This is a genomic window from Micromonospora reichwaldensis, assembly GCF_031845925.1.
In the GTDB taxonomy this organism is placed as follows: Bacteria; Actinomycetota; Actinomycetes; order Mycobacteriales; family Micromonosporaceae; genus Micromonospora; species Micromonospora reichwaldensis.
Map to the genome: position 1 here is coordinate 57672 of NZ_JAVRFL010000009.1, position 113831 is coordinate 171502.

Genomic DNA, 113831 nt, shown 5'->3' on the forward strand with positions numbered 1-113831 from the left:
GCACCGACGATCGGCGTACGATTTCCGACCGCCGGAGAGTGGGCGACGCCACGTCGGCGGGCGGGTCGACCGCCGCAGGGGGCGCTCTCCCGCGCGAAGGTCGGGGCCCGTTCGGCCGCGCCGCCGGCGGTCAGCCCACCTTGGGTACGGCGCGGGAGATGATCGCGGCGAAGTCGACGCCGCGGGGCAGCGTGCCGTACGCCTGGCCGTGGTCGCCGCCGAGCCGGGAGGCGCAGAAGGCGTCGGCGACGGCGGGGTGGCCGTGCCGCACCAGCAGCGAGCCCTGCAGGACCAGGGCGAGCCGCTCGACGACCCGGCGGGCCCGCAGCTCGACGTCGTCGTGGTCGGACAGCTCGGCCTGCACCCGGCGTACGGCGGCGTCGAGCCGGGCGTCGGCGCCGGCCGCGGCGGTGACCTCGGCCCGGAACGCCGCCATGACCTCGGGTTCCCTGGTGAGGGCGCGCAGCACGTCCAGCGCGGCGACGTTGCCCGAGCCCTCCCAGATCGAGTTCAGCGGGGACTCGCGGAACAGCCTCGGCATGCCCGACTCCTCGACGTAGCCGTTGCCGCCCAGGCATTCGAGGGCCTCGGCGGCGTGCGCCGGCCAGCGCTTGCAGACCCAGTACTTGCCGACGGCGAGGGCGAGCCGCTTGAAGGCGGTCTCGCCGGCGTCGCCGCGCGCGGACCGGTCGGTGGCCCCGGCGAGGCGCATCATCAGGACGGTGGCGGCCTCGGACTCGACCGCGAGGTCGGCGAGCACGTTGCGCATCAGGGGGGCCTCGACGAGGTACCGGCCGAAGGCCTGCCGGTGGGTGGCGTGGTGGGCGGCGGTGGTCACGCCCTGGCGCATGCCGGCCGCCGCGCCGATGACGCAGTCGAGGCGGGTCAGGTTGACCATGTCGATGATGGTGCGCACGCCACGGCCCTCGTCGCCGACCCGCCAGGCGACCGCGTGCTCGTACTCGATCTCGGCGGAGGCGTTGGAGCGGTTGCCGAGCTTGTCCTTGAGGCGCATCAGCCGCATCGGGTTGCGCGTGCCGTCCGGCAGGACGCGCGGGACGAGGAAGCAGGTGAGCCCGCCCGGCGCCTGGGCGAGGGTGAGGAAGACGTCGCACATCGGCGCCGACGTGAACCACTTGTGCCCGAGCAGGCGGTAGGTGCCGTCCGGCTCGGGGCGGGCGGTGGTGGTGTTGGCGCGTACGTCCGAGCCGCCCTGCTTCTCCGTCATCGACATGCCGGCCAGCAGTCCCCGCTTGGCCAGCGGCGGACGCAGCCCGAAGTCGTACGACGTGGCGGTGAGCAGCGGCTCGTAGCGCGCGGCCAGCTCCGGGGCGTGCCGCAGCGCCGGCACGGCGGCGTAGGTCATCGAGATCGGGCAGCCGTGCCCGGCGTCGGGACGCCAGGTGTAGAACTTGGCCGCGCGGGCCACGTGCGCGCCCGGCCGGTCGTCCGCCCACGGCGCGGCGTGCAGGCCGTGCGTGACCGCCGTACGCATCAGCTCGTGCCAGGCGGGGTGGAACTCCACCTCGTCGACGCGGTGGCCGTGCCGGTCGTGGGTGCGCAGGACCGGCGGGTGCTCGTTCGCCAGCCGCCCGTGCTCGATCGCCTGCTCGCCGCCGCCGAGGCGGCCCAGTTCGTGCAGCTCGGTGGCGGCCCAGCCGGCGCCCTCGCGTTCGAGCCCGTCGAGCAGCGCCGCGTCGTCGGCCGTGTCGTGACCGACCAGCGGCGGAACCTGGTTGAGGACCTCGTGCGTCGTCACGGCGACACTCCCAGCGCGCGGTGGAGGAAGGTGATCAGGTGTTCGATGGTGCGCGGCCCGGCGACCCCGGCCGCGAGGGGGCCGACCATCGCCTCGGCCAGGGCGCCGACCAGCGCGGTGGCGGTCAGCTCGGGATCCTGCGGGGGAAGTTCGCCGCTCGCCACCCCCTGGGCGACGTGACCGGCGATCAGCTCGGCGTACGCGCGGCGGAAGACGAGCCGCTCGGCGTCGACCGCCGGGTCGGCCGGCTCGGCGAGCAGCGCGTACGCCAAGCGGGGGGACCGCAGCGCCCGGCCGGAGAACGTCTCGATGACGGCGGTGACCCGCTCGGCGACGGTGCCCTCCAGCGCCGCCGCGCGCGCCACCGCGTCCACCTCCCGCCGCGAGGCGGTGCGGAACACCTCGGCGACCAGGTCGGCCTTGGTGGGGAAGTGCCGGTAGACGCTGCCGGTCGCCATCCCGGCCCGCTCGGCGACGGCGGCGACCGAGCAGCCGGCGTACCCGTGCTCGGCCATGATCTCCAGCGCGGCGGCGATGATCCGCTCCCGGGACGCGCTGAGCCGGGCCTTCACGCGTTCGGTGCTCCGGTAGACCACGCAAGGATTGAACCACCATTCAATCCTTGCCGGCAAGGTCGCCGCCGCGAACGGCAGAGGGGCGCCACCCCTCTCCGGGAGGCGCCCCTCTGCGATGGCCGGTACCTGACCCGCTGGCCGACCGGGGCGGGTGCGGTCAGCAGCCCTGCCGGCGGCTGTAGATCTGGTGGCGCGCGCCCGCCCAGCCGATGTAGCCGACCGCCTCGACGCAGTAGGACGCCGTGCCGGTGACGCCGACCGGGCCGGCGTGGTAGCTGAAGTCACCGGAGTCGGTGTCCGCGCTACCCGAGCGGGTGCAGTGCGCGCCCTCACCGGAACGCTCGGCGCAGCGGTAGATCTGCACGAAGGTGGGTGCCGACTTCCCGTAGGCCGCGCCGCGGTGGTAGAAGCACGCGCTGTTGGTGCCCCCGTTGCTGCTGTTGTAGTAGATCACCAGTTCGCCGTAGCCCGAGGACTGCACCTGGCTGTAGATGATCGTGCCCGAGCAGGAGCCGGCCGCCTGGGCGGCGGGTGCGCCGATCGTCATGACCGACGCGACGGTCACCAGTGCCATCAGGGTCGAGAACACTCTCTTCATGGTCACCAAGGCCCAATCCACAGTCGACTGTTTCCGTTGTGGATCATGATCGCACGACGCGCGCCCCGGCATTGCCCCGTGGGCGACACACCGCCGGGCGTCAGAGCTGCCGCAGGATGGCCACCTTGTCGTACGCGACGGCGACCACGTCCGGCTTCCCGGCGGCGCGGAACGCGCACGCGCCGTCTGCCGCAGGGCGCGCCGACACCCGCTCCCGCCGCAGCCGGCGTCACGGGGCGTGGCGCCACCAGGGGCTATCGAGTACGAGTTCCTCGAGGTCACGGACGTTCTCGGCAACCGTCTGCGCGGGGATGTCCGGGCGTTGGAGCGAGACGCGGAGGTCCGCGGCGAGGTAGCTCGCCTCGCGCACCTCGCACTCCCGGCGCAGCGTGGCCGGGGACGTCCCCGTCGCGTCGGCGACGACGTCGAGGACGGCCTCCATGTGCGGGCCAGTGAACCGGACCAGGAAGAACCAGTCATCCATCGGTTCGCCGAAGCGCGCCCACTCGAAGTCCAGCAGCGCCGTCACACTGCGGTCGCGAGCGAGCCAGTTCCCCCAGTGGCAGTCCGCGTGGACCGGGACGGCCACGCTCGCCTGCGCCGGCGCGCCCTCCGCTATCGCCGCCAGACCGTCGAGCACCCGGCGAGGGATGATCCCGTCCCGGTTCAGGGCGGCGAGGCTCTCCACCTCGGCGAAGAGCGCGGCCCGGCTGACGAATCCGCCGTGGTCAAGCGTCTCCGCCAGCGTCTGCCGGGCGGGGGCCGCAGGCGTCCAGCGGTGCAGTGCGTGCAGCCGCTGCACCGCCTCCGCCGCCAGCAGGCGCGCGGTCACCTCGTCCACGCCGGGCATGTCCATGCCGGGCGTCGCCCCGGGCGCGCGGGCGTAGCAGGCGTAGCGGACCTCGCGGCTCTCCAGCTCGTAGCGCCCGCTGTCGAGCAGCGGCGCCGTGATGCCGGCGGGCAGGTGGGGCGCGAGGGCGATCTCCCGGTCCAGTCGCGAGTGGCGGTCGGCCTCGATGACCTTCACGACGACGTCCGCTCCCAGATAGACGTGGTGCGAGAGGCTGTCGGCGACGGTCATCGGGCCGGGGTCGCGGCCCAGGGCCGCCGTGGCGATCGCGTGGGCCACGTCGTGGGCCTGTCGCGGGTCGATCATCGGCGGTCGCGCCGCGGCGTGGCCGTCGTCCTGGAGGGCGTCATCCGGGTGTCCGATCGTGAGGGCCGGTCGCGAGCACCCTATCCCCGTACGGCGATCGTCGTTGTCCACCCTCGACGTGCCCGCGTCCCTCACCCGGCCGTGGGAGTTCCCGCGGCGCCGAACCATCTGGCGAGCGCGACGTCGAGTGTCTGCTGGTCCTCGCCGACCCACGCGACGTGCCCGTCCGGCCGGAGCAGTACCGCCGGCACGCCCCACTCGTCGCTGCCGTCGGCGACGTGGTCGACCCGGTCGGCCCAGCCGTCCACCGACAGCCGCCCCGTCTGGTCGAGCAACAGCCCGTTGCCGGTGCGCAACAGCTCGAACAGGCGCCCGTGCTTCAGCCCGGCGTCGCGCAGCCGCCGCCCGAGCAGGTCGTGGCCCGCGCCGAAGTCGTACCGGATGTCGATCGCCGTGATCTTCCCGATCAGGAACCGGTTGACGTCGTTGAAGTCCATGAGCTGCGCCAACAACCGCCGTACCGCCTGCGGTCCGGGTTCGTTGGTCGTCAGCTGCATCTGTGCGCGGGTGTTGTCCAGCACATCGGCGGCCACCGGATGCCGCTCGGACTCGTAGCTGTCCAGCAGGTCGTCCGGCGCCCAGCCGTTGACGGCCGCCGCCAGCTTCCAGCCCAGGTTGAACGAGTCCTGGATGCCGAGGTTGAGCCCCTGCCCGCCCATGGGCGGGTGGACGTGCGCGGCGTCCCCGGCCAGGAACACCCGGCCGACCCGGTAGCGCTCGGCCTGGCGGGTCGCGTCGCCGAAGCGCGACAGCCAGCGCGGGGAGTGCGCGCCGAAGTCGGTGCCGGCGTACCTGCGTAGCTGTCGCGTGAACTCCTCGAACGTCGGCGGCACCGAGCGGTCCTCGGCCACGCCCTCCGCCGGTACGACCGCCCGGAACACCCCCGGCTTGCCCGACGGCCCGATCCCGAACCGCTTCTCGGTCCTGCGCACCTCGGTCATCACCTCGGTGAGGTGTTCCGGGGACGCCGTCACCTCCATCTCGCCCAGCAGGGTGTCGACCTTCGACGGCTCGCCGGGGAACCCGACCCCGAGCACCTTCCGCACCGTGCTGCGCCCACCGTCGCAGCCGACGACGAAGCGCGCCCGCAACGGGGTCGCGGTTCCACTTCCAAGATGTACGGTCACGCCGTCGTCGTCCTGCGTCAGCCCGACCACCGCACCACCGCGGCGGATCTCGGCCCCGACTTCGGCCGCGTGCTCGGCGAGCAGCCGGTCGGTGAGCGTCTGCGGAATGCCGAGCACGAATCCGTGGGCGGTGTCCAGCCCGGTCGGGGCGGGCTTCTCGATGCCCGCGAAGAATCCGTTGAGCGGATACTGCCTGCCGTTTTCGAGGAACCGCTCCAACAGCCCCCGCTGATCCATCACCTCGATACTGCGCACGTGCAGCCCGAGCGACCGCACGAACGGCGGCGGCTCGGCGTCCTTCTCGAGCACGAGCACGTGGACGCCCCGAAGACGCAATTCACTCGCCAGCATCATGCCGGTCGGGCCGCCGCCGACAATGATCACATCGAACATGAATCCCCCATGGTGTGCCGATTCCTGCGCTCGGCCGACGATTCTGCGCCACGACCGGGGTCTTGCCGCAAGCCCTGGGGTGCGATATATGTTAATGGTGGCAAGGAGTTCTCCTCCTTGCCTTTGTTGTTCTCCGGCCCCGCACGCGCGGGCTTTGTCGTTCCCACGCCGACGGGATCTGCCCGTCAGTACGCTGCGCTCGTCACCGGTTCCTCACGAACTGCCCTGCTGCCGACGCACCATCTCGGTGATCCAGACGGGCGCGAACGGAGACGTGCAGCCCGGGGAGGTCGGGTAGTCCTTGAGCACCCCCAGGCGCTCACCGATCTCGATCGCACGGGCGCGGTGCCCGGAGTGCTCGATTCCGATACGAGCCAGGCACTCGTTCATCGCCCACTGCAGGCGATCCGGCGCGTCTCCCATCTCCGCCTCGATGACGTCGAGCAGTCCTCCGAGGTCGAGTCCTTCGGGCCTCTTCGTCACGCGATCGGCGGTCAGGGCCCAGCCGGCACTCGCCACCACTGGATCAGGATCGGCGGACCACGCCAGGCGCAGCTCTTCGGAGTGCGGGTTCTTCTTCACCACGTAGTTCACGAGCCAGTAGTGCGTGCACCTTGGGTGTGCGCGCCTCGCGACCTTCCTCGTCGTCGACGAACTCGAACGGATCGTGTTCACGAACGCGATCGACAGCGCCTGGCGGCCCACGGACCCCTCCCCCGTCCCCATGACCGCCGAGATCACCCTGCGCGATCATCCGGACGGCACGGACTACCGGATCGTCGTCCGCCACGGCGATCCCGCCGCACGCGCCCGCCACCAGGAACTCGGCTTCGCGCAGGGCTGGGGCTCGGTCACCGGGCAACTCGCCGGGGTCGCCGAAGACCACCGTTGATGTACGTCCAGCCCTCCGTCACGCTCGGGCTTCGGATCGAACAGGACCATCCACGGCACCGGCATGAGTGATGACTACGTCACGGCGCTGTTCAACGCCCAGGAGAATGCGCGCGCCCTCGCCAGCGCCGACGGGTGCGACCCGTGCACGCAGTGCAGCCCTGACGGAGGCTTCACGGCGCAGCCGTTGCCGGGCCTCTACCCGGTACGGGCGCAGTTCATCTGCACCTGCGGCAGGTCGTCGGGCTGGCAGCCGGAGCGGCTAGGCGGAAACCTGCTTCTCGCCGTCGGGCCCCTGTGCCCGCGCCGGGTCAGGCGCCGGTTCGGCGGATCCGCCCGTCGCGCTGGTCGGCTGGGGGTTCTCCGTGCCGGCCGACCGCGCCCGCAGCCGGCGTACCTCCGGCACCGCGAGCGTCGCTGCCGTGCCGACCGCGACGGCGCCGGCCCCGGCGACCAGCGTCGCGCCGGCCCCGATCAGGGCGCTCGCCGGACCGGCCAGGGCGTAACCGATCGGTTCGAAGGTGTAGGCGCCCAACCAGTCGTACGAGCTGATCCGCGACAGGGTCTCCGGCGGGACGTTCTCGTGCATGGCCGTCTGCCAGTACGTCCAGAAGACGGACTGGGCGATCCCACCGAGGAACGCGACCGCGGCGATGGCGACCGGGGAAGCCGCGACGGAGAGCAGCAGGAGCATGGGTACGAAGAGGAAGGCGCCGGCCACCGCCGGGATCAACGGCCGCCGGGGGTGGGCCGACATGGCGACGAATCCACCGACGAACGCCCCGAGGCTGATCGCGCCCAGGATGAGGCCCCAGCTGGCCGGCCCGCCGAGTTCGTCCTTCGCGATCAGCGGGCCGAGCACCATGAACGGCGCCAGGCCGAGCATTCGCACGAGCGCGCTCTGGAGCGTCACCGGCCAGAGCCACCTGCGCGACCGGAAGTCCTGCCAGCCGTCCCGAACGTCACGCAGCACGCTCTTGCCCGAGTTGGCGACCGGCGCGGAGCCGACCCGGATCGCGCTGATGAGCACGGCGCTGAGCAGGAAGGAGAGCGAGTCCAACGCCAGCGCGTAACCGGCGCCGACCGCCACCACCAGCAGCCCGCCCAGCGCCGGCCCCACCACCCCCGCAGCCGCGATCATCAGCCCCCGCAGCGCGTTGGCCTCGCGGTGGTGCTCCGCCGGCACCGTCTCCGGTTGCAGGGCGCTGACCGCCGGGATGAAGAACGCCGAGGCGATTCCGGACACCACCTGCAACAGCAGGAGGTGCCAGATCCTGGCATGGCCGGAGATCAGCAGCGCCGCCATCACGCCCTGCGACGCGAACCGCACCAGGTCGGCGGTGATCATGAGCCGGCGCCGGGACATCCGGTCCGCGACCGCGCCGCCGATCACGAGGAACAGCGCCAGGGAGAACGCCTCCACGGCGAGCACGAGCCCCAGGTCGGAGGCGGAACCGGTCAGGTCGAGCACCCCGAAGGCCAGGGCCACGACGGTGATCTGGTTGCCGAGCTGCGAGGTGATGCGCCCGCCGAGCAGCAGCCGGAAGTCGCGCTCCCGCAACACGCGCATCGATGGAAGCGTGAACAAGAGGGGGCCTCCTCAGACCGGACGGACTGCGCCGTGCTGCGCCACGGCGGCGCGCACAAGCCCTCCATCTTGGCCCAACAGTCGGGCAGGGACGCCGCGAATTTCCGCGATCCCGTCGGGACTTACCGCCGAGGCAGATCGGCCCGTGGCGGGGAGAGGTCGTCGAGGTGGTGGCGGTCGTTTCGGTGCGGCGGTGGCCGCGACGTGCGAGTCGCCGCCCGCCACGCGCCGGCGGCGGAGCGCTTGCTCCTCACGCGACGTCATGCCACATAGTCGGGGGTGTGGCGGAGCACCTGACGGTGGGGCGTGTGGCGGAGTTGGCCGGGGTCAGCGTCCGCACCCTGCATCACTACGACGAGATCGGCCTCCTGGAGCCGTCCACACGGACCGCGGCCGGGCACCGGGCCTACTCGGCGGGCGACGTGGAGCGGCTGCGGGAGGTGCTCGCCTACCGGCGGCTCGGCTTCGGGCTGCGGGAGATCGCGGCTCTGGTCGACGACCCGGCCACCGACGCGGTCGCGCACCTGTGCCGGCTGCGCGGCCTGCTGACGGACCAGCGCGACCGCGCTGCCGCCATGGTGACGGCCATAGACAGGGAGCTGGAGGCACGGGCGATGGGGATCAGGACGACGCCGGAGGAGCAACTGAAGATGTTCGGCGCACAGTTGTACGACGCCATCGGATCTGCCTACCCGGCGACGCGGCGCACCGAGCCGCGGATCGCCGCACGCATCTGGGATGCGCTGGGGGACGCACGGACGGTGTTGAACGTCGGGGCTGGCACCGGCTCCTACGAACCACCCGACCGGGACGTCACGGCGGTGGAACCGTCGGCGGTCATGCGGGCGCAGCGTCCCGTGGGTGCGGCGCCGTGCGTGGCCGCCCATGCGGAGAACCTGCCGTTCGAGGACCAGTCCTTCGACGCGGCGATGGCTGTCAGCACCGTTCACCACTGGCCGGACCCGGTCGCCGGGCTGCGTGAGATGCGGCGGGTGGCCCGCCGCGTGGTGATCTTCACGTACGACGCCGATGACACCGGCTGGCGTGAACGGTTCTGGCTCACCCGCGACTACCTGCCCGAGTTCGCGAACCTTCTCGTCGGCTGGCCCTCACTGGCCGACCTGACCAGCGCGATCGGAGGACGCGCGGAGCCGTTGCTCGTCCCGTGGGACTGCGCCGACGGCTTCTTCGAGGCACACTGGCGCCGGCCCGAGGCGTACCTGGACGAACATGTCCGCCGCGCGGTCTCGGTGTGGACCAGGGTCGGACCACAGGCTGAGCAACGGGCGGTCCGCAATCTCCGCGAAGACCTCGCCTCAGGCCGGTGGGCCGAACGCAACCGCGACCTCGTCGCCCTCGACACGGCAGAGCTCGGCCTCCGCCTGCTCGTGGCCTGAACCGCCCTGCGGCATGCGGGTGCGCCGGGTGACCGGCAATGCTACGGCCCGTTCCCGACGGAGGAACGGGCCGTAGCTGTGTCGCAAGGGTGGCCGGGACGGCGGTGAGCCGGTGATCAGATGGTGAAGCCGCCGTCCACGTTGATCGTCGCCCCCGTGACGTAGCGCCCGTCGGCGCCGGCGAGGAACGCCACCGCAGCGGCCACGTCGGCCGGGTCCGCGTAGTGGCCGAGGGCGGTGAACCCGTTGATCGTGTCGGCGTTGGGGCCGTCGGCCGGGTTCAGTTCGGTGTCCGTGGCCCCGGGATTCACCAGATTCACGGTGATCGCTCTGCCGCCGAGCTCGCGTCCGAGCGCCTTCGTCAGGCCGATCAGGGCGGTCTTGCTCATCGCGTAGAGCGCGAAGCCCGGGAAGACAGCCCGCTCTGCCACGTTGCTGCCGATGTTGATGATCCGCCCACCGGCCGACATGTGTCGCACCGCAGCCTGGGAGGCGACGAACGGTGCCCGGACGTTGACCGCGACGGTCTGTTCGAACTCTTCCAACTTCAGTTGCTCCAACGGTCCGAGCAGGAACGCGCCGGCGTTGTTGACCAGGATGTCCAACCGGCCCAGCTCGCCGGCGACCCGGTCGACCGCGCCGACCACGGCCGCCGGGTCGGCGCTGTCCGCCTGCACGGCATGGCCCGCCGTCCCGCAGCCTTGATCTGGCCCACCACGTCATCGGCGCGCTGCTGATTCTGCTGGAACGTCAGCGCCACATCGGCGCCGTCCGCCGCCAGGCGCAACGCCACAGCGGCGCCGATGCCGCGACCACCACCAGTAACCAGAGCTACCTTGCCGTCAAGTGCGTTGTTCATGGCAGAAGCCTGGCCGACAGGAGACCAGCCGTCTGGCGGCGATCGGACGGCGCGTTCTCCTCAGCCGCACCACCTCGCGCGTCAGGTAGCCGCTGAAAAGAGTTCCACTTCGCCGTGGCGTTTCGACACCCCGTCGATGTCGAGCCCGTCAGTCATGTCGCTCCCCTCATCCCCGTGACGACTGGACCTCACCGGTCGCAGGCGGATCGCTCTTCGAGCCGGAAAACCGTTTGAGCCCTCCTTCCGCGTTCCCGTAGGTTGCCGATGCCCCGTCGCAGCGAGGACAGAGGACAAACCGCGTGACCCCGCCCGCTCTTTAGACCTGACGCCTTCTTCCGCGCATCTACAGGCCGACCCACCCGTCGGTTCTGCCGGGCTGCCCGCGTGCGCCCGTTCATGCAGCGTTTGAGGCCGCGCGCAATCGGCCTCGTGTCAGGTCTTCAGAGAGATCATCGTGTCTTCACAACCTCATACTGTGCTGCCCTGGATCGTTCGCCGGACCAGGCTGCCTCTGCTGTCGTTGCGGTGCGTGGACTGCCGGTCGGAGTCGGCCACCACCGGCGAGGGCAGGTTCCGCGTCAACGCCAACGGCAAGCTGCTGGACGTGTGGCTGCTGGTCCGTTGCGTGTCCTGCAATCGGACGAGCAAACTCACCGTGCACGAGCGAGCGTCGGTCAGATCCTTCGATCCGGTATTACTCGACGGCTACCACGCCAACGATCCGGAGCTCGTGGCGGCCACGCTGCTGGATCCGCTGCTCGCCCGACGCAACCGGTACGCCCTGGACTGGCAGGGGGCCTGGCATCTGGACACCCCGCCGGCACAGCTCGACGAGGCGTGGCCACTGCAGGTGAAGGTTGACTTCGAGGATCCGGTGCCGGTCCGCCCGGAGCGGCTCATCGCGCAAGGGCTCCGCCTCAGCAGAAACGAGGTACTGCGCCGGATCAAGTGTGACATTTCCCTGCGCCGTCCGACGAGCGCCGGATTCACTTTCGTCGTGATGATGGGGGACTCGATGAACTGATCCGCACTCCCAGCGGCGGGAGTCACAGACCCTACAACGCCACACACGCATACAGCGGGAATCAGAAGTGGGGACATAGGCCGGCTCGCCATGTCCCCACTTCTGACCACATCCGTTCGTTGCCGTCCACCGCCTTCTGGCTTGATCAAATGCACTCAACTCGGCAGATCCGTGAGCGCTGGCCATGTCCCGGAGGCCATGTACGCGGCGAGGACGTAGTTGGGGTGGCGGTCGAGGTTCTTGCGTGCTCGGGCGTAGCGCATCGTGGTTCTCGGTTGGCGCGGCGGGCGGGGTCGTTCATACGGCCTGACCCGGTCGTAGCAGATGGCTGACAGCCGTCGAGACGGTTCTATGAGGAGAAGGGACGATGAGAGGCATCGCCCGACCCGTACTTCACCTGAAAGGCGGTTCTCGTGGACGGCACACCGGTTACCCTCAGCCCGTACGACCCGCAATGGGCTGTGCTGTTCGATCAGGAGCGGGCCATCCTCGAAACCGCTCTGGTGCAATGGCTGGTCGGGCCAGTCGAGCACATCGGCTCCACGTCGGTGCCCGGCCTGGCAGCAAAGCCGATCATCGACATGATGGCGCCGGTGCGCAGCCTGTCAGAGGCAGTAGCCGCCATCGAGGTGGTGACCGCTCTCGGTTACCGCAACGGCGTGCACCGCCCGGAGGAAGCGCACTACTTCTTCAAGCCGCAGACCGACAACTGGTGGGAGCGCACCTACCAGCTTCATCTCACCGAGCCGACCTCCCTGCTGTGGCGGCGACGAGTCGCGTTCCGCGATGCGCTGCGGTGCCGAGCGGACTATCGGTCCCGGTACGAGCGCCTCAAGCGCGATCTCGCGCACGCTCACGGCGCTGACCTCATGGCCTACGCGCGCAACAAGGACGACTTCGTCAACGAGGTCCTCGGCGCGCGCGACAAGACGCAAGCTCCGACCGTCAGCTACACCCGGGGACCTGACGGTCTCTGACACCCGACGGATGAGGTCGAGTGGATCCTCGGTCCAGTGGGAGGCGAGGACCAGTTCCCGGGCCGGGTCCACCCACAGCAGGTGCCGTCCACCGTTGCCTCGGGCGCAGCGACCGGTGTTCGGGGCATCCGGTCACGGGATCTGCTCGTCGTTGAGCCACCAGAGGTAGCCGTATTCGTGCTTGACCGGGCACGGGGCCACGACTGGTCAACCCACGTCTTGCTCAGCAGCCACTCCCCGCCCAGCTCCCTCGGTCAAGGAAGAGTTGCCGTCATTCGCATCGAGCGGGCCACCCGCCCGATCCGCGAGGGTAAGCGCATTCGCGGCAGCGCCCTGGGTCATCAGCCTGCCAACGACCGGCGGGCCCCGGAGCTGACCGAGGAAACCGGGCTGGTCGTCACCCTCACCGACCCGCGGGTCGAGATGATCATCGTCAGAAAGTTCCGGAGTCACGGCAACGTTTGCTGGAGTCGAGAGCGTAAGTAGTGGCCGTGAGATTGAAACTGAGGGTGCGGGTGGCTGATGCACGATCGCGAGGATAAGGAGGTGACAGCCTTTGTACGGGCGCGTTACGGATCGCTGCTCCGGACCGCCTTCCTGCTGTGCGGAGACCGAGGGAAAGCCGAGGATCTGGTCCAGACGACGTTGGCCAAGACGGTTGTGGCGTGGCCTCGACTGCAACGCTCGGAAGGCGTCGATCACTACGTTCGGCGCATTCTAGTCAACACGTTCGTGACCTGGAGGCGGCGCCGATCCTGGTGGGAGCAGCCCTTGGGTCGGCTGGTGGAGAGTCAGGCGCGCGACGAGTACGTGGGGGTGGAACAGCGGGACTTGCTTCGCCGGGCGTTGGACGGGCTGCCGGCACGACAGCGTGCCGCCGTCGTACTGCGCTTCTACGAGGACCTGTCCGAGCAGGACACGGCGCACGTACTGGGTTGTTCGGTTGGCACGGTCAAGAGTCTTTCATCAAGGGGTCTGCAGGCTCTGCGTAAGCAGTGGGTTGAGGCCGACGCTGTTGCTGATGAAGAGGTGCGCTATGCATGACACGACCGAGTTGCGTGACGGCCTGGCGGATCTGGCCGAGTCGGTAGTACCGACCGAGGGCTATGAAGGCAAGATCATGCGGCGGGCAGACCGGCGTCGCGGGCGGCGGCGTATCGCCGCCGCAGCCGCGGCTGCTGTCTGCGTGGCGGTGCTGGTCACGGTGTTTCGGGTTGTCGGATTCGGGTCCACACCGCAACTCGCTGCACCGCCGCCGGATGGCCCGTTTCTGGGGTGGTCCCCGGTGGGAGACGTGGACGCTGGCCTGGTGCGTGAGGCCACCAGCGTCTGGGACCGTGCCAACTCGGCAGGCCCGCACACTGATGTGCGGGCCCTTGTCGCGACGCGCCATCCACGCCTGCGCTCGACGGTGGTCGTGCTGCAGGGGTACGACAAGCAGGGCGGCGCGCGGTTGGCGTTCTTCACTGGTGATCTTGGTGCGGCGGACGCCTTGCGGATGCGGGTTGATCGGCCGGTGCCCGACCCGGTGAAGACTCAGGTGATAAGTCTGGTCAGTCCACGGTTGTCCGGAGCCACCGGCGAGGTCAGTAATGACCCCTGGGGTACCTATGCCATTGCCCTCGCCATGCCGGGCGTGACAGCGGTGCGGGTGTCGAGTACCGCAGTCGATAATGAAATGATCCAAGAACCGGACGGACCCACCAGTCGCCTTGTGGTGAAAGAACTCCCGATCTCTGCGACCGCGCAGACGACGACGATCGCGGGGTTCACCAAGCCGAAGCGACCGTTCGCCAGCCTCACGAAGGTGTTCGAGGTACCTGGTGAGGACGGTGTGGACGGCGACGCGCGGGCCGTACCCGCTGAGGTACTCCGCAGGAACGGCCAACAGATAGTCGTGGCGTTTCCGAAGGATCAAGCAGTCCGGCAGGGGCAACTGGCCGTCGTCGCCGAAGGCTTGGTGGGACGCGTAACGGCAGTCGATGCCGTCCGCGGCGAAGCCACTGTCGACCTCGTTACCAGCACCGGATTCGCCGGCCAGGTGTACACGAATATCAGTAATGTTCCGGGTTCCGTGCGCGGTACCGGCGGAAAGCTGGTCATGGAGGGCGTTCCCGCAGACGGTGAGGTTTACCAGACCAACCGTGTCTTGATGCCGGATCCGTCCCAGCGGAGCAATCAGGTTGGCGCTGTCACGATCGGGCGAGCGTCTGCGGACAAGGCGGCAGGCGCGACCACGGTGGAGCTGACGCCAACAGCCGACCTTGCCAACCTGACTAGATTGTCGATCATGACGCCGTTCGTACCCTGACGGCAGCCCACCGACGCAAGGATGCGCGGAGGCGACTCGCCTCCGCGCATCCTCAACATATCTGCAGGTCAGTAGTGGACCGAGCCGCTGCCGGAAGCCTTTGGGATGTCACCGCCGCTCCCAGCTGCTGGCTCGCCGCCAGCAGGCTCGTTGGCGCGGCGCCCCGATGACGCCCCGGTCAGCACTGATCAACGCGTGAGCGGCCCTCACTCTCCTTCGGGAGGGCCGGGAACCCGCTTCATGATGTAGTTGATGTACGTCAATTTATCTGACAGGCTCGGCATTCGGATCGAACAGAGTGGAGCTCGCATGTCTGCACTTCGTCGGGTCGTCGCAGCCACAGCGCTGGTCGGAGCGGTGTCCGCGTCCGTCCTGCTCTCCGGGCCTGCGGTCGCCGCCGAAACCAAGACCTTCTACGGCAACGGAATGAGTAACAACTACTTCACGGCGCTGACCAACGCCAACAACGCTGCGCGCTCCCTTGCCAGCGCCGACGGCTTCGCCCCGGACACGCAGTGCAGCCACGGTGGAAGCTTCACGACGCAGCCGTGGCCGGGCCTCTACTCGGTGCTGGCACAGATCAACTGCACCCGCTGAGCATCCAACTCAGGGGCTTCGGGGATAGCCTCGCCCGGCTCCGGGGAACGCTTCGTGTGGTAGCTGGATCGGGGTAAGGACCAACGCCGACCGCGGCCTGCCGGCTAGATCAACCGCCACCTCCAGCGGAGTGCTCAGCCTTTGCGGTTCGGGTCGGTGAGGGCGTCCCAGTCGTCAGCGCTCATCGGGAACGGCCCCCAGTGCGGGAGGTAGAAGGGTCGCCGCGGTGGGGCGGCCACTGTGAACGGCTTGAACTCCGGATCTGCGATCACCCGGTAGACGAACTCGGCCGTCGACATGTCGAGCTGATGCCACGGTTCGATGCCGTCCCACCGCGCGACCACAGGCCACCGGTCGGGCTCCACGGAGCGGTCCGCCAGCCAGTAGTACTCCCCCTCGGTCTGATCGCTGCCCCATTGGATCAGCCCCGGCCCCTTGTCAGGCTCGTAGATCTCGTAGGGGGCCCACAACCGCGCGGAGTCATTACCGTTTGGCCACTGCCGGGAAAGATCCCACGTCCCAAGCAACGGCTGCGCGTGATCGTCGGTCGGCCGTAGAAGGTCTAGGTACGCGTAGAACGCCCCCGACACGAACCGCCGGCACAGCTCCTTGAAGTCCGCCGGCAGGGCGACGCCGAGTTCCGCCTCCACCTGCTCCCAGTCAGCACCGCCCTCAGGCTCATGGCACCACCCGGTCACGTCGATGATCCGGTCGATCCACGTCAGCTGATCATTCACGACCGGCAAAGTAACAGCACGGGCGGATATCACCTCGCCTGGTCGTCACCCGCCCGCTGACCGTTGCTGTACTTCACTGCTGTACGACAGCAGAAAGGCCACCTCCCAAGACTGGGAAGTGGCCTTTTACCTGCGTGGGCGATACTGGGATCGAACCAGTGACCTCTTCGGTGTGAACGCGGATGGGGCTCACCGTCGGGTGCTAACGGACGCCGCTCTGTGGTGCCGAGCATGGCCACTTTGCTGTCCTGTGTCGCTTGCCGCTTGCCGCTGGCCGTTGCTGTTGCTTTCGCTGCCTCCTGGCTGCCTCACCTCGCCCACCTCACCTGGGATCAACATCGAGGCCGCCTCTCGCCGACGATGTCACACCCACCTGCCAACGTTGATGCGCCTGACGATCGGGAGGGACAACATGGCTTCAGCGAAGCGGCAACGCCAACGCGAGCGCCGAGCCCTGGGGCAACCTGCGCAAGCTACCGCGCCGATTGAGGTCGCGGTGCCACCGAAGCAGACGAAGCGAGCATGCGAACGGTGTGGGGAAGGTTGCCGAACGGACAAGCCCATCTACGGATGGGTATGCGCCAACTGCGCCTATGAGCTTGACCGGTACGTCACGATTCGAATGGGTCTCACCGGAGGCACAGCAGTCGACGTTCACGAGGCCGCCAAGCGACGTGGGGACCTTCCTCCGCCCGGTCCACGTGGACTGGGCATCAACGTCCGCAAGCCGTAGGTGCCGCAAGACGCCGGTGGCGACACACGGTTTAGAAAATGTGGACACGGGCGGAAACCCGCTCGGCAGCATCAGACCGGATCCCGCCATGGCCGTCTCTTACACCACAAGCGCGGACGTGACCCCACGTGAGCTGCTGTTGCCTGGCCCATGAGCTGGGAACGCGGTCCGCCATCGTCCGTGCTTGTCCGCTAGCGTCCACACCGATCGTCACCCAGTTGGTCACCCAGGCTGAGGTACAAGAACTGAGCGACGGCCGACCTAAGCTAGGCCGCGTGATTGTCGATGGCCTGCCGCTGCCCGTCGCCCTGGTCCAACTCATTGCGCAGGGCAGGTGGGTTGCGCCTGCCGATGAGGGCCGCTATCTAGACGTCTTCGGCGAGCCGCCGGTGATGCCGGCGTTCCTGCCAACTGAACGGATGCACCGGAACTCGCGGTGGATTAACAAGATCGATCACGACTACCGGCAGTTCTACGTTGGGAGCCCGACTCCCGGTACTCCGCCCGGCGACGTTGACCCGGAATTGTCTCTACTCATCTGTGACCTAGGCCCTGATCAGCCAGTCTCCCTGGACTTTCGGCCATCGCTGGCGTCCCCATCGGTGATCTACCTCGGTGAGCCAGGCTGGACCGAGGTTGCATCGACTATCGAGGTCTTCGCGATGAAGATGGGTCTGTAGGGGCTGCCGGCAGCCCCTACACCCGAGTAGAAGACGGCTCGTAGCCACGGGGGCGCTGGGCCGGTGGCCACTGCGGGACCTTCCCGCGATACCACCACCTGTGTTGCCATCCCGATGCTCCTATGGAGGTCAAGGGGTGAGGGCGGCGAAGTCTGCGCGTAGGGCGGTGTAGACGTCGCGGACGATGTAGCGCTTGAGGCAGCGGAGGATTTCTTGCTTGCTGAGGCCTTCGGTGATGCGTCGTTGCTGGTAGGCGCGGGTGCGTACCGATCAACGACGTAGCGAAGGTGATGGGCCACGAGCAGACATCGACGACTTTGAACCGCTACATCCACTCCACGGCTGAGCGCGACCGCCGGGTGCTGAAGTCCTTCGCTGCCTTCTCGCTGCCTTCGGGCAACGAATAACCCTCAGATACGAGTCAAGGCCCCTCAATCGAGGGGCCTTGACCTTGCCTTATTCATGATGGGCGATACTGGGATCGAACCAGTGACCTCTTCGGTGTGAACTGTCGGCAAGGCGGCCGGGTTGGGCTGGACGCGAGGTCAGGCGGCCTGCTGACGCATTACTCGACCCGGTTCGGTTGGCATGGTTGCTGTACTTCAGTGCTGTACTGCGGGCATCACGCGAGGCGCTGGATGCCCACCTTCGGCTGCTCGTTCCTCAGGTGGCCCTGCCTATGCCCGTGGGACTCGCTCGCCCCGGACCTCCCGGCCGTAGTCCGGGTCCGCGGGATCACCGGTGGAAGTGACCTCTTCGGTGTGAATGTTGATCTAGCCCTCCAGTGCAAAGCAAGCAACACCGACCGATGTCGGAGCGTGCGCCCCGGCGACCATCAAAGGCCGCGTAACGACAGCCAGCATCGGCCCTCTTGCTGATTTCTCGCTGACGTCGCGCCCAGTCCCGGCTAGGCGCTGGCTGGCCGGCACAACCAGCTCAAGCCCATAGTGGCACCTGAGGTCAGTGCCACCACCGCAGAGACCTGCCGACCAAGTCATGGTCTCCCAGCGCCACCAGCCCACCATCGGGCAATCGCACGTCGTCCGTCGGCAGGATGCAACAACCTCGACCGAGCCTGTACGTTCGCCAGGTGATGCGGCGGCAGTCAGAAGACCCCGGAGTCGGATTCGGCTTGGCAGGGAGGTTCGAAGCATGGTGGACGCAAGGCAACGACACCTCGGAGTTCCTGCGCGACGGCCTCATTGCTCTTGATGCAAACACGCTTTTGCATCTGTACCGCGTAACCCCAGCCACAAGGGAGCAGGTTCTTTCAGTATTCACGGATCTCGCGGATCGAATCTGGGTTCCACACCATGCGGCGCTTGAGTTCCACCGCCACCGGGTCGGCGTTGTTACGACTAGGACCAGCCAGTTTAGCCAGCTGAGGGGAGTCCTTCAGCGAGCTGCCGAGAATGCGGCGACGGAACTGCAGAAGGCAGTTGATAGACTCGTCGCATTTCGTCAGGCAAACATGACCCGAAGGACCTGGGACGCCAAATCAAATGGCCTCACCAGAGATGACTTCCTGGCAAGACTCGAAGGAGCGATGGATCCTGCGATAGCAGAACTCGCCGCCTTAGAGTTCGAGTACGACCTCGGTCCTGAAGATATGCAGGGACGAGATCCAGTCCTAGAGCGGTTAGATCAATTGACCATCGGCAAGATCGGGCCAAGCTTTAGCCATGGCCGCATCGCCGAACTCGTCAGGGAGGCAAGCGAATTTCGGTATCCGAACAAGGTTCCTCCGGGTTACGAGGACGCTAAGAACAAATCTACGGCATACCTTGCGGCCGGCGATTATATTCTCTGGCGCCAGCTGATAGAACAGGCGGCAAGCTCTACCTGGGAGCGGGTCACCCTAGTCACAATAGACGTCAAAGAAGATTGGTGGGATATTGACAAAAGGGGCCACCCGAAGCGCGCCCGCCCGGAGCTCCAGCAGGAGTTTTACGAAAGCACGGGGTCGAAGCTAAACATCATGACGCTATCGGAATTCCTGACAGCCGTAGCCCCCTACACCCCAGCAGGAGTATCCGAGGAGACCGTCAAGGAAGTCCGGTCATTTGAGCTGGAAGTAGAGCTCGCAAATGCCATGGCTGAACTATTTGGGAGCGATGACGACTCGGAGGTTCCAGGAAACCCCGATCTATTCGATCTAACACTCAGCGAGTTTGAAAGACTCATCGCCCTACTCCTTAGTGCGATGAAATTCGATGACGTTACCCGCCTACACGAACCCGATTCGGGGTTCGACATTGTCGCCTTCGATACGTTCAATGGAGCACGCGAGACGACGCTCATCGAAGCAAAGCGCTACAGGCATGCCGTGAGCCTGGAACCGGTGATGGCACTTTACGGGGCAATTAAGAGCACCGGAGCCGACAAGGGAGTACTCTTTACAACTAGCCACTTTGGAGAGAAGTCACACGCGTTCGTATCAGACAAACCGATCAGACTTGTCGACGGACCCGAGCTACTGGAACTGCTGCAAATCCACCTAGGAATCGACGCTACTATTTCTGTGCACCGGCACCCTCGTGACGGGAAGCAGTCCTAGAAGGCGGCCCTTCCTCTCTTGAGCCAAGCAAGCCGAGGCTTCCGCGTTCCCCTGCCTTGCAAAGATCGGACCTGCTGCCTGCCCGCGTCGGTGACTGCCGCTGACCTGCTCGCTGTGTCGCCCGCCGTCGACCCGGGACCGTGTCCATCGGCGGGCTTGGCTGTACGGATGGTTGTACAGCCACCTTCTGATCCGTAGCTCCAGGCGATGCGATCTCCTACGGCCGTCACCGACGTCGGACAGCTCCTGGTCGTCGCCTGGTAGCTCTTGCGGCTCCGTCGGTTGCTGTACATCGCTGCTGTACTGCTGGGTCCGCTAACGGGGCAGGCAGGACCAGCCAGAGGCCGCCGACCTCTTCGTCCCGAACGCCAGCACGGCGCATTATCGGCTGTCAGCCGTTGTCGTTCGGTACAGGTGGCATGACCGCCGTATCGGCCAGCGCCGGGTGTTGCTGGTGACTGGCGACCGTTTCACTGCCTTCGTGCTGCCTCTGTCTTGCGAAGATCAACTGCTACGGGCCAGTGTCGGTCAGAGCCGCGTGCGCTTGCTCACGCACGGGAACCAGAACTCGCGCCTCAGCGGCACAATGAGCTGGTGGCTGTCAGCACTCCCTTGTGGGTACCCCTAGTCGTAGCTGCTGTCGGTGTAGCCGGCACTGTTGCTTCCGCCCTACTGACACAACGCGCAGGAAGGAAGCGTGAAGACGAGCGTTGGCGGAGAGGCCGTGAGGCGGATGAAGTTCGATGGCATCGGCAAAAGCAGGATCATCTGCGCGAAATGCGTATAAAGCTCTATGTTGATGTCGCGGAGTACGCCGAACGAGGAGAAGCTTTTCTTGAGAAGGCCACTGACGATATTGGCTTCCTTGCTAGGAGGGATCCTAGCGACCCCATGCATACGGAGAGGCTGGGAGCCCAGCTCCGCCTTCTTGCTCCAGAAGCCGTGCACGAACCCTGGGCGGCCTTCCTAAAGGCAGAGGATATGATCATATGGGAACTGCACGAGGGGAGCCCTAATCTCGGCCTTCAGGGGCGCCCATACTTAGACGCCGAAGATCCGCTCATTACCAATGCCGTTGCCGCGCTAAATGAGCTACGCAAGCAGCTTAAGATTGCACTGCAAGACCCGGACAAAACGTGAGACGCGGTTCGCGCAGAGCGTGCCGCAGGCTATGCGGATTAGGGCCTCCTCACGCTCGGAGTGACCTTCCAGCCGTTTAGCTGCCCGCTTTACTCCACAGCGAAGACGGCACCTGATCAGAGAAACCCATGTGGTACGGAATTTCATCCATGACATCCATCAGCAAACCCGTAAGGTCATCTAGCCATTCCACGTACAGGCAGCCGCCCTCGTAGCGGTTGAAAAAGCCAAGTGAGGGTGGCATCTTCTCGAAAATTCGACCAAGCGATTCATCCGCGCGAGCATTTAGGTAGCCACCGTAGGTTATTTGTATGCGATTAAGCTCTCTCAGCCATTCTCGTACGTGATCCAACGCCTCACCCCTAAGCTGCATATCGCTGCATGGCAGCCGGTGCTCACCAGTGTGGCTGGCGCTGGAGTGTCCCCCGTAGAGGGCGTCCGCCTGCGAGTGAATTCTTTCGAGGCTGGCTGTAATTTCTGTGACAGCCCATTGTTTCATAGCGAGCCGGGCGGCAATCGATTGCTGCTCAACCATGGCCGCTACCTGCATTTGAGCTGCGCTCAAGGCCGCCTTGACCCGAGACCGCACGCCGATCGTCGTGAAAATCCCACCGATGACCGCGCCAATCAAACCACTCGCCACACCAGACCAGAAATCGGACACAAGAGCATGGTGGCAGAAGCCCGCTACCTGCTTTCGCCATCCCGATGCTCCTATGGAGGTCAAGGGGTGAGGGCGGCGAAGTCTGCGCGTAGGGCGGTGTAGACGTCGCGGACGATGTAGCGCTTGAGGCAGCGGAGGATTTCTTGCTTGCTGAGGCCTTCGGTGATGCGTCGTTGCTGGTAGGCGCGGGTGCGTTGGTCGTAGCGCAGGCGGCAGAGAGCGATGGTGTGTAGGGCGTGGTTGGCGCCGCGATCGCCTCCTCGGTGCAGGCGGTGGCGGCGCACCCGTCCGGAGCTGGCGGGGATGGGTGCCGCTCCGCAGAGGTGGGCCAGGGCTGCTTCGGAACGCAGCCGGTCGGGGTTGTCGCCGGCGGTGGTGAGCAGTTGCGCGGCGACGTCGGTGCCGACGCCGAACAGGGCGCTGGTGCGTGGTGCGGCCTGGCGGACCAGCGGTGCCAGCTGCCGGTCGAGAGTGGTGATCTCCTCGGTGAGTGCGACGACCCGTCGGGCGAGTCCGGCCAACGCGGCTGCGGTGGCGTGTTCCGGGTCGTTGAGGCGGGTCGAGTCGATGGTTAGGGCGGTGCAGCGTGTGACCAGGACTGCTCCGCTGAGCTTGGTCAGCTTCGCCCGCAGAGCTTCCGGTGCGGCGGCGACCAGGCCGCGCATCTGGTTGATCGCCGCTGTGCGGGCCTTGACCGCCCCCTGGCGGGCTACTCGCAGGGCGCGGATAGCTTCCACGGGGCCGGTGCGGGTCTTTGGGATACCCATGGCAGTGCCCGCGAGGGTGCTCCGGGCGGCGGCGATGGCGTCGATCGGGTCGGACTTGCCCTTGCTCCGGCGGGTCCTGCGATCCGGGCGGTCGACCTCGACAACGGTGATCTTTTGGCTGGTCAGGTGGCGGGCCAGGCCGGCGCCATAGCTGCCGGTGCCCTCGACGCCGATGGCGATCAGCCGGCCGAACGAGCGCATCCAGGCCAGTAGGTCGGCATAGCCGGCGGCGGTCGCCGGGAACTGGGCGTCGCCCAGGAGCCCGCCCGTGCTGTCGATGACCGCCGCGTGGTGGGTGTCGCGGTGCGTGTCGACACCACCGATGACCGATCGCTTCTTCGCTGCCATGCTGGTGAGGTCCGCCTTTCTCGGTCGCGTCGAGAACATGTGGACACGTCACCGGTCAGGCGATGCGGACAACACAGTGGTGGGCGCCTCTCGCACAGGCTCCTATCAAGTCACGCTCCCTGACCGGTGACATGCAGATGCCGGGGTCACCGAGTCGGCCGACGAATCGGGATAAGGACAGCAACGTCGGTCTGCCGGTGAGTCAGACCAACCCGGCGACCCACCCCACCATCCTCACTGTCTGCCGCCGACCCACACACCGTGGAGCGGGCCAGGGCCAGGGTGACAAGGTGGAGCGCCCTACTGGTGTTCACCACCCGCTACGGCACCCCGATCGAGCCGCGCAACTTTCAGCGATCCTGGCAGGCCCGGTGCACCAACGCGGGGCTTCGTCCGATCACCGTGCACGACGCCCGCCGGACGTGCGCCTCACTGCTCGCAGACTTGGACGTGCATCCTCGCGTGGCCATGCAAGTTCTCCGGCACGCTCGCTTCTCAGTGACGATGGAGATCTACACGCAGGTCTCCTCGAAATCGACCCGCGAAGCGCTCAAGCGGCTTGGTGATTCGCTCAACAGCTGACCGTTGCTGTACTCCGCTGCTGTACGGGCAGCAGAAAGGCCACCTTCATCAATGGAAGGTGGCCTTTGACCTGCGTGGGCGATACTGGGATCGAACCAGTGACCTCTTCGGTGTGAACGAAGCGCTCTCCCGCTGAGCTAATCGCCCTCAGCGCCGCTGACTCTACCTGATCGAGGGACCGGACCGGAAATCCGGGGTCCGCGCGCCGCGCCGCGGTCGGGCGACCCGGCGGAGCACCGGGCCGGTCCGGGTCAGTGCGTCGCCAGGTAGTGCAGCGCCTCGGCGACCACGTCGATGCCGAAGCTGTACTTCAGTGACAGCCAGACCACCGAGCCGACGAAGACCAGGCCGACGGAGCCGAGCACGAAGCGTACGGCCAGTGAGCGGTCCTTCACCCACTGGGTCCAGTTGTGCACGTGGCGACGGGTGAAGCCGAGCAGCCGGCGGGCCCAGTGGAACTCGACGGCCCAGATGCCGAGGCCGGCGATCACCAGCAGCCAGCCCGGCCCGGGCAGCGGGATGAGGGCGATGCCGATGGTGACGACGAGGGCGCCGGCGATGGCGATGAAGATCTTGAGGGTGACCCGTCCGGTCGGGTTGGCCCGGATCAGGTCGAGGGTGGTGCTCAGCCGCTGCCGCCAGCGGGGTCGCTGCCGCCGCTCGACCAGCGTCGTGCCGCCTGCGCCATCCCGGTCGGTCGTCGGCCGACCGCGCCGGTCGTGCTGCTCCGTCGGCACCCCGTACCCCCGCCTTTCGGCTGCTCGGGCCGCGACGTTCGGCGGGCCCGGCACTGCCATCGGATCCACTGAGGATCGTTTCGTAACCATTTCCTCCCCCAGTGTGGCTCGCGCCCGTCACTGCAACGGCCGACTGGACGTTACCGGAGTAAGTCGACGACTGAACCACCCGATGCCGGGCGGGATCACGCACTGGGCAGAACCGGAAATCCTACATGAATATTCACATTCACGCGGCCTTTCCGACCCCCTTCCCACCACTGGGTGAAGTCAGCGTATGGCGGAGCGTAGCCAGGAGTAGCACCTGAGTATGGGAAAAGCGGGACACGCGCGTTCCGCAGCGGTGCCGGGGGGAGATCGTCCATGAGTGTCATCCGACCGACGACCGTAGAGGTCGAGACGTCGCTAAGGCTCGTCGCACCTGACGCCACCGCCTTGCCGGTGCGTGCCAGTCTGCGTTACGACCCTGCTGATCCGTATGCGGTCCATGTCCTGTTCCACGCCGAATCCGCCGGCGGAGAGGCGGTCAGCTGGTCGTTCGCCCGGGAGCTGCTGGTCACGGGCCTCGACGAGCCGGCCGGCATCGGCGACGTGCGGGTCTGGCCCTGGGCCACCCCGCGTGGGGACTTCGTCGCCCTGGCGCTGTCGTCGCCCGACGGCAACGCCCTGTTCGAGGTGCCGCGCAGCGTCCTGGTGCGCTTCCTGCGGCGGACCTACGTCGTCGTCCCGCGCGGCCGCGAGGCCGAGCACCTGGACGTCGACACCGCGGTGACCCGGCTGCTCGCCGGCCGCTGAACCACCGGCCACACCGGCCGTCCGGGGCCGCGCGGATCTGCCGAGTCCGCGCGGCTCCGGCCCACCAGGGGGTACGCGCACCGTCTCCCGCCCTTCGCCGAGCTCAGCCGTGGGTGGTGATGCCGCCGTCTACCGGGATCACCGCACCCGTGAGGTACGCGCCGGCGCGGGACGACAGGTAGATCGCGGTGCCGGCCATGTCCTCCGGCCGGCCGATCCGACCCAGCGGCACCTGCCCCTCGATGGCGGCCCGGGACGCGGGGTCGTCCAGCGCGAACGCCATCATCTTGCTCTCGAACGGCCCCGGCGCGATCGCGTTGACGGTGATCTGCTCGCCGGCGAGCTGGTGGGCCAGGCTGCGGGTGAGCATGTGCACGGCGGCCTTGGTCGCCGAGTACGCGTACACCTCCATCATCGGCACCCGGATGCCGTCGATGGAGCCGATGTTGATGACGCGGGCCGGGTCGTCGGCGCTGGCCGACGCGCGCAGCGCGGGCAGCAGCGCGGTGGTGAGCCGGAAGACGGCCTTGACGTTGACGGCCCAGAGCTTGTCGAACGCGCTCTCCGGGTACGACTCCAGCGGCGCGCCCCACGTCGCGCCCGCGTTGTTGACCAGCACGTCGAGCCGGTCGAACCGCTCCCGGACGGCGGCGGCCAGGCCCTCGGCGCCGGCGTCGTCGCCGAGGTCGGCGGGGATGGCCTCGCAGCGCCCCTCGGCGGAGAGTTCCTTGGCCACGGCCTCGCAGACGTCCGCCTTGCGGGACGAGATGAGCACGTGTGCGCCGGCCCGGACGAAGCCCTGGGCGATCATCAGGCCGATCCCCCGCGAGCCGCCGGTGACCAGGACCGTCTTGCCTTCGACCGAGAACAGATCCGTCATGCCCATCCCATCGCGAGTCGGCCGGGGCCGCCGGGGCGGTCCGGTCCGCGCGTACCGGCTCCGGTCGTGCCTCCACCGGACGGCGCTACCGTTCGGTAACGTAGCCCGCCCCCGACGACCTCGACAACCCCCGCCGGGCGCCCGCGCGGCCCGGCGCACCGCTCGGCCGACGGGCCGGAGCCGCGGTGCGACCGGCCGGCCGCTGGCCTGGGCGGCCTTCCCGGGATGCGTCGACCGTCGCCCCGGGCTACCGTCGCAGGCGATGGTCTCTTCCGGTCAGCTCTCCCCCGCTCCGCCCGGCAACCCGGCGACCGCCCCCGCCGAGATCGACACGGTCGCCCTCGGTGACCTCGCCCCCGAGCCGCGCTGGCGTTGTCCGGTGCTGCTGGAGAAGGACCTGCTCGTGCTGACCACGGGCGGACACGGCACGGCCGAGCTGGACTTCCGCGCCCTGCCCTGCCGCCCCGGCACCCTGCTGCGGGTGCGCGCCGGCCAGGTGCTGCGCTGCGCCGGCCCGCAGCTCGACGCGACGGTGGTGCGCTGGGATCCGGCGGCGCTGCGCGGGCTCGACGTCGACCCGGACGCCGTCCCGGCCTGGCTCCAGCTCGCCGGCGAGGACGAGGACGCGGTGATCAACGAGGTGAGCCAGCTGGCGGTGGACTGCCAGCGGCACCGGGGGTTGGCCGTGGCGCGCGGACTGCTCCGCCACCAGCTCGCCGTGCTGCTGCTCCGGCTGTCGATGCTGCCCGAACGCGCCCACCCGGCGACCCGGGCCGAGGCCGCCACCTTCCATCGACTGTGCCGCGAGGTCGAACGCGGCTACCAGCACACCCGCCGGGTCGAGGACTACGCCGCCCGGCTGGGCTGCTCGGTGCGTACGCTCACCCGGGCCTGCCTGGCGGTGACCGGGCGCAGCGCCAAGCAGGTGGTCGACGAGCGGGTGGCGCTCCAGGCGAGTCGGCTGCTGGCCGCCACCGACGAGCCGATCGCCCGCATCGGCCGGCGGTTGGGCTTCTCCGAGCCGACGAACTTCGGCCGGTTCTTTACCCGGGAGGTCGGGGTGAGCCCGGGCGCGTTCCGCGCGGCCCGTGAGCAGCCGGTACCCGGGCCGGTGGTCCGGCCCCGCCCGCCCGCCGACGCGACCGGCCGACCGCGCGGGGCATGATGTCGGGGTGCAGATCTCCGCGCGCGGCGACTACGCGGTACGGGCGGCCCTGAGCCTCGCCACCGCGTACCCTCGGCTGCTGTCCACCCAGGCCATCGCCACGGAGCAGGACATGCCGCGCAAGTTCCTGGAGGCCGTCCTGGCCGACCTGCGGCGGGCCGGCATCGTCCGGGCGCAGCGCGGCGCCGAGGGCGGCTACACCCTGGCCCGGCCGCCGCGCGAGGTGACCGTCGGCGCGGTGCTGCGCGCCGTGGAGGGTCCGCTGGCCGGGGTGCGCGGGCTGCGCCCGGAGGAAACCAGCTACGAGGGTGCGGCGGAGAACCTGCCCGGGCTCTGGGTCGCGGTGCGGGCCGCCGTGCGACGGGTGGTCGACGAGGTGAGCCTCGCGGAGATAATCAGTGGTCGACTGCCCGCCCACGTCCGTAGGTTGACGGCCCTGCCCGACGCCTGGGAGCCGCGCTGATGCCCACCCCCGTCCTGCGCACCGAGCGCCTGCTGCTGGAGCCCTACCGGCCGGACGACGCCGAGGACTCCATAGCCCTGCTCACCGACCCCGAGGTGGGCCGGTTCATGGGCGACGGTCCGCTGAGCGCCGAGGCGGCCGGCGCCCTCTTCGGGCGGATCTTCACGAAGGTCTACGCGGAGGACCTCTTCGACGTCTGGGCGGTGCGCCGGGACGGTCGCTACGTCGGGCACGCCGAGATCAAGCGGACGGACCAGGTCGACGGTCACGAGATCATCTACGCGCTGGCGAAGCCGGCCTGGGGCGCCGGGCTCGGCACGGAGCTGGCCCGGGCCCTGGTCCGCTACGGGTTCGACACCCTCGGCCTGCCCCGCGTGTACGCGACGGTCGCCGACGCCAACCACGCCTCGCTGTCGCTGCTGGGCAGGATCGGCTTCGTCCACGAACGCGACATCGCCGAGGACGACGGCAGCGTGACCCGCGTGCTCGTCGTCGACCACGCCCCCGCCTGACGCCGCCCCCGGTCACCGGCCGTGGTCCGCCGCCGGCCTGGTGTGCCCGGCACCGTGGACCACACCTGCCCGGCCGCGCCGTACGGGCGTGGCCCGGTCGGTCAGGGCCGGGCCGGCGTGCCCGTCGTGGTGTAGCCGCCCCGGTGGTGGACCAGCGGGGCCCCGTCCTCGCCGCCGCCGAGCGCGAGCGGCTCGACCACGAAGAGGGTGTGGTCGCCGACCGGCACCCGGTGCACGACCCGGCAGAGCAGCCGGGCCAGCGCTCCGGTCAGCAGCGGCACGTCGAACGGCCCCGGCGTCCAGTGCGGATAGGCGGCGAACCGGTCGATCCCGCCGGTGGCGAAGACCCGGGCGGCCTCCCGCTGGTGGGCGCCGAGCAGGTGCACGGCCACGTGCTCGGCCCGGGCGAAGACGGGCCAGCTCGACGAGGCGGTCCCAAGGCAGAACGAGACCAGCGGCGGGTCCAGCGAGACCGACGTGAACGACGTGGCGGTGAAGCCGGCCCGGACGGGCCCGCCGGAGGCGTCCGGGTGGGGCGGCGCGGCGCCCGGGTAGGCCGGCGCGGCGCCCGGGTCGCCCGGGTGGCCCGGGGCGACGGCGGTGACGACGGTGACGGTGGCGGCCTGCCGGCGCAGCAGCGCCCGGAACAGGTCCCGGTCCACCGGCAGCAGGTCGGCACCGCCCTGCCGGGCCCACTCCACGGTGGTCACGCCGGCTGCGGGGTCGGGTGGGCGCCGGAGGTGCGGGGCAGCCCTCCCTCGACGGGCAGCCGAGCCGCGTGGAGAAGATCGTCCCGCTGCGTCATCGCCCCATGCTGCCGGGGGCCGGGGCCCCGGTCAATGCCCCTATCGGGGGCGGGATCGACGTCGGCCGACACGGCCCCGAACCCCTATGCGGGCGGGTGGGGTTCGCCTCCCTCGGACGCACAGGATCCGTCACCGCCCCTCGACACCGTCCAGTGCGGACGGGCGGGGGTTTCACGATTCGGCGATCCGGGCATGTTCGGGTTCGACAGGGCAGGGAAGGGAATCGAAGGGAGTCCGACGATGGGTCTGATGTTCCGCAAGCGCAAGAAGTACGGTCCGATCATCCTGAACTTCACCGAGAACGGCTTCTCCTCCTGGAGCATCAAGATCGGTCGCTGGTCCTGGAATTCGCGGGCCAAGGCGCACCGGGTCGACCTGCCGGGTCCGCTGTCCTGGAAGCAGGACAAGTCCCGGGCGTGAGGTCCCGAGGTCGAGCGGGGTGCCGGTGATCCACCGGCACCCCGCTCGGCGTTCGCGTCAGGACGCCGGCCCGTCCCCGCGCGCCGAGACGACCACGTCCCCGCCGAGCCGGCCGTGCTCCGGGTCGCGGGTCGCCTCCCCCGCGTCGAGCAGGCCGGTCAGCGCCCGGACGGCGTCGGACGACCGGTAGACGGTCGCCGTGAGGGCGTGGCGGCGCAGCTCGGTGACCGTACGCGGGCCGGAGCGCGCCAGCTCCGCCAGCAGCTCGCGGCGCAGCGGGCCGGGCTCCGGTGCCTCGACGACGTCGAGCAGCCGCCCCGCCGGGTCGCGGTAGCGCACGCCGGCGGCACCGTCGACCGCCCAGAGCGCCTCCTTGAACGCCTCCAGGCTCTTGTCCGACCCCGTCGCGAAGGCGAGCAGCCGCGCCGGAGCCCCGTCGGCGGGCACCAGCTCCACCTCGGTCGTCAGCGGGAACCCGGCGTCGGCGAGAGCGGCGCGCGCGGGCGTGCCAGCGGCGGTGGCGAACAGCACGTCCGCCGGCTTGCCGACCGCCGCGGCGGTCAGCACGGCGGGATCGGCGGCGGCGTCGTCCACGACGGACAGCAGGGGCGCGCCGGCCGCGCCGGCCGCCTTGACCGCCACCGGCAGCCGGGCCGGTCCGCCGGGCACGAGGTGCACGGCGACGCCCGCCGGCAGCTCCGCCTCCACGGCGCCGAGCCGGGCGGGCAGCTCCTCGGTGCCGTCGGCGAGCACCAGCACGGTGAGCTGGCGTCCCCGCAGCCGGTCGACGTGCCGGGCGACCACCCGCAGCGCGGCCTCCGCGGAGCCGGCGTCGCCGTCGGCGTACGCCAGGGCCAGGGTGGCCCGCCGGGCGCGGTGCAGCGCCCCCGGCAGCCAGGTCTCCAGGTGTCGGACGAGCAGCTCGCGCAGGACGGCGTCGGTCGGCATGCTGCCGTTCTACCGCACGCCCGTCCCGGGCCGGGCACAGCTCCCCCATCCGGACGGGACGGCGCGGCGCGCGGTCGGGGCGGCGTCCCGTCCCCGGGCCGGTCAGGACGGGACGCCGCCGGATCCCGGTCGGGTCAGGCCGGGACGGAGACGCCCACGCCGCCACGGGTCTGGCCGCCGTAGCGCCGCCGCTCGGCGTCCAGGTCGAGCCGGCCGATCCGCTTGCGGGCGGCCAGGGCGGCGTCGTCGAGCCGGTCGGCGGGCACCAGCCAGACGATCTCGAACTCCAGCCCGTCCGGGTCCTGGCCGTAGAGGCTCTTGGTGGTGCCGTGGTCGGACGCGCCGCCCAGGGCGCCGGCGGCGGCGAGCCGCTGGGCGGTCACCTCCAGCTCGTCGAGGGTGTCGACCTCCCAGGCCAGGTGGTAGAGCCCGACGGTGCCGCGGCCGGCGGTGGAGGGGCCGGTGCCCGCGCCGACCTCGAACAGGCCGAGGTCGTGGTCGTTGGTGGAGCCGGGCGCCTGGAGGAAGGCGGCGCCCCGGAAGCCGTCCGGCGTCATCGGGATCGGCCGGAAGCCCAGCACGTCGCGGTAGAAGGCGACGCTGCGGGCGAGGTCACTGACGTAGAGCACGGCGTGGTTGAGGCGGTGGATTCCCATGCCACCGACGCTAGCGCGGTTTTGTTGAACGTTCAACTATCTGGCGTATGATGGGCGTCATGACCCGCTGGCTGGACCCCGACGAGCAGCGCACCTGGCGCGCGTACCTGACCGCCTCCCGGGCGCTGACGGAGGCGCTGGACCGGGAGCTGCAACGCGACGCCGGGATGCCGCACGCCTACTACGAGATCCTGGTCCGGCTCTCCGAGGCGCCGCAGCGGCGGCTGCGGATGAGCGACCTCGCCGAGGCCAGCGGCTCCTCGCGCAGCCGGCTCTCGCACGCCGTGGCCCGGCTGGAGGCGGCCGGCTGGGTCCGCCGCGAGGAGTGCCCCACCGACCGGCGCGGGCAGATCGCCGTCCTCACCGACGAGGGATTCGCCACCCTCGCCGCCGCCGCGCCCGGCCACGTCGAGGGGGTACGCCGGCACCTGTTCGACGCGTTGAGCCCGGCCCAGGTGGACCAGTTGCGCCGGATCAGCGAGACGCTCGCCGCACACCTGACCGGTTCTTGACCAATACACTCCCGCTCGGGTCTTGTACTTACCGTCGTCGGATGAGCACGATGGGGCGTGCCTTCCGGCTTCGGTGAACTGACTGACCAGGCGCACCACCTGGTGTCCTCCGGCGACCTCGCCGGTGCCCAACGGCTGCTCGCCGACGCGCTGACCGACGCCGACCCGCGTCCGGCCAACGCCACACCCGAGCTGGCCGAGGCGGCCAGCCTCCAGGCCCGCGTGCTGGTCGCCCTCGGCGAGCCGCACTCGGCCCGGGGCTGGGCCGCCTTCGCGTACGCGGCCGCGACCCGGCTGCACGGGCGCTCCGACCAGCGCACAGTGGCCGCCGCGGCCACCCTCGCGGCGGTGCTGCACCGGGTCGGCAGCTGGTCCCGCGCCGCCCGGCTCTACCAGGAAGTGATCATCGAGCTGACCGCGCTCGACGGTCCCGAGTCGCTGCGGGTGCTCGCCGCCCACGCCGACCTGGCCACCGTGGAGTACGCGCGCGGCCAGTGCCAGGTGGCCCGCGACCGGCTGCTGGACGCCTGGGAGCTGCACCGCGAGGTCTACGGCGACGGGCACCCCAGCGGCATCAAGATGCTGGCCCGGCTCGGCGCGATGCGGCGCGACTGCGGGCAGTTCGCCGAGGCGCACGACAACCTGGCGCTGGCCCGGGAGCTGTGCCGACAGCACCTGCCGGCGGACGACCCGCTGGCCACACAGGTGGCGGGGCTGGCCAGGGCGGCGGCCAACCCGGACCACGTCTGCGCCGACACCGCACCCGTCGAGCGGGACGGTCCGATCGTGCCGTCCGCGCGCACCCCGCCCCCGGGCGACGGTCCGGCGACGGCACAGCACCCCTCGCAGGCGGGCTACCGCCCGGCGGAGCCGGACCCGTACGCCGGGCCGCCGCACGTGGTGCCGACGCCCCGGCAGCCGACGGAGGACCCGCCGCCCGGCTGGTGGCCCCCCGAGGCCGACGCCGGGGACGGGCCGGCCGACAGCGCCGTGCCGCCGGCGGTCGTCCCCCTGGCCGGCGGCGCCACCGAGGCGACCGAGGGGGTGCACCGGGTCCGCCAGCCCGGCGCGCCCGAGGAGCCCTACCAGCCGTCGCGGCTGCTGCCGGTGCCGGTGCACCGCGCGCCGGCCCGGCGCGCCAACCGGCTACTGCCGCTCGCCGTCGGCGGCGTCGCGGTGGTGCTGCTGGGCACGGTCGCGGTGATCACCGGGGTGGCCGGGATGGACGGTGCCCCCGACCCGGCGCCGCCGGCGGCCACCGGCGCACCGGCCTCCACTCGGGCCGGGGACCCGGCCGGCACGGGCGCCCCGTCGGCCGCCGGCCCCACGGCCGGGGCCATGGCCTCCCCCGGCAGCCCGCCGGGTTCGGTGACGCTGCGGGACAACCGCGACAACGTGGCGCTGCGCTGGACGTACCCGGCCGGCGGGGAGGGCCCCGTGATCATCTCGGGTGGCCGGGTCGGCCAGGCGCAGACGGCCTTCGCCAACCTGCCCGCCGGCACCACCGCGTTCGTCGTCTACGGACTGAACCGCAGCACCGACTACTGCTTCACCGTCGCGGTCGTGTGGTCGACCGACACGATCGCCCGCGCGCAACAGGTCTGCACCCGCCGCGGCTGACGGGCCGTCGCGGCTGACGGGCCGTCGCGGGTCCCGGTCCGTCGCGGGTCCCGGGCCGTCGTGCCTGGCGGCCCGCCGCGGGTCCCGGGTGGCGCGGCGCTGATCGCGGACGCGCCGGGCGGTCCGGCTGGGCCACCGGCCGGCGTGGCCCGGTCCCTCAGGGCCGCTCCGGGTCGGGCAGGGCCGGCAGCAGCAGCCGTACCCGCAGTCCCGGACCGCCGTCCCGGCCGGGGTGGGCGTCGGCCAGGACGATGCCGCCGCCGGCCCGGCGGACCAGCTCGCGCACGATGGCCAGCCCGAGGCCGGCGCCGCCGTCGTCGCGGGCGCGGGCGTCGTCGAGCCGGGTGAACCGCCCGAAGACCCGCTCCCGGTCCGCGGCAGGGATCCCCGGCCCGTCGTCGGTCACCGTCACCAGGTGGTACGCCCCGTCGCCGGCGCCGCTGCCCCCCGCTCCCCGGCCGGCGGTCAGCACCACCTCGCCGTGGGCGTGCCGGACCGCGTTGTCGACCAGGTTGGTGAGGATCCGGCGCAGCTCGTCGGGGTCGCCCTCGGTCCACAGCGGCGTCGCGGGCGCGTCGAGGCGCACCGGCGGCGACGGATACCGGGCGGCCACGGCCGCCAGCAGGGCCCCCACCTCGACCGGCCCGGTGGCCCGCGCAGTCGGCCGCTCGTCGAGCCGGGCCAGCAGCAACAGGTCGTCGACGAGCCGACCGAGCCGCTCGGTGTCGGCGAGCAGGTTCGCCGACACCGCCGTCCAGTCCGTCCGGTCGGCGAGCCGCCGGGCGACCTCCAGCTCGGTACGGATGTTCGTCAGCGGGCTGCGCAGCTCGTGGGCGGCGTCGGCGACGAACGCCCGCTGCCGGTCCCGGGCCGACTCCAGCCGGCCCAGCATCCCGTTGAGCGTGACCGCGAGCCGATGGATCTCGTCCTGCGACGCCGGTACGGGCAGCCGCCCGCCCCCGTCCCGCCCGGTGATCTCCTCGGCGCCCCGGCGCAGCGCCTCCACCGGGCGCAGGGTCGCGCCGACCACCCGCCACGCCACGGCGGCCAGCACCGCTACCAGCAGCGGGAAGCTCACCAGCAGGATGGTCCGTACGACGTGCGCGCTGTGCCGTACGTCCGCCAGCGACCGGGCCACCAGGACGGTGCGCGGGTCGGCGGCGGTGCCCGCCGGTACGGTGACCACCCGCACCGGCCCGGCCAGGCCGACCCGCTCCCCCGACACCGTCAGCCGCTGCCGCGCGCCGGTGTCGATCCGTTCCGGCGACACCATCGGCACCAGCCGGTCGGCGTCGATCGAGGCGGCCCGCACCCTGCCCTCGGCGTCGATCACCTGCACCCGGACCTGTCCACCGGCCACCGGCAGCGGATCGGGCAGGACCTCCTCGGCGGCGAGCAGCGCGACCGCGTCGGCGGTCTGGAACGCCTCGGTGTCCACGGCGCGTTGCAGGGCCCAGCCCAGCACGGCGAGCAGGACGAGCCCGCCGACGGCCAGTCCCCCCGACACCCCGAGCACCCCGACCGCCATCAGCCGCCCGCGCAGCCCGAGCGCGCCACGCACCCCGCGAAGGAAGGGCACCTTCCTATCGCGTACGCGATAGGAAGGTGCCCTTCCTTCGCTCTTCACGGGGCGAGCCGGTAGCCGGCGCCCCGGACCGTCTCCAGACGCTCCCGGCCGATCTTGCGCCGCAGGTACCCGACGTAGACCTCGACGGCGTTGGGGGCCGTCTCGACGCTGGCGTCCCAGACGTGGTCGAGCAGCTCCGTCTTGGAGACCACCTCGCCGGGGCGGCGCATCAGGTAGTCGAGCAGCGCGAACTCGCGGCTGGTCAGCGCGACCTCGGCGTCGGCCCGGGTCACCCGCCGCCGGGCCGGGTCGAGCCGGAGGTCGCCGACCGCGAGGACCGTGGGGCGTTCGGGGGCGCCGCGACGCAACAGGGCCCGCAGCCGGGCCAGCAGCACGACGTACGAGAAGGGCTTGGTGAGGTAGTCGTCGGCCCCGCAGTCCAGCCCGTCGGCCTGGTCGTACTCACCGTCCTTCGCCGAGAGCATGAGCACCGGGAGCCAGTGCTCCTCGGCGCGCAGCCGGCGCACCAGCTCGTAGCCGGAGAGCCCGGGCAGCATCACGTCGAGGATCATCGCGTCGTAGCCGCCGTGCCGGGCCGCGTCGAGCCCCGCCGGGCCGGTCGCCGCCACGTCCACCGCGAACCCCTCGGCCTGCAGACCCCGTTGCAGGGCGGACGCCAGCCGCGACTCGTCCTCCACCACCAGCAACCGCACGGGGTCAAGGGTGCCACCCGTGCGGACGGTCGTACGGTCGTCCTCAGCGCCCTCACAGCGTCGTTCGGGCAGGATGTCGGCAGGAGGTGTCACATGTCCGTCCTGAAGAGCCGTCCCGTCCTGCGCTGGCTGGTCCCGGTGACCGCCGTCGTGACCGTCATCGGTGGCGGCGCCGCGCTCGGCACGTTCGCCGCCCAGGCCGAGCCGAGCCTGCCGCCGCGTACCGCCGCCCAACTCCTGGTCGACCTGCAGACCTCCCGGCTGGAGGGGCTCTCCGGCACGGTCGTGCAGCGCGCCGACCTGGGCCTACCGCCGCTGGCCGGCCTGGTCGCCGGCGACGGCCCCGCCGGCCTGCTGACCGGCACGCACACGCTGCGGGTCTGGCACTCCGGGCCCGACCGGCAGCGCGTCGCCCTCGTGGACACGCTCGGCGAGCGGGACGTCATCCGCAACGGCCGCGACGTGTGGGCCTGGAACAGCCGGTCCAACACCGCCACCCACCGCACGCTGCCCGAGGGCGCCGCCGGGGCCGAGAGCCGGGAGCTGCCGGTCACCCCCGGGGAGGCGGCCGACCGGGCCCTGGCGGCGATCAGCCCGAGCACCGAGGTGAGCGTCGGCCGGTCCGCCACGGTCGCCGGCCGGGACGCGTACGAGCTGGTGCTCGCCCCGCGCGACGCCGCCTCGCTGGTGCACCAGGTGCGCATCGCCATCGACGCGCGCCAGCACGTGCCGCTGCGCTTCGAGGTCTTCGCCGACGGCAGCGACAAGCCGGCCTTCGAGATGGCCTTCACCCAGGTGTCGTACGCCCGGCCGGACGCCGAGCAGTTCACCTTCAACCCGCCGCCCGGGGTGAAGGTGACCGAGGAGACCGCCGGGAGGCAGCCCGCCGACGCGCCCGGGAAGCGCCCGGCGCACGGCGAGCGGCCGGACGTGCGTACCGTCGGCGAGAGCTGGGCCACGGTGGTGGTCGCGCGGCTCGACGGTGCCGGCGCGCCCGCCGACCGGGCCGGGGCCGCCCCTGCCGGGGACGGGTCGACCGGCGACCCGGCGGCGCTGCTCGGCAGGCTGCCGAAGGTCAGCGGTGACTGGGGCAGCGGCCGGCTGCTGACCGGGAAGCTGTTCAGCGCGCTGCTCACCGACGACGGCCGGCTCATTGCCGGAGCGGTGACGCCGGAGCGGCTCTACGAGGTCGCCAGGGGCTGAGGACCGGCAGTCCGGGGGCCCGCCACGTGGCGGGCCCCCGCTGTCTGTGCGGGGCGGCCTGTGGCGTGGCCCGGCGCGCTTGGTCGCGACGGCCGGCGCACGGTATCTTTCTCAGTTCAGGCAACAAAAAGAACGGCCATCGAAAGCCGTTCCGAGAGAGATGCTAACCAAATGGGAGACGGCTTGTCAAGGCATTCCGCCGATTCCGCCGAATTGCAGTCCGATGACGAAATCGGCCGCGAACAGGAATACGTCTCGATGCTCTACCGCCGGCTGGACGAGCTGCGCGAGCAGGCGTCCCAACGGTTGACCGAGGAGCTGCGGGCGACCGGTGGCACCCTCCAGGCCCGCTCCCAGCGCGACAGCGCGGTGCGGATGTACGCCGACCAGGTCGAGCAGCTCTCCGCCGTCGAGAGCGGCCTCTGCTTCGGCCGGCTCGACACCGACGACGGCGGCCCGCACTACATCGGCCGGATCGGCATCTTCGACACCGGCGGCGACTACGACCCGCTGCTGATGGACTGGCGTGCCCCGGCGGCCCGCGCCTTCTACCTCGCCACCGCGGCCAACTCCCAGGGAGTGCGCCGCCGTCGGCACCTGCGCACCCGGGAACGCAAGGTGATCGCCCTCAACGACGAGGTGCTTGACCTGGACACCGCCTCCCCCACCGCGCACGAGGAGCTGACCGGCGAGGCGTCGCTGCTCGCCGCGCTCAACGCCGGGCGCACCGGCCGGATGCGCGACATCGTCGAGACCATCCAGGCCGAGCAGGACCGGATCATCCGCGCCGACCTGCCGGGCGTACTGGTCGTGCAGGGTGGCCCCGGCACCGGCAAGACCGCCGTCGCGCTGCACCGCGCGGCGTACCTGCTCTACACCCACCGCGAGCAGCTCTCCACCCGGGGCGTGCTCATGGTCGGCCCGAACGCCACGTTCCTGCGCTACATCTCCCAGGTGCTCCCGGCGCTGGCCGAGACGGGCGTGCTCCTGCGGACGCAGGGCGACCTCTTCCCGGGGGTCAGCGCCCGCCGCGCCGAGCCCGCCGAGACCGCCGCGCTCAAGGGCCGCGCGGTGCTGGTCGAGGTGCTGGCCGCCGCCGTACGGGACCGGCAGTGGGTGCCCGACGAGCCGCTGGAGATCGCGCTGCCGCAGCAGGAGGTGCTGCTGCTCGACCCGGAGACCGTCCGCGCCGCCCGGGAGCGGGCCCGCCGTTCCGAGCGGCCGCACAACCTGGCCCGGGCGCTCTTCGACGTCGAGATCATCCACGCCCTCGCGGCCCAGGTCGCCGAGCGCATCGGCGCGGACCCGCTGGGCGGGGAGAACCTGCTCGACGAGGCCGACGTGGCGGAGATCCGCCGCGAGCTGCGCGAGGAGCCCGAGGTGCGGGCCGTACTGGACCAGCTCTGGCCGGTGCTCACCCCGCAGCGCCTGCTCGCCGACCTGTACGCCTCCACCGACCGGATCGCCGTCGCCGCGCCCATGCTCACCGGGGCCGAGCGGGCCATGCTGCACCGCGAGCCGGGCGGCTGGACGCCGGCCGACGTCCCGCTGCTCGACGAGGCGGCCGAGCTGCTCGGCGAGGACGAGCGCGCCGCCGCCGCCCGCCGGGAGCGGATCCGGGCCCTGCAACGGGAGTACGCCGAGGGCGTGCTGGAGATCGCCCGGGGCTCCCGCTCCATCGACGTGGAGGACGAGGCCGACGGCGGTGAGATCCTCGGCGTCACCGACCTGATCGACGCCGACCGGCTGCTGGAGCGGCAGGAGGAGGCGGACCGGCTGACCACCGCCCAGCGGGCCGCGGCCGACCGGGGCTGGGCCTTCGGGCACGTGATCGTCGACGAGGCGCAGGAGCTCTCGCCCATGGCCTGGCGGCTGCTGATGCGCCGCTGCCCGAGCCGCTCGATGACCATCGTCGGCGACGTGGCGCAGACCGGCGCGCTGTCCGGCACCCCGTCCTGGGCCGACGCGCTGGAGCCGTACGTGGCGCAGCGCTGGCGGCTGGAGGAGCTGACCGTCAGCTACCGCACCCCGGCCGAGATCATGGCGGTCGCCGCGGACGTGCTCACCGAGATCGACCCGGCGCTGCGCCCACCCCGCTCCGTACGCTCCAGCGGTGTCCCGCCGTGGGACCACGCGGTGGCACCCGAGCGCCTGGCGGCGGAGCTGGTCGCCGCCACCACCCGGGAGGCCGCCGGCCTGGACGACGGCCGGCTCGGCGTGATCGTGCCGACCGGTCGGGTCGACGAGCTGGGCGCCGCGCTCACCGCCGCCCTGCCCGAGGCGGCCATCGGCGAGGACCCGGAGCTGGAGAGCCGCGTGGTGGTGCTCACCGTCGGCCAGGCCAAGGGCCTCGAATTCGACTCGGTCGTCCTGGTCGACCCCGACCGCATCGTGGCGGAGTCGCCCCGAGGCCGCAGCGACCTCTACGTCGCCCTCACCCGCGCCACCCAGCGCCTGGGCATCATCCGCCCCACCTGATCCGCCGACCCCGTTGCGCCCGCCGGCCCCGTTGCGTCCGCCGGCCCCTGCGGCCTGGTCGGCGGGTCACTCCGGGGTGAAGTCGCCGACCTGGCTGGCGGTGCCGGACTGGTCGCTGGTGGACCCGCCCGCCGGCGTGCTCAGGCCGCCGGTGGTGGCGTCACCCGTGGTGGTCGGTGCCACCTTGCCGGGGTGCCGCTCCGGCTGGCGTGCCACCCGGCGCACGCTGGCCGGGCCGGCGGTGCCGCCGGTCGTGGTGACGGCGCCCTGCCCCCGCGTCGGCCCGCCGTCGCGCAGCACCTCCGGGTCGACCGGAACGTGCGCCGGGTCGTCCGGGTCCTCGTCCTGGATGACCCGCTGCACGTCGGTAGGGGGCACGGTCACCTCGTCGAGAACGCCCTCGCCGTAGACGCCACCGGCGATCCGCTCCTCGGCCTGCCGGGCGGCGTCCTGTCGCACGTCGTCCTCACGCATGTCCATCACCTCACAGGAGTGGTCGGTCCGACATGCGTGCCCGCCACCCCCACCAACAAACCCGCCCCGCCTGTCGCCCGCTGTCCTGCCGCCCCGCCCCACCCTGCCGTCCCGCCCCACCGTCCCGCCGTCCCGCCCACACCCGGCGTCGATCATGCAGTCGTGGTGCCCGCCAGATACCCATTCAGGCGTTTTGCACCCCACCACAACTGCATGATCGGCGCCGGACTTCGGGGCGCGGGCCGGGCTTTCGCGGCGAGGCGGGGGCTCTCGCGGCGAGGGCCGGGATTTCGGGACGAGGGCGGGGGTGGGGCCGGGTGGGGTGCAGGAGCCGGGGGCAAGTATCCGGGGTGCCGTGGGGGTTACTGCTCCCGTCGGGTCGGGTAGACGGCGGGTGCCCCCGCCATGCACGCGAACCGTGCCGTGGCCGACACGCGGTAGCGGGGCGAGGGAACGCAGGTACGACTCATCGCATCCTGAGGAGGACAAGATGAGCACGCAGGCTGCTTCCACCAGGCCGATGAACCGGCCGACGCAGGACGCGCCCAACCGGGCGATGCAGGACCGGGCCATGCAGGACCGGGCGATGCAGGAGACGCCCACCCGCCCGATGCCGATGATGCACGACGGGCACCGGGAGGCCATGCAGGCACCCGGCACGGAGACCAAGCCGTCGCTGCGTACGACCGAGTTCTGGGTCTACATCGCGGCCGTGATCGGCGTGCTGGCCGCCTCGCAGCTGGTCGGCCAGAACTCGACCGGAGTGGACATCTTCCGGGCCGACAACGCCTGGTTCATGATCACGCTGCTGACCATCGGGTACCTGGGTAGCCGTGGTCTGGCCAAGGCCGGCAGCAACTGGCGCAGTGGTGAGGAGCGCAAGGCCCGGCACTGACCGGGCTACGCACCACGGCAACGGTGGCCCCCGGGACTACGGTCCCGGGGGCCACCGTCGTGCGTGGACCTACTCCTCGAAGCCGCCGAAGTCCTCGCCGTCACCCTCGAAGGCGTCGCCGATCATGTCGCCGACGATCATGCCCCCGACGGCTCCCATCGCGGCACCGGCGACGACGCCGCCCATGCCGACGCCGCGGCCGTGACCGTGACCGTGCCCGTGACCGCCGAAGCCGTGCGCGCCGCGCAGGCTGCCGTAGCGGGACGTCGTCTCCCGCAGCCAGCCGTCGACGACCTGGACCCAGTCCGTCTTGTCGGCGTCGGCGTGCGAGAGCCGGTAGTGGCCGAAGGCGTCGTGCCCGGGGGTCAGGAAACCGCCGCGCTTGTCGCACTCCAGGATGACCTCGACGCCGTGCGGGCTGGTCACGAAGGTCAGCTCGACCTCGTTGATGGTGCTCGCGTACTGGGGCGAGGCGAAGAACTCGATCTCCTGGTAGAACGGCAGCGTCTGCTGCGTGCCCCGGATGTGACCGCGCTCCAGGTCGGCGTGCTTGAACCGGAAGCCGAGCCGCTGGAACGCCTCCAGGATCCGCTCGTGCACCGGCAGCGGGTGCACGTTGACCTGGTCCAGGTCGCCCTTGTCTACCGCCCGGGCGATGGCCAGCTCGGTGCGCAGCCCCATCGTCATGCCGCGCAGCCGCTGGCCGTAGACGTCGGTGATCGGCGTCTCCCACGGGACCGGGAGCTGGAACGGCAGGGAGAGCTGCTGCTTCGGGGCGAGCTGGAACGCGCCGCTGACCGGCAGCCGGTGGAACTCCATCACGCCGGCGTACTCGGTGTCACCGCCCTCGATCTCGACCCGGGTGACCAGGCTGACGACGACCTGCTCGACGTTGGCCGGGGCGTCCCCGCCCTGCAGGTTGACCTGTCCCTCGAGGGTCAGGCCGGGGCGGGTGTTCGGGTTGGTCAGGACGGTGTCGACGCTCGGCCCGCCCACTCCGAACGCGCTCAACATCTTCTTGAAGACCATTGGAACTCCCGTGCAAAGACACCGCACTCCACCCTGGAGCCGGTCGCTGACTGGTCGGGACACTACGCGGAAGCGCTGTGAAGTGCCTGTGAGAGCCCGGCCGCCGCCCGGCGTGGGGACGACGCGGGCGTCCCGGTGATCAGGACGCCATGGACCTCAAAACGGCGGGGTAACGTCCATGGCGTCCGCGCATCCGCAGGAGCGGGACGGCCAGGGCGCGGATCACGCCTTCGGGGCGGCGACAGCGGGAGAGTCTCCGGTGAGCGCGGCCACCGCCCGCTGGATGCGAAGGTGGGCTGCCGGTTCGGTGCCGCCCGTGAGGGCGACGTGGTGCAGCACGCCGACCACCGCCAGGGCCAGCGCCTCCACGTCGGCGCCGCCGGCCACCCGTCCGAGTTGCCGCTCAGCGGCCAGGTAGCCGGCGACGGCGTGCTCGACCGCCTCCAGGCCGGCGGTCCCACCGCCCAGCACCGTCTCGACCTGTGTCACCAGGTCGGGCCGGAAGGCCATCAGCCGGGCCAGTGCCAGCAGCGTCTCCATCGGCGTAGCCAGGATGGCCTGGTGGAGGTTGCCGGCGACCGTCCCGGACCCGGCGCGCTCCGGGAGGCCGGCCACCTCGCCGGAGACCACGAAGGACCGGTCGATCCAGTACCCGACCAGGAAGTCGTCGAAGTTCGCGAAGTGCGCGTAGAGCAGCCCGGTGGCGACGCCGGCCTCGCGCGTCACGGCCCTGCCGGTGAGCCGGCTCGGTCCGTCTCGCACGATCAGCCGCTCGACGGCGGCGAAGAGCTGCTGCCGAATCTCCGGGATGGCTACTCCGCGCGGCATCCCTGAAGTCTAGGCGGTGCCGCTGCCCCTCGTTGCGCCCGGTATGAACAGTCGCTCATACTAGTTTGAGCGAACGCTCATTCTGACTCGGGAGTGCTGGATGAAACGTGCAGTGATCGTGGGGGCGGGCATAGCCGGGCTGGCCACCGCGCTGCGACTCGGACGCGACGGATGGCACACGGTCGTGGTGGAACGCGCTCCCGCCCGACGCAGCAGCGGCTACATGGTCAACCTGATCGGCCCGGGCTACGACGCCGCCGAGCGCCTCGGCCTGCTCACCGCGCTGTCCGCGTACGACCTGGGTCTGTTCACCACCGTGCTCGTCCGCGCCGACGGACGGCCCAAGTTCACGGTGCCGTCCAGCCTCGCCGAGGCCGCCCTCGGCGACCGGGCCGTGTCGGTGTTCCGCGGCGACCTGGAGTCGACGCTGTACGAGGCGGTGCGCGACCGCGCCGACATCCGCTTCGGCACCACCGTCACGTCCCTGGAGCAGGACCCCGAGCGGGTACGGGTGGTGCTGAGCGACGGCACCGTGGAACACGCCGACCTGCTCGTCGGCGCCGACGGGGTGCACTCCGCCACGCGGACGGCCGCGTTCGGCTCCGGCTTCCAGGTCGATCTGCCGTACGTCGTGGGCGCCTTTCCCCTGGCCCACCCGGTGGCGGGCGTGCCGGATTCCTCAGCCACCACGTTCATCGGCCCGGGACGCACGGCGGCGATCGTCAACCTGGGCCCGCGGCGGTCGTCGGCGTTCTTCACGTACCGCAGCGCGGACCCGGCCGCCGACCTGCGGCGCGGAGCGGTGGAGGCGCTCGACGCGGCGTTCGGGGATCTCGGCGGGGGCGTCCCCGACGCGATCCGCCACCTCGGGAAGGACCCGGCCGGCGCCTACTTCGACGCGATCAGCCAGGTGGTGATGCCACGCTGGAGCACCGGCCGGATCGTGCTGCTCGGGGACGCGGCCTGGTGCGTCACGCTCTTCGCCGGACACGGGGCGACCCTCGCGCTCGCCGGCGCGGACCAGCTCGGCGCCGCCCTGCAACGGCACGACCACGTGCCTGCGGCACTGACGGAGTGGGAGGCGGGACTGCGCCCGGAAGCCATCAAACGGCAGGCGCTCGCCCGGCGCGGAATGCTCCAGTACGCGCCGCCGAGCCGGTTCCACGTGTGGATGGGCGACGTGACCATCCGGGCGATGACCCTCCCGGGTGTGCGCGGTCTCGTCCGGCGTGGCATCGAGCGCGCGAACCGCAGGGCCGTGCCGTGACCCACGCGCTCGGGCCGGTCAGTCGGTTCCGACGACGATCAGCTCGCCCACCTGGCCGGCGAGCTGGTCGCGCGCCTCCTCGGGCAGCCCGGCGTCGGTGACGAGCACGTCGGCCTCGGAGAGCGGGGCGATGGTGGCCATTCCGATCGTCTCCCACTTGGTGTGGTCGGCCAGCACCACCAGGCGCCGGGCCGCACCGACCAGGCACCGGTCGGTGCCCGCCTCCAGCAGGTTCGGCGTGGTGAATCCGGTGCGCGGGCTCATCCCGTGTACGCCGAGGAAGAGCACGTCGACGTTGAGGGCGCTGATCGCCGCCTCGGCCACCGGCCCGGTCAGGGCGTCCGACGGGGTACGGATCCCGCCGGTCAGCACGACCGTCTGGTCGGCGCCCGGATGCTGGTGCAGGGCCTCGGAGACGGGGATGGAGTTGGTCACCACGGTCAGGCCGCGTACGTCGGCCAGCAGGGTGGCCAGCGCGGCGGTCGTGGTGCCGGCGGAGAGCGCGACGGCCATGCCGGGCTCGACCAGGGCTGCGGCCCGTTCGGCGATGGCCCGCTTCTCGGCCCGCTGCCGCAGCGACTTCGCGGCGAAGCCGGGCTCGTCGCCGGGTCCGGGGCCGACCAGGGTCGCGCCGCCGTGGACCTTGTCGACCAGCCCCCGCTCGGCCAGCACCTCCAGGTCGCGCCGGATCGTCATGTCGGAGACGCCGAAGCGGCCCACCAACTGGCTGACCCGCACGCCGCCGCGCTGCCGGATCATCTCGAGGATCGCGGCCTGTCGCTGTCGGGCCAGCATCCGGGGGACCTCCTTCGCGCCGTCACGCCGCGGACGAGCGGGCCGCCGCACCGCCGGACGAGCGGGCCGCCGCACCGCCGGATGCACGGGCCGGGCCGTCCGATGCACCGGCCGGGTCGTCCGACGTGTGGACCGGGTCGTCCGACGTGCGGGCCGGGTCGCCGGACGCGCGGGCCGCGGCGGCGGTCGGCGCCTCGCGGATGACGGCCACCTCGCCGGCCGGCACGACCAGGTCTCCGGAGCAGCCCGCGCCGGTCAGCAGTTCCACGCCGGCGGCGTCGAGCCGGGCGTCGGCGTCGGTGTGGTTGATGACGAAGAGCCAGCTGCGGTCGCCGGCGCGGCGCCGGACCACCTCCACCTCGGCGGGGACCCGCGCCGCCGGGCGTACCCCCGACTCGGCCACCAGCCGGGCCACCAGCCGCTCCGTCGCCGCCGCGTCCAGCCGGGTGCCGACGTACCAGGCCGCGCCCGCGCCGACCGGGTGCCGGGTCAGCGCCGGCACGCCCGGCAGGGGCCCGTCGGCGTACGCGGCGAGCACCTGCGCGCCCTCGGGGTGCAGCCACTCCGTCCACACGTCGGCGACCGAGCCGTCGTCGAGGGTGACCCGCTCCCCCGCCCGCAGCGGGAAGAACTCCTCGACGCGGACGCCCAGCAGTTCGCGGAACGCCCCCGGGTAGCCGCCGAGGCGGATGTGGTCGTGCTCGTCGACGATGCCGCTGAAGTACGTGACCAGGGCGGTCCCGCCGGCCTCGACGTACGCGTGCAGCGCCGCGGCGTGCACGTCGCGCACCAGGTAGAGGGTGGGCGCCAGCACCAGCCGGTAGCGGGACAGGTCGGTGGCCGGGTGCACGACGTCGGCGGTGATCCCGGCCCGCCACAGCGCGTCGTGCAGCGCGCCGAGGCGGTCGGCGTACGTGACGTCGACGGTGGGGTGCGAGTCCAGCTCGGCGCCCCACCACGCCTCGTAGTCGAACAGGATCGCCACCTCGGCGTCGACCCGGCTGCCGCGTACCTCGGCGAGGGCCCGCAGGTCCGCGCCGAGCCGGCACACCTCGCGGAACACCTTGGTCTCCGGGCCGGCGTGCGGCAGCAGCGCGGAGTGGAACTTCTCCGCCCCGGCGCGCGAGGCCCGCCACTGGAAGAAGAGCACCCCGTCCGCGCCGCGCGCCACGTGCGCCAGGCTGTTGCGGCGCAACTGGCCGGGGGCCTTGGCGACGTTGCGCGGCTGCCAGTTGACGGCGCTGGTGGAGTGCTCCATCAGCAGCCACGGGTCGCCGCCGGCGACGCCCCGGGTGTGGTCGGCCGCGAGGGCGAGCCCGACGTGGGCACGCGGGTCGGCGGCGGTGAGGTAATGGTCGTTGGCGACGACGTCCACGTCGGACGCCCAGGAGTGGTAGTCGAGGTATTTGATGCCGGTGCCGATCATGAAGTTCGTGGTGACCGGCTGGCGGACCAGGCGCGTGAGCACCTCGCGCTCGGCGCGTAGTTGGCCGCGCTGCTCGTCGGAGGAGAAGCGCAGGAAGTCCAGTTGCTGGGTGGGGTTGGCGAAGGTCGGCGCCGTGCGCGGCGGGTTGATCTCGGCCCAGTCGCCGTAGCGCTGGCTCCAGAAGGCGGTGCCCCAGGCGTCGTTGAGCCCGTCCAGGTCGCCGTAGCGCTCGCGCAGCCAGCGGCGGAACGCCTCGGCGCTGACGTCGCAGTAGCAGTGCACGTTGTGGCAGCCCAGTTCGTTGGAGACGTGCCACATGGCCACGGCGGGGTGGTCGGCGTAGCGGGTGGCGAGGGCCTCGACCAGGGCCAGCGACCGCTCGCGGAACACCGGCGAGCTGGGGCAGTACGCCTGCCGGCCGCCCGGCCAGAGGATCGCGCCGTCGGCGCGCCGGGGCAGCGTCTCCGGGTACCGGTGGGCGAGCCACGGGGGCGGGCTGGCGGTGGCGGTGGCCAGGTCGACCGAGATCCCGCCGCCGTGCAGCACGTCGATCGCCCGGTCCAGCCAGCCGAACTCGTACGCGCCGGGGGTGGGCTCCAGCAGCGCCCAGGAGAAGATCCCCACCGACACCATATTCACCCCGGCCCGGCGCATCAGCGCGACGTCCTCGGCCCAGGTGGACTCGGGCCACTGCTCGGGGTTGTAGTCGGCACCGAACCAGATGTCGTCACCCTGCCATCGCCGCATGGATGCAGAGCGTGCCCGGCCGAGGCAGCCAAGTCAACATGTTCCAACATCGATCATCTTTACAACGTTTACCTCTCAACGGCCTTGTCGCGACGGGGTTGTCGGGAGATTGCCGCCCCCTTGACACCGCCCGGAGGACGAGTAGCTTGAGGCGCCACTGGCAATTCGTGTTCGCCAATGTGGATTCGCGATGGATCCGGGTGTGTGTTCACGGTTGCCGGGACACCGCCACCGACGGCCCTCGGGCACCTCTTCATCCGCAGGAGGCACCATGTCCCGTCCCCGCACCCGAGCCGAGTACCTCGCCCGGCTCGTACCCCCCTCAGTGGCCGGCCTCGACCGTCGTTCGCTGCTGGCCGGCGCGGCCGGCAGCACCGCGCTGCTCGGCACGGGCCTGCTCGCCGGCTGCGGTTCCGACTCCGGCGGCTCCGGCGCCAAGACGGTGTCGCTGGGCTCCAACCAGTCCGACCCGAAGCCCAAGGAGGTGATCGCGAAGGTCATGGACGGCTTCCGGACCTCGTCCGGCCTCGAGGTCGCCGTCAACACGGTCGACCACAACACGTTCCAGGAGAACATCAACAACTATCTCCAGGGCAAGCCGGACGACGTGTTCATGTGGTTCGCCGGCTACCGGATGCGCTTCTTCGCCGCCCGGGGCCTCGCCGGCGACCTCAGCGACGTCTGGGGCAGGCTCTCCGGGATGTCCGACGCGTTCCGCAAGGCGTCGACCGGCGACGACGGCAAGCAGTACTTCGTGCCGTCGTCGTACTACCCGTGGGCCGTCTTCTACCGCAAGTCGGTCTGGCAGCAGAACGGCTACCAGGTGCCGAAGACCCTCGACGACCTGACCGCGCTCGCCGGGGAGATGAAGAAGGACGGGCTCACCCCGATCGCCTTCGCCGACAAGGACGGCTGGCCCGCGATGGGCACCTTCGACATCCTCAACCTGCGGATCAACGGCTACCAGTTCCACATCGACCTGATGGCCGGCAAGGAGTCCTGGACCTCCGACAAGGTGAAGAAGGTCTTCGACACCTGGCGCGGCCTGCTGCCCCTGCACCAGCCCGACAGCCTCGGCCGGACCTGGCAGGAGGCCGCCCAGTCGTTGCAGCAGAAGAAGAGCGGCATGTACCTGCTCGGCCTCTTCGTCGGCCAGCAGTTCGACGGCGCCGACCTGGCCGACCTCGACTTCTTCACCTTCCCCGAGATCGACCCGGCGATCGGCGCCAAGGCCCTGGACGCGCCCATCGACGGCTACATGATGGCCCGCAAGCCGAAGCAGGAAGCCAACGCCAGGAAGCTGCTCGAGTACGTCGGCTCGAAGGCGGCCGCGGACATCACCGTCAAGAGCGACCCGAGCACGCTGGTCGCCAACAGCGAGGCCGACACCAGCGGCTACAGCGCCCTGCAGAAGAAGGCCGCCGAGCTGGTCGGCTCGGCCACCGAGATCGCCCAGTTCCTGGACCGCGACACCCGCCCGGACTTCGCCTCCACCGTGATCATCCCGGCGCTCCAGCAGTTCATCAAGGACCCGAAGGACATCGACGGGCTGACGTCGAGCATCGAGAACCAGAAAAAGTCGATCTTCACCGACTGACGGCGAGAGGGTGAGGGCACCGTGTCCGACCTGCCCCTGATCCAAGCGGATCGCGCCGCGCCGCCGCCGGCCGCGACCACCCCCACGGGTGGTCGCCGCCGGCGCGTACGGCTGCTGTCCCGCACCGACCGCGTGGTCGTCGCGCTCATGGTGGCCGTACCGCTGCTGCTCGTCGTCGGCCTGGTCTGGCTGCCGGCGGGCGCCACCGTGCTGCTCTCCGGCACCGACTGGGACGGCATCGGCCCGGTCTCCGAGATCGAGTGGGTCGGCGGCCGCAACTACGCCGACGTGGTCCAGAACTACCCGCCGTTCGTGCCGGCCGTGCAGAACAACCTGCTCTGGCTGGCGGCGCTGTTCGTGGTGGCCACCCCGTTCGGCATGTTCCTGGCCGTCCTGCTCGACAAGGAGCTGCGCGGCACCCGGTTCTACCAGACCGCGCTCTACCTGCCGGTGGTGCTCTCCCTGGCGCTGATCGGCTTCGTCTGGCAGCTGCTCTACTCCCGCGACCAGGGCCTGGTCAACGCCGTCCTCGGCACCGACGTCGACTGGTACGGCGATCCGGACGTCAACATCTGGGCCGTGCTGGTGGCGGCCGGCTGGCGGCACGTCGGCTACATCATGCTGCTCTACCTGGCCGGGCTGAAGGGCGTCGACCCGTCGCTGCGGGAGGCCGCCGCCGTGGACGGCGCGTCGGAGGGCCGGACGTTCTTCAAGGTGATCTTCCCGGTCCTGCGGCCCATCAACATCATCGTGCTGGTGGTGACGGTGATCGAGTCGCTGCGCGCGTTCGACCTGGTCTGGGTCATCAACAAGGGCCGCAACGGCCTGGAACTGATCTCGGCGCTGGTCACCCAGAACGTGGTCGGCGAGGCGAGCCGCATCGGCTTCGGCTCGGCGCTGGCCACCATCATGCTGGTCGTCTCGCTGGTCTTCATCACCGTCTACCTGGCGACCGTGCTGCGGGAGGGACGCCGATGAGCACCGCGACCGTGCCCCGGGAGAACCGGACCGCCCCCGCGACCGAACGCCGCCCGCCGTCGCGCCCGGCCCGGGTGGTGCTGCACGTGTTCCTCGCGGCGGTGGCGATCGGTTGGCTCTTCCCGATCCTCTGGGCCGTGCTGACCTCGCTGCGCTCCTACGAGTACACGGCCACCAACGGCTACGTCTCGCTCGGCGGGTGGACCCTCGACAACTACGTCACCGCCTGGCGGACCGCCGAGTTCGGCAAGCACTTCCTCAACTCCGTCTACATCACCGTGCCGGCGGTGCTGCTGACCCTCTTCCTCGCCTCGTGCGTGGCGTTCGTCATCGCCCGGTTCAGCTGGAAGACCAACATCGTCCTGCTCGGCCTGTTCACCGCGGCGAACCTGCTGCCCCAGCAGGCCCTGCTCATCCCGCTGTTCCGGCTCTTCACCCAGGTGCCGCTGCCGGCGTTCATGAGCGACTCGGAGCTGCTCTACGACAGCTACTGGGGGCTGATCCTGGTCAACGTCGCCTTCCAGTGCGGCTTCTGCGTGTTCGTGCTCAGCAACTACATGAAGGCGCTGCCGCGCGACCTCTACGAGGCCGCGATGGTCGACGGGGCCAGCGTCTGGCGGCAGTACTGGCAGGTGACCATGCCGCTGTGCCGGCCGGCTCTGGCCGCGCTGGCCACCCTGGAGGTGACCTGGATCTACAACGAGTTCTTCTGGGCCACCGTGCTGATGCGCACGGGGGACAAGTTCCCGGTGACAAGCTCGCTCAACAACCTGCGTGGTGAGTTCTTCACCGACAACAACCTGGTCTCGGCCGGCTCGGTGCTGGTCGCGATCCCGACCCTGGTGATCTTCTTCCTCCTGCAGAGGCAGTTCGTCCGGGGCCTGACCCTGGGGGCTTCAAAGGGATGAGCATCGTCCACCTGCGCCGTGCCCGGACCAGCCTGGTGCTCGACGCGCGCGGCCCGGGGCTGCCCCGGGTCGCGCACTGGGGCGCCGACCTCGGCCCCGTCCCACCCGACGACCTGCCCGCCCTGGTGGACGCCACCGTCGCGCCGGTCGTACACAGCAGCTTCGACGCGCCGACGGTGCTGTCCCTGCTGCCCGAGGCGTCCGCCGGCTGGGGCGGCCGGCCGGCGCTCGCCGGGCACCGCGAGCGCCGGGACTGGTCCACCGCCTTCCGGCTGACCGGTCTCGACGTCGCCGACGACGGCACCGGCTCCGCCCGGGTCACCGTCCGGGCGGCCGACGATGGTGCCGGGCTGTCGCTGACCGTCGAGATCGCGATCGACCCGACCGGCCTGGTGCTGCTGCGGCACCGGCTGCGCAACGACGGCGACACCGCGTACGAGCTGCGGGAGCTGACGCCGGTCCTGCCGGTGCCGGCGGTCGCCACCGAACTGCTCGACCTGACCGGCCGGTGGTGCCGGGAGCGGTCCCCGCAGCGGCACCCGTGGCCGATGGGCGCCTGGGTACGCGAGGGCCGGCACGGCCGCACCGGGCACGACGCGACCCTGTTGCTGGTCGCCGGCACGGCCGGCTTCGGGTTCGGTCACGGCGAGGTGTGGGCGGTGCACACCGCGTGGAGCGGCGACCACGTGACCTTCGCCGAGCGGCGGCCGACGGGCGAGTCCACCCTCGGCGGCGGCGAACTGCTCGCCCCCGGCGAGGTGGTGCTCGATGCGGGCGAGGAGTACGCCACCCCGCTGCTGTACGCGGTCTTCTCCGACGCCGGGCTGGACGGGCTCAGCGACGTCCTGCACACCCACCTGCGCGCCCGGCCGCAGCACCCGGCCACGCCCCGCCCGGTCACCCTCAACGTCTGGGAGGCCGTCTACTTCGACCACGACCTGGACCGGCTCCGCGCGCTGGCCGACCAGGCGGCCGAGGTCGGGGTGGAACGCTTCGTGCTCGACGACGGGTGGTTCCGGGGCCGTCGCCACGACCGCGCCGGCCTCGGCGACTGGTACGTCGACGACACCGTCTGGCCCGACGGCCTGCACCCGCTCGTCGACCACGCACGCGGGCACGGGATGCAGTTCGGGCTCTGGGTCGAACCGGAGATGGTCAACCCCGACTCCGAGGTGTTCCGCGCCCACCCGGAGTGGGTGCTGTCGGCACCCGGCCGGCTGCCGCCCGCCTGGCGGCACCAGCAGGTGCTCGACCTGGCCCAGCCGCCGGCGTACGCGTACCTGTTGGAGCGGCTGGACGGCCTGCTCGCCGCGCACCCCGGCATCGGCTACCTCAAGTGGGACCACAACCGGGACCTGACGGAGGCGGGTCACCAGGGCCGCCCCGGCGTGCATGGACAGACCCGCGCGGTCTACCGGCTCCTCGACGAGCTGCGCCGCCGCCACCCCGGTGTGGAGATCGAGAGCTGCGCGTCCGGCGGCGCCCGGGTGGACCTGGAGATCCTGCGGCGCACCGACCGGGTCTGGGCCAGCGACTGCAACGACGCCCTGGAACGGCTGGCCATCCAGCGCTGGACGGGGCTGCTGCTCCCGCCCGAGCTGGTCGGCAGCCACATCGGGCCGGAGCGCTCGCACACCACCCACCGCGTGCACGACCTGGGTTTCCGGGCTGCGACCGCGCTCTTCGGCCACCACGGCATCGAGTGGGACATCGGCGCGATCGACGCGGCGCAGCGCGGCGAGCTGGCCGCCTGGATCGCGCTGCACAAGCGGCTCCGCCCGCTGCTGCACGCCGGCCGGGTGGTCCGCGTCGACCATCCCGACCCGGCCGTCTGGGCGCACGGCGTCATCGCCCACGACGGTTCCCAGGCGGTGTACGCCGTGGCTCAGCTGGCCACCTCGGTGACCCAGGCGCCCGGGCCGGTCCGGCTCCCCGGCCTCGCCCCCCACCGCCGGTACGCGGTGCGGCCCGTCGCGGGCGTGCCGGAGCCCGCGACGCTCCAGCGGGCCGCCCCGGGTTGGCTGGCCGACGGCGGCGTGACCCTCGGCGGCGCGGTGCTGGCGACCGTCGGGCTCCAGATGCCCGCGCTGCATCCCGAGCAGACCGTGCTGCTGGAGGTCACCGCCGTCGACTGAGAGGGCGGGCGGACTTCGCAGGGAACGACCGGGGGCGGGCGGTGGCCGCGTACCGGGTCGCCGCCGACCTGACCACGAGCGTGCCCGAGCAGCGGTACCTGGCGATGCGCGCCGCCCGGCTGGCCACCGGGGCGCCCGGGCACTGACCGGCGACGGCAGGGTGTACGCCGGTACGGACGCTGTCGAGCTGCCCGCATGGACGGGGCAGGCAGTTCCGGACCCGTGGCCGTCAGCGGTCCCATGGACGGGGCAGCTCGACAGCGCGCGCAGCGACTGACCGGTGGCCGGGCCCGGTCCCCGGCGACGGGCCGCCCGCACCCCGGCTCTCCCGGACGCCAGAAGAGACACGAGAGAGACCGAGAGAGTCACGAGAGACCGAGAGGCACGGGAGAGAACGGTGGCCGGACCCCCTGCGGGCCCGGCCACCGGTGGGGCGTGAGTTGTCAGCTCGCCGTGCAGGTCACCGCGGGCGTGGCGTTGGTGCCGTTCCAGCTGGCGATGAAGCCGAAGCTGGTGCTGGCACCGGCGCCCAGCCGGCCGTTCCAGTCGGCGTTGCGGGCCGTGACGGTCGACCCGCTGCTGCTCAGGACGGTGCTCCAGGACTGGCTGACGGTCTGGCCGTTGGCGAACGTCCACTTCGTCGTCCAGCCGGTGATCGCCGCCGAGCCGGCGGTCACCTTCACCTCACCCTGGAAGCCGCCCTGCCACTGGTTGGTCACCGTGTACGTCGCCGTGCAGCCGCCCGGCGGCGGGGTGCTCGGCGGCGGGGTCGTGGGCGGGGGCGTGGTGGGCGGCGGGGTCGTGGGCGGGGGCGTCGTCGGCGGCGGGGTGGTCGGCGGCGGCGTGCTGCCGAAGACCGTCGCCTCCTTCGCGGTGGCCTTGATCCCGTTCGCCCCGTTGAAGATGCGCTGGCCCCAGGTGCTCAGCGCGGCGGGGTTGAAGTTCGTGACCATGTCGAGGTACTCGACGCCGCCGCCGTTGCCGCTCCACGACCAGCCCAGGTAACCGATCCCGTTGGCCTGGCTGTAGGAGAGGATCGTGTCCTCGTCGGGGTTGCCGTCGGAGTGGTCGAAGCCGAACTCGCCGACCACGATCGGCAGCTTGGCGGCGCGGAACCGGCCGAGGTAGTCGCTGATCTCGGCGGCGGTGTCGAAGACGCCGTACATGTGGATGGAGAAGACCGTGTTCTTCTGCGGGTCGGCCGCGAAGACCGACGCCGCGTTGTCGCGCATGGTGAACGACCAGTCCTGACCCCAGTTCGGGGCGTCGACCATGATGGTGTGCGTCAGGCCGCCCGTACGCAGCCGCTTGATGGCGTTGGCGGTGTCGGTCGCCCAGGTGCCGTAGCCCTGGTTGCCGTACGGCTCGTTGCCGATGTTGACGATGACGTACTTCTCCTGGCCGGCGAGGGCGCTGGAGACGCTGAGCCAGTAGTCGACCGCCTGGTCCAGGGTGGCCGCCCCGCTCTGCTCGCCGTAGCCGGTGGTGTCGTGCACCTCCAGCACGCAGATCAGCCGGTTGGCCTTGCACAGCGAGATGACGTTGGCGACGTCGGCGGTGTCGTTCTTCGCCCACCGCTGGCCGCTGGCCAGCACCACCCGCACCGTGTTCGCCCCGAGCGCCTTGATGTTGGCGAAGGAACTGGTCTGCTGCTGGTACCAGGTGTGCGCGTGGTTCACGCCACGCATGACGAACTCGCTGCCGTTGGCGTCGTAGAGCTTGCCGTCGGCGACGGAGAAGCCGGTCGCGGCCCGCGCGGGCTGACCGAACGCCAACACGGCGACCAGCAACGCGAGCAGGGCCGCACCGGCGGCGGAGAGTCTCTTCTTCATGGCCTTCCTCAGAGGGAGGACCCCCGCTGCCCAGGTGGGGGTGGGACGTCACAGGGGATGGCGGCTGCAGCCCGACAGCCGCCGCCCGGCTCCCGGCGGCGCAGGGATCAGCGTAGGCCGGTCGGGCCGGTCACGCAATGAACCGGTTAAGCAGCGGACCGCCGACACCGGACGCGAGGGTTGACCCGACCTGGCAGGGGTATCCGGGGATGATCCGCCCGGGTCGGAGGGAGACACCCATGGTCAACGTCGGCTACACCCTGATGTGCGAGCAGGCCGGTCCCAAGCAACTGGTCGACTACGCGGTGCGGGCGGAGGCGGCCGGCTTCGACCAGCTCGTCATCTCCGACCACTACTACCCCTGGCTGGACTCCCAGGGCCACTCCCCGTACGCCTGGTCGGTGCTCGGCGCGGTCGCGCACGCCACCAGCCGGGCGGAGCTGATGTCCTTCGTCACCTGCCCGATCCGCCGCTACCACCCGGCGGTCGTGGCGCAGAAGGCCAGCACGGTCGGGGTGCTCTCGGACGGCCGGTTCACCCTCGGCCTCGGCGCGGGCGAGAACCTCAACGAGCACGTGGTCGGCGGCTGGCCGCACGTGCAGCAGCGGCACGAGATGTTCGAGGAGGCCCTCCAGATCATCCGGCCCCTGCTCAACGGGGAGACGCTGACCTTCTCGGGCAACCACTACGACGTGCCCGACGCCTACGTGTGGGACCGGCCGGCCCGCCCGGTGCCGATGGCCGTCGCCGCCTCCGGCCGCCAGTCGGTCACCCTCGCCGCCGAGTACGGCAACGGCCTCGTCGCGACCGAGCCGGACCCGCACATCATCGAGATGTACGACGAGGCCGGCGGCGCCGGACAGCCCCGCTACGGGCAGGTGGCCATCTGCTACGGCCCGGACGAGGCGGAGTGCCGCAAGATCGTGCACGACCAGTTCCGCTGGTTCGGGATGGGTTGGAAGGTCAACGCCGACCTGCCCGGGCCGGAGTCGTTCGCCGCCGCCACCCAGTTCGTCCGCGAGGAGGACGTGGCCGAGGGGATCTCCTGCGGACCCGACGTAGACCGGCACGTCGAGGCGTTCCGCAGGTTCGTCGACGCCGGCTTCACCCACGTGGCGATCGTGCAGGTGGGTGGCGGGACGCAGCCGATGTTCCTGGACTGGGCGCAGGAGCAGCTCCTGCCGAGGCTGCGCGAGCTGTGAGGGCGGCACCCGTCCGGCGTCCCCGGGTGACCCCGCCGGGCCGCTTCGGTCCGGCGGAGCTGCGCCTCGCGCTGGCCGCCCCGAAGCCGGCCGCCGGGCTGACCAGCGAGTGGCGGCTGGTCGACGGGATCCGTACGCACACCCGCCGCGCCGGCGAGCCCGGCACCGCCGCCACCCCGGTCGTGCTGGTGCACGGGCTGGCCGTGTCCCACCGCTACCTGACCCCGCTCGCCCTCGCGCTGGCCGACACCCATCCGGTGTACGCGCCCGACCTGCCCGGCTTCGGGCTGACCGAGCGCCCCGACCGCGCGTACGACGTGCCCCGGCACGCCGCGCACCTGGCCGCCTGGCTGGCCGCGTACCGGATGCCGCCCGTCTGCCTGCTCGGGCACTCGTTCGGCGCGGAGGTCGTCGCGGCGCTCGCCGCCCGGCACCCCGACGCGGTCGCGGCGGTGGTGCTCGCCGGCCCGACCAGCGACCCGGCCGCCCGGTCCCGGCGGGGACAGTTCGGGCGCTGGCTGGTGGACACCCTGCGGGAGGCGCCGTTGCAGGCGCCGATCCTGCTCCGGGACGTCCTCGACGCCCGCCCCTGGCGGGTCCACGCGACGCTGTCGCACTCGGTGCGCAACGGTATCGAGGCGGACCTGGTGAGCATCGCCGCGCCCACCCTGGTGGTGGCCGGCTCCCGGGACCCGGTCGTGCCGCCCTCCTGGCGCGCGCAGGTGGGCCGGCTGGTGCCGCACGCCCGTACGGTCACCGTGCCGGGTGCCGCGCACAACGTCGTGACCACCGCGCCGGCACAGGTCGCCGACGCGGTCCGCGCCCTGCTGGCCCCCACACTGACGAACAGGTGACGACATGCGTATCGGCAACACGGAGATCCGGCCGGCCGGCGGCGGCCTGGGCTGCCTGCTGATGATCCTCTTCTCGATCGTCGCCTCGGTCGTCCTGACCGTCCTGCTGAACCTGCTCCTGTAACCCGGCTCCGGCTCCGGCTCCGGCTCCGGCTCCGGCTCCGGCTCCGAGATCTTGGTACGGGAGTGCCCCTGGAGGGGCCGTTTCTTGCCAAGATCTTGCTCGGGCACCGCTCGTCGGGGCACCGCTAGTCGGGGCAGCGCTCATCGGGTGCCCTCCGCCGTCGTCGCGGCGTCCGTGGGTCAGCCGCGCAGGCCGAGGGCGGTCAGCGTCTCACGGGTCGCCTGGCGGACCGGCTCCACGACGGCTCGGCGCACCCAGCGGACGGCCGGTGAGACGGTCGCCCGCCACGCGGCGGCCACCGCCCGGCCCACCGGGCGGACGGCGTGCCGCCACAGCCAGCGCGCCCCGAGCACGAAGGGCCGCAGCGTGAGCGCGTAACACCACCAGAGCAACCGGCCGGCGGCCCACCACGCCCAGCCGAGCGCGCCGAGCAGCACCCGCCCCACCGCCGCCAGCCACCGCCCGATCGCCACGAGCCCCGCCACCAGCCACCGGCCGACCGCCGCGAGCCCCGCCGCCAGCAGGCGTCCGAGCGGCGCGAGGAGCCGGGCCAGCCAGCGCAGCGGCACCCAGATCAGGTGGTACGCCAGCCAGGCCAGCGGTATCCACACCACCGTCCGGGCCAGCCAGGCCAGCCCCCGGGCGAGCCACACCAACGGCACCCAGACCAGCGTGCGCAGCAGCCAGGCCAGGCCAAGGCCGAGCCAGCGCAGCAGCCAGGCCAGCCCACGCCCGAGCCAGCTCAGCGGCACCCACACCAGGATCCGCAGCAGCCAGCCCAGCGGGCGCAGCAGCCAGCGGTCCAGGAACCGGCCGAGCGGCGCGAGCAGCCAGCGGTGCAGCCACCGGCCGACGGCGGCGACCACCTCCCAGGCCAGCCGGAAGGGCACCACCACGACCAGCGCGATTCCCCGGACGACGGCGACCAGCAGCGGGGTGGGTGGGGACCCGGCGTTCCCCGGGTCCGCGCTCGGCGAGTCGATCACCGGCTCACGGTAGTCAGCACCGGCAACGCGCCGCCCTCCCGGCCCTCGGGGACGGACCGGGGTCGCCCGGTCAGGCCGGGCGGGGCGGGCGGTCAGACGGGGCGGGCGGTGAGGGCGAGCTGGGCGGGCGCGGGCAGAGCGGCCAGGCCGGGCGGGCACGCTAGGGCAGGGCGGCCAGGCCGGGCGGGCACGCGAGGGCAGGGCGGTCAGGGCGGTCAGGGCAGGCAAGGGCAGGCAAGCAGGGCAGGGCGGTCAGGCGGGGTCGAGGTCCAGGTCCGCCACGACCGGATAGTGGTCGGAGGCGTACTCGGTCTCGCCGCCCCGCAGCACCCGGCAGTCGCGCACCCGGCCGGCGAGCGCCGCCGTGCCGAGCAGGTAGTCCAGCCGCATGCCGGAGAACTCCGCCCCGCCGCCGTGCCGGGTGGGCGCGGTCAGCCCGCCGTCGGGTGCCCCCGCCGTCGCGTACAGATCGACCAGACCGGCGGCGAGCAGCCGGGCCACCGCGCGGGTCTCCACCGTCCGCCCGTCCCGGCGCAGGTGACGGCGGCGGTACGCGGCCGGGAGCCGGGCGATGCGGTCGGTGTGGTCGGCGACCGGGTCCAGGGTGTTCAGGTCCCCGGCCAGCAGTCCCAGCTCCCCCGGCGCCCGGCGCAGCGCGGCGGCGGCCCAGCCCGCCTCGACGCGCCGCCGCAGCCCCGAGTACGGGTCGAGGTGGACGCTCAGCACCGTCAGCGGGCCGGCGGTGGTCGCCACGGTGACCCGCTGCGCGGCATGGTGGAACGGCCGGCGTACCCGGGTCGCGGCGAGGGCGCGCAGCGGCGGGCGCAGCAGCACCGCCACCGGCTGGCCGAAGCAGGAACGGGCCAGGTGGGGGCGCATCCCCACCCGGCCCGCGAAGTCGGCGAGCACGTCGCCGGAGTCGAAGTGCCGCAGTTCCTGCAACGCCAGCACGTCCGGCCGCTGGTCGGCGACGACCCGGACCAGCAGGTCCCGGCGGTCGGCGCCGCCGGAGTCCCGTCCCCCGGTCCGGATGTTCCAGGTCATCGCCCGCAGCATCGGCGGTCAGTCCGCCCGACCGGCCTTGGCCAGTTCGTCGTCGAGGGTGTGCACGTCCTCGGACTCGATGCTCGGCCGGTTGCCCTCGTGCACGTCCTCGTTGGGGCGGACCACCCAGTAGAGCAGCCCGATCCAGAGGGTGGTGAGGATGATCGCGCCCATGAAGTCGGTGGGGTGGTGCATCCCCCGGTACATCCGGCTGATGGCCACGCCGGCCGGCATCACGACCGCCAGCGCCACGAAGACCCACCGCCACCACCGGTCCGTACGCGGAAAGACGATCACCGCGATCGCCACCCAGACGCAGAGCGTGGCGGCGATGTGGCCGGACGGGAAGGAGGAGGTCGGCATCGGCCCGTCGAGGTTGCCGACGGGCGGGCGCGGCCGGTCGACCGCGGCGGCGGAGGCGAGGAAGAGGCTCAGCTCGCCGAACATGGTCAGTGCCACGAAGAGCACCGGCCGCCAACGCCGCCACACGGCCAGCACGACCGGGCAGAAGACCAGCGAGATGAGCAGGATGGCGTGGGTGTCGCCGACCTTGCTCCACCAGTAGCTGAAGTCGTCCCGGCCGGGGGTGCGGTGCTCGGCGAACCACCTCGGCACGTCCGTGTCCAGGGTGGCGAAGAAGGTGCCGCCGGCGTGGTAGCTGACGAACATGCCGAAGCCGTAGAGCGCGCCGAGGATCAGCACCCAGCCGACGATCAGCTCGAACACGGCGGCCCGGGGGTGCGGCAGCAGGTGCGCCTCGTCGGGGGCGGGCGCCACGTCGTGCGCGGCCTCCGGCTCCAGCCCGTCGGTCAACGCCGGGACCGGCCGGCCGCGCTCCAACCGCCAGAGCCGGAAGGCGTACGCGGTGACGCCGAGCCAGGCGGCGCCGAGCAGCCAGGCCCCCAGCACGTCCGAGACGAAATGCACGCCCAGCGCGATCCGGGTCAGTCCGATGAGGAAGACGACGAGGGCGACCAGGGCGATCGCGGGCTTGCGCCAGCGACGCGACATGGCCGGCAGGAAGACCAGCAGCAGCGCCCCGTACGCGACCATCGAGCCGAGCGCGTGGCCGCTGGGGAAGCTGTCCCCGGCGTACGTGCCGATGGGCACGTCCACCTCGGGGCGCAGCCGGTCGACCAGGGTCTTGAGCGCCGGGTCGAGGACGAGCGCGCCGACGCCGGTGACGATCAGGAACACCGCGAGTCGACCCTGCTTGCGGATCAGCAGCCCGATCACGGCGACCGACACCAGCCAGATGATGACGGCCCGCCCGCCGAGGTCGGTGAGCGCGTTGAGCACGGTCACCAGCGGCCCGTGCGGGGCGACCAGGTCGTTGAGCCAGGCGGCCACGCCGTGGTCGACGTCGTAGAGCGGGGACCACCGGGTCCGGACCAGCACGAGGAGAATCCCGAACCCGACCCCGGCACCGAGCACGATCGCCAGGCCGGCGAGCGTACGCTCGGTGAAGTGACCCAAGGGTCGTCGCAACGCCTCTTTGACCGCGCCCACGGCAGCCTCCCTCTCGCTTCTGGCGTGCCGCATTACCCGATCGGCGTTCCGCGTACACCGAGGCATGTCCGATGCGGAGCTAGAGGGAGCTCATCTCGCCGGTGTCGTTGATCTCCTGGCGCTCGGTCTCGGGCTCCCATAGGTCGGGCTGGGCGGGCTCGCGCACCCCGATGCGCAGCGCCTCCAACTGGGCGGCGAAGGAGAGTCCACCGAAGAGCGCCATGCCGGTCAGGTTGGCCCAGAGCAGCAACGCCATCATCCCGGTCAGCGCCCCGTACGTCTGGCCGAACCCGCCGCTGAACCGCACGTACGCGGCGAGCAGCAGGCTGGCCAGCCACCACAGCGCGGTGGCGATGCCGGCGCCGAAGAAGAGCCAGGACAGGCCGGGCTGCTTGCGGCGGGGGGCGTGCCGGAAGATCACCGCGACGGCAAGGACGGTCAGCCCCAGGCTGAGCGGCCAACGCACCACGTTCCAGAGGCCGTTGGCGAACTCGCCCCAGGCGTAGTGTCGCTGCACCGAGTCGCCCATGGGGCCGCCGCCGACGAGGATCAGGAACCCGGTGAGCGCCGGTACGCCGGCGGTGAGGGCGAGGACGCTGGCGCGGACGTACTTCCACAGCGCGGGCCGGTCCCGCTCCACGCCGTAGATCCGGTTGGCGCCGCGCTCGATCTGGGCCATGGTGGTGGTCAGCGCGACCAGGCCGGTGAGCATGCCGAGGCCGAGCGCCAGCTCCCCGGCGCGTTCGGTGCGGTCCCCCTCGCCGAGCAGCTCGGCCACCATCGGTTCGCTCGCCCCGGGAGTGAGGGCCAGGACCGTGTCGGCGACCACCCGGCCGCCCTCCTCCACGCCGAGTTCGCTGATCAGGCCGGTCAGCGCGATCAGGAACGGCACCACGGCGAGGCAGAGTTGCAGCGCGAAGGCGCGCGAGTGGCTGAACCCGTCGCCGTAGCGGAACCGGATGAACGCGTCGCGCAGCAGGTGCCAGCCGCCCTGCCGGCGCAGTGTGTGCCAGGCGTCGTCGGCGTTGAGTTCCTCGTCCGACATCAGCCGGGTCTCCGGCACGATGCGGGTGCTACTCACGGCGGGCTTCCTCGATCAGCTGCTCACCACGCTCGGCGGCCGCCTTCGCGTCCTCGGCCAGGTCGGGATCCTGCGCCGGCTGCGGCACGCAGAGCCACAGCGCCCGCCGCCGGATCTCGGCCTTCAGCGTGCGACCCGGCTCGATGAGATCGCCGTCGAGCTCCCGGGGCTGGGCCCGGTTGCTGGTGATCTCCACCCGCCTGGCCTTGAAGACCTCCATCCGGGGGACGCGGTCCTGCCGGCGTACGACCGCCCAGCCGAGCGCCAGCCAGTGCCGCAGCGTACGCGGGGTGAGCACCGCGACGTCGAGGTAGCCGTCGTCCGGTTCGGCGTCGGTGAGCAGCCGCACCCCGCCCTGGAGGCGGCCGACGTTGGCGACGAGGACGGAGCGGGCCCGGCGGCGGATGGGCTGCTGGTCGTCGATGCGGATGGAGACCCGCATCGGCCGGTCGCGCAGGTGCCGGGCGGCCCCCACGACGTACGCCGGCCAGCCGATCCGCTTCTTGGTGGTCTCCGAGGTGTCGGCGAGCATCTGGGCGTCGAAGCCCATGCCGGCCATCACCGTGAAGTAGTGGTCCTCGACCGCGCCGACGTCGAGCAGCCGGCGGCCACGCTCGACGGCGACCTCCAGCCCGGCGGCCAGGTCAGCCGAGAGGCCCAGGTTGGCCGCGAGGAGGTTGCCGGTGCCCTGGGGCAGCACGGCGAGCGCCACCTCGGTGCCGACCAGGCCGCTGACGCAGGCCATCACGGTGCCGTCGCCGCCGCAGGCGAAGACGACGTCCACGCCGGCCTCGACCGCCTCCTGCGTCTGGCCGCGGCCCGGGTCCTCGACCGTGGTCTCGAACCACAGCGGCTCGGGCCAGCCGGCCGCGGCGAGGGCGTCGTGGACCGTCTGACGCAGTTCGTCGAGGTCGGCCACCTTCACCGGGTTGACCACCACGGCGGAGCGCAGGCCACCGCCGTCGGGTGCCGCGCGTCGCTTGTCCTGTCGAGGGTCCACGGCGCCAGTGTGCAGCAGATCCGGCACGGCAGCGAGCCGGCGGCGCGGTGATGTTACGCGCAGCGCAGACACGTTTGCCCCCGCCCGGGACCGTCCCCCACCGCCCGCCCCACTCCCACCCCCTCCTCACCCCGCCGATCATGAGACGGCGGTCCTTGAGATCGACTTCTCCGCCAACCTCATGATCGTCGGGCCGGGGCAGGCCCGGGCCCTGGGCGAGGTGAGGTGGGGGTTTGGTCAGGCGGGGGTGCGGAGGGCGGCCTCCACGCGGCGGCGCAGGTCGTCGAGGTCGGCGCCGGCCTCGGTGAGCACCCGGGCGCCCAGCCCATGGCCCTCGCGGAGCACGCCGAGCAGGATGTGCTCCGTGCCGATGTGGCGGTGGCGCAGTCGCAACGCCTCCCGCAACGCCAGCTCCAGCACCTTCTTGGCGCGCGGGGAGAAGGGGCCGCCCGCGTACCGCCGGCGACCCCAGCGGCGGCGCGGTGCCGGCGCGGCCTCGCGCAGCGCGTCCGGGCCGAAGGACTCCTCGATCCGGGCCACGATGGCGGCCAGGTCGATGCCGATCTCGTGCAGGGCCGCGGCGTCGGCGTCGGCGAGGCCGGTGGCTCCCCGCACGGTGTGCCGGCGGACGCGGGCCCGCAGGTCGTCGGCGCGGAGGCCGGCCTCGGCGAGCACCCGGGCGGCGAGGTTGTCGCCGTCGGAGAGCAGGGCGAGCAGCAGGTGCTCGGTCCCGACAGGCCGCTCGCCCTCGGTCCGGGCCTCGTCCCGGGCGTCCCGCACGACCGTGCGGGCCCGGTCGGTGAACCGTTCGAACATCACGCCTCCCAGGAGGATCCGACCGCCGGACGACCGGCGTGCTTCTTGTGGACCGCCTGCCGGCTGACCTCGAGCTCGTCGGCGATCTCCTGCCAGGACCAGCCCTGTCGACGGGCGTTGTCCACCTGGACCACCTCGAGCCGTTCGAGCAACCGGCGCAGCGCGCGGACGGCGCGCAGCCCGACCCGGGGGTCGGTGCTGCCGGCTGCCGCCGCGAGTTCCGTTGCCTGACTCATGTCGTCAACTTACGTTGACATCACCGCAGTGTCAACCCATGTTGACACCTTCGTCCGAGCCACCGGGTACGCAGCGATACCGGGGAGACGACGGAAGACCCCGCCTCTATGGTGGATCGATGACGTCGGTCAAGCAGGTCAAGCAGGTCCAGGTCACCTTCGACTGCGCAGAACCTGAGCGCGTCGCTCGTTTCTGGTGCGAGGCGTTGGGATACGTCGTACCGCCGCCACCGGAGGGGTTCGCCACCTGGGACGACTTCGATCACGCGCTGCCGCCTGAGCGGCAGGGCTCCGCGTTCGCATGCGTCGATCCCACGGGTGTGGGCCCGCGACTGTTCTTCCAGCGCGTACCCGAAGGCAAGGTCGTCAAGAATCGGCTGCACCTCGACGTGCGGGTCGGCACCGGGCTCGTGGGTGAGGAGCGCGTGGCCGCGCTCGAGGCCGAATGCGCACGACTGGTCGCGCTCGGCGCGGTACGCGTGCGGCTGCTGACTGCCGACGGCTACGACGAGTCGTGCCTCGTGATGCAGGACGTCGAGGGCAACGAGTTCTGTCTCGACTGAGTGCCCGCGACCGGGGCGACCCGGACCACCTGCCCCGGCAACCCACAGTACGATCCGCCGGTGCACTCCTCCCCCGGCCGACGCGCCGAGGTCACCGCGTCCGCTGACGTGCGCCGCCTCCCGCTCGGCGAGGTCACGCTGGAGTTCGCCGGCGGCAGCGTGGTCGGCAACCGCTACCCGGCCAACTTCGACGTGCTGCACGTCGACCCCGCCCTGCCCTTCGCCGCCGTCGTCGACGGCATGGGCGCCGGCGAGGGCAGCCGCCGGGCCGGCACGACGGCCATGGGCACCCTCGTCGCGCAGGTCCGGGCCGCCTGGCCCGCGGTCGACGCGCGCCGGTTGCGCGCCGCCGTGGCCCACGTCCAGTCAGCCGTACGCGCCGCCGGCGCACAGTTGGCCGAGCTGACCGGCTGCACCCTGACCGCCCTGCTCGTGGAGCCCGACGGCGGGCAGGGCTGGCTCGTCCAGCTCGGCGACTCCCGCGCCTACCGCCTGCGCGACGGCCTGCTGGAACTCCTCACCGTCGACCACACGGCGGCCTGGCTGGGCGTACTGCACGGCTGGTACCCGGTCGGCTCCCCCGCCGCCGATCGCGCCCGCTACCAGCTCACCCGCTACGCCGGCCATCCGGACGAGCCGGAGGTGGACCTGCTCGCGGTGTCGCTGCGCCCCGGCGACGTCTGGCTGCTCTGCACCGACGGCGTCAGCGACCAGGTCGACTATCACCTGATGCGGGAACTCCTGGCGGCACCGCGACCGGAGGAGGCGGTGCGGGACCTGCTCCACGGCACCCTGGAGGCCGGCGGCGACGACAACGCCACCGCCGTGGTCGTCCGGGTCCACGCCACGGCTCCCCGCTGAGGGGGTCCATCCGCCACGGACGCCGCTGGCCGGCACCCCGGTTGGGGGTGCCGGCCAGCGGGCGATGTGGCTACTGCTGTCAGCTGTTCCAGTGCTCGGCCACCAGGTCGGCGGCCTGCTGCTCCCACTGGGCGTAGTGGTCCGGGTACGCCGACACCTGCACCGTCTGCGCGGCCTTCGTCAGCGGCATGTCCTGCCACCCGTCAACCTGCTTCAGACCCTTCAGGAACGCCATCGTCGAGTACTCCGGATCGGTGATCTGCTCCACCGTGCCCCAACCCGAGGACGGACGCTGCTGGAACAGGCCCTGCGAATCGTGGTCGTTGCGATCACCCAGATGACCCAGGTTCTCCAACTTCGACTCCTGCAACGCGGTCGCGATCGACACCACCGCCGCACGCTCGTCCATCCCGGCCTTCTTCGTCGCCGCGATGATCGCCTTCACGTTCGCCACCTGCTCATCCGACAGGTCGACACGCGACTGCGCACCCTGCACACCATGCGGCACCAGCTTGCCCATGTCCGGCTTGTCGGCCTGCACCGCAACCGCCGTGATCGGCGAGCCCGCCTCGACCTCGACACCGGAGTTGGCGTGGTTCAGCGGACCCGCAGCCAGACCACCGGCGACCGCCAGACCAGCAATACCAAGAACGCTCTTACGCATGATCGTGTTCATCGGAAACGCTCCATTCGGGGGTCGGCACCCACACGCCGAAGGGGGATCGGCTTCACGCGGGTGCAAGCACCGTCCGGCGCCCATACGAACTCACGGGGGATCTCCAGCGAAACCTGGAGAGGATCTCCGACGATCAAGCCGGAGTTGCAAAGTTCAGAGGGAAGATCAGCTCGGCCGTGCCGGCCGGATGTCCGACCCGTGCGGGCCGGTAGAGCGGGGCCGGGGCTGTCGTGCGGGGCGAGGGGTTGCCCTCGCGTTGGCCGAACCATGTGTAACCACCGCCGGCCCGCCATCATTCCGGGGGGCCCGGGCCCGCCGTCTGTCGGGGCGGCGTGACCTCGGCGGCGTGGTCTTGCTCGGTCGTACGCAGGGTGTAACGACCCCGCCCCCGCCACGATTCCGCCCCCACGATGCCCCCGGTCACACCCCCAAACCACACAGCCGGCACCGACACGCCAACCACTGACGACTCACCGGCTCAAGCCGCCCCCGGACAGCCACCACTAAACCGGACACCCGGTCACACCCGGGCCCAGGGTTAGCGACTCCCGGCTCACCTTGCTCAGCCAACTCACCAAGGCTCATCGGGCTCGTCGGGCTCATCCGAGTGAGTCGGGTGAGCCGAGTGAGTCGGGTCCTCCGGTCACTCGGGTCACTCGAGTCACTGCGGTCACCGGATCGCCTCGGACAACGGGTCACCGAGGCACCGGTGGAGATCTTGGTACGAGAGGGCCCCTGGAGGGGCCATTTCCTGCCAAGATCTCCGGCAGGAGCCCGGCGAACGGACGCGAGAGTAGGCACCGACGGGGTGTGGCCCCCCCGGGCCCCGGATCAAGCCTGACCGCCCGGAGCCGGGCACGGCGGGCCACACCCCCACCACGACGCACCGCACCCACCCGACGCACCGCACAACCACCCCGCGCACCGCACCCACCGCACCTCACACCCCCGAGCACCGGCCGACCCCGCAGACACCCAGCCCGAAGCCCCGCCCCACCGTCGCCCGCGATCCCGCCCCACCGTGCTACCGGCGCGACTAGCCTCGACAGGAGGGTCGGGCGCGACGCCTGCGGAGGTGATTCGGATGGCCGCACCCACCGACGCGGCGGTGCTGGTCGGGCTCGGCACGGAGCGCAACCTGCCCGTGGTCAGGCTGGCCGCGCAGGAGGCCGCCGCGCACAACCGCCCGCTGTGCCTGCTGCACGCGTTCAACTGGGCGGCCGCGCTGCAAGCGCCGTCGGTCGCGGGACCACGCGCGGACGCCGAGGAGCTGATGTCCCGGGCCACGGAGATCGCCGCCGAGGTCGAGCCGGGGCTGTCGGTGGACGGCGAGATCGTCGAAGGTGCCCTCGTCGACACCCTGGTCCGCCGGTCGGAGACGGCGTTCCTGCTCGCCGTCGGAGACGGCGGCATGGCGACCAGCGGCGAGTGCGTGTCGGTCGACACGCCCACGGTGCAGGTCGCCGCCCGCGCCGGCTGCCCGGTGCTGGTGGTCCGTCGGGAACCGCCCCCGCAGGGGCCGGTGCTGGTCGGGGTGGACGGCTCCGACAGCTCGCAGGCCGCGTTGGAGTGGGCGTTCGAGTGCGCGGCCCGACGGAAGGCGCGGCTGTCGGCGGTCCGCGTCGTCGAGTCGGAGCAGGGCGCGGAGGATGCCGAGCTGCTCCTCGGGTTGGTGGCGCGGTCGGCGCGCCGGTTCCCGTCGGTGGCCGCGGAGTGCCACACGATCCGCGGCGACCCCGGCCGTGTCCTGGTGGAGCAGTCCCGTTCGGCGCAGGTGGTGCTTGTCGCCGCCCGGGGCGACGAGCCGTGGCGGGGCATGCTCGGCGCGGTGAGTCAGGCGCTGCTCTACCACTCCCCCGCGCCGCTGATCGTCGTGCGCGGGCTGACGGGGATTCCGGGGAACGGGCACGACGCCCAGCGCCCACGGGACCAACGGCCCTGATCCACACCGGTGTCGACCGGCGATGCTGAGGCCGGCCCGGACGAATCCGCGCTCCGAGGATGCAGGATTCCCCTACCCGCGAGAGGCTCATGCAGTATGGACACCGCTCTCGACCTGCACAGCCCCCTGACCGATGACGAGCTGCGCCGGCTGGACGCCTACTGGCGGGCGGCGAACTACCTGACCGTCGGGCAGATCTACCTGCTGGACAATCCGCTGCTGCGCGAGCCGCTGGCCCCCGAGCACGTCAAGCCGCGCCTGCTCGGCCACTGGGGCACCAGTCCCGGCCTGAACCTGCTCTACGCCCACCTCAACCGGGTCATCGTCGCCCGTGACCTGTCCGCCCTGTTCGTCACCGGCCCCGGTCACGGCGGCCCGGCGATCGTCGCCAACACCTGGCTGGAGGGCACCTGGAGCGAGGTGTACCACCACATCGGCCGCGACGAGGCCGGCATGGCCGGGCTGTTCCGCCAGTTCTCGTTCCCCGGCGGCATCCCAAGCCACGTGGCGGCGGAGGTGCCGGGTTCGATCCACGAGGGCGGCGAGCTGGGGTACGCGCTCAGCCACGCCTACGGCGCGGCGTTCGACAACCCGGACCTGCTGGTGGCCTGCGTCATCGGCGACGGGGAGGCGGAGACCGGCCCACTGGCGGGAAGCTGGCTCTCCAACGTCTTCCTCAACCCGGCGCGCGACGGCGCGGTGCTGCCGATCCTGCACCTCAACGGCTACAAGATCGCCAACCCGACGGTGCTGGACCGCATCCCCGAGGACGATCTGCTGGCCATGATGCGCGGCTTCGGCTACGAGCCGTACGTGGTCGCCGGTGACGACCCGGCGACGGTGCACCAGGCGCTCGCCGGCACGCTGGACCGGGCGCTGGACGAGATCGCCGCCATCCAGCGGCGGGCCCGCTCGGGCGGCGCCGTCGAGCGCCCCCGCTGGCCGATGATCGTCCTGCGTACGCCGAAGGGCTGGACGGGGCCGCACGACGTCGACGGCAAGCAGGTCGAGGGCACCTACCGCGCGCACCAGGTGCCGCTGTCCGAGGTACGCAAGAACCCGGAGCACCTGGCGGAGCTGGAGCGCTGGCTGCGCAGCTACCGGCCGGAGGAGCTCTTCGACGCCACCGGCGCCCCGGTCGCCGAGCTGGCCGCGCTGCCGCCCCGGGGCGAACGCCGGATGAGCGCCAACCCGGTCACCAACGGCGGGCTGGTGCTGCGTGACCTGGCGTTGCCGGACTTCCGCGAGTACGCCGTCGACGTGCAGCGGCCCGGCGAGACCGTGGCCGGCGCGACCGGGGCCCTCGGCCCCTGGGTACGCGACGTGATCACCGCCAACCCGCAGACCTTCCGCCTCTTCGGCCCGGACGAGGTGGCCTCGAACCGGCTCGGCGCGGCGTTCGAGGTCACCGGCCGGGCCTGGATGGCCGGCACCGTGCCCGGCGACGAGCACCTCTCCGCCGACGGGCGGGTGATGGAGGTCCTCTCCGAGCATCTCTGCCAGGGCTGGCTGGAGGGCTACCTGCTGACCGGCCGGCACGGCATCTTCACCAGCTACGAGGCGTTCATCCACATCGTCGACTCCATGGTCAACCAGCACGCCAAGTGGCTGAAGGTGACCCGGGGCATCCCGTGGCGCAGTCCGGTCGCCTCGCTGAACTACCTGCTCTCCAGCCACGTGTGGCGCCAGGACCACAACGGCTTCTCGCACCAGGACCCGGGCTTCATCGACCACGTGATGAACAAGAAGGCCGAGGTGGTACGCGTCTACCTGCCGCCGGACGCCAACACCCTGCTCTCCACGATGGACCACTGCCTGCGCAGCCGGCACTACATCAACGTGGTGGTGGCCGGTAAGCAGCCCGCCCCGAACTGGCTGTCGATGGACGAGGCCGTCCAGCACTGCCGGCGCGGCATCGGGATCTGGGACTGGGCCAGCACGGACGCCGGCAGCGAGCCGGACGTGGTGCTCGCCTGCGCCGGGGACGTGCCGACGCTGGAGACGCTGGCCGCCGCGGACCTGCTCCACCGGCACCTGCCGGAGCTGAAGGTACGGGTCGTCAACGTGGTCGACCTGATGCGCCTGCAACCGCCGACGGAGCACCCGCACGGGCTTTCGGACAAGGAGTTCGACACGATCTTCACGCGGGACAGGCAGGTCATCTTCGCGTACCACGGCTATCCGTGGCTCATCCACCGGCTGACCTACCGGCGGACCAACCACGAGAACCTGCACGTACGCGGCTACAAGGAGGAGGGCACCACCACCACGCCGTTCGACATGGTGATGCTCAACGACCTGGACCGCTTCCATTTGGTCATCGACGTCATCGACCGGGTGCCGGGGCTGGCCGACCGGGCCGCCCACCTGCGGCAGGAGATGGTCGACGCGCGCCAGTCCTGCCGGGACTACACCCGCGAACACGGCGAGGACGACCCCCGGGTCGCGGAGTGGCGCTGGGTCCGCGAGACGGACCCGGGACTCCGGGGGGACCAGTGAGCGCGGGAAGTGAGCCTGCGAGCCCCGCAATCGCGAACGAAAGGCCAGCACCAGTGAGCGCGAGGAGTCACGTGGTGAGCCCCGCGGTCGCGAACGAGAGGTGGATCCGATGAGCGGCAACGAGATCCTGGTCGGCTACGACGGCTCCGCCGACGCCGGCGCGGCGCTGGAGTGGGCGCTGGAGGAGGCCGGTCGCAGCGGACGGCCGGTGCGGTTGGCGTACGTCTTCGAGTGGCTCACCGTGGCCGGCTGGATCGGTCCCGGCATCGCGCCCGGCGTCTGGCCGGACGAGACGGCCCGGCGGCAGGTCGAGGAGCTGGTCCGCAAGGCGGCGGCGGACGCGTCCGCCGCGCACCCGGAGCTGACGGTGACCGGTGAGGTGTTCGACGGGCCGCCCGCGCTGGTGCTCCAGGAACGCTCGGCGCAGGCGGACCTGCTGGTGCTGGGCACCCGGGGGCACGGCGGCTTCGGCGGGCTGCTCGTGGGCTCCACCGCCGTCGCGGTCACCGCCCACGCGCACTGCCCCGTGGTGGTGATCCGCGGCGAGGCCGCCGCTGGTGGCCGGAGCGGGCACATCCTGGTCGGCGTGGACGGCTCCGAGTGTTCGCTGCTCGCGCTGGGCTTCGCGTTCGAGCAGGCAGCGGCCCGACGGGTGCCCCTGCGCGTGGTGCGGGCCTGGCACGCGCCCGCCGGTCAGCGCCCGCCGGCGGGTCCCGAGGCGCGGGAGGCCTCGGCGGCCGACCGGGCCGAGCTGGACGAGCCGCTCGCCCGGTGGGGCGCGACGTTCCCCGACGTGGCCGTCACCGTGGAGGTGACGGAGGGCAGCGCCGCGTCCCTGCTGGTCGACGCCAGCCGCGACGCGCGTCTGGTGGTGGTCGGCACCCGCGGCCGGGGCGGCCTGAAGGGGATGCTGCTCGGCTCGGTCAGCCAGCAGCTCATCCAGCACGCGCACTGCCCGGTGGCGGTCGTCCGGGAACGCTGAGGGGTTAGGAAGGGCCCCCTGCTATCGCATTTTGATGTGCAGGGGGCCCTTCCTTGCACGCAGCACCAGCCGCCGGCTACGCACGACGCCCCGACGGGGCGGTCACCGGCTCTCGGCCGGTTCCGCCGGGTTGAGCGAGAAGTAGTCCTCCTCCTCCTGGGCGAGGTGCAGCCGCAGGACGGCCGCCAGGCCGTAGAGGGCGGCGAGCAGGTCGGTGAGCTGATCCCGGCGCAGCGGGCCGTCGCCGGCCTGCGCGAGGTGGGCGCCGATCCGGTCCACCAGCCGCCGGATCTCCACGTGGGCGCGGCTCATCGTCGAGGTCGCCTCGGCGCTGCCCAGCGGGTCGGCCAGCGCCGGATAGAGCTGGCGCTCCTCGGCCGCCTCGTGCGGCAGCACCTGGTCGACCAGCCGGCGGTGCGTCTCGCGCAGCGCCGGCAGGCACTGCGGCGCGTCCGGTGCGGTGGCGACCAGGTCGGCGGTGTCTGTCAGCGCGGCGAGCACGTCGCGGATCCCGCCGTGTTCGGCCGCGTACCGGTCGAGCAGCTCCCGGGTGCCCGGCGACACGTCGCGGCGGCGCAGCCCGCCCCCGAGGGCGCGCAGCGCGTTGAGGATCACCAGCACGTCGATGCCCTCCTGGAGGAACGCCCCGGCGACCGGCGGGAGCCAACCCACGGCGGCGGCCAGCATCGCCAGCACCGCGAGGCCCATCCCCACGCTGGCGCTCTGCACCGCGATCCTGCGGGCGTACCGGGCGATCTCCACCGCGTCGGCGAGCCGGTCCAGCCGGTCGACGGTGAGCACCGCGTCGGCGACGTCGGCCGAGGCGGTCGCCCCGGTGGCGCCCATGGCCACGCCGACGTGCGCCTCGGCGAGGGCGGGGGCGTCGTTCACCCCGTCGCCGACCATTACGGTGACGGCCCGGCCCGCCTCCTCACGTACGCGGGTCGCCTTCTCCGCGGGCGCGCACCGGGCCACCACGTCGTCGACGCCCACCACCCCCGCCACCTGGGCGGCGACGTCGGGCCGGTCCCCGGTGACCATCACGATGCGCCGCAGCCCCGCCTCGCGCAGCCGGCGCACGGTGCGGCGCGCGTCGGGGCGTACCGGGTCCTCCAGCAGGATCGCCCCGAGCGGGTCCCGCTCGCCGCTGACCCAGACCACCGAGCGGCCGGCCAGCTCGGCTCGGGACCGGGCGCTCCCCGCCCAGTCGGGCAGGTCACCGTCGAGCTGGCCGACCCGCACCTGCCGCCCGTCGACCGACCCGCGTACGCCCCGGCCCGGCTCCTCGGTCACCCCCGCCGGCTCGGTCAGCGACAGGCCCCGCTCGCGCGCCTGCGCCACCAGCGCGCGGGCCAGCACGTGCGGGGAGAGCTGCTCGACCGAGGCGGCGAGACGCAGCACGTCGTCGCGGTCGCCGCCGGGGGCGGCCACGACCTCGGCGGCGCGGGGGCGGCCGGCCGTCAGTGTGCCGGTCTTGTCGACCAGCAGGGTGCGGGCCCGGCCGAGCAGCTCCAGCGAGCCGCCGTCGCGCACCAGCACCCCGCGCCGGGCGGTACGCGACAGCCCGGACACGATCGCGATGGGGGTGGCCAGCAGCAGCGGACACGGGGTGGCGACCACCAGCACGGCCACCGCCCGGACGAACTCGCCGGAGAGCAGCCAGCCCAGCCCCGCCAGGACCAGGGTGAACGGCACGAACGCGGCGGCGTACCGGTCGGCGAGGCGCACCATCGGCGCCTTGTGGGCGGTCGCCTCCTCGGCGAGCCGGACGATCCCCGCGTACGTGCTTCCCGCCGCGTCCCTCGTCGCGCGCATGCCGAAGCCGGCGCCGGCGTTGACCACGCCGCTGGCGACCTGCTCGCCGGCCGCGCGCCGCACCAGCCGCGACTCGCCCGTCACCACCGACTCGTCGAGGGTCACCGGCTCGTCGACCTGCCCGTCGACCGGCACCACGTCGCCCGGCCCGACCAGCAGCCGGTCCCCCGCCGCCACCCGGTCCAGCGGCACCTCCTCGACGCTCCCGCCCGGGCCGCGCCGCCGGGCGGTGCGGGGGGCGCGGGCGAGCAGCGCCCGCAGGTCCCGGGTCGCCCTGCCCTGGGCGTACGCCTCCAGCGCCCGCCCGGTGGCCAGCATCACCGCGATCACCGCCCCGGCCAGGTACTCGCGCACCACCAGCGCGCCGACCAGGGCCAGTACGGCGATCACGTCCACCCCGAACTGCCGGCGCCACAGCTGCCGCAGCACCGACCAGGCGGCGGGCACCAGGGCGGCCACGGTGGCGGACGCCCACACCACCTCGGCCGCGCCCCGGCGGCCGGCGAGCCACAGCACCGCCCCGGCCAGCACCAGCATCGTCACCCCGGCCAGGGGCGCCCAGAGCAGCAGGCGCGAGCGGTCCCGCCGTACCGGCTGCTCCGGCACGCACTCGCGCGGTTCCGTTCCCACCTGCGGATCGTCTCAGCGCCCACCGCGCCCGGGAGGGCATCCGCGCGAACCGGCAGGGGCGAGCTGCCCTGCCACGCGGGGACCTGCGTACCGTGCGTCGGCAGGGGGGATGACGCAGGATGGAGCGGCATCCCCGCCCGGGGCACCGTCGGGCTGGGGCACGATGGGAAGAAACGGAAAGGTCGTGACCATGAGCCACGAGACACCGGCGGCGGAGCGTCCGCTGACCACCGCACTCGCGGAGGCCGCCGCCACGGCCGGGCACGCCCCGTCGGTGCACAACAGCCAACCGTGGCGGTGGCGGGTGCTGCCGGACGCGCTGGAGCTGCGGGTGGTCCGCGATCCGAAGCTGACGGCGACCGACCCGGAGGGCCGCCTGCTGGCGTACAGCTGCGGGGCGGCGCTGCACCACGCGCGGGTCGCGCTGACCGCGGAGGGCTGGACCGCCGTGGTGGAGCGGATGCCCGACCCGACCGACCGGGACCTGCTGGCCCGGCTGACCGGAATGGCCCGCGCGGAGGCCGACCCGGAGGCCATGCGCCTGGTGCAGTGCATGCAGGTGCGGCACACCGACCGGCGCCCGGTCAGCGAGGAGCCGGTGCCGACCGCAGCTCTCGGGGAGATCGCCTCGGCGGTCGCCGCCGAGGGCTGCCAGCTCCAGTTCCTCGACCGCGACAACGTCCTGGAGCTGGCCGCGGTCGCCAGCCGCGCCGCCTCGGTGGAGGCGGAGGACTCGCAGCTGCGCGAGGAGTTGGAGTACTGGACCAGCCGGGCCGGCACCGGCACCGGCCTGCCGCCCGAGGTGCTGCCCGCGGAGGCGCCGCAGACCACCGTGCCGGCGCGCGACTTCGGCCGCCCCGGCACCCTGCCGGTCGGTCCCGGGCACGACCGGGCCGCCGTGTACGGGCTGCTCTACGGCGACGAGGACGAGCCGGACAGCTGGCTGCGCGCCGGCGAGGCGCTCTCGGCCGCCTGGCTGACCGCGACCCGGCTCGGGATCTCCGTGGTGCCGCTGAGCGGGGTGGTGGAGGTCGCGGGCACCCGGCAGACGCTGCGCGGGCTGCTGGCCGGGCTCGGCTACCCGTACCTCGTGATCCGGCTGGGGCTCGCGGACCCGGCGCACGCGGGCCCGCCGCACACCCCGCGCATGGAGGCCGCGCAGGTGGTCGACACCTCGGCGGTGCGCTCCCCCGACGCGTAGCGGGGCCGGGACCACGGCCACCGGGCGGCTACCATCGCCCGGTGGCCGCCAGCGAACCGAGTCCCCGCCCCGAACCGCACGTGACCCCCTCACTGGGGCTCAGCCCGCTGTCCCGGGTACGGCTCGACGAGCTGCTCCAGGAGATGCTGGACCGGGTCGGCGAGGTGGTGACCAGCCGGGAGCGGCTGCGTGCCCTGCTCGACGCGGTGGTCGGCATCGGCACCGACCTGGACCTGCGCAGCACCCTGCAACGGATCGTGGAGTCGGCCTGCGAGCTGGTCGGCGCCCGCTACGGCGCGCTCGGCGTGATCGGCCACGACCGCCTGCTGCACGACTTCATCACCTACGGCATCGACGCGGAGCTGCACGCCAGGATCGGTGACCTGCCCCACGGGCGGGGCGTGCTCGGCCTGCTCATCGACGACCCCCGCCCGCTGCGGATGCCCGACATCACCCGGCACCCGAATTCCTACGGGTTCCCGCCGCACCACCCGCCGATGCACAGCTTCCTCGGCGTTCCCGTGCGCATCCGCGACCATGTCTTCGGCAACCTCTACCTGGCCGAGAAGCAGGGCGGCGCGGAGTTCTCCGAGGACGACGAGGAGATCGTCGTCGCGCTCGCCGCCGCCGCCGGCGTGGCGATCGAGAACGCCCGCCTCTACGCGCTGGCCCACCGCCGGGAACGCTGGCTCGCGGCGACCGCCGAGATCACCACCGTGCTGCTGGGCGAGGTGCGCCGCACCGACGCGTTGACGCTGGTGGCGCGGCGCGCCCGCGAGGTCGCCGAGGCGGAGGTCGCCCTCGTGCTGCTCTACGACCCCGACGGCGAGAAGTTCACCGTCGAGGTGGTCGACGGGGCCGACGAGCAGGCCGACGCCCTGGTCGGCACCGCGCTGCCGGCGGCCGAGACGAGTTTCGCCGCCGCCGTCATCGAGGGCCGGCACGACCAGGTGGCGGACCTGGCCCACGCCGCGCCCTGGCCGGCGCTGCTGCGTACCGGCCCGGCGATGGTCGCGCCGCTGGCCACCGCCGACACCCTGCACGGGGTGCTGGTGATCGCGCACCGGGCCGACCGGGCGCCCGTCGCCAACGACGACGACATGGCCCTGCTGGGCAGCTTCGCCGGGCAGGCCGCCCTGGCCCTGGAGCGGGCCCGCGGGCAGGAGGAACGGGAGCTGCTGGTGGTCCTGGAGGACCGCGAGCGCATCGCCCGGGACCTGCACGACGTGGTCATCCAGCGCCTCTTCGCCACCGGCCTGCAGTTGCAGAGCGCCGCCCCGATGACGACGAAGCCGGAGGTCGCCCGGCGGATCAACGCGGCGGTCGACGACCTGGACGCCACGATCAAGGACATCCGCCGCACCATCTTCGAGCTGCGCACCCCGATGAGCGCGGCGCTGCGCACCGAGATCCGGGAGGCGATCGAGGTGGCCGCCGAGTCGCTGGGCCACCGGCCCCGCCTGGAGCTGAGCGGGCCGATCGACAGCGCCGTCCCCGACGCGGTCCGCCCCGACCTCACGGCCGTGCTGCGGGAGGCGCTCTCCAACGCCGTACGGCACGCGCAGGCCGACCGCGTGGCGGTGGCGGTGCGGGTCGAGGCGGGCCGGGTGACCGTGACCGTCACCGACGACGGGGTGGGCTGCGACCCGGCCGCCGCGCGGGGCGGCCTGGTCAACCTGCGCGAGCGCGCCGAGCGCCACGGCGGTGAGTTCGTGGTACGCCGGGCGGTGCCCCGGGGCACCGAGGTGTGCTGGTCGGTGCCGCTGCGCGACTGAGCCGCAGGCGGCGCGGCTGGGCCCGCAGGCGTCAGTGGGACTTGCCGAGGAGGCGGGTGGCGAGGACGGCCGCCTGGGTGCGGCGCTCCAGGCCCAGCTTGGCCAGCACGCTGGAGACGTAGTTCTTCACGGTCTTCTCGGCCAGGAACATCTTCCCGGCGATCTCCCGGTTGGTGAGGCCCTCGGCCACGTACTCCAGGATCCGCCGCTCCTGCTCGGTGAGTGACTTCAGCTCGCGGGGCTGCTCGACGCCGCTGCGGATGCGCTCCAGCACCCGGGTGGTGATCGCCGGGTCGAGCAGCGACTGCCCGGCCGCCACCCGCCGCACCGCGTCGACGAGGTCGGTGCCGCGGATCTGCTTCAGCACGTAGCCGGACGCGCCGGCCATGATCGCCGCGAAGAGCGCCTCGTCGTCCTCGTACGAGGTGAGGATCAGGCCCTTGATCGAGGAGTCCACGGCCCGGACGTCCCGACACACGTCGATGCCGTTGCCGTCGGGCAGCCGCGCGTCGAGGATCGCCACGTCCGGCCGCAGCGCCGGGATGCGCCGGGCCGCCTCCTGGGCGAGGCCGGACTCGCCGACCACCTCGATGTCCCCGCTGCTTTCCAGCAGGTCGGCCAGGCCACGGCGGACGACCTCGTGGTCGTCGAGCAGGAACACGCGGATCATCCCTCGTTTCTACCCGCTTCCCACCGCTTCCCGCACGGGTCGAAGGTCCCGAACCGGCAACGCCCTCGCCACCGGCGGCCCGAACCGTCCCTCCGACCAGCGGCAGGGCGGTCGAGCCGAGGTCACCGGCCCGCGACACGGCCGAAAGTCCCGCACGTGCGACGGGGCCGGTCGGGCCCGGCGGGACGGGACGTCCGGCCCTGCCCGGGCGACGCCCCGGTGACGCACCGTGGAGACGTACCACCCGCCGGCGCACGATCTGCCACGGAAGGAGCACGACCATGGACACCCGCTTCGCCGTCGAGCAGCTACGGGCCGCCGCCACCGACGCCGTACGCGCCCCGTCGCTGCACAACACCCAGCCGTGGCGGTTCCGGCTGCGCGACGGCGGCATCGAGGTGCTGGTCGACCCGGACCGGCGGCTGCCGGCCACCGACCCCACCGGCTGGGGCGTACGGATCGCCTGCGGGGCGGCGCTGTTCAACCTGCGGCTCGCCCTGGCCGTTGCCGGCACCCCGGCGACGGTGCGGCTGCGCCCCTACCCGGCCGAGCCGGACGTGGTGGCGCGGCTGGTGCCGGACGTGCCGCGCCGCCCCACCCCCGCCGAGCAGGCCCTGCACGCCGCCATCCCCCGCCGGTTCAGCAACCGCGCGCCGTTCTGGCCCGACCCGGTACCCGCCGACGCCCGCTGGCGCCTCACCGAGGCGGCCCGCGCCGAGCAGTGCTGGCTGGAACTGGTGGTCGGTGTCAGCGCGGTGAACGCGTTCGGCGAACTCGCCCGCAGCTCCCACCGGGTGCTGGAGCGGAGCCCGCAGTACCGGGCCGAACGCCAGGAGTGGGTACGCTCCACGCCCGCCCCGGACGGCATTCCGGCCGCGTCCGGCGGCCCGCAGGGCGAGCCGCAGGACCTGCTGCCGTCGCGGGGCTTCGGCGGCCTCGACCGGGCGCCCGGGCGGGACTTCGAACCCGAGCCGCTGGTGGCGGTGCTCGGCTCGCCCGGCAACACGGCCGTCGACCAGGTCGTCGCCGGGCAGGCGTTGCAGCGGGTACTGCTGACCGCTACGGACTCGGGGCTGGCGGCGTCGATGCTGTCCCAGCCGATCGAGGTGCCGTCGGCACGCGAGCAGCTGCGGCTGTCGCTGGGGCGCTTCGGCACCCCGCAGATGGTGCTGCGCGTCGGCTACGGTCAGCCGGGCTGGCCGACCCCGCGCCGCGACGTGGACGAGGTGCTCGACCTGCCGGTCACCCGGTCCTGACCGGCAGGTCGAGCCGGGACACTCCGTTCGACCGGCTCAGGCGCCCGTCGCGGAGAGCAGCGCCGCCTCCCGGTCGGGGTCGAGCCCGACGGGGGCGCGCTGCGGGCGGCCCGCCCGGGGCGGGACGGTGCCCACCTCCCGCAGCCACGCCCAGGTGTCGGCGACCGTCCCGGTCACCGGGCGGCAGGTCAGCCCGGCCGCGTACGCGCGCTCGACGCCGCGCTCCTGCACCCAGCGGTACTCGTGCCCGGCCGGAACCCAGATCGGCAGGTCGTTCCACGGCTCCACGCCGGCGGCCAGGATCGGTCCCGGGTCGGTCCAGCGCAGTCGGGCGTCGGCGCCGGTGGCCGCGACGCAGGCGTCGAGCAGCTCCCCCATCGTCGCGTGCCCGGGGCGGCTCACCGCGTTGAACGTCCCGCCCGGGCCCGCCGCGCCCAGGTCCAGCATCCAGCCCGCCAGGTCCCGCACGTCGATGTACTGCACCGGCAGGTCGACCGGGCCCGGCGCCAGCACGTCCCCGCCCCGCGCGATGCGCGTCAGCCACCAGGGCAGCCGGCCGATGTCCTCCCCCGGCCCGAGGATCAGCCCGGCCCGGGCGATCAGCGCCCGCTCGCCGAACGTCTCCCGCACGGCCCGCTCGGCGCCGGCCTTGTTGGCCGGGTAGCCGCCCTCGTCGGCGTCCGGCTCCGAGTCCACCACCGGCGCGTCCTCGCCCACCCCGGTGGCGACGGGCCGCGCGTAGACGGAGCCGCTGGAGACGTAGACGTACCGGCCGACCCGGTCGACCAGCGCGCGGGCGGCGTCGCGCGCCGCGCGGGGCGCGCCGTCCCAGGTGTCGACCACCAGGTCCCACTCGCCGTCCGCGAGCGCCGCCAGGCCGCCGGGCGCGGTCCGGTCACCCCGCAACCGGCGTACGCCCTCCGGCGTCGCGCCGTGCAGCCCCCGGTTGAACACGGTCACCGCCCAACCCCGCCGTACGCCCTCGGCGACCGTCGCGCCGCCCACGAATCCCGTTCCGCCCAGCACCAGCAGCCTCATGCGCTCCACTGTGCCCGCTCGGGGCGTTGCTCCGGTCCCGTGTTCACGGTCAGCGGATCTGCCCACGGCAGAACCCCGGCCGGACGGCACCGGTCGACGTGGACGGCGGATGCCGCTGGCCGGTGCAGGAAGAGGCGTGCCAGCGCGCGCATCCCGCTCGCCCCCCGACAGGGCAGGACCGCCCACGACGCCCCGTCGGGAACCCGACACGTCCTCCCTCGCCGCGCCGTCATTCCGTAGCGTTCCGGGTGCTTTCGGATTGGGTCTGGGGGAGGCGCGGGTGTCCGAGGTCGTCGTTGAGGTCAGTTTCACGCCGCTGCCGGAGGACGACGATTTCGTCCTCGACCAGCTGACTGACGAACTCGTGGAGGACCTGGGCGACATCGGCGAGGTGCGGCGGCTCGAGGCGCCCACCGGTCCTGACAGCAAGGGCGTCGGCGAGATGGTACTGGCCACCGTGGGCGTGGTCGCCGGCACCGATCCGGGCTACGCGCAGGCGCTCGTGGACCTGGTGGTCGGCTTCCTCAACCGCAATCAGGGTCGCCGGGCACACCTGAAGATCGGTGCCGTCGAGCTGACCATCGACCAGGCGACCAAGGCGGAGACCGCCCAGCTGATCGACCTCGTCCGTGATGCGGTCGAGCATTCCCGCTGATGGGTCGGCATGCTCTGGTGCTCGGCACGGCGACCTATGACGCCGCCTCGAAGCTCACCGCGCTGCCCGGCGTCCGGCAGGACGTCGAACAGGTGAGGACCGTGCTGGACAGCGACGGCGACTTCGACAGCGTTGACGCCCACGTCGACCTGCCCGCGGCGCGCATGAAGCAGGTCGTCGAGGAGTTCTACGGCGCTCGGCGCACCGGTGATCTCGCCCTCTTCTACTACTCCGGCCACGGCATCCAGCACGACGACCGGCAATCCCTCTTCTTCGGCACCATCGACACCGAGACGACTCTCCTGCACACCACGGCGTTCGATGTCGAGGGCGTCCTCCGGCACATGCTCAACCACACGAAGGCCAGCCAGAAGGTGGTCCTGCTGGACTGCTGCTTCTCGGGCTCGTTCACCGCCCGGCACCGGTTCAGCGCCGGCGTACGCCAGGAGCCCCGGCGTCTCAAGCGCGAGCGTGGCACGTTCATGCTCCAGTCGAGCAGCCACCTGAAGGCGTCGAAGGCGCAGGGCCCGGACCGGCCCTCGGTCTTCACCGAGGTCCTGCTCACCGGTCTCCGCGGTGCGGCTCGGGCGACCGCGGAGGACGGCTGGATCACCGCGAGCGACCTCTCCCGGTATGCGATGACGGAGATGTCACGTCGCCGGGAGGAGAAGCCGGTCGAGTCGAGCGAAGGTGTCACCGACCCGATCCCGCTGGTCGCGGGGTCGGACGAACGGCCACAGCGGAGCCCGGGTGTACGGAGGGACGAGCCGGAGGACGCGCCCTTCGACACCGACCGGTGGCGTCGTCTGCTCAACTACCACGTCGCCTGCCTGCGACGCTCCGCCGTCCTGCAGTTCTTCGTGAACCTGGCGCACAAGGACTCGTACCTCGCTGCGCCCCCGGGCCGGGAGATCATGCTTTCGGCCACCGAGCCGGTCCCACTCAAGGAGCGCGGCCAGCGGCTGGCCGGGCTGGCCGAGGCTGGTGGCCGCTCCCTCCAGTACGGCTACCCGGTCGTGGCGCTGCAGCAGAAGGGCACCCGGCAGGTACGACTGGCGCCCCTGCTCGTCTCGGACCTGACCGTGGGGGACGACGGGCTGGCGCACCCGGCGCCGCCGCAGCCCAGTCCAGCCCTGATCGACCACTTCCAGCTGGCCGCGGTCGAGGCGGACGAACTGCGGCAGGCAGTGGCCGAACGACTCGTCCCCGGCGAGCACAAGTCCCTCGCCGAGGTGGCCGATCTGGTGGCGAACACGTTCGGTCTGAAGCCGGTGGCCGCCCTCGACCCGGAGAATCTGGTCGGGATGGTCAACCGCGGGCCCGTCAATCGGGTGCAGAACGCCGGGATGCTGTTCGCCGCGGGCAGCACGGAGTCCCCTGAGCGACAGCTGATCGAGGACCTGCAGGACATCGTCAAGAACGCGGGAAAGATCGCATCGACCGCACTCGGTACGTTGTCGAGCGGTGTCGTGACCGGGGCGGATGAGCAGGATGCCGACGTCCTGACGGTGGCGTTGAGTTCGGTCAACGAGACTCAGGAGGACATCATCCGGGCGGCGATGAGCCGGCCCCTGACTGTCGCGCAGGGGCCGCCCGGAACCGGCAAGAGCCAACTGGTGACCGCATTGCTGGCGACCGCCACGGCCGCCGGGCAGAGCGTGCTGATCGGCTCGACCAACAACCGGGCTGTCGATGAGGTCGTCGAGCGGGTCACCGGCATGGTCGGCCCGGGACTGGTGTTGCGTACCGGGAACAAGGAGTACCGGCAGCAGGAGCCGCAGTACCTCGCCGAGGTGATGCGGGCATGGCCGCCGCCGGTGCCGGCGGCCGACGGGCCGGCCAACGAGTTACGACTCGTCGCGCAGGAGATCACGCGGTTACGCGAGGATCTCGACCAGCGTCGCCGGCTTGAACGGGACCTCGCCGACCTCGCATTCGAACGGGACCGTTCACTCGCCGACACCGACGACGCCATCCTGGCCAAGCTGGTCGACGTCACCGACCGGGCACTGACAAGCCGATGGTTCGGGTGGTGGTATCGCAGGCGACTGCGGTCGCGAGGCGTGTTCGACCGGGATGCGATCACCGCCCTCGGCGAACAGGCGGTCATCGAGCAGTGTTGGCGCGAGCGACGCCAACGACTCCGGTCCCGGCCGGGCGCCGCCGAAGAAGTCTGGGAGCGGCTACGGGCTCTGCAGCACGACACCAGACCCGAGCACAGCGACCAACTACTGCGTGCGCAGATCGCCGCCCGGGTGGCCGGCAACACGACCCTGCTCCGCAACCGCGCCGACGAGATGGCCAAGCCGGAAGCAAGGAGCTGGGCCTACATGAGCGAGCTTCTCGCCGTGCTACCGGGCTGGGCCGTCACCGCGATGTCGGCGCGCCGGCTGCTGCCCGGAGCGGGGCTGTTCGACCTGGTGATCATCGATGAGGCCGCCCAGTGCACCGTCGCTGCCGTCCTGCCGATGCTCTACCGGGCGAAACGCGCCCTGATCATCGGCGACCCGCGGCAACTCACACCGGTCGTCGAGCTCTCCGACACCGACGACCGGGGCGAGCAGGCCCGCGCCGGGCTCGGACACGAGTGGCTGACCAGCCGGCGGCTCACCCACCGGAACCACTCGGCGTACGAGGCGTTCGCGACCGCGGCGGGCAGCACCATCCTGCTCGACGAGCACTACCGCTGCCACCCGGAGATCATCGACGCTCCGAACCGGGTCGTCTACCAGAACCGGCTGACGGTTCTCACCGACCCGGCCCGGCTGGCCGCACCGGCCGAGTCCGCCACCCGCTGGGTGGACGTGTCCGGCCGCTTCATCCGAGGCGCCACAGGTTCCGGTCGCAACGCCGACGAGGTTCACGCCGTGGTGGGCGAGGTCCAGCGGCTGCGCAAGGAGTACCCGGGCGTCACGATCGGCGTGGTGACCCCACTGGCCGAGCAGCAGCGGATCCTGGACCGCGCGCTCCAGGACGCCGGCCTCGCCGACGACCTGCGGTGCGCGACCATCCACAAGTTTCAGGGCAGCGAGAAGGACATCATGGTCGTCTCGCCCGTCGGCGCTCACGGCATCAGCGAGCGCACCCGTGGCTGGCTCGTCGAGCAGACGAACCTGTGGAACGTGGCGATCACCCGCGCCAGGTCCCAGCTGATCGTCGTGGGTGACCGTTCGTGGTGGTCCGGGCAACGCGGACTGCTGGCCGATCTCGCCAGCCCGCCCGCGCCGACGGCCACGGGCGCCGGCGTCGACGCGCGACCGGTCGACCAACTGATCGCCGGTCTACGCGACGCCGGGCTGACAGTGCGGTGGGGCACGCCGCTGCCGGGTTATCCGGTCGACCTCACGCTCAGCCTTCGCGACAAGAGCCTGGCGGTGCTGGTCGACGATCCCGAGGGTGACCCGGACGGTAGGCCGCTACGTCGGATCCTGAGCAGGCTCGACATCATCGCCGCGGCCACGGAGGTCAGGCGGGTACCGGCCTGGCGCTGTCTCGCCGAACCGGAACAGGTGGTGAAGGAACTGCGCGACGCAGTCGAGGAAGGCACGCGCAAGGGCGACGCGTGATCACCGTTCCACTTCGCCGCCAGGCGGCGCACCCGGATACGCCGGTACAGATTCCCGCGCCATCGCCGGTCAGCAGGGAAGACAAGCTGGTGGGCGATACTGGGTTTGAACCAGTGACCTCTTCCGTGTCAAGGAAGCGCGCTCCCACTGCGCCAATCGCCCGGGGGTGACCGCCCGATCCGGCAGGCCGGATCACGAGGGGCGGATCGCGAGCGGACGACGGGATTCGAACCCGCGACCCTCACCTTGGCAAGGTGATGCGCTACCAGCTGCGCTACGTCCGCGTGTCGCCGGTGTTCGTCGGCGACGGGGGAAACTCTACCCGACGGCAAGATCGCCTGGCACGCCGCCCCGCCGACGGCCGGACCGGGCGATGATTGCGCTGGTAGACCACGGGGTACTGAGGCCATCGACAGCACACCACATCCCCTGACCAAGGAGGCTGTCGTGGGTATCGGCACCAGCATCTTCCTGATCGCACTCGGCGCGATCCTCACCTTCGCACTCGACGCGAGCCTCGGCGGCATCAATCTCGACGTCGTCGGGTGGATCCTGATGGCCGCCGGCGTCCTCGGCCTCATCATGACCACGCTCATCTGGGGACGTCGCCGCCAGGTGGTCAGCACGACCGAGCCGGTCGAGTACCGGCGGGTCGAGGAGCGCCGGGACGTCGCCCCGCCGATCTGACGCTCATCCGCGCGGCCGCCGGAGCTGAACGGTCGCGCAACGCACCGTCGACTGTGCCGGTCACCCGAAGCGGGGTGGCCGGCACGTCGCGTCCGCAGTCACGAGAGTTCCGCAGAGGCGGGGAACGACGAAGGCCCGTCACCAAATGGTGACGGGCCTTCGTATTGGTGGGCGATACTGGGTTTGAACCAGTGACCTCTTCCGTGTCAAGGAAGCGCGCTCCCACTGCGCCAATCGCCCTCGCTTGTTACCGAGGTGGGGACGGGATTTGAACCCGCGTACACGGCTTTGCAGGCCGTTGCCTCGCCTCTCGGCCACCCCACCGAGGTTGCCCCCGTCATGCGTGGCGGCAGCTCCGAGCGGACGACGGGATTCGAACCCGCGACCCTCACCTTGGCAAGGTGATGCGCTACCAGCTGCGCTACGTCCGCACGTCTCCGGCGTTAACCGGTGACGGGTGAGAACTTTAGCCGAGCCGGCGAGCGGTTGCCAAATCGGGGTGGCTCGCGGCGAGTCGGGTGGGACCCGCCCGCCTCGACCTGCGGCGGAACGGTGACGTCCCGCCCGCCGGCTAGGCTTCCTAGGAGGATGGGCCGGAATCGTCCCGTCGTCCGCAGCCGCAGCGACCGGGATCGGCCCGGGGAACTGTCCGGCTTCCGACTCTGGCGGACAGAACGGACCGTGGTCCGTAACTGCTCGTGTTCGATTGGATGGGCTACGGTAACGGCGTGACGAGACGTGCGGCGGAGATCCGCCTGGATGCCCTGCTGCGCACGGCCTGTGACGTGATCGTGGAACGCGGTCTGGCCAACACCCGCACGGCCGACGTGGCCCAGGCCGCCGGGGTGAGTCAGGCGCTGGTCTTCTACCACTTCGCCACGAAGGACCGGCTGCTCGCGCAGGCGTTCGCGTACGCGGTGGAGCAGGATCTGGCCCGCCTGGACGCGGTGATGCGCTCCAGCGCCCCGCCCCTGACCAAGCTCCGCCGGATCGTCCGGCTCTACACGCCGGCGGGTCGGGCGACCTCCTGGGCCATGTGGATCGACGGCTGGGCGGAGTCGCTGCGTACCCCGGAGTTGGAGAAGCTCTCCCGCCGGCTCGACCTGCGCTGGCGCGAGGACCTGGCCACGGTCATCTCGGACGGGGTCCGCGACGGCACCTTCGAGTGCGCCGACCCGTCCGGGGCGGCGTGGCGGATCAGCGCGGTGATGGACGGGCTGGCGGTGCAGCTCGCGGTGCACGACCGGGTGATCTCCCGCCGGCAGTTCGCCGAGTGGGTGCGCCTGCTCACCGCCCGCGAGCTGGGGCTCGACCCGGCGCAGCTGGACTGAGCCGACACCGCCCCAGCGCGTCCGGGGCCGCCTCGTGCAGCGGGGTGCGGGGTGAGCGCCGTGGTGGACGCGCCGGCGGCCGGGGTCCCGACCGGACCGGCCGGGCGCGACCGGCGCTCCGCCCGCCCGCGAAGCCGGCAAAACGGCTCGGCCCCCCGAGGCAGCCGGAACAATCGTCGGCATGGACCCGCTGGAGACGTACCGCCGCAGCCTGGCCGAGTTCACCGACCGGGTGGCGCAGGTCGGCCCCGACCAGTGGTCGGACCCGACCCCGTGTCCCGACTGGGACGTCCGGACGCTGGTGAACCACGTGGTGGGCGAGGACCGGTGGAGCGTCGCGTTGCTCGCGGGGCGGACGATCGAGCAGGTCGGCGACCGCTACGACGGCGACGTGCTCGGCCCGGACCCGGCCGGCGCGGCCCGGCAGGCGGCGGGGCAGGCCGAGCTTGCCTTCACCCACCCAGGGGCGCTGGAGCGCACCGTCGGGCTCTCCTCCGGCGAGACCCCCGCCCACGAGTACCTGCACCAACTGACCGCGGAGCACCTGATCCACGGCTGGGACCTCGCCGTGGCGATCGGCGCGGACCCCCGGCTGGACGCCGACGCGGTCGCCGCGTGCGCGCAGTGGTTCGCTCAGCGGATCGGCGACTACCAGCGGGGCCGGCTGGTCCGGCCGGAGGTCGACGTGCCGGCGCGGGCGGACGAGCAGGACCGCCTCGTCGCCGCCTTCGGCCGCGACCCCGACTGGGCGCCGTGAGGGACCCGACCGGACGAGGCGGGAGTTGCGCGGCGGGCCAAGACGCGAGTCCGGCCGTCAGGCGGGCGCCGGGCCACGTCGACGGCGCTTCCGCAGCCGGCGCAGGGCCGGCGGGTGGACGTTGGCCAGCGTCAGGTCCCCGCCGTAGTGGGCGAGCACCCGGTGGTCCATCAGCCGCCGCCACACCGGCGGCACCAGCGCGGCCAGCACCATCGTGGCGTAGCCGGCGGGCAGCTGCGGCGAGGACTCGAAGGTGCGCAGCGTCTGGTAGCGGCGCAGCGGGTTGGCGTGGTGGTCGCTGTGCCGCTGGAGCTGGAAGAGGAAGATGTTGGTCACGCTGCGGTCGCTGTTCCAGCTGTGCCGGGGGTCGACCTTCTCGTAGCGCCCGGCGGGGGTGCGCTGCCGCGCCAGCCCGTAGTGCTCCAGGTAGTTGACCACCTCGAGCAGGGAGAACCCGACCACCGCCTGGAGCACCAGGTACGGCAGTACGCCCGGGCCGAGGGCGACGGCCAGCGCCGCGTAGAGCGCGAGGGTCATCGCGAACGCGTTGAGCACGTCGTTGCGCCACGTCCACGGGCTGCGGCCGCGCAGGCGGAGCCGGGCGGCCTCCAGCCGCCACGCCGAGCGCAGGCTGCCTGAGACGGTACGCGGCCAGAACGCCCAGAAGCTCTCCCCCAGCCGGGCGCTGGCCGGGTCCTCCGGTGTGGCGACGCGGGTGTGGTGGCCCCGGTTGTGCTCGACGTGGAAGTGCCCGTACGCGGCCGGCGCCAGGGCCACCCTGGACAGCCAGCGCTCCACCGTCTCCCGCTTGTGGCCCAGCTCGTGGGCGGTGTTGATGGCGATGCCGTCGACCACACCCATCGTGGCGACCAGGCCGGCCGCCCCGGCCACCGTCAGGTCGCCCCGGGCCCAGACCGCGCAGCAGAGCGCCAGGCCGGCGTACTGGGCGGGCAGGTAGAGGTAAGTCAGCCAGCGGTAGTAGCCGTCGGCGGCCAGCCGGGGCACCGCCTCGTCGGGCGGGTTGCGCCGGTCCTCGCCGACCAGCAGGTCGACCACCGGGATCAGGACGAACACGGCGGCGGGGGTGAGCCACCAGGCCCAGGCGTCGCCGGTGGCCCGCCAGGTCGCCCAGCCGACGAACGGCAGCGTCGGGACGAGCAGCGCCAGCGGCCACCAGGGCCGGCGGGTGTCCCGCCAGCCGGCGGCGGTGGCGGGCGCTGTGGGGTCGAGGGCCATGGCCGGCCTCCGCTCTGTCGCGGTCCTCCCTCGACTGTGACAGCCGTCACGTCTGTGTACAAGGGACTGTTTTTGTCGAAACCGGCGCGGGGAGGGGCGGCGCTCCGGCATCCGCGAGGGCTCCCGTGACCCGCCGGGCCGCCTTGAGTAGGCGCGACCCTTGTCCCCACCCAGGCAGGCTGATATCCACAGATGCGCATGCGTAACCGCGCTGCGCGGGCCGGCGGAGGGCCGGCCACCCCGCTCCCACGAGGAGGTCCCGTGGCACGACCGGAGTGGACACCCTGGATGAGTCGGCGTCGACGCCGGCTCATCCCCGTCCTGGCGGCGACCGCGGTGGCGGCCGCGCTGCTGCCCACCGGACCCACCGCAGCCGCCCCCACCGGCGGCGCCTCCGCCGAGCGGCGCTCCGGCCCGTTCGCCGAGGGGCAGCACCAGCACGCCGACGTCGACAACCGCCCCGGCACCGCCGCCCCCGACGCGCGGCAGCGGGGCCTGGCGCGCAGGGCCGACCCGGACGCCCGCTGGAACCGGCTCGGCACCCCGCACGCGCTCGGCCCCGGCAGCGCGCCCCTCGCCACCGGCCTGCCCGCCGAGCCGGAGGCGGCCGCCCGCGCGTACCTGAGCGGGCACCAGGACCTCTTCGGGCTGGACGCCGCGGCGGTCGACGCGATGGACCGGGTGCTGGTCCGCCCGGTCGGCGCCGGCGCGGTCGTCACCCTCCGGCAGCGCTTCGGCGACCTGCCGGCCGGGCACGACGGCCTGGTCACCGTCGCGGTCGCCGGCGGCAAGGTCCTCGCGGTCAGCTCCTCGCTGTCCCGGGACACCGACGCGCCGGCGCCGGCCACCCTCACCGACGAGCAGGCGTACGCCGCCGCGCGCGCCGACGCCGGCCTGACCGCCGAGGCGGTACGCAGCCACAGCGTCCGGGCCGTCGCCGTGCCCACCCCGCTCGACGGGCCCCGGGCCGCGTACGAGGTGACCCTGATCGGCGCCGACACCGACCACCCGGCGGCGTTCACCACCTACGTCGACGGGATCACCGGGCAGGTGCTGGTCCGCGAGGACCTGGTCGACTTCGACTCCGACAACCCGAGCTGGGCGGTCTTCCCGGCCACCCCGCCGCGCGACCTCGGCCCCGGGCAGGACCCCCGGGTGCGCTGGTGCGGCGACCCCGCGCCGGGCTGCCAGGCGGCCTTCCGCGACCCGGCGACCGGCCAGCCCTGGGACGTCGACGCGGCCACCGGCACGCCGACCGGCACCGCCCGCGGCAACTCCGCCAACACCGTGCTCTCCTGGGGCGGCGGCACGCCGGCCGTACCGGCCACGCCCAGCCCGGAGCGCCGCTACGAGTACCCGTTCACCGACCAGTGGCACCAGGCCCGCTGCAACCCGGAGGTGTTCACCTCGGCGCAGCGCAACGACGGCGACGCCGCGATCGCGAACCTGTTCGCCATGCACAACCGGATGCACGACTGGGCCTGGCACCTCGGCTTCACCGAGGCCACCTGGAACCTCCAGGCGGTCAACCTGACCCCGCAGGGCCTGGGCGGCGACGCCGAGCAGGGCCGCGCCCAGCAGGGTGCGCTCAGCGGCAACCGGAACAACGCCAACCAGGGCACGCCGCGCGACGGCCTGCCGCCGACCACCAACATGTACCTGTGGCAGCCGCAGGCCGGCGGACCGTACCCGCCCTGCGTGGACGGCGACTACGACATGACGGTGATCGGGCACGAGTACACCCACGCCATCACCAACCGCATGATCGCCGGCCCGGACAGCGGCATCAGCGGGCACCAGGGCGGCTCGATGGGCGAGTCGTGGAGCGACCTGCTCGCCGCCGAGTACCTGTTCCAGCACGGGCTGCGCGCCCCCGGCGAGACGCCCTACGTCACCGGCGGCTACGTCACCGGCAACCTGGTCAGCGGCATCCGCAACCACGACTTCAGCCGCAGCCCGCTGAACTACTCCGACGTCGGCTACAACACCGGCGGGCCCGCCGTGCACGCCGACGGCGAGATCTGGAGCGCCACCAACTTCCGGGTGCGCGCCGCGATGATGAAGCGCTACGGCGTCGGCACCCCGCAGCGGCAGCTCGACTGCGCGCGCGGCACGGTGGCGGTGGCGCAGTGCCCGGGCAACCGGCGCTGGTCGCAGCTGGTCTTCGACTCGTTCCTGCTCCAGGCCGCCAGCCAGGTGAGCATGCTCGACATGCGGGACAACATGCTCACCGCCGACCTGCTGCGCTTCGGCGGCGCCAACCAGGACCTGCTCTGGGCCGAGTTCGCCCGCTCCGGGATGGGCCGCGACGCCGCCACCAACGGCGCCGCCGACACGGACCCGACGCCGAGCTTCGCCGATCCGGGCGCCGACAACGCCGTGCTCACCCTGCGCCCGAAGGGCGACAGCGCCGACGCGCCGATCCGGGTGTACGTCGGGGCGTACGAGGCGCGGGCGGTGCCCGTGGCCGACACCGACCCGGCCACCGCCCTGCCGGACACCGTCGAGCTGGTGCCCGGCACGTACCAGCTGCTCGCCGTCGCGCCCGGCTTCGGCCACCAGCGGCTGACCGTGGTCGCCAAGGCCGGCAAGGAGGGGTACGTCGACCTGCGGATGAGCCGGAACCTGGCGTCCACGGCGTCCGGCGCGACGGTCACCGGTGACGGGGTCAACCTGGACCGCATCGCCGACGACACCGAGGCCACCAACTGGGCCTCCCTGGACGGGGTCGCCGGGCGGCAGGTGACCGTGGCGCTGCCCGGGGACGGGCCGCAGGTCGTGAAGCGGGTGAACGTCAGCGCCATGCTGCGCCCGGCGATCGCCGGCGACGCCGACGCGGGCGGCCAGAACGCGCTCAGCGCGCTGCGCTCGTTCGCGGTGTCGGCGTGCAACGCGAAGACGACCGACTGCGCGGATCCGGCGAACTGGCGACGGATCCACACCAGCGCGCCCGACGCGTTCCCGGGCGGCGCGTACCGGGCGTACGTGCCGGACATCAACCTGCGCGAGTTCGCGGTGCCGACCACGCTGGCCACGCACCTGCGGTTGGAGGTGCTCGCCAGCCAGTGCACCGGCGGCCCCGCCTACGCCGGTGAGCAGGACGACGACCCGGCGACCACCACCGACTGCGCGACGGCCAGCCCGGCGCGTACGCAGGTGCGCATCGCCGAGTTCCAGGCGTTCTCGACGTGACCGCCCGTCGGGGCCGGTCGGCGCGCCGGCCGGCCCCGACGCACCTCCGGCCGTCGACCCGGGCGGACCGCCGCCGGGCACGCGTCTCCGTGACTCCGCCGGGCCACCGCCGGACAGGCGTATCTGTGGCCCCCGGTCAGCGGCGCGCCGCCCGCCACCGTCCGGACACGGCGGCCCGTTCCCGGCGCCGGTCCGGCCCGACGTCGTCGTCCGCGCCGGCCGCCCGGGTCAGGTGACGCAGCCGCAGCAGCAGGCCGAGGCCGAGCGAGAGCAGCAGCCCACCGAGCAGGAACGCGGCCTGCACGGCCCCGAAACCGCCGGCCCCCGCCACCGGCCGCCCCGCGCCGGCCGCCGGCAGCGCCCCCTCGGTCGCCAAGTCGTCGGTCGCCGGCTTGTCGGTGGTGGGCGCGGCCCCCGGCTCCGCCGCTCCCCCGGTCTCCCCGGCCGGTCCGGTCGTGTCCGCCGGGACGGGGCGGGACTCCGGCTCCTCGGGCGCGGCCGTCCGGGCGGCCGACCCGACCACCGATCGCGTCGCCGTCTGTCGGGACAGCAGCCGCAGGTTCGCGTCGTACGCCTCCGCCGCCAGCGTGATCCGCCCCCGGGTGACGTCCCCGGCGAAGGCCAACCGGTAGCGGGCGGTGACCGTCCGCCCGGGGCAGAGCGTGCCCGGGTCGAGCCGGCGGTCGGTCAGCCGGGCCACGTCCCCGCCGGCGCGGATGTCCAGCGGGAACGAGCCGGTCTCCTCGACCCGGTCCACCCTGACCTGGTCGAGCCGCATCCCGCGCACCCGCAGCACCATCGACCAGCGGACCTTGACGCAGCCGCCGTCGTCGCGGGAGACCACGGCGGAGACGGTCTCCACCCGACCCCCGGCGGTGAACTCGTCCGGCAGGCCGCTCAACTCGGTGGCGAAGGCCGCCTGCGCGGGCGCGGGCAGACCCGCCCCGGTCAGGCAGCCGAGCACCACCCCGGCCCGTAGCGCGTACCGCCACACCGTCGCCACCGTCCCACCTCCCGCCGCTCGCCGCCAACCCGCAACGCTGCCAGCGCCGCCGGCCGGCCGGTAGACGGGCGTGTTCGCACCGATCGCCAAGCGCGGGGGCCGATCTCACCGACGGTGGTGAACCGGTCACCCCTCCCCCGCGACACGCCCGGCTTTCGGGCGACCAGTTCCGGGTGGTCGGAGCCGAGCGCGGGACGGAGACCGGTTTGCGGCGGCCGGTCGGGGCGGCCCTCGACCGGCCGTCGATCGGTAGCGATCCGGGGTGGCGCCGGTCGGCGGGTTCGGGCGGCGGGGGACAATCGCGGGCGTGTCCGACCTCTCCGCCGCCTTCGTCCGCCTGCACGCCAGTCTCTCCCCGGTCGCCTTCGTTCCCGAGGTGCGGCTGCACCAGGCGGACGACGCCATCGGGCTCTGGGAGCTGACGGAGGGCGAGTTCCGCAGCGCGCAGCCGCCGCCGTTCTGGGCCTTCGCCTGGGCCGGCGGGCAGGCGCTGGCCCGGTACGTCACCGACCACCCGGAACTGGTCGCCGGGCGCCGGGTGCTGGACCTCGCCGCGGGCTCCGGCCTGGTCGCCATCGCCGCCGCGCGGGCCGGCGCCGCCGCCGTGCGCGCCGTGGAGATCGACGAGCTGGCCGTCGCCGCCGTCGCGGTCAACGCCGAGGCCAACGGGGTACGCGTCGACGCCGAACTCGGCGACGTCCTCGACGGCGACGCCGGTGGGGCCGAGGTGGTGCTCGCCGGCGACGTGTTCTACAGCCAGGCGATGGCCAACCGGGTGCTGCGCTTCCTGCTCCGGGCCGCCCGATCCGGGGCCCGGGTGCTGGTCGGCGACCCCGGCCGGGCCTTCCTGCCGCACGACCGCTTCGACGAGCTGGCAGTCTACGACGTGCCGGTGCCCGAGACGCTGGAGAGCGTACGGGTGAAGCGCACCACGGTGTGGCAGTTGCGGGCAGGGCTGCCGGGGGCGGGCCGCTAGCGTGTCGGCGTGCTGTTCCGGAGCTGGGCGCAGACCGCCGACGCGCACTGGCCGGACGTGGCCCGGGTACGCGACCACGTGGGGGTCGCGCACCTGGTCGTGACCCGGCACGCCCTGGTCCGTGAGGTGCTCACCGATCCGGCGACGTACCGGCCGGACAACGCGCTGGACGCGGTGACCCCGATCCCGGTGGCCGCGCTGCGGGTGCTGGCCGGGCACCGGTTCCGGCTGCCGCCGACCCTGGCGAACAACGGTGGCGCCAGCCACCCGGCGATCCGGGCGATCGTCGCCGACGCCCTGCACCCGACGCGGGTCGCCGCGCAGCGGCCCTGGCTGACCGACCTGGTGCGGGAGCGCGTCGGCGGGATCGCCGCCACCCTGGACGCCGGCGGGTCGGTGGACCTGCACGCCCGGCTCGCCGCCGACCTGCCGCTGCTGGTGCTGGCCCGGCTGGTCGAGCTGCCGGACGCGCCGGTCGGCGCGGTGAAGGAGTTCGCCCGCGCCGCGCTGGAACTGTTCTGGGCGCCCCTGGACGCCGACCGGCAGCAGGCCCTCGCCGCCGAGGTGGGCCGCTTCCACCGGGTGCTGCGGGAGTTCGCCGCGACCGGGGGCGGGCTGGCCGGGTCGCTGCGGGCCGCCGGGCACCCGCCCGACGTGGTGGTGGGCGCGCTGTTCTTCCTGCTGGTGGCCGGCCAGGAGACCACCTCGCAGTTCCTCACCCTGCTGCTGCACCGGCTGACCGGCGAGCCGGCCGTGCTGGCCGGCCTGCGCGACGGCACCATCCCGGTCGCCGACGTCGTCGAGGAGGGGCTGCGGCTGGAGCCGCCGATCGTGACCTGGCGGCGGGTGGCGACGGTGGACACCACGCTGGGCGGGGCGGCGGTGCCGGCGGGCACCAGCATCGTGCTCTGGCTGGCCCGCGCCGGCCGCGACCCGGCCACCGTCGACGCCCCGGACGAGTTCCGACCCGGGCAGCGCGGCTCCCGCCGGCACCTGGCCTTCGGGGCGGGCGCGCACCGCTGCGTCGGCGACCAGTTGGCCCGGATGGAGGCGGCCGTGGTGGTCGCGGAGACCGCCCCGCTGCTGGACGGGGTCAGCGTGCTCCGCGCGCCGTGGTGCCCGGACAACCTGACCTTCCGGATGCCCGACGCGTTCGTCGTCCGCCAGCGCTGAACGCCTCCCGCCCACGTCGCGTCCCCCAGCGGCCGGCCGGGCGCCGTCCGGGGCGACCGGCACCGTCCCGGGCACCCTCCGGGACGACGGGCTACGGGCACGCCGACTCTCGCCGGACGTGGCCAACGGCCCGCACGGCCGACGGCGACGGGCGACGGGCGACGGACACGCTGTCGAGCTGCCCCATCTGTGAGACCAGCCCGATGTCCCTGGAGCGACCCACGCCGAGGCGTCCCCCCGCGTCGACGCCTCCGTTCGTCGGTAAGGGGAACCGGTGTGAGCCCGCTGCCCCGCCAGCAGGGTCGCCAAGACCGCAGGCGGCCTTGATCCGGACAGCGGAGCGCCTGCCCCGTCGATGCGGGCAGCTCGACAGCGTCGGGCGATCGCCATCGCCGCCCGCAGACCGCCGCCCGCCGCCCGCCGCCCGCGGGGCGCGGGGCGCGGGGCGCGGGGCGACGGGAGATCTGACGAAAGTCAGTGCCGGAGGGTGTCGTTCGGGCGCGGCGACGGCACGGGGCCTGGACCTAGCGTCGGCGCATGATCACATTACGTGGGTTGACCAAGCGGTTCGGGGGCACGACCGCCGTCGACGCCCTGACCGTCGACATCGGACCGGGACGGGTCACCGGCTTCCTCGGCCCGAACGGCGCGGGCAAGTCCACCACCATGCGGATGATCCTGGGGCTGGACCGGCCCACCGCCGGGCAGGCGCTCGTGCGCGGGCGGGCGTACCGGGAGCTGCGGCGCCCGCTGCGCGAGGTCGGCGCGCTGCTCGACGCCCGGGCCGTCCATCCCGCCCGCTCGGGTCGGGCGCACCTGCTCGCGATGGCCCGCAGCAATGGGATACCGGACCGCCGGGTGGACGAGGTGCTCGCCACGGTGGGGCTGGACGCCCGTGCCGCCGCCAAGCCCGGCCGCACCCTCTCCCTCGGCATGGGCCAGCGGCTCGGCATCGCCGGGGCGCTGCTCGGCGACCCGCCGGTGCTGATGTTCGACGAGCCGGTCAACGGCCTCGACCCGGACGGGGTGCGCTGGGTCCGGCAGCTGATGCGGTCCCTGGCCGACGAGGGCCGGACGGTCTTCGTCTCCAGCCACCTGATGACCGAGATGCAGCTCACCGCCGACCGGCTGGTGGTGATCGGCCGGGGTCGCCTGCTCGCCGACGCCCCGATCGACGAGGTCATCGCCGGCAGCGCGGTGGCCGTGCGCGTACGCAGCCCGCAGCCGGCCGGCCTCGCCGCGCTCACCGGGCGCCTCACCGCAACCGGGGCCGCCGTCGAGCCGGCCGGCCCGGACGAGCTGACCGTCACCGGCGCCACCGTCGAGCGGATCGGCGACCTGGCGTACGAGCTGGGGGTGCGGCTGCACGAGCTGAGCGCGCACGGGGCGTCCCTGGAACAGGCCTTCATGGAACTGACCGCCGACAGCGTCGAGTACGCCGGCACCCCGACCGTGAGCGAGGCACGATGAACACGATCTCCGCCGAGTGGACCAAGGTGTGGTCCGTGCGTTCCACCTGGTGGTCGCTGCTGGCCGGCGTGCTGCTGATGGCCGCCACCGCCGGTCAGCTGGCCATCTACGCCGCCAACGCCAACACCAACGACGACCCGGCCGACGACGCCGGGATCGTCACCGTCGGCAGCGTCGTGATCGGCTCGGTCGAGCTGACCCAGTACGCCGTGCTGGCCCTGGGCCTGCTCGTGATCACCAGCGAGTTCACCAGCGGCACGATCCGTACCACCTTGCAGTGCACGCCGTCGCGCGGCCGGGTACTGCTGGCCAAGGCCGTGGTGACCGGGGCGGTGACGTTCGCGCTCGGGCTGCTGCTCGGCGCGGTCGGCGCGCTGGTGGCGCGGCCGGTGCTCGGCCGCTGGGGCGCCGCGCCGGCGGGCGGCACCGTCGGCGACGTCCTGGCGGTGGCGACCTACCTGGCGCTGGTCGGCGTGCTGGCCCTCGGGCTCGGCGCGGCCCTGCGCAGCGCGGTGCTCACCCTGACCGTGCTCGTCGCCACGCTGATGATCGTCCCGCTGTCGTTGCAGGAGCCGGACATCGCCGTGCTCAACCGGATCGCGGACGCCTTCCCGGGGGTCGCCGGCGGGCATTTCCTGGCCGGGGACACCGACCCGTACCCGGCGCCGGTCGGGTTGCTGCTGCTCGCCGGCTGGGCCGGCGCGGCACTGCTGCTGGGCCGCGCCGCGCTGCGCCGCCGCGACGCGTAAGGCCGGACCCGGGGCGGGGCGGTCAGCCGGTCGGCTCGACCAGCCCCGCCTCGTACGCGAGGATCGCCGCCTGCACCCGGTTGCGCACCTCGAGGCGGGTGAAGACGCTCGTCAGGTAGCTCTTCACGGTCCCCTCGACCAGGTGCAGCCGGCGGGCGATCTCGGCGTTGGACAGCCCCGCCCCGACCAGCGCGAGCACCTCCCGCTCCCGCTCGGTCAGCCCCGCCAGCCGGTCCCGGGCCACCGGCCGGCGGGCCAGCCGGTCGCCGCCCAGCTCGATGACCCGACGCGCCACCTGCGGTGACAGGTACGCGCCGCCGTCGGCGACGGCGTGCACCCCGGCGATCAACTCGCGTGGGTCGCCGGCCTTGAGCAGGAATCCGCTCGCCCCGTGCCCGAGCGCCCGGGCGACGTGGTCGTCCTCGCCGAACGTGGTCAGCATGAGCGTCGCCGTCTCCGGCACGAGCCGGCGGATCTCGGCGGCGGCGGAGAGCCCGTCCAGCCTCGGCATCCGGATGTCCAGCAGCGCCACCCGGGGCCGGTGCGCCCGGACGAGTTCCACCGCGGCCCGGCCGTCCCCGGCCTCGGCCACCACCTCGATGCCCGGATCGGTGGCCAGGATGGCCCGGACGCCCGCCCGGATCATCGCCTCGTCGTCGGCGAGGACGACCCGCACCGGGCCGGCCGTGTCGGCGTTCATCCGTCGATCCGCTCCTTGCTGACCAGCCGGCCCTCGACGAAGCAGAGCCGCCACGTCGGCTGGGCCAGGGGGAAGTTGCCGTCGGTGTAGTGCTCGCAGCCGGGGCGCGCCGTCCCGGCGGGCGGGGCCGACTGCCGTCGGGGCAGCCCGGTCAGCTCGGCGCGCTGCGCGCCCACGGGCATCCGCGCGAAGGCCCGGTCGTCGAGGACCGTACCGGCGGTGGCGACCGGGTAGTAGACGAGGGAGAGGACCAGCGCGAGGCCCGCCGGGGCGCCGAGCGCCGTCAGCAGGCTGAGCCGGACCCGCCGGCGGGCGTCGCGCAGCCGCCGCTCGGCCTCGCCCGGCCGTTCCCCCGGCGACCCGCCGTCCGACGCGTCGGCGCCCGCACCCGGGGCGACCGGAAACCCCGGCCCGTCCGCCTCCCCCGCCGACCAGCCACCCGCCGACCGCCGGCCGCTGGCGGGGCCGGAGTCGCCTCCACCCGACGGGAGGGCGTCGGCGACCGCCCGGGCCGCCGCCGGCAGGCGGGCACGGACGGCGAAGCCGCCATCGTTTTGGGGACCGGCCGTCAGGACGCCGCCGGTGAGCCGGACCCGCTCGGCGAGGGCGAGCAGGCCGGAACCGGTGGACGGCGGGCCCGGCAGCGGCCCGGCCGGTGACGGCGCGTTGACGACGGCCACCTCGACCTGGTCGCCGTCGCCGCGCAGGACGACGGTGACCGCCGCGCCGGGGGCGTACCGGGCGGCGTTGGTCAGCGCCTCGCGGACCACCCGGTGCGCGGCGTGCGCGGCCATCGGCGGCAGCTGCGCGAGGGCCTGCGCGCCGTCCAGCCGCACCGCCATGCCCGCCTCCCGGGCCCCGTCGACCAGCTCGGTGACGCTCTCGTCGGCCGGCCGGGTGGTCGCCGCGCCGTCCGGCTCCCGGAGCACCCCGATGATCCCGTGCAGCCGCTCAGTGGCGGCGGCGACGCTGGCCCGCAGCTCCGCGGCGGCGGCCCGGTGTCGGGGAGCCAGGTCGTCGGCCACCTCCAGGGCGGCGGCGCGCAGGGCGATCAGGCTCAGGTCGTGCCCGAGCGAGTCGTGCATCTCCTGGGCGATGCGGGCCCGTTCCCGCAGTCGGACCCGCTCCGCGGTGCCCCGCCGCTCGCGCTCCCGCGCCTCGGCGTGCCGGCGGCCGGCCTCGGTCAGGGCGGCCTGCTGCCGCCGGTACCGCCCGACGAGCCACGGGAACACCCCGGCGAAGAGCAGCACCGAGGCGAGCAGGAACCAGGTGGCCGCGCCGGTGCCGAGCAGCCCCAGGTTGAGCGCCGTGCCGCCGGCCGCGAGCACGGCGAAGGCGACGGCGGCCGTGCGGGCGGTGGCGCTGCGGCGACCGGTCAGATAACTGAACACCGGGATCGCGAAGAGGAAGTTGCCGTCCAGCAACGACCCGAGCACCACGACGACCAGGGCGACCACCGGCCAGCGCCGGCTCACCGCGACCGCCACCGTGAGCAGCAGCAGCGCGCCGGCCAGCCGGGCGGTGGCCGGCCCCGAGTGCGGCGGGGTGACAAGCGCGTACGCGATCGGGGCAGCGGTCGTCGCCCACAGGAGCAGGTCGCCGAGCCGCCGCCGGACGACCTGCCGGGACCGCACCGCGCCGCCCACCCGGACGGACCACCAGTTCCCCACGGCGGTCAGGCTACCCACGCCCGACCTGCGCCGGCACCGACGAAAGTCAGGTGCTCAGCTGATCTCCTCGGCCCACGCGCGCCAGTCGTCGAGCACCCCGTACAGGGCGGGGGTGAGCCAGCCGGACGCGGACCGGCGGAAGACCCCCGGATCCATCGCCCCGGTCCCGGCCGGCAGGGCGCCCATCAGCCTCGGCACCAGGTCGGTCAGGTTGGCCCAGTGCACCAGCTCCGGCGCGGCCGGCCACGCGCCGACCACCACGCCCGCCGGCACCCCCCGACGTTCCAGGGCCTCCAGCGTCAGCGCGGTGTGGTTCAGGGTGCCCAGGCCGGCCCGCGTCACCACCACGGCCGGGCAGCCCAGTGCCACCGCCAGGTCCGCCACCGTCCAGGCCTTCCCCTCCGGCCACAGCCCCATCGGTACGAGCAGGCCGCCCGCGCCCTCGACGAGCACCAGGTCGTGTTTGTCGGCCTCCTCGCGGACCGCGTCGACGGCGGTGTCCAGGTCCAGCGGCGCCAACTGGGCGACCCGGGCCGCCGCCAGCGGGGCGAGCGGGTCGGGGAAGCTGGCCAGGGTCCGGCCGGTCAGCGGGGCGGCCAGCCGGTTGACCGCGTCGACGTCGCCCGGCTCGCCGCCGGCCGTACCCGTCTGGGCGGGCTTGACCACCGCGACCCGCAGGCCGGCCGCCTGCGCGGCGGCCGTGATCGCCGCGGTGACCACCGTCTTGCCGACGTCGGTGTCGGTGCCGGTCACCAGCACCGGCCCGCGCCACGGCCCGGTCATGTCCCCACCCCGACTCACAGCGTCGCCCTTGTTCGCGACTGCGGGGCTCGCAAACCCCGCTCACTCCTCGCGCTCACGGGGCACACTCCACGATGGTCTCCAGGGCCCGCTCGAAGTCCGCCCGGGGGATGCCGGCGCCGATGGTCAGCCGCAGCCGGGACCGGCCGTCCGGCGTGGACGGGGGCCGGAAACAGCCGACGGCGACTCCCCGGTCGCGGCAGTCGGCCGCCCAGGCGCTCGCCGCCTCGGGGCCGGGGGCGGTGACCGAGACGACCGCGCCGTCGGGGGCGGAGACGGCGAGCCCGGCGGCGCCCAGCCGGCGGACGACCAGGGCGGCCCGCTCGGCCAGTTCCGCGCGCAGGTCGTCGCCGGCGCGGGCCAGCCCGACGGCGGCGTGCACGCCCGCGGCCACGGCCGGCGGCAGCGCGGTGTCGAAGATGAAGGTCCGGCCGGTCTCGATCACGTGCCGGACGAACTCCGCCGGCCCGGCGACCACCCCGCCCGCGCCGCCGAGGGCCTTGGAGAGGGTGGCGGTGACGACCACGTCGGGCTGGCCGGCGAGGCCGGCGGCGGCGACACCCCCGGCGCCGGCCGGGCCGGTCACCCCGAGGGCGTGCGCGTCGTCGACCAGCAGCAACGCGCCGTGCTCCCGGGCGACGGCGTGCAGCCGGGCCAGCGGGGCGAGGTCGCCGTCGACGGAGAAGACCGACTCGGTGACGACCACCGCCGGCCGGCCGGGCGCGGCGGCGAGCGCGGCGGCCACCGCCGCGACGTCGGCGTGTGGGGTCACCACGGTCTCCGCGCCCGAGATCCGGCAGCCGTCGATCAGGGAGGCGTGGTTGTGGGCGTCGGAGACGAGCAGCGTACGGGGCCGCACCAGCGCCCGGACCGCCCCGAGGTTGGCCAGGTAGCCGGAGGAGAAGACGAGTGCCCGTTCGGCGCCGAGCCAGTCGGCGAGGGCGTCCTCGAGCGTGTGGTGGGCGTCGGTGGAGCCGCGCACCAGCCGCGACCCGGTGGCCCCCAGCCCGTACGCCGACAGCGCCCGCGCCGCCGCGGCGGTGACCTCGGGGTGGGTGGCCAGGCCGAGGTAGTCGTTGCCGGCCAGGTCGACCACGGCGTCGCCGGCGGCCCGCGGTCGCAGCCGGCGGGTCAGCCCCGCCTTCGCGCGCAGTTCGGCGCGGCGGTCGAGCGCCGCCAGCCAGTCCGCCACCGTCACCCCCACGCCGCCCGGCCGGCCGCCGTCGGCCGCTTCCGCCGGGCGAAATTACCACCCGCCGGCCAGCGCCCGGCGTGTCCACCCCTGCGTCCGGGTGCCGACACGCGGGCCGTTCGTCCCGGCCAGGTGGCCTTGTAGGGTACGAGCCATGCCAGAGATCCTCGACCAGGCCCGAACCCAGGTGCTGGAGAACGGCGTCGGTCTCGACGAGGCCGGCGTCCTCGCCGTGCTGAACCTGCCCGACGAGCAGCTGCCCGCCGCCCTCCAGCTCGCCCACGAGGTGCGGATGCGGTGGTGCGGGCCCGAGGTGGAGGTCGAGGGGATCGTCTCGCTGAAGACCGGCGGGTGCCCGGAGGACTGCCACTTCTGCTCGCAGTCCGGCCTGTTCACCTCCCCGGTCCGGTCGGTCTGGCTGGACATCCCCTCGCTGGTCGAGGCGGCGAAGCAGACCGCCGCGACCGGGGCGACGGAGTTCTGCATCGTGGCGGCCGTGCGCGGCCCGGACGCCCGGCTGATGAAGCAGATGCGCGAGGGCGTCGCCGCGATCAAGGCCGAGGTCGACATCCAGGTGGCCGCGTCGCTGGGCATGCTCAGCAAGGAGCAGGTCGACGAGCTGGTCGACATGGGCGTGCACCGCTACAACCACAACCTGGAGACCTGCCGCTCCTACTTCCCCAACGTGGTCACCACGCACTCCTGGGAGGAGCGCTGGGAGACCCTGCGGATGGTCCGCGAGTCCGGCATGGAGGTCTGCTGCGGCGGCATCCTCGGCCTCGGCGAGACGGTGGAGCAGCGGGCCGAGTTCGCCGCGCAGCTCGCCGAGCTGGACCCGCACGAGGTGCCGCTGAACTTCCTCAACCCGCGCCCCGGCACCCCGCTGGGCGACCGGCCGGTGGTGGAGGGCAAGGACGCGCTGCGCGCCATCGCCGCCTTCCGGCTGGCCATGCCGCGCACCATCCTGCGCTACGCGGGCGGCCGGGAGATCACCCTCGGTGACCTGGGCACCCGCGACGGCCTGCTCGGCGGCATCAACGCGGTGATCGTCGGCAACTACCTGACCACGCTGGGCCGGCCGGCGACGGCCGACCTGGAGCTGCTCGACGACCTGAAGATGCCGGTCAAGGCGCTCTCCGCAACGCTGTGAGCGCCCCGGTGACGACGAGTGACGCGGCGACGGCGGCCAGCGGGGCGTCGGCCGTCTGGTGCGACCGCTGCGGCGAGGCCGTGGCGGCCGGGTCGCACGACGGGTGCGCGGCGGCCCGGGAGCTGGAGCCGCCGCGCTTCTGCGCGCACTGCCGCCGCCGGATGAAGGTGCAGGTGCTGCCGGTCGGCTGGGCGGCGGTCTGCGTCGAGCACGGCGAGATCCGGGGCTGAGGCGGATGCTGCGCGGCCGGACGGTGACCCTGCGGCCGGCGGGCGCCGGGGACGTGCCGGCGCTCGCCGCGATCCGGGCCGCCCCGGAGGTCCGGCGCTGGTGGCGCGGCGGCGACGACCTCGCCGCCGCCGTCCGGGCCGACCTCGCCGACGAGGCCCTGACGGTGTACGCGATCGAGCACGACGGCCGGGTGGTCGGCGCGATCCAGTGGTACGCCGAGGACGACCCCGACTACCGGCACGCCAGCATGGACGTCTTCCTCGACCCGGCGGTACGCGGCGCGGGGCTCGGCGGGGACGCGATCCGCACCCTGGTCCGGCACCTGATCGACGAGCACGGCCACCACCGGTTCACCATCGACCCGGCGGCGGCGAACACGGCGGCCGTCCGGGCGTACGCGAAGGTCGGCTTCCGCCCCGTCGGGGTGCTGCGCCGCTACGAGCGCGGCGAGGACGGGCGCTGGCACGACGGGCTGCTGATGGACCTGCTCGCCGACGAACTGGCCGACTGAACGCCCACCCGTCGGTCAGCCGTCCCGGCCGCCGGTCGACTGTCCCGTCCGTCGGTCATGCCGTCCCGCCCGTCGGTCATGCCGTCCCGTCCGTCGGTCAGCCGTCCCAGACGAGGTCGCCGTCGGGCAGCCGGCGGGCGCCCTCGGCGGGGCGGTGCGGGGTGAGCCGGCCGTCCGGCATCAGGTGGGACACCGGCACGCCGCGCCCCAGCACGGCGACGTCGGCGATCAGCCGCCGGTGGCAGCGCCACCAGACGCTCTCGCTGCACATCACCGCCGTGGTCCGGGCCGCCGCGTCCGCCAGCACCGCCTCCAGCGCCGCCCGGAAGTCGACGGTACGGGTGTACGCCGCGTACGCCCGGAAGGCGGCGACAGTCCACCAGGTGTCCGGCTCGTCCGTGCCAGCCGGGGTGTGCCGCCGGCCGCCGAGGCGCTGCTCCCAGCGGTAGTCCACGCCGGCCGCCGGCAGCCAGCGGGCCAACTCCTCCCGGCGTACGTCGGGGTTGGTTCGGCTCGCCGGGAACCGCCGCACGTCCACGACGAGCGCGACCCCGGCCCCCGTCAGCAGCTCGCCCAGCCGCTCCCGATCGGCCGCCCCGTGCCCCACCGTCAGCAGTGTCACGAGGAGGGAATGCCCCGAATCGCGGGCGGCTACCGCCCGGGATCCCCGCGCGGGGCGGCGGGCGGCGCGGCCGGCGGCGAGGGTGGGACGGGTGTACCCCGACCTTCCGGCCGACGAGGCCGACGCGCTCGACTGGCTGGCGTTCGCGCAGGCCGGCGTCGTCACCACCGCCCAGGCGATCCGTTCGCTGACCGAGGGCACCGTACGCGGACGCGTGCGCTCCGGGCGGTGGCGCGCGATCTGCCGGGGCGTCGTGCTGATGGGCAACGGCCGGCTGACCCGGGACCAGCAACTGTGGGTGGCGGTGCTCGCCACGGGTTCCGGTGCTGTCCTGGCCGGCCCGACGGCTGCCGCCGAGGCGGGCGTACGCGGACTGCGGCGCGAGCCGCTGCACGTGCTCGTGCCGGCGCACCGGCGGGCGGGGCGCACCGTGCTGGGCCGACTGCCGATCGACATGCCGGCGGTCGTCGTGCACCGCGCGTCAGTGCTGCCACCGGCGCATCTCCAGCTCGCCCGACCGCCGCGCACCACCACCGCCCGGGCACTGGTGGACGCGGCCGGCTGGGCCCGTACCGTCGACCAGGCGCAGGCGGCGCTGGCGGCCGGCTGTCAGCAGCGACGGGTCACGCCGGCGGAGTTGTCGGCGGTGTTGGACGCGCTGCCCCGGGCCCGTCGGCGGGCGTTGATCCGGCAGACCGTGGCCGACATCGCGGGCGGCGCGGAGGCGCTCTCGGAGATCGATTTCGTCCGGCTCTGCCGCCGCCACGGCCTGCCCGCGCCTCACCTTCAGCAGCGGCGCGCCGACGCCTCCGGGCGGACGCGGTGGCTCGACGCGTACTGGCGGGAGTGGGGGTTGCACGTCGAGATCGACGGCGCGCACCACATGGACGTCCGGCACTGGGCGGCCGACATGCGTCGCCAGAACGACGTCTGGACCTCGGGGGACCGCATCCTCCGCTTCCCGGCATGGCTGATCCGCGCCCGCCCCGACGAGGTGGCCGACTCCCTCCGCCGCGCCCTGCTCGCGGCTGGCTGGCGCCCCGAGGGGTGAATCTTGGACAGTTGCCGTCCGCGACGAACGGCAACTGTCCAAGATTCCGCCGGGGGCGCGGACGGTGACGTCCGTTGGGGGCGCGGACGGTGACGTCCGCGCCCGCCGGTGGCGCGGACGGCGATGCGTCCGCGCCACCGGGTGCGTCAGGAGACGGTGCAGGGGGTGCCGTTGAGGGTGAACGTGGTGGGCTTCGGGTTCGATCCGGTGTGGGTGCCGTTGAAGCCGAAGCTGGTCGACGCGCCCGGCGCGAGCCGGCCGTTGTAGGAGAGGCTGGTGGCGGTGACCGCGGCGCCGGTCTGGGTCCACGTCGCCGACCAGCCCTGGCCGACCTTCTGGCCGGCGTGGGGGAAGGTGAAGGCGAGCGTCCAGCCGGCGATCGCGGTGGTGCCCGTGTTGGTGAGGGTGACGTTCGCGGTGAAGCCGCTGTCCCAGCCGCTGGTCGTCCAGGTCACGGCGCAGCCGCCGGACGCGGGCGGGTCGGCGGTGGTGACGGCGACCGGCGCGGACGCCGCCGAGGCGTTGCCGGCGGCGTCCACGGCCACCACGTGGAACTGGTACGCGGTCGCGGCGGTCAGCCCGGTCACCGCCAGCGTGGTGCCGGTGGGCGAGCCGACCAGCGTGTCCCCGCCGGCGGCCGACCGGTAGACCCGGTAACCGGTGACGCCGACGTTGTCGGTCGACGCGGCCCAGCTCAGGGTGAGCCTGGTGGCGGTGACCGCCGAGGCGGTCGGGGTGCCGGGGCGGGTCGGCGCGACGGTGTCGGGGGCCGGCGCGGCGGGCGTGGTCACCTCGGCCACGGGCGAGGCGGCCGAGCGGTTGCCGGCGCCGTCGCGGGCCCGCACCGTGAAGCGGTACGTCCGCTCGGGCAGCAGCCGGGTCACGGCCAGGGTGTTGGTGGCCGAGTTGAGCAGGACGAGCGCGTCGCTGCCGACCTGCCCCTGGGTGACCTCGTAGCCGGCCAGCCCGCTGCCGCCGGCGTCGGTGGACGCGGGCCAGGTCAGGGTCAGCCCGGTCGCGGTGACGGCCGAGGCGACGGGGGTGCCGGGGGTGGTCGGCGCGGTGGTGTCGGGGGTGGCCGGGCCGGGCTCCTCGCCCCAGATCCGGGTGGCGCCGGAGTAGAGCGTGACCTTCCGGTTCGGTCCGGCCGCCGCCTGGTACGACGGGTCGTTCGTCGGGTCCCAGGTGCCGCCCTCGGGCACGCCGATCTTGAACTGCACCTCCATCCGGTGCTGCGACTGCCCGGCGGGCGCGATGGTGTGCCCGGTGCAGTCCACCTCGACGTACCAGATGTCGCCGGAGAACTGCCTGGCCGTGGCCGGCGACGGGCAGCCCTGGGTGTAGCCGGGGGTGACCGTGACCGGGCCGGTGCCGTCGGGGCGGAAGTAGTAGCGGAACTTGCCGTCGGTCAGGGCGCGGGCAGGGAAGGCCGACTTGTTGTAGACGATGGCCTTGAGGCCGGTGGCGCGCGGCTCGGCCTGCATCACCGTGGTCTCGACGGTCAGCTCGTCGATGTCCGGCGTCTCGGCGCGGGGGAAGCCGGCGAGCGGGGTGCCGCCGTACTCCTGGGCGAGCCGGGCCAGCGCGGAGCTGAAGCCGGCGTTGTAGTCGGTGGCGACCTCGTTCATCACGTAGTCCGACCGGCTGTCGGTGTACGCGTCGTTGGCCGCCGACGGGCCGCCGACCAGCGCGCCGTAGAGGGTGTGCCGGGTCTCGACGGGCACGGTCTGGCTGTCCCACCAGGAGCCGTGCGCGGTGCGGTGGTGCGGGTTCTTCGGGGAGTTGGCGCCGAACCCGATGACGTAGCTGGAGGCGCGCGGGTTGTCGCCGAGGGCGTAGTTGATCTGCCGGACGGCGAAGTCCTTGTAGCGGGCCTTGCGGGTGGCGTCGGTGGTCTTGTCGCTGTAGACGAGGGCCGCGAAGGACGTGTTCGCCGCGTAGCGCAGGGCGCCCCACGAGTCGAGCACCGCCATCCCGCCGGGCGAGTACGGCACCCGCTGCCCGTTGACGCCGACGGTCCAGTAGTCGAGCCAGCGGTTGGCGTCGTCGACGTACTTCTGCTTGCCGGTCAGGTTGGCCAGCAGCACGTACGCCCCGAACTGCTTGTTGTCCCAGGCGATGGTCCACTTGTAGGAGCGGGTGGTGCTCTGGTTCTCGGTGCCGAGCTTGTCGTACTCGCTCTCGGCCTTGGCGAGGTAGGCGGCCTCGCCGGTGGCCCGGTGCAGCCAGATCGCGGACCAGACCAGCTCGTCCTGCCAGCCGCTCCAGGAGCGGTAGAAGCTGGTCGCGTCGGTGATGCACTCGTGGTAGCTCTTGCGCACCGTGTCGGCGAACGTGTGGAGCTGCCTGGCGTGCCCGAGCAGCTTGTCGGCGTAGGCGGCGTCGGTGGGCCGGAAGACCATCGACGACGCGGCCATCGCCGCCGCCGTCTCCCCCGCCAGGTCCGCGCCGCCGCAGCTCGCGTCGATCTTGTACGCGGGCCGCGCCATCTGCATCACCTCGGCCGGGCCCCACCACTTGTGGTCGTCGTCGCCCTTGCCGACCTGTCCGTAGAGGACGTTGGGCGCCGGGTGCGCCTTGATGAAGTAGTCGTTGACGAAGCGCAGGTTGTTGAGCAGGTGCGGCAGCTGGCCGGAGGCGACGTAGCCGGCGCGGTACTCGACGGCGCCCCAGGCGAGCATGGTGGCGCTGAACGCCATGGGGAAGCCGAACTTGACGTGGTCGCCGGCGTCGTACCAGCCGCCGGTGAGGTCGAGCCCGACGTCGGCGCCGTCGGTGAGCGCGGAGTCGCCGCGCCAGGAGACCCGGTTCCAGTCCGGCAGCGGGCCGGACTGCTGCGCCTCGTAGAAGTAGAGCGACTTCTGCAACGCCTCGGCGTAGTTGAAGGCGGCGGCGGGCGCTGCGGCGGCGGCGGACGCGGTCCGCGCGGCGCCCCCGGCGGCGGCGGGCGTCGCGGCGGAGGCGGGCGTCGCGGCGGTGACGGCGAGGGCGAGGCCGGCGGCGAGGGCGCTGCCGGCGGCCAGCAGGCGGGGCAGCCAGGGCTGCTCGCCCGGCCGGCGCGGACGTCTCGGGTGACGCATGACGGGGCTCCTGTCGGTGGCGTCGCCGGCGGCACCGGGGACGGCGCGCGGGATGGTGGTCGGGGCGTGCCGGCGAGGGTGGTGGGGGTGCGGCCACGGGCCCGGGAGCGCTCCCATGGATGACCGACAATGTAATGCGACGGTCGCCGGTTTGTGAAGACGCCCGCGGGGCGCCCACGGTGCGCCCGCGCAGGGGCGCTGACAGGAAAGCCCTTACCTGCACACCGGACGTACGTCACACCATCGAGAGACATGGATTGAATTACGGCGTACGGGCAGGTCATCACCGGGACGGGTGGGCGAGTAAGCGCGTCGCGGCCGGGCGGGCGACGGGCCGGGCGTTCCGGCATACGAACGTACTGTTGCCCGTCCCTTTCCGGCGCGCGACAGTACGCCCACACCAGCGGTGCCATCGACGTTGCCGCTCCCCCGGCCAACCTGAGGAGATCGCGATGGCTCTACGACTCGCCGACGGCACCGCCTGGTCCGACACCCTCGCCCGCGCGGTGGCCGCCGCGCCCGAGGCGTTCGGCTCCCCGGTCGACGGCGTCACCACCCTGCACAACCTCGTCCGCGGCGACTGGCACGCCGTGGGCACCCCCAGCCCCGTCCGCACGCCGGTCGACAACACCGTGCTGGTCAACCTGTCCCGCCTCGACGCGGAGTCCGCCCGCGCCGCGGTCGCGCACGCCGCCGCCGCGCACCGGGCCTGGGCCGACACCCCGCTCGCCGAGCGCAAGGCCCGGGTCACCGACGCCCTGGACGCGCTCACCGCCCACCGCGACCTGCTCGCCCTGCTGCTGGTCTGGGAGATCGGCAAGCCGTGGCGGCTGGCCTGCGCCGACGTGGACCGGGCGCTCGATGGCGTCCGGTGGTACGTCGACGAGATCGACCGGATGCTCGCCGACGGCCGGGAGCCGCTGCCGGGACCGGTCAGCAACATCGCGTCGTGGAACTACCCGATGAGCGTGCTCGTGCACGCCGAGCTGGTGCAGCTGCTCGCCGGCAACGCGGTCATCGCCAAGACCCCCTCGCAGGGCGGGGCGGTCTGCCTCACCGTCGCGCACGCGCTGATGCGCCGGGCCGGGCTGCCCGCCACCCTGGTCTCCGGCGGCGGCGAGGAGCTGTCCGAGGTGCTCGTCCGGGCGCCGGAGATCGGCGCGGTGGCGTTCGTCGGCGGGCGTTCCAACGGCGGCAAGGTCGCCGCCGCGCTGCTCGACTCCGACAAGCGGCACTTCATCGAGCAGGAGGGCCTCAACGCCTGGGGCATCTGGAACTTCTCCCAGTGGGACCTGCTCGCCGGGCACCTCAAGAAGGGCTTCGAGTACGGCAAGCAGCGCTGCACCGCGTACCCGCGCTTCGTGGTCCAGCGGGACCTCGTCGACGAGTTCCTCGACATGTACCTGCCGGTGGTGCGCTCCGTCCGGTTCGGGCACCCGCTCGCCGTCGGTGACGACTGGACCGCCGGTGACCCGCTGCCCGAGCTGGACTTCGGCCCGCTGATCAGCGCCGCCAAGGCCGACGAGCTGCGCCGCAAGGTCGACGAGGCGGTACGCGGCGGCGCGGTGCCGCTGCACCGGGGCAAGCTGCACGGCGCGCCGTTCCTCGACGGGCAGGACACCTCCGCGTACGTGGCCCCGTCGGTGCTGCTGGCCCCGCCCGGCCGGTCCCGGCTCATGCACGCCGAGCCGTTCGGCCCGGTCGACACCATCGTCGTGGTGGACACCACCGACGAGCTGCTGGCCGCGATGAACGCCTCGAACGGCGCGCTGGTCGCCTCGCTGGCCTGCGACGACGAGGAGCTGGCCGGCAAGCTCGCGGTCGACCTCCAGGCGTTCAAGGTGGGCATCAACAAGCCCCGTTCCCGGGGCGACCGGGACGAGCCGTTCGGCGGCCGGGGCGCGTCCTGGAAGGGCGCCTTCGTCGGCGGCGACCTGCTGGTGCACGCGGTGACCCAGGGCGGCGACGGCCGCCTCTACGGCAACTTCCCCGACTACAACAGCTACCCGACGACCTGAGGTGCAAGGAAGGGCACCTTACTAACGCATAGCGATTGCAAGGTGCCCTTCCTTACACCCAGACGGCGGCGAGATGGACCTCGACGACGAGGTCGCCCGACTGGTCGCGCTCGGCGCCCGCCGGGTCGACTGGCCGCACTACCCCGCCGACCCGCATCCCGCCGAGCCGCCGTACGTGGTGCTCGCCGACCCGGAGAGCAACCGGTTCTGCGTGCAGGGCCGCGGCGCGGGCGACGGCTGACCCCCGCACGTCCCGTCCGGACGGCACGGCTGCCGGCTCACCCGTGCCGTTCCGACGGCCGTGGGGCCTCATCCCGTGCCCACGCGGCGACGGCTCACCCGTGTCGCGCGGACGCGCCCTCGACGAGCGGAACGGTGACGGTCACCAGGCCGCCGTCCCGCTCGGCCGGCGTGGGCCGGCCGAGCCGCCGCACGGTACGCAACATCGGGGCGTTCTCCGCCTGAACGTGCAGCACCAGGGCCGCGTAGCCGGCCTGCTCCGCGTGCCGGACCAGCCGGCGCAGCAGCGCCGTGCCGAGGCCCCGCCGCTGCCAGTCGTCGCGGACCAGCAGCGCCACCTCGGCCTCGTCACCCTCGGCGAGCAGATTCGCCATCGCCACCACCGACTCCGCCTCCCCGGCGTCACCGCCGGCCGTGGCGAGCAGGGTCACGCCCCGGGCCGGCTCCAGCAGCCGACGCAGCCGGGCCGGGGTCGGCGTCCCCGCGCCGCCGAGGTAACGCCGGTGGCGGCTGCCCGGCGAGCACTCCTCGTGCAGCTCGACCACGCCGGGCAGGTCGTCGGCGACGGCCGGCCGTACCGACACCTCGGCGCCGTCGGGCAGCACCAGGGTGACCTGTTCCGCGGCCCGGCGCGCGACGGCGGCCGACAGCTCGACCAGGGCCTGCGCGCGGGCGTACTCGGCCGGGGTGAAGCCCGGCGCGGCCCGGCGCAGCGCGAACGACCCGCCGGCCGGATCCTCCAGCAGCATGGTCGTGTCGGCGATCCCGCAGCCGGCGCCCGCGGGCGACGGTCGCCAGCTGACCGTGTCCGCGCCGAGCAGGGCACGCAGCGCCTCCCCGGTCGCGTCCGGGTCCCGCACCAGCCGGGTGGCCAGGCCGAGGGCCCGGGTCGGCTGGTCGGCGAGCCCGCGCGCCTCGCTGCGCGCCACCCAGCAGTCCCGGCCCCGCCCCCGGTGCACGGCGGCGACGAGGCCGGCCTCGTCGAGCGTGTCCGGCGCGTCGACCAGGAAGTCGTCGACGGCGCCCCGCTCGGTGGTGTGCACCTGCACGGCGAGGATGTTGACCCCCCGCAACGCCAGGCTCGCCGTGAGCACCGACAGGTAGCCCGGCCGGTCGTCCACGGTCGCCCGGATCCGCCACAGCGTCATGATCCGCTCCCTTCCCCCGTACGAGGCTCGCCCGTCGCTGTTGCGGGCCGGTTGCCCCCGGGTGACGGCTGAAGTTCCGTCGCGCGACCTGCGCCACACCGACCGCCGCCCGCCCGACCGGCCGGGCTCAGGGCTTGGCGGCCACCGGCGGCGCCCCGACCAGGTCGAGCCGGTCGCCGAGGATCACCGCGGCGGCCCGGACGAGCTGCGCCAGCCGGTCCACCTCCGTGGCGTGGAACGCCGCCGCGGCCGGCGTCCCGGCGCACTCCCGGGCCACCACCAGCACCAGGCCGGCCCGGCCGAACGGCGCGACCGCGACGTGCGCGCCGCCGGGCGTGCTGATCGCCCGGGCCCGCAGCGGGGTCACCTCCGGCAGCGGCGGCGGTACGGGCGCGCGCCAGCTCGCGTACCCGACGGTCGCCTCCCCGGCGGCGCCGGTCCGGGCGGCCCAGTCCACCGGCACCACCGCGACCACCGCCCAGTCGGCGGCGAGCAGCCCGGGCACGGCGTCGACCAGCGTGGCGACGCCGTCGACCGGGTTGGCCGCGACCTGGGCCAGCAGCTCGGCGTCCTGCCCGGAGGTGGTGGGCGCGCCGATCGCCCGCCACACCCCGTCCACCCGGACGCCGGGGATCGCCGCCAGCCCGGCGAGCAGCCGCTCGACCCGTGCCGCGCCCGGCCAGACCACGGTGAAGTCGTCCACCGCCCGCCCGCCGAGCCGCTCCAGGACGACCACCTGGACGATGTCCGCACCGGACACGCCCATGGTGCGCGCCACCTGACCGAGCGTGCCCGGACGGTCCGGCAGGGTGACCCGAACTCGCAGCAACATGTCTGAACCCCTCCGCTCGGCGGGCCGGCACCGCTGGCCGGCAGGCTGGGCCCCAGCCTGGCCGGTGGCCGTTTCGCCCCTGTTGCCGCGGCATGTCCCGAGGGTCAACTCCCGGCCTTGACAACATGGCGGAGCTGCCATCAACTAATCGGATGACCGAGCCGGCCGTCGACGCGCACGGGCCGGGCAGCAGCCCCGCCGCCGCCTCCCCCCGGGGGCTGGATCTCGACCGGCTCGCCGCCCACCTGGCCCGGCACCGGCCCGAGCTGGCCGGCGGCCCGCTACGGGCCCGGCTGATCGCCGGCGGCAAGTCCAACCTGACCTACCTGCTGCACGCCGGCGGGCGCGAGGTCGTGCTGCGCCGCCCCCCGCTCGGGCACGTGCTGGCCACCGCGCACGACATGGCCCGGGAGTACCGGGTGATCTCCGCGCTGGCGCCGACCGACGTGCCGGTGCCCGCCGCGCTGCTGCTCTGCGAGGACGCCGAGGTGATCGGCGCGCCCTTCTACCTGATGGAACGGGTGCACGGCGAGGTGTTGCGCACCCGCGCCCAGACCGACCCGCTCACGGACGACCAGCGGCGGGGGCTGGCGCTGGCGATGATGGACACCCTCGCCGCGCTGCACGCGGTCGAGCCCGCCTCGGTCGGGCTGGGCGACTTCGGCCGCCCGGAGGGCTACCTCGCGCGGCAGGTCCGCCGGTGGGCCGGCCAGCTCGACCGGTCCCGCAGCCGGCCGCTGCCCGGCATCGAGGAGCTACGGGACCTGCTCGGCGGCACCGTGCCGGAGGGCGCCAACGCCGGCCGGATCGTGCACGGCGACTACCGGCTGGACAACCTGCTCGCCACCGTCGACCCGGTGGCCGTACGGGCCGTGCTCGACTGGGAGATGGCCACCCTCGGCGACCCGCTGGCCGACCTCGGGCTGCTGCTGACCTACTGGGACGTGCTCGGCGGCAGCGAATCGGCCGCCGGCAACCCGGTCGCCGACGGGCTCGGGCCGCGCGCCGGGTTCCCCACCGGGACGGAGCTGATCGAGCGGTACGCCGGGCGCGGCGACGTCGACGTCGGGCCGCTGCACTGGCACGTCGCGCTCGGCTGCTTCAAGCTCGCGGTGATCTGCGAGGGCATCCACTACCGGCACACGCTCGGGCAGACGCTCGGCGAGGGCTTCGACCGGATCGGCGACATGGTGGCACCGCTGGTCGAACACGGGCTGACCGCCGCCAGGGAGCGTTGATGGACTTCGCCTACGACACCCGCACCGAGCAGCTGCGGGCCGAGCTGACCGCGTTCCTGGACGAGCACGTCCACCCGGCCGAGCCGGTGCACGCCGCGCAGGTGGCCGCCGCCGGCGACCCGTGGGCCCGGCCCCCGGTGATGGCCGAGCTGAAGGCCGAGGCGCGCAAGCGCGGCCTGTGGAACCTCTTCCTTCCCGACCCGCGCCACGGCGCCGGCCTGACCAACCTCCAGTACGCCCCGCTGGCCGAGCTGACCGGGCGCAGCCCGCACCTGGCCCCGGAGGCGCTCAACTGCGCCGCGCCCGACACCGGCAACATGGAGCTGCTCGCCGAGTTCGGCTCGCCGGAGCAGCAGGAGCGCTGGCTGCGCCCGCTGCTGGAGGGCGAGATCCGCTCCGCGTTCTGCATGACCGAGCCGGAGGTGGCGTCCTCGGACGCGACGAACATCGCCACCCGGATCACCCGCGACGGCGACCACTACGTCATCGACGGGCGCAAGTGGTGGTCGTCGGGCGCGATGGACCCGCGCTGCGAGATCTTCATCGTGATGGGCAAGACCGACCCGGAGGCCGACCGGCACCGCCAGCAGAGCATGATCCTGGTGCCCCGGGACGCTCCCGGCGTCACGGTGCGGCGGGGCATGACGGTGTTCGGCTACAGCGACGCCTCGCACGGCGGCCACGCCGAGGTCGACTTCACCGACGTCCGCGTACCCGTGGAGAACCTGGTCGGGGCGGAGGGCGCCGGCTTCGCGATCGCCCAGGCCCGGCTCGGTCCCGGCCGGATCCACCACTGCATGCGGCTGATCGGCATGGCGGAGCGGGCCCTGGAGCTGCTCTGCCGGCGGGCGCTCGAGCGGGTCGCGTTCGGCCGGCCGCTCGCCGAGCAGGGCGTGGTACGCGAGTGGATCGCCGAGTCCCGGGTGCGCATCGAGCAGGCCCGGCTGCTGGTGCTCAAGACCGCCTGGCTGATGGACACGGTCGGCAACAAGGGCGCGCACACCGAGATCCAGGCCATCAAGATCGCCACTCCCGCCATGGCCGAGTGGGTGATCGACAAGGCCATCCAGGCGTACGGCGGAGCCGGCGTCAGCCAGGACACCCCGCTCGCCGCCCTCTGGGCCCAGTCGCGGACACTGCGCCTGGCGGACGGCCCCGACGAGGTCCACCGTTCCTCGCTGGCGAAGCGCGAACTGCGCCGCTGGTCGACCTGACCAAGACACCCCACCCCACGCTTCCCGCCCGCTCCCCCGGCCCGGCCCGGCCCGTTGCCCGACCCAGCCCAGCCCGGCCAAGCCCGTTGATCATGAAGTTATTGTCGCGACACGCCGACGTCGAGGGCGACAACTTCATGATCAACCCGGAGGTGGGTGGGGTGGGGTGGGGTGGGTGGGGGGGTCAGGCGTAGGAGCGTTCGATGAGTTGGGTGTCCAGGAGGATGTGGGGGGACGGGAGCTCGTCGCCGCGGATGCGGCTGACCAGCAGGCGGGCCATCTGCCGGCCCATCTCCTCCACCGGCTGGAAGACCGTGGTCAGGGGCGGCTCGGACTGCCGGGCGATCGGGGCGTCGTCGAAGCCGATCACGGCGACGTCCTCCGGCACCCGCCGGCCCGCCTCGCGCAGCGCACGCAGCGCCCCGAACGCCATCAGGTCGGAGGCGACGAAGACGGCGTCGAGGTCGGGGCAGTTTTCCAGCAGCCGACGCATGCCGGCGGCACCGCTGCCCTCGCTGAAGTCGCCGTACGCGATCAGGGCGGGGTCGACCCCGCCCCCGGCGGCCCTGACGGCCTCCTTGTAGCCGGTCAGCCGGCCCAGGCCGGCGCCCATGTCCTGCGGGCCGGCGATGGTGGCGATGCGCCGCCGCCCCCGGCCGGCCAGGTGTTCGA

At 72.8% G+C, this 113831-nt stretch carries 98 protein-coding genes, 6 tRNA genes and 3 pseudogenes (1 of these 107 only partly in view); 54 read left to right on the plus strand and 53 right to left on the minus strand.

What is annotated here, in order from left to right; translation table 11 throughout:
- Window positions 1-130: 130 nt before the first annotated feature.
- The 6 genes from RM555_RS09590 to RM555_RS09615 all read right to left on the minus strand — a co-directional run bounded on the left by RM555_RS09590 (window position 131) and on the right by RM555_RS09615 (window position 6373).
- Window positions 131-1759 (minus strand): isovaleryl-CoA dehydrogenase, encoded by a 1629-nt coding sequence (locus RM555_RS09590; protein WP_311411416.1) that lies wholly within the window; start codon window positions 1757-1759, stop codon window positions 131-133.
- Window positions 1756-2355, minus strand: coding sequence for a TetR/AcrR family transcriptional regulator (locus RM555_RS09595; protein ID WP_311411417.1), 600 nt, complete (start codon window positions 2353-2355; stop codon window positions 1756-1758). The genes RM555_RS09590 and RM555_RS09595 overlap by 4 nt, the downstream gene beginning before the upstream one ends.
- A 136-nt stretch (window positions 2356-2491) precedes the next feature.
- Window positions 2492-2932: a hypothetical protein gene (locus RM555_RS09600; RefSeq protein WP_132236024.1), complete on the minus strand. Its 441-nt coding sequence runs from the start codon at window positions 2930-2932 to the stop codon at window positions 2492-2494.
- A 229-nt stretch (window positions 2933-3161) separates the two neighbouring features.
- The gene (locus tag RM555_RS09605) at window positions 3162-4088 is read right to left on the minus strand and encodes an aminoglycoside phosphotransferase/kinase family protein (RefSeq protein ID WP_311411418.1); all 927 of its coding nucleotides are present in this window, start codon (window positions 4086-4088) and stop codon (window positions 3162-3164) included.
- 131 nt (window positions 4089-4219) lie between these two features.
- The gene (gene rox, locus RM555_RS09610) at window positions 4220-5668 is read right to left on the minus strand and encodes a rifampin monooxygenase (protein ID WP_311411419.1); all 1449 of its coding nucleotides are present in this window, start codon (window positions 5666-5668) and stop codon (window positions 4220-4222) included.
- A 213-nt stretch (window positions 5669-5881) separates the two neighbouring features.
- The gene (locus RM555_RS09615; RefSeq protein WP_311411420.1) at window positions 5882-6373 is read right to left on the minus strand and encodes a DNA alkylation repair protein; all 492 of its coding nucleotides are present in this window, start codon (window positions 6371-6373) and stop codon (window positions 5882-5884) included.
- Between RM555_RS09615 and RM555_RS09620 the strand changes: the two genes are divergently transcribed.
- Window positions 6336-6560 (plus strand): SRPBCC domain-containing protein, encoded by a 225-nt coding sequence (locus RM555_RS09620; RefSeq protein ID WP_311411421.1) that lies wholly within the window; start codon window positions 6336-6338, stop codon window positions 6558-6560. The genes RM555_RS09615 and RM555_RS09620 overlap by 38 nt on opposite strands.
- A gap of 261 nt (window positions 6561-6821) precedes the next feature.
- On the opposite strand, the gene RM555_RS09625 is transcribed toward RM555_RS09620, so the two are convergent.
- Window positions 6822-8129, minus strand: a complete 1308-nt coding sequence (locus RM555_RS09625) for an MFS transporter (protein ID WP_311411422.1) — start codon at window positions 8127-8129, stop codon at window positions 6822-6824.
- Window positions 8130-8428: 299 nt separating this feature from the next.
- Here RM555_RS09625 and RM555_RS09630 point away from each other — a divergent pair, with 299 nt between their 5' ends.
- Window positions 8429-9544, plus strand: a complete 1116-nt coding sequence (locus RM555_RS09630; protein ID WP_311411424.1) for a MerR family transcriptional regulator — start codon at window positions 8429-8431, stop codon at window positions 9542-9544.
- 116 nt (window positions 9545-9660) lie between these two features.
- Here RM555_RS09630 and RM555_RS09635 read toward each other — a convergent pair.
- A pseudogene (locus RM555_RS09635) lies at window positions 9661-10403 on the minus strand (SDR family NAD(P)-dependent oxidoreductase).
- A gap of 475 nt (window positions 10404-10878) precedes the next feature.
- On the opposite strand from RM555_RS09635, the gene RM555_RS09640 reads away from it, so the two are divergent.
- The 5 genes from RM555_RS09640 to RM555_RS09660 all read left to right on the plus strand — a co-directional run bounded on the left by RM555_RS09640 (window position 10879) and on the right by RM555_RS09660 (window position 15312).
- On the plus strand, window positions 10879-11427 hold the full coding sequence (locus tag RM555_RS09640; protein WP_311411425.1) for a DUF1062 domain-containing protein: 549 nt from the start codon (window positions 10879-10881) through the stop codon (window positions 11425-11427).
- A gap of 413 nt (window positions 11428-11840) precedes the next feature.
- Window positions 11841-12404 (plus strand): GrpB family protein, encoded by a 564-nt coding sequence (locus RM555_RS09645; RefSeq protein ID WP_311411426.1) that lies wholly within the window; start codon window positions 11841-11843, stop codon window positions 12402-12404.
- A 522-nt stretch (window positions 12405-12926) separates the two neighbouring features.
- Window positions 12927-13448 (plus strand): SigE family RNA polymerase sigma factor, encoded by a 522-nt coding sequence (locus tag RM555_RS09650; RefSeq protein WP_311411427.1) that lies wholly within the window; start codon window positions 12927-12929, stop codon window positions 13446-13448.
- Window positions 13441-14715, plus strand: coding sequence for a rod shape-determining protein MreC (locus tag RM555_RS09655; protein WP_311411428.1), 1275 nt, complete (start codon window positions 13441-13443; stop codon window positions 14713-14715). Before RM555_RS09650 ends, RM555_RS09655 begins: the two co-directional genes overlap by 8 nt.
- A gap of 309 nt (window positions 14716-15024) precedes the next feature.
- Window positions 15025-15312 (plus strand): hypothetical protein, encoded by a 288-nt coding sequence (locus RM555_RS09660; RefSeq protein WP_311411429.1) that lies wholly within the window; start codon window positions 15025-15027, stop codon window positions 15310-15312.
- A gap of 134 nt (window positions 15313-15446) precedes the next feature.
- Here the strand turns inward: RM555_RS09660 and RM555_RS09665 are convergent, their stop codons facing one another.
- Window positions 15447-16049: an SMI1/KNR4 family protein gene (locus RM555_RS09665; protein ID WP_311411430.1), complete on the minus strand. Its 603-nt coding sequence runs from the start codon at window positions 16047-16049 to the stop codon at window positions 15447-15449.
- 1008 nt (window positions 16050-17057) lie between these two features.
- On the opposite strand from RM555_RS09665, the gene RM555_RS09670 reads away from it, so the two are divergent.
- Window positions 17058-17462: a hypothetical protein gene (locus RM555_RS09670; RefSeq protein WP_311411432.1), complete on the plus strand. Its 405-nt coding sequence runs from the start codon at window positions 17058-17060 to the stop codon at window positions 17460-17462.
- 129 nt (window positions 17463-17591) lie between these two features.
- Here RM555_RS09670 and RM555_RS31135 read toward each other — a convergent pair.
- Window positions 17592-17726 (minus strand): annotated as a pseudogene (locus RM555_RS31135) (IS110 family transposase); the annotation flags it as partial.
- Between the two features lie 829 nt (window positions 17727-18555).
- Between RM555_RS31135 and RM555_RS09680 the strand changes: the two are divergent.
- Window positions 18556-20019: a PIN-like domain-containing protein gene (locus RM555_RS09680; RefSeq protein WP_311411523.1), complete on the plus strand. Its 1464-nt coding sequence runs from the start codon at window positions 18556-18558 to the stop codon at window positions 20017-20019.
- Between the two features lie 777 nt (window positions 20020-20796).
- Window positions 20797-21159 carry a hypothetical protein gene (locus tag RM555_RS09685; RefSeq protein ID WP_311411434.1) on the plus strand — a complete coding sequence of 121 codons (363 nt, stop codon included), beginning with the start codon at window positions 20797-20799 and terminating at the stop codon, window positions 21157-21159.
- 76 nt (window positions 21160-21235) lie between these two features.
- Here RM555_RS09685 and RM555_RS09690 read toward each other — a convergent pair whose 3' ends face one another.
- Window positions 21236-21823: a hypothetical protein gene (locus RM555_RS09690; protein ID WP_311411436.1), complete on the minus strand. Its 588-nt coding sequence runs from the start codon at window positions 21821-21823 to the stop codon at window positions 21236-21238.
- A gap of 59 nt (window positions 21824-21882) precedes the next feature.
- On the minus strand, window positions 21883-22938 hold the full coding sequence (locus RM555_RS09695; RefSeq protein WP_449560141.1) for an IS110 family transposase: 1056 nt from the start codon (window positions 22936-22938) through the stop codon (window positions 21883-21885).
- A gap of 300 nt (window positions 22939-23238) precedes the next feature.
- Between RM555_RS09695 and RM555_RS09700 the strand changes: the two are divergent.
- Window positions 23239-23520 (plus strand): annotated as a pseudogene (locus RM555_RS09700) (tyrosine-type recombinase/integrase); the annotation flags it as partial.
- 75 nt (window positions 23521-23595) lie between these two features.
- On the opposite strand, the gene RM555_RS09705 reads toward RM555_RS09700, so the two are convergent.
- Window positions 23596-23667, minus strand: a tRNA-Val gene (locus RM555_RS09705).
- A 104-nt stretch (window positions 23668-23771) separates the two neighbouring features.
- The gene (locus RM555_RS09710) at window positions 23772-24317 is read right to left on the minus strand and encodes a TIGR02611 family protein (RefSeq protein ID WP_311411524.1); all 546 of its coding nucleotides are present in this window, start codon (window positions 24315-24317) and stop codon (window positions 23772-23774) included.
- Window positions 24318-24620: 303 nt separating this feature from the next.
- Between RM555_RS09710 and RM555_RS09715 the strand changes: the two genes are divergently transcribed.
- The gene (locus RM555_RS09715) at window positions 24621-25052 is read left to right on the plus strand and encodes an SsgA family sporulation/cell division regulator (protein WP_053653619.1); all 432 of its coding nucleotides are present in this window, start codon (window positions 24621-24623) and stop codon (window positions 25050-25052) included.
- A 103-nt stretch (window positions 25053-25155) separates the two neighbouring features.
- Here RM555_RS09715 and RM555_RS09720 read toward each other — a convergent pair whose 3' ends face one another.
- Window positions 25156-25932, minus strand: coding sequence for a glucose 1-dehydrogenase (locus tag RM555_RS09720; protein ID WP_311411439.1), 777 nt, complete (start codon window positions 25930-25932; stop codon window positions 25156-25158).
- Window positions 25933-26194: 262 nt separating this feature from the next.
- On the opposite strand from RM555_RS09720, the gene RM555_RS09725 reads away from it, so the two are divergent.
- Genes RM555_RS09725 through RM555_RS09735 form a run of 3 tightly spaced genes read left to right on the plus strand, consistent with a single transcriptional unit; the run spans window position 26195 to window position 28072 of the window.
- Window positions 26195-27097 (plus strand): helix-turn-helix transcriptional regulator, encoded by a 903-nt coding sequence (locus tag RM555_RS09725; RefSeq protein WP_311411440.1) that lies wholly within the window; start codon window positions 26195-26197, stop codon window positions 27095-27097.
- A 7-nt stretch (window positions 27098-27104) separates the two neighbouring features.
- Window positions 27105-27560, plus strand: a complete 456-nt coding sequence (locus RM555_RS09730) for an RrF2 family transcriptional regulator (protein ID WP_121398934.1) — start codon at window positions 27105-27107, stop codon at window positions 27558-27560.
- Complete coding sequence (locus RM555_RS09735) at window positions 27560-28072, plus strand: GNAT family N-acetyltransferase (protein ID WP_311411441.1); 513 nt, start codon at window positions 27560-27562, stop codon at window positions 28070-28072. Before RM555_RS09730 ends, RM555_RS09735 begins: the two co-directional genes overlap by 1 nt.
- Before the next feature lie 101 nt (window positions 28073-28173).
- Here RM555_RS09735 and RM555_RS09740 read toward each other — a convergent pair whose 3' ends face one another.
- Entirely contained in the window at window positions 28174-28782 is a 609-nt protein-coding gene (locus RM555_RS09740; protein ID WP_396888722.1) for a flavin reductase family protein, read from the minus strand.
- A gap of 336 nt (window positions 28783-29118) precedes the next feature.
- Between RM555_RS09740 and RM555_RS09745 the strand changes: the two genes are divergently transcribed.
- Complete coding sequence (locus tag RM555_RS09745; protein WP_007075522.1) at window positions 29119-29298, plus strand: DUF4236 domain-containing protein; 180 nt, start codon at window positions 29119-29121, stop codon at window positions 29296-29298.
- Window positions 29299-29355: 57 nt separating this feature from the next.
- On the opposite strand, the gene RM555_RS09750 is transcribed toward RM555_RS09745, so the two are convergent.
- Window positions 29356-30246, minus strand: a complete 891-nt coding sequence (locus RM555_RS09750; RefSeq protein ID WP_311411443.1) for a hypothetical protein — start codon at window positions 30244-30246, stop codon at window positions 29356-29358.
- A 134-nt stretch (window positions 30247-30380) separates the two neighbouring features.
- On the minus strand, window positions 30381-30902 hold the full coding sequence (locus tag RM555_RS09755) for a VOC family protein (RefSeq protein ID WP_311411444.1): 522 nt from the start codon (window positions 30900-30902) through the stop codon (window positions 30381-30383).
- 50 nt (window positions 30903-30952) lie between these two features.
- On the opposite strand from RM555_RS09755, the gene RM555_RS09760 reads away from it, so the two are divergent.
- Window positions 30953-31414 carry a MarR family winged helix-turn-helix transcriptional regulator gene (locus RM555_RS09760; RefSeq protein ID WP_311411445.1) on the plus strand — a complete coding sequence of 154 codons (462 nt, stop codon included), beginning with the start codon at window positions 30953-30955 and terminating at the stop codon, window positions 31412-31414.
- A gap of 57 nt (window positions 31415-31471) precedes the next feature.
- A complete protein-coding gene (locus tag RM555_RS09765) occupies window positions 31472-33034 on the plus strand; it encodes a tetratricopeptide repeat protein (protein WP_311411446.1) in 1563 nt (520 codons plus the stop codon).
- 157 nt (window positions 33035-33191) lie between these two features.
- Here RM555_RS09765 and RM555_RS09770 read toward each other — a convergent pair whose 3' ends face one another.
- Both RM555_RS09770 and RM555_RS09775 read right to left on the minus strand, forming a co-directional pair.
- Window positions 33192-34562, minus strand: coding sequence for a sensor histidine kinase (locus RM555_RS09770; RefSeq protein ID WP_311411526.1), 1371 nt, complete (start codon window positions 34560-34562; stop codon window positions 33192-33194).
- A gap of 95 nt (window positions 34563-34657) precedes the next feature.
- Window positions 34658-35314 (minus strand): response regulator transcription factor, encoded by a 657-nt coding sequence (locus tag RM555_RS09775; protein ID WP_132240027.1) that lies wholly within the window; start codon window positions 35312-35314, stop codon window positions 34658-34660.
- 93 nt (window positions 35315-35407) lie between these two features.
- Here RM555_RS09775 and RM555_RS09780 point away from each other — a divergent pair, with 93 nt between their 5' ends.
- The gene (locus tag RM555_RS09780; protein WP_311411447.1) at window positions 35408-36517 is read left to right on the plus strand and encodes a LolA family protein; all 1110 of its coding nucleotides are present in this window, start codon (window positions 35408-35410) and stop codon (window positions 36515-36517) included.
- 171 nt (window positions 36518-36688) lie between these two features.
- A complete protein-coding gene (locus RM555_RS09785) occupies window positions 36689-38995 on the plus strand; it encodes a HelD family protein (RefSeq protein ID WP_311411448.1) in 2307 nt (768 codons plus the stop codon).
- Window positions 38996-39061: 66 nt separating this feature from the next.
- On the opposite strand, the gene RM555_RS09790 is transcribed toward RM555_RS09785, so the two are convergent.
- Entirely contained in the window at window positions 39062-39469 is a 408-nt protein-coding gene (locus RM555_RS09790) for a hypothetical protein (protein ID WP_311411449.1), read from the minus strand.
- Window positions 39470-39959: 490 nt separating this feature from the next.
- On the opposite strand from RM555_RS09790, the gene RM555_RS09795 reads away from it, so the two are divergent.
- Window positions 39960-40364, plus strand: coding sequence for a hypothetical protein (locus RM555_RS09795; RefSeq protein ID WP_151455875.1), 405 nt, complete (start codon window positions 39960-39962; stop codon window positions 40362-40364).
- A 69-nt stretch (window positions 40365-40433) separates the two neighbouring features.
- Here the strand turns inward: RM555_RS09795 and RM555_RS09800 are convergent, their stop codons facing one another.
- Complete coding sequence (locus RM555_RS09800; protein WP_311411450.1) at window positions 40434-41393, minus strand: sporulation protein; 960 nt, start codon at window positions 41391-41393, stop codon at window positions 40434-40436.
- Between the two features lie 222 nt (window positions 41394-41615).
- A complete protein-coding gene (locus RM555_RS09805; protein ID WP_311411451.1) occupies window positions 41616-42221 on the minus strand; it encodes a TetR/AcrR family transcriptional regulator in 606 nt (201 codons plus the stop codon).
- Between the two features lie 100 nt (window positions 42222-42321).
- Between RM555_RS09805 and RM555_RS09810 the strand changes: the two genes are divergently transcribed.
- A complete protein-coding gene (locus RM555_RS09810) occupies window positions 42322-43488 on the plus strand; it encodes an FAD-dependent oxidoreductase (protein ID WP_311411452.1) in 1167 nt (388 codons plus the stop codon).
- Between the two features lie 18 nt (window positions 43489-43506).
- On the opposite strand, the gene RM555_RS09815 is transcribed toward RM555_RS09810, so the two are convergent.
- Both RM555_RS09815 and RM555_RS09820 read right to left on the minus strand, forming a co-directional pair.
- Complete coding sequence (locus RM555_RS09815) at window positions 43507-44283, minus strand: DeoR/GlpR family DNA-binding transcription regulator (RefSeq protein ID WP_311411453.1); 777 nt, start codon at window positions 44281-44283, stop codon at window positions 43507-43509.
- A gap of 22 nt (window positions 44284-44305) precedes the next feature.
- A complete protein-coding gene (locus RM555_RS09820; RefSeq protein WP_311411454.1) occupies window positions 44306-46456 on the minus strand; it encodes a beta-galactosidase in 2151 nt (716 codons plus the stop codon).
- 271 nt (window positions 46457-46727) lie between these two features.
- On the opposite strand from RM555_RS09820, the gene RM555_RS09825 reads away from it, so the two are divergent.
- The 4 genes from RM555_RS09825 to RM555_RS09840 are packed head-to-tail and all read left to right on the plus strand — an operon-like array spanning window position 46728 to window position 52074.
- Window positions 46728-48053, plus strand: a complete 1326-nt coding sequence (locus tag RM555_RS09825; protein WP_311411455.1) for an ABC transporter substrate-binding protein — start codon at window positions 46728-46730, stop codon at window positions 48051-48053.
- 21 nt (window positions 48054-48074) lie between these two features.
- Entirely contained in the window at window positions 48075-49031 is a 957-nt protein-coding gene (locus RM555_RS09830; protein WP_311411456.1) for a carbohydrate ABC transporter permease, read from the plus strand.
- Complete coding sequence (locus tag RM555_RS09835; protein WP_311411457.1) at window positions 49028-49939, plus strand: carbohydrate ABC transporter permease; 912 nt, start codon at window positions 49028-49030, stop codon at window positions 49937-49939. The genes RM555_RS09830 and RM555_RS09835 overlap by 4 nt, the downstream gene beginning before the upstream one ends.
- Entirely contained in the window at window positions 49936-52074 is a 2139-nt protein-coding gene (locus tag RM555_RS09840) for an alpha-galactosidase (protein ID WP_311411458.1), read from the plus strand. The genes RM555_RS09835 and RM555_RS09840 overlap by 4 nt, the downstream gene beginning before the upstream one ends.
- A 443-nt stretch (window positions 52075-52517) precedes the next feature.
- On the opposite strand, the gene RM555_RS09845 is transcribed toward RM555_RS09840, so the two are convergent.
- Window positions 52518-53906 carry a cellulase family glycosylhydrolase gene (locus RM555_RS09845; protein WP_311411459.1) on the minus strand — a complete coding sequence of 463 codons (1389 nt, stop codon included), beginning with the start codon at window positions 53904-53906 and terminating at the stop codon, window positions 52518-52520.
- A 239-nt stretch (window positions 53907-54145) separates the two neighbouring features.
- On the opposite strand from RM555_RS09845, the gene RM555_RS09850 reads away from it, so the two are divergent.
- Both RM555_RS09850 and RM555_RS09855 read left to right on the plus strand, forming a co-directional pair.
- Window positions 54146-55108 carry a TIGR03557 family F420-dependent LLM class oxidoreductase gene (locus RM555_RS09850; protein ID WP_311411460.1) on the plus strand — a complete coding sequence of 321 codons (963 nt, stop codon included), beginning with the start codon at window positions 54146-54148 and terminating at the stop codon, window positions 55106-55108.
- Window positions 55105-55962, plus strand: a complete 858-nt coding sequence (locus RM555_RS09855) for an alpha/beta fold hydrolase (protein ID WP_311411461.1) — start codon at window positions 55105-55107, stop codon at window positions 55960-55962. The genes RM555_RS09850 and RM555_RS09855 overlap by 4 nt, the downstream gene beginning before the upstream one ends.
- 303 nt (window positions 55963-56265) lie before the next feature.
- On the opposite strand, the gene RM555_RS09860 is transcribed toward RM555_RS09855, so the two are convergent.
- The 7 genes from RM555_RS09860 to RM555_RS09890 all read right to left on the minus strand — a co-directional run bounded on the left by RM555_RS09860 (window position 56266) and on the right by RM555_RS09890 (window position 62758).
- A complete protein-coding gene (locus tag RM555_RS09860) occupies window positions 56266-57072 on the minus strand; it encodes a hypothetical protein (RefSeq protein ID WP_311411462.1) in 807 nt (268 codons plus the stop codon).
- A 252-nt stretch (window positions 57073-57324) separates the two neighbouring features.
- Window positions 57325-58128: an endonuclease/exonuclease/phosphatase family protein gene (locus RM555_RS09865; protein ID WP_311411463.1), complete on the minus strand. Its 804-nt coding sequence runs from the start codon at window positions 58126-58128 to the stop codon at window positions 57325-57327.
- Between the two features lie 6 nt (window positions 58129-58134).
- On the minus strand, window positions 58135-59625 hold the full coding sequence (locus tag RM555_RS09870) for a phosphatase PAP2 family protein (RefSeq protein WP_311411464.1): 1491 nt from the start codon (window positions 59623-59625) through the stop codon (window positions 58135-58137).
- Between the two features lie 79 nt (window positions 59626-59704).
- A complete protein-coding gene (locus tag RM555_RS09875; protein ID WP_311411465.1) occupies window positions 59705-60706 on the minus strand; it encodes a YihY/virulence factor BrkB family protein in 1002 nt (333 codons plus the stop codon).
- Complete coding sequence (locus tag RM555_RS09880) at window positions 60699-61706, minus strand: diacylglycerol/lipid kinase family protein (RefSeq protein WP_311411466.1); 1008 nt, start codon at window positions 61704-61706, stop codon at window positions 60699-60701. Before RM555_RS09880 ends, RM555_RS09875 begins: the two co-directional genes overlap by 8 nt.
- A gap of 237 nt (window positions 61707-61943) precedes the next feature.
- A complete protein-coding gene (locus RM555_RS09885; RefSeq protein WP_311411467.1) occupies window positions 61944-62522 on the minus strand; it encodes a Clp protease N-terminal domain-containing protein in 579 nt (192 codons plus the stop codon).
- Window positions 62522-62758, minus strand: a complete 237-nt coding sequence (locus RM555_RS09890; protein WP_089001290.1) for an HTH domain-containing protein — start codon at window positions 62756-62758, stop codon at window positions 62522-62524. Before RM555_RS09890 ends, RM555_RS09885 begins: the two co-directional genes overlap by 1 nt.
- Window positions 62759-62877: 119 nt before the next feature.
- Between RM555_RS09890 and RM555_RS09895 the strand changes: the two genes are divergently transcribed.
- Together RM555_RS09895 and RM555_RS09900 are read left to right on the plus strand one after the other, a co-directional pair.
- A complete protein-coding gene (locus tag RM555_RS09895; RefSeq protein ID WP_311411468.1) occupies window positions 62878-63321 on the plus strand; it encodes a VOC family protein in 444 nt (147 codons plus the stop codon).
- Between the two features lie 60 nt (window positions 63322-63381).
- Window positions 63382-64182 (plus strand): PP2C family protein-serine/threonine phosphatase, encoded by an 801-nt coding sequence (locus tag RM555_RS09900; RefSeq protein WP_311411469.1) that lies wholly within the window; start codon window positions 63382-63384, stop codon window positions 64180-64182.
- A gap of 79 nt (window positions 64183-64261) precedes the next feature.
- On the opposite strand, the gene RM555_RS09905 is transcribed toward RM555_RS09900, so the two are convergent.
- Complete coding sequence (locus RM555_RS09905; RefSeq protein ID WP_311411470.1) at window positions 64262-64858, minus strand: hypothetical protein; 597 nt, start codon at window positions 64856-64858, stop codon at window positions 64262-64264.
- A gap of 1084 nt (window positions 64859-65942) precedes the next feature.
- Between RM555_RS09905 and RM555_RS09910 the strand changes: the two genes are divergently transcribed.
- The 3 genes from RM555_RS09910 to RM555_RS09920 all read left to right on the plus strand — a co-directional run bounded on the left by RM555_RS09910 (window position 65943) and on the right by RM555_RS09920 (window position 70281).
- Window positions 65943-66800, plus strand: coding sequence for a universal stress protein (locus RM555_RS09910; protein ID WP_311411471.1), 858 nt, complete (start codon window positions 65943-65945; stop codon window positions 66798-66800).
- A gap of 96 nt (window positions 66801-66896) precedes the next feature.
- Window positions 66897-69299 (plus strand): phosphoketolase family protein, encoded by a 2403-nt coding sequence (locus RM555_RS09915; protein ID WP_311411472.1) that lies wholly within the window; start codon window positions 66897-66899, stop codon window positions 69297-69299.
- A gap of 109 nt (window positions 69300-69408) precedes the next feature.
- Window positions 69409-70281 (plus strand): universal stress protein, encoded by an 873-nt coding sequence (locus RM555_RS09920; protein WP_311411473.1) that lies wholly within the window; start codon window positions 69409-69411, stop codon window positions 70279-70281.
- A 102-nt stretch (window positions 70282-70383) separates the two neighbouring features.
- Here RM555_RS09920 and RM555_RS09925 read toward each other — a convergent pair whose 3' ends face one another.
- Window positions 70384-72726 carry a heavy metal translocating P-type ATPase gene (locus RM555_RS09925; RefSeq protein ID WP_311411474.1) on the minus strand — a complete coding sequence of 781 codons (2343 nt, stop codon included), beginning with the start codon at window positions 72724-72726 and terminating at the stop codon, window positions 70384-70386.
- Window positions 72727-72916: 190 nt separating this feature from the next.
- Between RM555_RS09925 and RM555_RS09930 the strand changes: the two genes are divergently transcribed.
- A complete protein-coding gene (locus tag RM555_RS09930) occupies window positions 72917-73927 on the plus strand; it encodes an Acg family FMN-binding oxidoreductase (protein WP_311411475.1) in 1011 nt (336 codons plus the stop codon).
- A gap of 143 nt (window positions 73928-74070) precedes the next feature.
- On the plus strand, window positions 74071-75702 hold the full coding sequence (locus RM555_RS09935) for a sensor histidine kinase (protein WP_311411527.1): 1632 nt from the start codon (window positions 74071-74073) through the stop codon (window positions 75700-75702).
- Window positions 75703-75733: 31 nt separating this feature from the next.
- Here RM555_RS09935 and RM555_RS09940 read toward each other — a convergent pair whose 3' ends face one another.
- The gene (locus RM555_RS09940; protein WP_132233210.1) at window positions 75734-76372 is read right to left on the minus strand and encodes a response regulator; all 639 of its coding nucleotides are present in this window, start codon (window positions 76370-76372) and stop codon (window positions 75734-75736) included.
- 281 nt (window positions 76373-76653) lie between these two features.
- Here RM555_RS09940 and RM555_RS09945 point away from each other — a divergent pair, with 281 nt between their 5' ends.
- On the plus strand, window positions 76654-77628 hold the full coding sequence (locus RM555_RS09945; RefSeq protein WP_311411476.1) for an Acg family FMN-binding oxidoreductase: 975 nt from the start codon (window positions 76654-76656) through the stop codon (window positions 77626-77628).
- A 36-nt stretch (window positions 77629-77664) separates the two neighbouring features.
- Here the strand turns inward: RM555_RS09945 and RM555_RS09950 are convergent, their stop codons facing one another.
- Entirely contained in the window at window positions 77665-78666 is a 1002-nt protein-coding gene (locus RM555_RS09950; protein WP_311411477.1) for an NAD-dependent epimerase/dehydratase family protein, read from the minus strand.
- 280 nt (window positions 78667-78946) lie between these two features.
- Between RM555_RS09950 and RM555_RS09955 the strand changes: the two genes are divergently transcribed.
- Window positions 78947-79321, plus strand: coding sequence for a hypothetical protein (locus RM555_RS09955; protein WP_311411478.1), 375 nt, complete (start codon window positions 78947-78949; stop codon window positions 79319-79321).
- Window positions 79321-82887: an AAA domain-containing protein gene (locus RM555_RS09960; protein ID WP_311411479.1), complete on the plus strand. Its 3567-nt coding sequence runs from the start codon at window positions 79321-79323 to the stop codon at window positions 82885-82887. Before RM555_RS09955 ends, RM555_RS09960 begins: the two co-directional genes overlap by 1 nt.
- An 87-nt stretch (window positions 82888-82974) precedes the next feature.
- Here the strand turns inward: RM555_RS09960 and RM555_RS09965 are convergent.
- Window positions 82975-83049 (minus strand) — tRNA-Val (locus tag RM555_RS09965).
- A gap of 49 nt (window positions 83050-83098) precedes the next feature.
- Window positions 83099-83171, minus strand: a tRNA-Gly gene (locus RM555_RS09970).
- Window positions 83172-83334: 163 nt separating this feature from the next.
- Here RM555_RS09970 and RM555_RS09975 point away from each other — a divergent pair.
- Window positions 83335-83574: a DUF6458 family protein gene (locus RM555_RS09975; RefSeq protein ID WP_311411480.1), complete on the plus strand. Its 240-nt coding sequence runs from the start codon at window positions 83335-83337 to the stop codon at window positions 83572-83574.
- A 165-nt stretch (window positions 83575-83739) separates the two neighbouring features.
- Here the strand turns inward: RM555_RS09975 and RM555_RS09980 are convergent.
- The 3 genes from RM555_RS09980 to RM555_RS09990 all read right to left on the minus strand — a co-directional run bounded on the left by RM555_RS09980 (window position 83740) and on the right by RM555_RS09990 (window position 84005).
- Window positions 83740-83814: transfer RNA gene (locus RM555_RS09980), tRNA-Val, on the minus strand.
- Window positions 83815-83827: 13 nt separating this feature from the next.
- Window positions 83828-83898: transfer RNA gene (locus RM555_RS09985), tRNA-Cys, on the minus strand.
- 34 nt (window positions 83899-83932) lie between these two features.
- Window positions 83933-84005: transfer RNA gene (locus RM555_RS09990), tRNA-Gly, on the minus strand.
- A 297-nt stretch (window positions 84006-84302) separates the two neighbouring features.
- On the opposite strand from RM555_RS09990, the gene RM555_RS09995 reads away from it, so the two are divergent.
- Window positions 84303-84905, plus strand: coding sequence for a TetR/AcrR family transcriptional regulator (locus RM555_RS09995; protein WP_132233198.1), 603 nt, complete (start codon window positions 84303-84305; stop codon window positions 84903-84905).
- Window positions 84906-85086: 181 nt separating this feature from the next.
- Window positions 85087-85662, plus strand: coding sequence for a TIGR03086 family metal-binding protein (locus RM555_RS10000; protein WP_311411481.1), 576 nt, complete (start codon window positions 85087-85089; stop codon window positions 85660-85662).
- A 57-nt stretch (window positions 85663-85719) separates the two neighbouring features.
- Here RM555_RS10000 and RM555_RS10005 read toward each other — a convergent pair whose 3' ends face one another.
- Window positions 85720-86898, minus strand: a complete 1179-nt coding sequence (locus tag RM555_RS10005) for an alkane 1-monooxygenase (RefSeq protein WP_311411482.1) — start codon at window positions 86896-86898, stop codon at window positions 85720-85722.
- A gap of 288 nt (window positions 86899-87186) precedes the next feature.
- Here RM555_RS10005 and RM555_RS10010 point away from each other — a divergent pair, with 288 nt between their 5' ends.
- Window positions 87187-90090 carry a M36 family metallopeptidase gene (locus tag RM555_RS10010; RefSeq protein ID WP_311411483.1) on the plus strand — a complete coding sequence of 968 codons (2904 nt, stop codon included), beginning with the start codon at window positions 87187-87189 and terminating at the stop codon, window positions 90088-90090.
- A 136-nt stretch (window positions 90091-90226) separates the two neighbouring features.
- On the opposite strand, the gene RM555_RS10015 is transcribed toward RM555_RS10010, so the two are convergent.
- Window positions 90227-91093 (minus strand): hypothetical protein, encoded by an 867-nt coding sequence (locus RM555_RS10015; RefSeq protein ID WP_311411484.1) that lies wholly within the window; start codon window positions 91091-91093, stop codon window positions 90227-90229.
- Between the two features lie 307 nt (window positions 91094-91400).
- On the opposite strand from RM555_RS10015, the gene RM555_RS10020 reads away from it, so the two are divergent.
- The 4 genes from RM555_RS10020 to RM555_RS10035 all read left to right on the plus strand — a co-directional run bounded on the left by RM555_RS10020 (window position 91401) and on the right by RM555_RS10035 (window position 95461).
- Complete coding sequence (locus RM555_RS10020) at window positions 91401-92069, plus strand: class I SAM-dependent methyltransferase (protein WP_121398951.1); 669 nt, start codon at window positions 91401-91403, stop codon at window positions 92067-92069.
- Window positions 92070-92078: 9 nt separating this feature from the next.
- On the plus strand, window positions 92079-93242 hold the full coding sequence (locus tag RM555_RS10025) for a cytochrome P450 (protein WP_311411485.1): 1164 nt from the start codon (window positions 92079-92081) through the stop codon (window positions 93240-93242).
- Between the two features lie 537 nt (window positions 93243-93779).
- Window positions 93780-94712: an ATP-binding cassette domain-containing protein gene (locus RM555_RS10030; RefSeq protein WP_311411486.1), complete on the plus strand. Its 933-nt coding sequence runs from the start codon at window positions 93780-93782 to the stop codon at window positions 94710-94712.
- A complete protein-coding gene (locus RM555_RS10035; RefSeq protein WP_311411487.1) occupies window positions 94709-95461 on the plus strand; it encodes an ABC transporter permease subunit in 753 nt (250 codons plus the stop codon). The genes RM555_RS10030 and RM555_RS10035 overlap by 4 nt, the downstream gene beginning before the upstream one ends.
- A gap of 22 nt (window positions 95462-95483) precedes the next feature.
- Here the strand turns inward: RM555_RS10035 and RM555_RS10040 are convergent, their stop codons facing one another.
- The 4 genes from RM555_RS10040 to RM555_RS10055 form a co-directional block, all read right to left on the minus strand.
- Entirely contained in the window at window positions 95484-96161 is a 678-nt protein-coding gene (locus RM555_RS10040) for a response regulator (RefSeq protein ID WP_151456273.1), read from the minus strand.
- Window positions 96158-97831 carry a sensor histidine kinase gene (locus RM555_RS10045; RefSeq protein WP_311411488.1) on the minus strand — a complete coding sequence of 558 codons (1674 nt, stop codon included), beginning with the start codon at window positions 97829-97831 and terminating at the stop codon, window positions 96158-96160. Before RM555_RS10045 ends, RM555_RS10040 begins: the two co-directional genes overlap by 4 nt.
- Window positions 97832-97885: 54 nt before the next feature.
- A complete protein-coding gene (gene bioD, locus RM555_RS10050) occupies window positions 97886-98614 on the minus strand; it encodes a dethiobiotin synthase (protein WP_311411489.1) in 729 nt (242 codons plus the stop codon).
- A 73-nt stretch (window positions 98615-98687) separates the two neighbouring features.
- Window positions 98688-99824, minus strand: a complete 1137-nt coding sequence (locus RM555_RS10055; protein ID WP_311411490.1) for an 8-amino-7-oxononanoate synthase — start codon at window positions 99822-99824, stop codon at window positions 98688-98690.
- Window positions 99825-99978: 154 nt separating this feature from the next.
- Here RM555_RS10055 and bioB point away from each other — a divergent pair, with 154 nt between their 5' ends.
- The 3 genes from bioB to RM555_RS10070 are packed head-to-tail and all read left to right on the plus strand — an operon-like array spanning window position 99979 to window position 101716.
- Complete coding sequence (gene bioB / locus RM555_RS10060; protein ID WP_132233178.1) at window positions 99979-100974, plus strand: biotin synthase BioB; 996 nt, start codon at window positions 99979-99981, stop codon at window positions 100972-100974.
- Complete coding sequence (bsaP, locus tag RM555_RS10065; protein WP_396888723.1) at window positions 100971-101204, plus strand: biotin synthase auxiliary protein BsaP; 234 nt, start codon at window positions 100971-100973, stop codon at window positions 101202-101204. The genes bioB and bsaP overlap by 4 nt, the downstream gene beginning before the upstream one ends.
- A 5-nt stretch (window positions 101205-101209) precedes the next feature.
- Window positions 101210-101716, plus strand: a complete 507-nt coding sequence (locus tag RM555_RS10070; protein WP_311411492.1) for a GNAT family N-acetyltransferase — start codon at window positions 101210-101212, stop codon at window positions 101714-101716.
- A 97-nt stretch (window positions 101717-101813) separates the two neighbouring features.
- On the opposite strand, the gene RM555_RS10075 is transcribed toward RM555_RS10070, so the two are convergent.
- A complete protein-coding gene (locus RM555_RS10075; RefSeq protein ID WP_311411493.1) occupies window positions 101814-102338 on the minus strand; it encodes a DUF488 domain-containing protein in 525 nt (174 codons plus the stop codon).
- A gap of 91 nt (window positions 102339-102429) precedes the next feature.
- Between RM555_RS10075 and RM555_RS10080 the strand changes: the two genes are divergently transcribed.
- A complete protein-coding gene (locus RM555_RS10080) occupies window positions 102430-103389 on the plus strand; it encodes a hypothetical protein (RefSeq protein WP_311411494.1) in 960 nt (319 codons plus the stop codon).
- Between the two features lie 146 nt (window positions 103390-103535).
- Here RM555_RS10080 and RM555_RS10085 read toward each other — a convergent pair whose 3' ends face one another.
- Window positions 103536-106469 (minus strand): glycoside hydrolase family 9 protein, encoded by a 2934-nt coding sequence (locus tag RM555_RS10085; RefSeq protein ID WP_311411495.1) that lies wholly within the window; start codon window positions 106467-106469, stop codon window positions 103536-103538.
- A 452-nt stretch (window positions 106470-106921) separates the two neighbouring features.
- Between RM555_RS10085 and RM555_RS10090 the strand changes: the two genes are divergently transcribed.
- Window positions 106922-108487: an aldehyde dehydrogenase family protein gene (locus RM555_RS10090; RefSeq protein WP_311411496.1), complete on the plus strand. Its 1566-nt coding sequence runs from the start codon at window positions 106922-106924 to the stop codon at window positions 108485-108487.
- Window positions 108488-108521: 34 nt separating this feature from the next.
- Window positions 108522-108728 carry a VOC family protein gene (locus RM555_RS10095; RefSeq protein WP_311411528.1) on the plus strand — a complete coding sequence of 69 codons (207 nt, stop codon included), beginning with the start codon at window positions 108522-108524 and terminating at the stop codon, window positions 108726-108728.
- Between the two features lie 94 nt (window positions 108729-108822).
- Here the strand turns inward: RM555_RS10095 and RM555_RS10100 are convergent, their stop codons facing one another.
- Together RM555_RS10100 and RM555_RS10105 are read right to left on the minus strand one after the other, a co-directional pair.
- The gene (locus RM555_RS10100; RefSeq protein ID WP_311411497.1) at window positions 108823-109875 is read right to left on the minus strand and encodes a GNAT family N-acetyltransferase; all 1053 of its coding nucleotides are present in this window, start codon (window positions 109873-109875) and stop codon (window positions 108823-108825) included.
- Window positions 109876-110002: 127 nt separating this feature from the next.
- Window positions 110003-110707, minus strand: a complete 705-nt coding sequence (locus RM555_RS10105; protein WP_311411498.1) for an ACT domain-containing protein — start codon at window positions 110705-110707, stop codon at window positions 110003-110005.
- A 152-nt stretch (window positions 110708-110859) separates the two neighbouring features.
- Between RM555_RS10105 and RM555_RS10110 the strand changes: the two genes are divergently transcribed.
- Complete coding sequence (locus tag RM555_RS10110; protein ID WP_311411499.1) at window positions 110860-111945, plus strand: phosphotransferase family protein; 1086 nt, start codon at window positions 110860-110862, stop codon at window positions 111943-111945.
- Window positions 111945-113159, plus strand: a complete 1215-nt coding sequence (locus RM555_RS10115; RefSeq protein ID WP_311411500.1) for an acyl-CoA dehydrogenase family protein — start codon at window positions 111945-111947, stop codon at window positions 113157-113159. Before RM555_RS10110 ends, RM555_RS10115 begins: the two co-directional genes overlap by 1 nt.
- 184 nt (window positions 113160-113343) lie before the next feature.
- Here the strand turns inward: RM555_RS10115 and RM555_RS10120 are convergent, their stop codons facing one another.
- A protein-coding gene (locus RM555_RS10120) for a LacI family DNA-binding transcriptional regulator (RefSeq protein ID WP_311411501.1) crosses the window boundary here: on the minus strand, window positions 113344-113831 show its 3' end. The gene runs 559 nt beyond the window's last position; 488 of the gene's 1047 nt are visible here — the last part of the coding sequence; the start codon falls outside the window, past its right edge; the stop codon is at window positions 113344-113346.

What these genes read in the sequence shown, in the direction of transcription:
- RM555_RS09600 (WP_132236024.1), bottom strand. Translation starts at nt 2,932, where the DNA reads ATGAAGAGAGTGTTCTCGACCCTGATGGCACTGGTGACCGTCGCGTCG.
- RM555_RS09605 (WP_311411418.1), bottom strand. Translation starts at nt 4,088, where the DNA reads ATGATCGACCCGCGACAGGCCCACGACGTGGCCCACGCGATCGCCACG.
- rox (WP_311411419.1), bottom strand. Translation starts at nt 5,668, where the DNA reads ATGTTCGATGTGATCATTGTCGGCGGCGGCCCGACCGGCATGATGCTG.
- RM555_RS09625 (WP_311411422.1), bottom strand. Translation starts at nt 8,129, where the DNA reads ATGCGCGTGTTGCGGGAGCGCGACTTCCGGCTGCTGCTCGGCGGGCGC.
- RM555_RS09650 (WP_311411427.1), top strand. Translation starts at nt 12,927, where the DNA reads ATGCACGATCGCGAGGATAAGGAGGTGACAGCCTTTGTACGGGCGCGT.
- RM555_RS09655 (WP_311411428.1), top strand. Translation starts at nt 13,441, where the DNA reads ATGCATGACACGACCGAGTTGCGTGACGGCCTGGCGGATCTGGCCGAG.
- RM555_RS09660 (WP_311411429.1), top strand. Translation starts at nt 15,025, where the DNA reads ATGTCTGCACTTCGTCGGGTCGTCGCAGCCACAGCGCTGGTCGGAGCG.
- RM555_RS09680 (WP_311411523.1), top strand. Translation starts at nt 18,556, where the DNA reads ATGCGGCGGCAGTCAGAAGACCCCGGAGTCGGATTCGGCTTGGCAGGG.
- RM555_RS09685 (WP_311411434.1), top strand. Translation starts at nt 20,797, where the DNA reads ATGCGTATAAAGCTCTATGTTGATGTCGCGGAGTACGCCGAACGAGGA.
- RM555_RS09695 (WP_449560141.1), bottom strand. Translation starts at nt 22,938, where the DNA reads ATGGCAGCGAAGAAGCGATCGGTCATCGGTGGTGTCGACACGCACCGC.
- RM555_RS09710 (WP_311411524.1), bottom strand. Translation starts at nt 24,317, where the DNA reads ATGGCAGTGCCGGGCCCGCCGAACGTCGCGGCCCGAGCAGCCGAAAGG.
- RM555_RS09715 (WP_053653619.1), top strand. Translation starts at nt 24,621, where the DNA reads ATGAGTGTCATCCGACCGACGACCGTAGAGGTCGAGACGTCGCTAAGG.
- RM555_RS09720 (WP_311411439.1), bottom strand. Translation starts at nt 25,932, where the DNA reads ATGACGGATCTGTTCTCGGTCGAAGGCAAGACGGTCCTGGTCACCGGC.
- RM555_RS09725 (WP_311411440.1), top strand. Translation starts at nt 26,195, where the DNA reads ATGGTCTCTTCCGGTCAGCTCTCCCCCGCTCCGCCCGGCAACCCGGCG.
- RM555_RS09735 (WP_311411441.1), top strand. Translation starts at nt 27,560, where the DNA reads ATGCCCACCCCCGTCCTGCGCACCGAGCGCCTGCTGCTGGAGCCCTAC.
- RM555_RS09745 (WP_007075522.1), top strand. Translation starts at nt 29,119, where the DNA reads ATGGGTCTGATGTTCCGCAAGCGCAAGAAGTACGGTCCGATCATCCTG.
- RM555_RS09750 (WP_311411443.1), bottom strand. Translation starts at nt 30,246, where the DNA reads ATGCCGACCGACGCCGTCCTGCGCGAGCTGCTCGTCCGACACCTGGAG.
- RM555_RS09755 (WP_311411444.1), bottom strand. Translation starts at nt 30,902, where the DNA reads ATGGGAATCCACCGCCTCAACCACGCCGTGCTCTACGTCAGTGACCTC.
- RM555_RS09760 (WP_311411445.1), top strand. Translation starts at nt 30,953, where the DNA reads ATGGGCGTCATGACCCGCTGGCTGGACCCCGACGAGCAGCGCACCTGG.
- RM555_RS09770 (WP_311411526.1), bottom strand. Translation starts at nt 34,562, where the DNA reads ATGGCGGTCGGGGTGCTCGGGGTGTCGGGGGGACTGGCCGTCGGCGGG.
- RM555_RS09780 (WP_311411447.1), top strand. Translation starts at nt 35,408, where the DNA reads ATGTCCGTCCTGAAGAGCCGTCCCGTCCTGCGCTGGCTGGTCCCGGTG.
- RM555_RS09785 (WP_311411448.1), top strand. Translation starts at nt 36,689, where the DNA reads ATGGGAGACGGCTTGTCAAGGCATTCCGCCGATTCCGCCGAATTGCAG.
- RM555_RS09790 (WP_311411449.1), bottom strand. Translation starts at nt 39,469, where the DNA reads ATGCGTGAGGACGACGTGCGACAGGACGCCGCCCGGCAGGCCGAGGAG.
- RM555_RS09795 (WP_151455875.1), top strand. Translation starts at nt 39,960, where the DNA reads ATGAGCACGCAGGCTGCTTCCACCAGGCCGATGAACCGGCCGACGCAG.
- RM555_RS09800 (WP_311411450.1), bottom strand. Translation starts at nt 41,393, where the DNA reads ATGGTCTTCAAGAAGATGTTGAGCGCGTTCGGAGTGGGCGGGCCGAGC.
- RM555_RS09805 (WP_311411451.1), bottom strand. Translation starts at nt 42,221, where the DNA reads ATGCCGCGCGGAGTAGCCATCCCGGAGATTCGGCAGCAGCTCTTCGCC.
- RM555_RS09810 (WP_311411452.1), top strand. Translation starts at nt 42,322, where the DNA reads ATGAAACGTGCAGTGATCGTGGGGGCGGGCATAGCCGGGCTGGCCACC.
- RM555_RS09815 (WP_311411453.1), bottom strand. Translation starts at nt 44,283, where the DNA reads ATGCTGGCCCGACAGCGACAGGCCGCGATCCTCGAGATGATCCGGCAG.
- RM555_RS09820 (WP_311411454.1), bottom strand. Translation starts at nt 46,456, where the DNA reads ATGCGGCGATGGCAGGGTGACGACATCTGGTTCGGTGCCGACTACAAC.
- RM555_RS09825 (WP_311411455.1), top strand. Translation starts at nt 46,728, where the DNA reads ATGTCCCGTCCCCGCACCCGAGCCGAGTACCTCGCCCGGCTCGTACCC.
- RM555_RS09835 (WP_311411457.1), top strand. Translation starts at nt 49,028, where the DNA reads ATGAGCACCGCGACCGTGCCCCGGGAGAACCGGACCGCCCCCGCGACC.
- RM555_RS09840 (WP_311411458.1), top strand. Translation starts at nt 49,936, where the DNA reads ATGAGCATCGTCCACCTGCGCCGTGCCCGGACCAGCCTGGTGCTCGAC.
- RM555_RS09845 (WP_311411459.1), bottom strand. Translation starts at nt 53,906, where the DNA reads ATGAAGAAGAGACTCTCCGCCGCCGGTGCGGCCCTGCTCGCGTTGCTG.
- RM555_RS09850 (WP_311411460.1), top strand. Translation starts at nt 54,146, where the DNA reads ATGGTCAACGTCGGCTACACCCTGATGTGCGAGCAGGCCGGTCCCAAG.
- RM555_RS09865 (WP_311411463.1), bottom strand. Translation starts at nt 58,128, where the DNA reads ATGCTGCGGGCGATGACCTGGAACATCCGGACCGGGGGACGGGACTCC.
- RM555_RS09885 (WP_311411467.1), bottom strand. Translation starts at nt 62,522, where the DNA reads ATGTTCGAACGGTTCACCGACCGGGCCCGCACGGTCGTGCGGGACGCC.
- RM555_RS09890 (WP_089001290.1), bottom strand. Translation starts at nt 62,758, where the DNA reads ATGAGTCAGGCAACGGAACTCGCGGCGGCAGCCGGCAGCACCGACCCC.
- RM555_RS09895 (WP_311411468.1), top strand. Translation starts at nt 62,878, where the DNA reads ATGACGTCGGTCAAGCAGGTCAAGCAGGTCCAGGTCACCTTCGACTGC.
- RM555_RS09905 (WP_311411470.1), bottom strand. Translation starts at nt 64,858, where the DNA reads ATGAACACGATCATGCGTAAGAGCGTTCTTGGTATTGCTGGTCTGGCG.
- RM555_RS09910 (WP_311411471.1), top strand. Translation starts at nt 65,943, where the DNA reads ATGGCCGCACCCACCGACGCGGCGGTGCTGGTCGGGCTCGGCACGGAG.
- RM555_RS09915 (WP_311411472.1), top strand. Translation starts at nt 66,897, where the DNA reads ATGGACACCGCTCTCGACCTGCACAGCCCCCTGACCGATGACGAGCTG.
- RM555_RS09920 (WP_311411473.1), top strand. Translation starts at nt 69,409, where the DNA reads ATGAGCGGCAACGAGATCCTGGTCGGCTACGACGGCTCCGCCGACGCC.
- RM555_RS09930 (WP_311411475.1), top strand. Translation starts at nt 72,917, where the DNA reads ATGAGCCACGAGACACCGGCGGCGGAGCGTCCGCTGACCACCGCACTC.
- RM555_RS09935 (WP_311411527.1), top strand. Translation starts at nt 74,071, where the DNA reads ATGCTGGACCGGGTCGGCGAGGTGGTGACCAGCCGGGAGCGGCTGCGT.
- RM555_RS09940 (WP_132233210.1), bottom strand. Translation starts at nt 76,372, where the DNA reads ATGATCCGCGTGTTCCTGCTCGACGACCACGAGGTCGTCCGCCGTGGC.
- RM555_RS09945 (WP_311411476.1), top strand. Translation starts at nt 76,654, where the DNA reads ATGGACACCCGCTTCGCCGTCGAGCAGCTACGGGCCGCCGCCACCGAC.
- RM555_RS09950 (WP_311411477.1), bottom strand. Translation starts at nt 78,666, where the DNA reads ATGAGGCTGCTGGTGCTGGGCGGAACGGGATTCGTGGGCGGCGCGACG.
- RM555_RS09960 (WP_311411479.1), top strand. Translation starts at nt 79,321, where the DNA reads ATGGGTCGGCATGCTCTGGTGCTCGGCACGGCGACCTATGACGCCGCC.
- RM555_RS10000 (WP_311411481.1), top strand. Translation starts at nt 85,087, where the DNA reads ATGGACCCGCTGGAGACGTACCGCCGCAGCCTGGCCGAGTTCACCGAC.
- RM555_RS10005 (WP_311411482.1), bottom strand. Translation starts at nt 86,898, where the DNA reads ATGGCCCTCGACCCCACAGCGCCCGCCACCGCCGCCGGCTGGCGGGAC.
- RM555_RS10010 (WP_311411483.1), top strand. Translation starts at nt 87,187, where the DNA reads ATGAGTCGGCGTCGACGCCGGCTCATCCCCGTCCTGGCGGCGACCGCG.
- RM555_RS10030 (WP_311411486.1), top strand. Translation starts at nt 93,780, where the DNA reads ATGATCACATTACGTGGGTTGACCAAGCGGTTCGGGGGCACGACCGCC.
- RM555_RS10035 (WP_311411487.1), top strand. Translation starts at nt 94,709, where the DNA reads ATGAACACGATCTCCGCCGAGTGGACCAAGGTGTGGTCCGTGCGTTCC.
- RM555_RS10040 (WP_151456273.1), bottom strand. Translation starts at nt 96,161, where the DNA reads ATGAACGCCGACACGGCCGGCCCGGTGCGGGTCGTCCTCGCCGACGAC.
- bioD (WP_311411489.1), bottom strand. Translation starts at nt 98,614, where the DNA reads ATGACCGGGCCGTGGCGCGGGCCGGTGCTGGTGACCGGCACCGACACC.
- bioB (WP_132233178.1), top strand. Translation starts at nt 99,979, where the DNA reads ATGCCAGAGATCCTCGACCAGGCCCGAACCCAGGTGCTGGAGAACGGC.
- RM555_RS10070 (WP_311411492.1), top strand. Translation starts at nt 101,210, where the DNA reads ATGCTGCGCGGCCGGACGGTGACCCTGCGGCCGGCGGGCGCCGGGGAC.
- RM555_RS10085 (WP_311411495.1), bottom strand. Translation starts at nt 106,469, where the DNA reads ATGCGTCACCCGAGACGTCCGCGCCGGCCGGGCGAGCAGCCCTGGCTG.
- RM555_RS10090 (WP_311411496.1), top strand. Translation starts at nt 106,922, where the DNA reads ATGGCTCTACGACTCGCCGACGGCACCGCCTGGTCCGACACCCTCGCC.
- RM555_RS10100 (WP_311411497.1), bottom strand. Translation starts at nt 109,875, where the DNA reads ATGACGCTGTGGCGGATCCGGGCGACCGTGGACGACCGGCCGGGCTAC.
- RM555_RS10105 (WP_311411498.1), bottom strand. Translation starts at nt 110,707, where the DNA reads ATGTTGCTGCGAGTTCGGGTCACCCTGCCGGACCGTCCGGGCACGCTC.
- RM555_RS10110 (WP_311411499.1), top strand. Translation starts at nt 110,860, where the DNA reads ATGACCGAGCCGGCCGTCGACGCGCACGGGCCGGGCAGCAGCCCCGCC.
- RM555_RS10115 (WP_311411500.1), top strand. Translation starts at nt 111,945, where the DNA reads ATGGACTTCGCCTACGACACCCGCACCGAGCAGCTGCGGGCCGAGCTG.